Here is a 115,343-nt window from a genome sequence, read left to right as displayed (position 1 = left end):
ACGTCATCAACGAATTCAAGGATCTGGGCTACACCTTTGCCGGCACTTCCACCGAAATGAAGGCCGCTCCCAACAACAAACCCCTGCTGGGCCTTTTCCATACCGGTACCATGAACGTGTACATCGACCGGGAAATGCTGAAGGATCCCCAGGTGCTGAAAGGATTCACCGATCAGCCCAACCTGATGGACATGACCAGGAAGGGCCTGGACATCCTGTCCCAGAACCCCAACGGTTTCTTCGCCATGATCGAAGGCGCATCCATCGACAAGCAGCTGCACGTGATGGATTGGCAGCGGGCTGCGTATGATACCATTGAATTCGACAAAGCCATCGAATATGCGGAAAAATGGAACCAGAAACGGGGCAACGATACCCTGATCATCGTCCTGGCGGACCATGCACACGGCGTATCCATCAGCGGTACCTACCATGAACATGACGGCAAGAAGGGCACGGAAGCCGTACGGGTTTACCAGAACTCCATCTTCCCCACCTTCAAGGATGCAGACCACGATGGCTTCCCCGACAACCCAGATCCCGATGTAACCCTGGCCGTGCAGTACGCCAACCATCCGGAATACTACGAAAACTACCACTTCATGAAGAAACCGACTCCGCCGGCCCTGTCCGTAACGGAAACCAAACAGGAACAGTCCACCATCGGTGACAAAGTGGAATTCCATCAGGTATCCAAGGCCAGCTCCAAGGCCAACCCGGCCCGTATCCATCCGGGAGATCCGGCGGAACTGATGCCGGCCAATACCCCGAAGGACGATCCGCAGGAATGCCACAGTGCCGATGATATCCTGCTGAACGCCGGCGGCCCCGGTTCCGAATATTTCAAGGGCACCATGGACAACACCGAAGTCTTCTTCGGGATGCTGCGGGCCCTGGGGGTGGACGCCAACCACACCAAATATCAACTGACCAGGGACAAGAAATAACATGGCCTGGCTGAAACGTGTCCTGCTGGCATTGGCCCTGAGTGTGGCAGTGGCCTTCCCGGCAGCGGCAGAGGGTCTGTCTTTTGATGAACTTTACAGCGGCTATTCTTCGGAAGGGTTGACCTTTTCAGATAAAGTCCAGGACCTGGCCGGGAGCACTGTGACCATGACCGGATATATGGCACCGCCTTTGACCCCTACCATCCGCTTCTTCGTGTTGACGGAGGTGCCCATGTCCGTGTGTCCGTTCTGCTCCACAGACGCTGATTGGCCGGACAATATTGTGGTGGTGAAACTGTCCGATCCGGTAACGGCCCTGCCCTATGATACCCCCATTTCGGTGACGGGTACCCTGGAAGTGGGCAGTGAAACGGATCCGGATACCGGATTTGTCAGCCAGCTGCGCATTACGGCTGACTCCATAGACCAATAACGCGAATCAGGAGGTATGGAGACTGTGCAAACAGTCGCGCATCCTCCTTTTTTGCTTGTCAGACAGGAGAATGAACATGTTGCAGGTAACCGATCTGTTGTGTGAATACCCGGAAGCAGAAGGGAAAAAAGTACGGGGCCTGGTCCTGCCCAGCTTCCAGCTGGCCGATGGGGAGGCCTGCGGCGTTACAGGCCCTTCCGGCAGCGGTAAGACCACCCTGTTCCACTGCCTTTCGGGTTTGCTGTCCCCCACCCGGGGAGAAATCCGCATCGACGGGGTGAGGGTGGACACGCTGTCAGAAAAGGAACGGGCCCGGTGGCGGGGGGCGAATCTGGGGTATGTGTTCCAGGAACCCAAGCTGCTGCCTTTTTTGACCATTGGGGAAAATATCCGGATCAGTGCCCGGCTGGCAGGGCGCAGGGTGGCCCTGGAGGAACTGGAGAGTCTGCTCCGGAAGGTGGATCTGCCCGGCTGTGAGGACCGGTTTCCCCGGCAGCTCAGCGGCGGCGAACGCCAACGGGCTGCCTTTGTCCGGGCCATTGTGCGCCAACCGCGGCTGCTGCTGGCCGACGAACCCACCGCCAACCTGGATGGGCGCAACAGCGACCGTCTGATGGAACTGCTGCTGTCTTATCAAAAAAACAGTGGCTGCATGCTGCTGTGCGCCAGCCACGATCCGGCGGTACAGAAACGGTTTGCCCGGCGCCTGGAACTGCGGAAGGAGGAAGACTGATGGTCCTGCGTTTTGCCTGGCTGTCTTTGTGGAGGCGGCCTCTTCGCTATGGCATCCTGCTGCTTTTGACAGCCATCGCCTGTGCCCTTCCGGTATTCGTGATCCAGCTGGCCGGCGGCCTGTACCAGGGGCTGAACCGGGCGGCCGCTCCTTTTCCCATCCTGGCGGGAGCCAAGGGTTCGCCCTATCAGCTGGTGCTCAATACGGTGTTCCTTCAGGATCGGCCCATCGGGAACATTCCCTACAGTGAAGTGGAAGTCCTGCGCCAGAACGGAAAGACCAGCCAGGTCCTGCCTCTGGCCTTCGGGGACAGTTACCGGGGATTCCGGCTCTGTGGCGCCGAAAAGGACATTTTTACCTATCAGGTGCCCGGGGAATCGCATCCCTGGCTGAAACCGGCCCAGGGCAGAGGCTTCACCGGCGAGGGGGAAGCGGTACTGGGCGCTGATACGGCCCGGCTCACCGGCCTGAAACTGGGGGATACGTTCCAGTCCAACCATGGATTCATCGCCAAAGGAAAGGCCCACAACCATCCCTACAAGGTGGTGGGCATCCTGGAACCGGTCCATGGTCCCTATGACAAAGCCATCCTGGTTCCTCTGAGGGACATCTGGGAGGCCCATCAGGGCCATGGGGAAGCCCTTCAGCCGGGACAGAAGGGAGACGTGACAGCCATCCTGGTCCGCCCCACCGGATACGGGCAGGCCATGCAGCTTCTGGCTGCCTGGCAGCGGAAAAAAAGCGGTCCTTCCCAGCTGATCTTCCCGGCCCAGAGCCTGATCGCCCTGTACGGGATGGTGGGACAGAGCCGTCAATTCTGGATGCTGATTACCGGCGGCCTGCTGGCGGCTGCCACCCTGGTGACCCTGCTGGCCCTGTACTGGGATGGTACATCCCGTATGGAGGAATGGGCCCTGCTGCGGGCCCTGGGGGCCGATCTGTCCAGGATCCAGGAAATCCTCCTGGTGGAACAGTTCCTGCTTCTGGCCATGGGCAGTGGACTGGGCTGGCTCCTGGGCTGGGGCGGCAGTGTCCTGGCAGCGGCCGGAATCGGTCAGCACGCGGCTGTGGAAATCAGCCGGCTGCCCCTGTGGCAGGGAGTTCTGGTCCCGGTGATCCTGACCGCAGCGGGAACCGCAGGGGGGATGATTCCCCTGTGGCTGCTCCGGAGAAAGGATATTGCCCCCTATCTGTAAGGGGTATGCTATAATCTGAAAGAATCACAAAAGCGAAATTCAAGAAAAGGCGGTATACGTATGACATTACAGCAATTGCGGTACATCGTGGCCATTGCGGAGGCAGGGACCTTCAGCGCAGCGGCCCGGGAACTGTTCATCACCCAGCCCAGCCTGACCAAGATGGTGCGGGAACTGGAAAAAGAGATGAACATCCAGATCTTTGAGCGTACCAACAAGGGGGTCCATCTGTCCAGGGATGGGGAAATCTTCCTGGGGTACGCCCGGCAGGTGCTGGAACAGGCGGATCTGCTGGAAACCCGCTACAAGAAAAAAGCCGGGGGAAAACAGGAATTCACTGTTTCCACCCAGCACTATTCGTTTGCCGTGAATGCCTTTGTAGACCTGATCAAGGAATATGGGGGCGACACCTATGATTTCAGCCTGCAGGAGACCCAGACCTATACCATCATCGATGATGTGGCCCATATGCGCAGCGAAATCGGGATCCTGTATTACAATGAGTTCAACCGGGCGGTGCTCCATAAGATCTTCAAGGCCAACGACCTGGAGTTCCGGGAGCTGTTTGTGGCCAAGCCCCATGTGTTCCTGAATTCGGACCATCCGCTGGCGGGCCGGAAAAGCGTATCCATGGAGGAGCTGGCGCCCTATCCCTATCTGAGCTACCTCCAGGGGGACCACAACGCCTTCTACTTCTCGGAAGAAATCTTCAGCACCGTGGTCCGTTCCAGGAATATCCGGGTCAGTGACCGGGCCACCCTGTTCAACCTGCTGATCGGGCTGAACGGCTATACCGTGTGCAGCGGCGTCATCGACCAGAAACTGAACGGTGCCAGCATCATCGCCGTACCCCTGCGCAAGGAGGGAGAGATGCACATCGGGCTGCTGACCCACAAGCAGACCCATCTGAGCCGCCTGGGCCAGGCCTACGTGACCGCTTTGGAACGGTATATAAAAGGACTGCACGAAGGCAGTCCTGCAAACGATTAATTTTGTTGTTCCTTGACCACCACCGTCAGGCTGCAGCCGAAGTTCTTGCGGAACCATTTGGTCATGCCCTGGAGCATCTGCAGTTCCACCGAGGGGGTACGGCTGGTGGTGAGGGTCAGCACGGCATTGCCATTGACCAGTGCCGGCTCGATGCTTTCGATGGTCTCGGTCTGGGTATAATCCAGACATTCAGCCAGGGCCAGCAGCAGGGATCCGTTGCTCAGCCGTTTCAGATCGGCTTCTGGGATCAGCTTCCGGTAGGGCTTGTTCCGCAGGTACCCCCGGTTCATGCCATGGTGCCAGGCGGCCAGGATGGCAGTGTACACCACATCCAGATGGTTCAGGCCGAACAGCTTGCCGTTTTCAATCAGGTACCCGCTGTGGCGGGTGTGGTTGTAGTAGTTAATGGTGATCCCGATGTCATGGAGCAGTCCGGCGGTTTCCACCAGGGGCTTCCATTTTTTCGGATCCAGTTTGTGCAGGGACTGCCAGCCGTCGAACAGCTGCAGGGCGTATTTGGCCACCAGCCGGCAGTGTTCCTCGTCGGGGGAATACAGATGGATCATGTTTTCCCGGGCGGTGTCCAGGATATCGGGGGTGATCAGAGGTTTGCTGGTGTGCTGGTGCAGGTACTGGGAGAACAGGCCTTCCCGCAGCCCACAGCCGGAGACGATCATTTTCCGTGCCTTGCTCCGGTCGGCCAGGGCTTTGATGATGGAGGCACCGGCGATGATCACATCGGCCCGGTCATTGGAAAGGCCGGGGATGCGCCGCCGGGTGGCCAGGGTGGTGCCCGGAAGGGTTTTGTACCATTCCTTGAAATCCTGCAGGGCAAACTGGTAATTGTGGAGCTTGGAGGTGAAATACTTGGCCCGTTTCTGTTCGATCTTGCCGATGGAACGGGCCGTACCGCCTACCCCTACCAGAGGCAGGCCGCAGCCGGCAATCCAGGGGGCTTTCTGCACCTGCTGGCTGATGGCCCGGCGCATCTGGTTCAGGGCATCGGGGTCCACCACATTGTTCAGCTTGAAATTTTTGGTCAGGTTCACGCACCCGATGGGCAGGCTGACGCTTTCCACCAGCTTCCGGTCCCGGACCAGGATCACTTCGGTGGAAGCACCACCCAGGTCGAACACCACGGCGTCCTTTACATCGATGGTGTTGATGACCCCCAGGTAGGACAGGGAGGCTTCCGTTTTGCCGGAGATGATTTCCAGGTTGATGCCTGAGGCCTGGGAAACGGCTTTGGCCAGCTTGGCCCCGTTGGGAGCATTCCGCATGGCGGCAGTGGCCACTGCAATGGTCTCATCCACATGGTACAGCCTGCACATGGCGGCGAAGTTCTTCATGCACAGGGTGGTGGCGGCGAAGGCCTCCTCGGTCAGGCAGCCTTTCTTGTCCGTTTTCAGGGCCAGCCGCAAGGGATCTTTCTGGTTGTACACCAGGTTGCAGGCAGTGGAGGAATGGACCTCCATGATGACGAGACGTGCGGAGTTGGATCCTACGTCGATGATGGCAATACGTTTCATACAAACCCCCGATTCAACAGCGTCCTGGTACAGTACAGAAAATGTCAAAGAAACTGTAAACACTGTTCTTTTCTATAAATAGAAGTGATAAACTGATTTAAGTATATCACGATTGGCCCCCGGCGGGTAGACAGAACCGGGTTATATCGACTGTGAGGAGGAAGCTATGGCAAAGAAAAAACTGCGTTCAGCTGCGGTGATCCATCTGGGGTCCGAAAACATCACCATGCAGCTGATCGAATATACGGGTCTGGATGATGTCCGGATCGTAACGGAACTGCGGAACAAGGTACACCTGGGGGAAGAGACCTTCCAGACCCATAAGATTTCCTTCCAGACCATGCTGGAAATCGTGGCCATCCTGAAGGGCTACCGCCAGGTGATGAAGGAATATGGCGTGAAGGAATATCTGCTGCAGGCCACAACCGCGGTGCGGGAAGCGGAGAACCGGACGTATTTCCTGGACCAGATCAAAGTGAAGACCGGTTTCCAGATCGAAGTCATCAACATGAGCCGGGAAATCTACACCAAGATGGCCTCCCTCATGCGGAACATGGAAGTGAAGAATATCCATCTGGACGGTAACACCGGCATGCTGCTGGCGGATATTTCCTCCGGCGGACTGGGCCTGACCTACCTGAGGGGCAGGGAAGTGAAGTTCCAGCAGAACCTCCATGTGGGACTGGTACGGCTGAAGGAACAGTTTACCCGGAACGAACGCTCCAGCGTCCATTTCGAACAGGCCCTGAACGAATACCTCCAGGACCGGATCGGCGTGGTGGCCGAGGAACTGGAAGGAGAAGACATCGAGACCCTGCTGCTGACCGGGACGGAAAGCCAGGTGCTGCTGGATCTGTTCGGCGATGGGAAGAAACAGAAAAAAAGCATTTCCTTTACGGCGGAGGAAGTGGCCGCCTTCTATGAAAAGGTCCACCGGTATAATGATGTACAGCTGCAGAAGCTGTTCCATCTGCCCCAGGAAGAAATGGAAGTGGCCCAGCCGGCCATTTCCCTGTGCCACCTGCTGATGAAGATGACCCGGGCCAGACGGCTCTTTATGCCTGAGGACCGGTTCATCGACGGTATGAAGAGCCTGTACATCGCCCGGCAGCTGGATCCGGCATTTCTGGAAGAGATGCTGGAACTGCAGATGAGCCTGGTGCGCAGCATCGGTGCCCGGTTCCACTACGATGCCCCCCATGCGGCCTGGGTGGAGCATATGTGCTGCCAGCTGTTCGATACCCTGGCTCCCAGCCAGGGACTGGATCAGGAGGACAAGATCCTGCTGCGGGCGGCGGCTTACCTGCACAATATCGGCAAGTATGCCTCCATGCGGACCTATGACCGGTATAACTACTATCTGATCGATTGTGCGGACCTGCTGGGCTTCAGCGTCAAGCAGTGCCACACCATCGCCCAGATTTCTTATCTGTATACCCTGGACCGGCCGGAACTGAACGGTTCGGAACCCAGGGACTTTGGAACGGATATCCTTCCGCTGGTGGCCAAACTGGCAGCCATCCTGCGCCTGGCTGATTCCATGGATATCAGTGGCCGGCAGAAGATTACCGGCTGCAAGATGAATCTGAAGGGCAATGAACTGAAAATCAGAGCCAAAAGCCGGCATGATCTGTCCCTGGAGGAATGGGTATTTGCCAAAAGGGGCAGTTTCTTTGAAGAAGTGTTTGGGGTACAGCCCGTACTGGAAAGAGTGGAGGCATAAGGATGAAAATCGATTTGAACAGACCGGAATATTATGTGAACCGGGAGTTGAGCTGGCTGAAATTCAACCTGCGGGTACTGCGGGAAGCGGGGGTGCGGACCCTTCCGCTGCTGGAACGGATGCGGTTCGTGGCGATTTCCGCCTCCAACCTGGATGAATTCTTCATGGTCCGGGTGGCCGGGCTCATCGAGCAGGAAGCTGCCGGTGTGGACAGGGTGGATGCGGCCGGGCTTACGGTGGCGGACCAGCTGCGGGAAATCTCCCTGTCGGCCCACAACCAGATGAAACTGAAATACCGGTATTTCTTTGCCCTGCTGAATGAGCTGGAAAAGAACGATATCCGATTCCTGCGGGTCAAGGACGTGAACCCGGAGCAGCGGCAGGAGCTGGAAGCCTACTACCAGGAAATGGTGTTCCCGGTACTGACCCCCATGGCGGTGGACGCGGCCCGGCCCTTCCCTTTCCTGGCCAACAAGACCCTGAACATCGCCGTGGAACTGCGCAACAAGAAGGGGGAACAGCGGGTGGCATTCGTACAGGTCCCCTCCGTGCTTCCCCGGTTCATTTCTCTGGTGGAACAGGAAGGGAAACGCAGCTACATCTTCCTGGAAGACCTGATCATGGAACACTGCCAGGATCTGTTCAAGGGGCTTACCATTGTGGATATGGTGCCCTTCCGGATCACCCGTGACTCCGATCTGGAAGTGGAGGAGGATGCCACCCAGGACCTGATGAAGGAAATCGAACGGTCCCTGCGGAAGCGGAAACGGGGGGTCGCAGTGCGGCTGGAAATCTGTACCACCGATGACCGGTACCTGAAAGATTTCCTGGTCCGCAGCCTGGACCTGGAACCCCGGGATGTGTATGAAATCGGCGGGCCCCTGGACCTGACCTTCCTGAACAAGTTCATCGACCAGCCGGGCATGGACCAGTGGAAGTTCACGCCCTATGTGAACCAGCAGCCGGAGGAACTGCCCGATACCGAGGATCTGTTTGGGAAGATCCGGGAACACGACATTTTGCTGCACCATCCGTACGAAAGCTTCGACCCCATCGTCAAGCTGCTGGCCACCGCCGCGGAAGACCCCAAGGTGCTGGCCATCAAGCAGACCCTGTACCGGGTCAGCGGCAACTCTCCTCTGGTGGCTGCCCTGGCCCGGGCTGCCGAGAACGGCAAGCAGGTCACAGCCCTGGTGGAACTGAAGGCCCGGTTCGATGAAGAGAACAACATCGTGTGGGCCCGCCGTCTGGAAAAGGCCGGATGCCACGTGATCTACGGCCTCATGGGCCTGAAAACCCACTCCAAGATCATCCTGATCGTCCGCAAGGAAGAAGATGGGATCCGGCGCTATGTGCACCTGGGTACCGGCAACTACAACGACAAGACAGCCAGGCTGTACACCGACCTGGGCCTCCTGACCGCCAATGACCAGTACGGCCAGGATGCCTCCGCGTTCTTTAATGTACTCAGCGGCTATTCGGAACCGCCGGTATTCAACCGGCTGGTGATGGCTCCCATCGGTCTGCGGGAAAAAATCTATGAACTGGTGGACCGGGAGATTGCCAACGTGAAGAACGGCGGCCGGGGCCATATCATTGCCAAGATGAACTCCCTGATCGACCAGCCGGTGATCCGGAAATTCTATGAAGCCTCCCAGGCCGGGGTGAAGATCGAACTGATCGTGCGTGGGATCTGCGGGCTGAGACCGGGCATCAAGGGCGTCAGCGAAAACATCACCGTACGTTCCATCATTGGCCGTTTCCTGGAACACAGCCGGGTGTACTACTTTGCCAACAACGGCAACGAAGAGCTGTACCTTTCCAGTGCAGATATGATGCCCCGGAATCTGAATGACCGGGTAGAACTGCTGTTCCCGGTGGAACGGAAGGCCCATATCGACCGGATCAAGGAATTCCTGGACCTGTGCCTGAAGGACAATGTGGGGGCCCATGTGATGCTGGCCAACGGAACCTGGCGCCGCAGCTACGCCCATGGCCACCAGCGGATCAGCGTGCAGGCCGCCCTGATGCAGCGGGCCATGAAGAACGCACCCAAAAAGAGCATGCCCATGGAACAGCGGCTGAAACCCATGGAACACAAGGAAGAATGACGACAGCTATGGTTTTGTGATATAATGATGTATCATAGAGAGAGGTGCGTTGAGAAACCATGGCAGTGCAAAGTGTTACTTTAAATTACCAGGGCCATTACGGCTATCTGGATTATAACGAAGAGACCCACGAAATGACCGTCTTCATTCCGGATGCGGAGGAGGCGGCCCAGAAGGTGCGGGATTTCTTATCCAGCCCCAAGACCATGGAAGTTCCCACGGACCAGTGTACCTACCATTTTGGGGAAGTGACCGTGGATCCGCAGAAAAGCTGGCAGGACTGCCAGCAGGCCTTGACCCGGCTGTGGGTCAATACCGGTGTGCTGGTGGAATGGAGTATGCCGCCCCGGATGACCAACGATTTGTAAGTTATGCACAGAGTTATCCACTTATGAACATTCCCCCTGTGGATATTGTGGATAAGTCGGGAAATGGGAGGAACTGATCGTGGCAAAACGATTTTATGAACTGGAAGTGGCGGGGCTGAAACGGTCCCTGCCGGTGCTGAATATTTCGGATACCCTGGCCATCGCCGGATTTGTGATCCTGGGCGATACGGAAATGGTGGAAAAGTCTGCTGCGGAACTGGCGAAGAAGGTGCCTGCCGATACGGAAATCCTTATGGCTGCGGAAACCAAAGGCATCCCGCTGGTCCACGCCATGGCAAGGATCCTGGGGATGGACCGCTACATCGTGGCCCGGAAATCCATCAAGGCCTATATGGAACATCCGCTGGTGGTGGAAGATGAATCCATCACCACCAAGGGGCGGCAGATGCTGTGCCTGCAGGATGAGGACATCGATCTGGTACGGGGCCACAAGGTGACACTGGTGGACGATGTGATCAGTACAGGGGGTTCCATGAAAGCCCTGGAGGAACTGGTGGCCAAAGCCGGCGGTACGGTGAACGGCCACATGGCCATTTTGGCCGAAGGGGATTCCATCGGCCGGAAGGATATCATCGTCCTGGCAAACCTGCCGCTGTTCAAGGCGGAGTGATCGTTAGAGAATGGAAGCTGTCGCTTGCGACGGCTTCTTTTTTGTTATAAAATGAAACGATACGGTTTCTTTTTGTCTGAGGGGGTATTTCTTTGAAAATCATAGATCTGTTAAAAAGTCCAAAAGTCTGTGTCTCCTGCGAACTGTTCCCGCCCAAGAAAGGCAGCGAACTGGAACACGCCCAGGAAATCGCCCGGACCATCGCCATCCAGGGGGTGGACTACATGAGTGTCACTTATGGGGCCGGCGGTACATCCGTAGGCAAGAGCGTGGCTCTGGTGTCTGAAATCGAGCGGTGCGGTGTGCCGGCTCTGGCTCATCTCACCTGCGTAGGGGCAACGGAACAGCGCATCGAGGGTGTGCTGGACCAGCTGAAGGATGCCCATGTACAGAACGTACTGGCCCTGCGGGGGGATCTTCCTGTCGGCATGGACAGCATCCAGGGAGACTATGCCCATGCCAGTGACCTGGTAAAGAAGATCAAGAGTTACGGCGACTTCTGCGTGGGCGGGGCCACCTATCCCCAGGGCCATCCGGAAGCCAAAAGCCTGGATGAGGACCTGGAACATACCAGGATGAAGGTGGAAGCCGGATGCGACTTTCTGGTGACCCAGATGTTCTTCGACAACGATATGTTCTATAACTTCATGTACCGGATGCTGGCCAAGGGCATCCATGTGCCGGTGGTGGCCGGAATCATGCCGGTGACCAGCCTGAAGCAGATCGAGAAGATCTTTACCCTGAGCGGTACGCCGGTGCCGGCTCCCCTGCGGGCCATGGCAGAACGGTTCGCGGATCATCCGGCAGCCCTGAAGCAGGCCGGTATGGCCTATGCCATCGGCCAGATCGTGGACCTGATCGCCAACGGGTTCTCCAACATCCACATCTATACCATGAACAAACCGGACGTAATCGGCGGCATCCGTAACAGCCTGTCCGAAATCATCCGCTGCTGAAGCGGGGGAGGCGGTCATGGCAGTGCGGATTCCCTTCGATGAAAAAGAGGCCCTGCGGTATTTTGGAGCCCGGCCCGGGGATGAACGGGCCGTGGTCACTGTGGACCGGGCCTTCCTGCAGCTGCGCAACGAAGTGCAGCCCCGGAGTACCCTGCAGCAGTGGAGCTGTACTGTGGTCCAGGGGGCAGGCCCCGAAAAGGGCCGGGTGATCCTGGAAAACGGTACGGAATTTGTGAGCAGCGGCCTGGCCAGGCATCTCAAGGGCTGTGACCGTCTGCTGCTGTTCGGGGCCACCCTGGGGACCCGGGTGGACATCGCCCTGCGGCGGATCAGTGTGCGCAGCATCGCAGAGGGGGCGGCGGCCCAGGCGGTGGCAGCGTCCCTCATCGAAAGCTACCTGGATCAGCAGGAAATCGTCTGGAAAAAGGACCTGCCGGCAGAGTGGCAGTACCGCACCCGGTTTTCTCCGGGCTACGGGGACTGGGACCTGGCCGAGCAGCAGAAAATCTTCCGGCTCCTGGATTGTGCCAAGACCATCGGTCTGACGTTGACGGCGGGAGGCATCATGGCTCCCACCAAAAGCGTCACGGCCGTGATCGGCATTGACCGGTCCGGGAAGCCCCCCTTTGAAACAGAAGAAAGCCGCTGCGGCAAAAAGACGAAATGTGCCGCCTGCGGCAATGTAACCTGTCCCTTTCGTCAGGAGGAACCATGAATTTTGTAGAAGCGTTGCATAGCCGGCGTCTGTTCTTTGACGGTGCCATGGGCACCATGCTCCAGGAAGCCGGCCTGAAACCCGGCGAACTGCCGGAAACCTGGAATCTGCTCCACCCGGAGAAAGTCCGGGCCATCCATCGGTCCTATGTGGACGCCGGGGTGGACATCCTGAAGACCAATACCTTTGGGGCCAACGGCCTGAAGTTCGGCGCTGCCCATGACCAGCCGGAAGTGGCGGATCTGGTGAAGGCCGGTGTGGAAAATGCCCGGGCCGCTTTTGCGGAAGCCGGCCGGGAAGGGTTCGTGGCCCTGGATCTGGGACCCACGGGCAAACTGCTCCAGCCTTTCGGGGACCTGCCCTTTGAAGAAGCGGTGGCCCTGTATGCGGAGCAGGTACAAGCCGGCGCTGCAGCAGGAGCGGACCTGATCCTGATCGAGACCATGAGCGACAGCTATGAGGCCAAGTCCGCCATCCTGGCAGCCAGGGAGAACTCGGACCTGCCCGTTGTCTGTACCTTCACCTTCGATGAAGACGGAAAGCTGCTGAACGGAGCCGATGTGACCTCGGCCCTGGTCATGGCGGAATCCCTGGGGGTGGCGGCCGTGGGCTTCAACTGCGGCCAGGGTCCCGATACCCTGGTGAAACTGGTTCCCCAGGCCCTGCAGGCGGTGGACATCCCTCTGGTGGCCAATCCCAACGCCGGCCTGCCCGTGCAGAAGGACGGTCATACGGTGTTCCACATCGACGCGGAGGGCTATGCGCCTTTGATGGTGCCTTTTGCAGAAGCGGGAGTCTCTGTACTGGGAGGCTGCTGTGGTACCACGCCGGCCCACATCGCCAACCTGATCAAAGCCTGCCGGGACCTGCCCATGCCGGCACCCCGCACAGGAGCACCCTGCGCCATCTGCGGCTATGGCACGGCTGTGGATTTCGAAGGCATGCCCGTGATCATCGGGGAACGGATCAACCCTACAGGGAAGAAACGGCTGAAGGAAGCCCTGAAGGCCCAGAACATGGACTATGTGTGCCAGCTGGCCCTGGAGCAGCTGGACAGGGGCGCCCAGGTGCTGGACGTGAATGTGGGCGTGCCGGGAGTGGATGAACCGGCCCTGATCGAAAAGGTGATCCTGACCCTCCAGTCCATTACCTCCGTACCCCTGCAGATCGATACCTCCAACATCCAGGCCATGGAACGGGCCCTGCGGATCTACAACGGCCGGCCCCTGCTGAACTCGGTGAACGGCAAGGCGGAGAATATGGCAGAGGTGCTGCCCCTGGCGAAAAAGTACGGGGCGGCGCTGGTGGGCCTGTGCCTGGATGAGGGCGGTATCGCCGATACGGCGGAAGGCCGTCTGAAAGTGGCGGACAAGGTCATCGCCGAAGCCGGAAAGTATGGCATCCCGGCCAGGGATATGGTCATGGACCCGCTGGCCATGACCATCAGCACCGGCGGGGAGAACGCCCAGATCGACCTGGAGGTGATCCGGCAGCTGAAAAAACGGCACATCAAGACCGTCATGGGGGTGTCCAACATCTCCTTCGGGCTGCCCAGCCGGGATGCGGTGAACAGTGCCTTCTTCGCCCTGGCCATGGAGGCCGGGCTATCGGCAGGGATCATCAACCCCAACAGCGCGCCCATGATGCAGGCCTACATCGCTTACGGGGCCCTCAGCGGCAAGGACGCAGGCTGCAAGAAGTACGTGGAATACTTCGCCAACGCACCCCAGCTGGTGGCGGTGGCCAAAACACCGGCTGCCGATGGCTCCGGAGCACCGGTGAATGCGGACCAGGGTTCCTCCATCCAGCAGGCCATCATCAAGGGCCTGACCACCAAGGTGGAACAGGGTGTACGCCAGGCACTGGCGGATGGGAAACCGGCTCTGGCCATCATCAATGAGGACATGATCCCCGGTCTGAACGTGGTGGGGGACCTGTTCGAAAAGAAGAAGCTGTTCCTGCCCCAGCTGCTTGTCAGTGCCGATGCGGCGAAAGCCGGGTTCGAGATCCTGAAGCAGTCCATCGCCACCGGGGCCAGCACCGAAAAAGGCGAACCCATCGTCATCTGCACGGTGAAGGGGGATATCCACGACATCGGCAAGAACATCGTGAAGGTGCTGCTGGAGAACTATGGCTACCAGGTCATCGATCTGGGTAAGGACGTGCCGCCGGAGACGGTGCTGGAGGCGGCGAAGGAGCATGATGCGAAGCTGGTGGGGCTCAGTGCCCTGATGACCACAACGGTGGGGGCTATGGAAGATACCATCAAGCTGCTGCATAAAGAACTGCCCGATTGCAAAATCATGGTGGGCGGTGCCGTCATGACCGCCGAGTACGCCCGCACCATTGGAGCCGATTTCTACGGTGCCAATGCGGTGGCCAGCGTGAATTATGCCAACGAATTGTTCCATAAATAAACCCCACAGACCTGGGAACGGACGTCCCTCATGGGCCGTCCCTACGGATTGCAGCGGGACGTACGATTCCTGCGTAGGGTCTGCCCGTAAGGGGAGACCGGACCCAGGTCGCCCAGAGGGCCACAATTACTGAAAGAAGATGAACTCCATGCAAAGACCGTTGATCGGTATTTCCGGCAGCCATATGGTGGACGACCATGGGCCTTTTGCCGGGTATCACAGATCCTATGTGAATGATGATTATATCCGTTCTGTGAACGAAGCCGGCGGGGTGGCCATCCTGGTGCCCTTTACGGAAGACGAGGAAGCAGCAAAAGAAATCATGAGCCGGGTGGATGGCCTGGTGCTCAGCGGTGGCCATGATGTGTATCCCCTGCTCTACGGGGAGGAACCCTGCCGCCAGATCGGCCCTGTGTGGCCTGCCCGGGACCGGTTCGATCTGCTGCTGCTGCAGGAAGCCGAGCGCCGGGGGATCCCGGTCATGGGCATCTGCCGGGGCTGCCAGATCATCAATGTGGGCCACGGCGGCACGTTGTACCAGGATCTGTCTCTGGATAAAAACTCCTATGTGAAGCATTCCCAGAACCAGGATCCGGCGACCCCCACCCACACCATCGAAATCCAGGCAGATAGCCGGGCTGCCCGGATCCTGGGCCGGACAGAATGGGTGACCAATACCCACCATCACCAGACGGTGCACCGGGTGGGTAAAGACCTGGTGGTCACCGCCCGGGCCAAGGATGGCACCGTGGAGATCCTGGAAGGCACTGGAAAAAAGTACCTGATGGGATATCAGTTCCATCCGGAGATGATGTCCATCAACAATGAACTGGCCAAAGCCATTTTTAAAGATTTCATCGCAGCCACTGCTGTAGAAAGGGACTAGCACATGACGGAGAAAAAAGAGAAATTCGGCCTGTTCAGCATCGTCCTGCTGGGCATCAATTCCATCATCGGTACGGGTATCTTCCTGCTGCCCAACCGGGCCTACGCCCTCATGGGGCCGGCCTCTCTGGGTATTTTGCTGTTCGACGCCTGCCTGGCCGGGGCCCTGGCCCTGTGTTTCGCCGAAGCCGCCGGGTTCTTCACCCGGAACGGGGGACCGTACCTGTACGCCAAAGCGGCTTTCGGGGATTTCTGGGGGTATGAAGTGGGCGTGCTGAAGCTGGTGGTGACCATCATCGCCTGGGCTGCCATGGCGGTGGGCTTCGCCACGGCTCTGGGAGCCGCCTTCCCGGCCTTGGCCGGGGACTTTGCCAAGGATGTGATTGCCACGATCCTGATCGGCGGCCTCAGTGCGCTGAACATCGCCGGGGTCAAGGCCTCCAAGTACCTGAACAATATCCTGACCGTGTCCAAACTGGTACCCCTGGTGCTGTTCATCACTGTGGGCATCTTCTTCATCAACGGCAGCAACTTTACGCCGTTCGTGCCGGCGAAACTGGAGGATGGGGCTTTTGCCAATGCGGCTATCACCATGTTCTTCGCTTTCACCGGGTTCGAAGCCATTGCCGTGGGGGCGGAAGACTTCAAGGACCCCAAGAAGAATCTGCCCCGGGGCATCATCCTGACCATGGTGCTGGTCACCGTGATTTACATGTTGGTGGTGGCCATCTCCATCGGCATCCTGGGGCCTGGACTGGCCGCGGACAAGGCCCCCATCCAGACGGCCATGGGCCGGATCCTGGGGCCGGCTGGGGCGTACATCATCCTGGCGGGAACGCTGCTTTCCATGGGCGGCATCAACATGGCTGAATCCTTCTATGCACCCCGGGCCTGCACTTCCCTGGCAGAAGACGGTATGCTGCCTGCGGCACTGGCCAGACGGACCCCCTGGGGAACGCCCTACGTGGCCAGCATCGTCATTGCCGTACTGAGCATCCTGCTGGCCTGGAGCGGCAGTTTCACCACCCTGGCCGCCATCAGCGCCGTTTCCCGGTTCACCCAGTATCTGCCCACCTGTCTGGCGGTCATCGTGTTCCGGAAGAAATGGGCGGATCGTCCTCGGACCTACAAGATCCCCGGAGGCATCGTCATTCCGGTGATCGCCCTCCTCACCAGCCTCTGGATGCTGTCCAACGCCAAAACCATGCAGCTGATCTGGGGCCTGGGCGGCTGCCTGGTGATCCTGCCCTATTACTTCGTGTATGCCAATAAGAAGAAGCGGGGTTTGATTCAGGAAAATGAAGAATCATAAAGTGGTTAGTGGATAGTGGTTACTGAATAGTGACAAGAGGATGCCAGCATAGCTGGCAATGAATAAAGGGCCCGCTGGGCGACCTGGGTCCGGGCTACGCATAAATCGTGCATTCCGCTTCAATCCGTAGGGACGGCCCATAAGGGACGTCCGTTCCCAGGTCCGGCGGTTTTGTCCATTCCATAAAATTTGCCGTAGGCAAATTTGTTCCTTCACTACCCACCTAATCACCCGTAGGCAAATTTGTTCCTTCACTACCCACCTAATCACTACCCCCTAACCCCTACCCCCTAACCCCTAACCCCTACCCCCTAACCCCTAACCACTTAACTACTCCCCCTCCCCCTATGTTTTGCTACAGAAAGGATTATCATGACCGATGCTTTGACGACCCTGCTGGCCAAGGGCCAGGCAATGACCCGCGACGACCTGCGGACCCTGCTGGGGCTGACCGATGCCCAGGACCGGAAACGGCTGTACGATGCCGCCTATGAAGTAAAGGCCCGCACCGTGGGCCGGGTGGACTACTACCGGGGCCTGCTGGAATTTTCCAACCGGTGCATCAAGAACTGCAAATACTGCGGCATCCGCCGGGACAACCAGGAAGTGGAACGGTTCGACACGGACCGGAAGGACCTTCTGGCCATGGCCCAATGGGCCTGGGAGAACCGGTATGGTTCCCTGACCCTCCAATCCGGGGAACGGCAGGATGAGGAGTTCATCGCCTATGTGGAAGGCCTGCTCCGGGACATCAAGAACCTGAGCCACGGCCAGCTGGGCATTACCCTGTGTGTGGGAGAGCAGACCGAGGAAACCTATCGGCGCTGGTTCCAGGCCGGAGCCCATCGGTACCTGCTGCGCATCGAGACCAGCAATCCGGCGCTTTATGCCACCCTCCATCCTCAGGATGGGCACCATGAATGGTCCGTGCGGAAGGCCTGCCTGGAAACCCTGCATCGGATTGGCTATCAGGTGGGTACCGGCGTGATGATCGGCCTGCCGGGCCAGACCCTGGACGACCTGGCCGGGGATATCCTGTTCTACCGGGACATGGACATCGACATGATCGGCATGGGGCCCTATGTGGTCCACCATAATACTCCTATCGGGAAGAAAGTGGTGGCTGCCGGCGGCAATACGGAAGCGGCTCAGCAGGAGCGGTTCATCCTGGGGCTGAACATGATCGCCGTGACCCGGCTGTTTTTGCCCGACCGGAACATTGCGGCCACTACGGCTCTCCAGGCCCTGAATCCCCTGGGACGGGAACTGGGGCTGAAGGCCGGGGCCAACATCCTGATGCCCATTGTGACCCTGCCCAAATTCCGGCCCGATTACCTGCTGTACGACAACAAACCCTGCGTGGAGGACAGTCCTGACCAGTGCCGGAACTGTCTGGCCGGCCGGGTGGCCAGCGTGGGAGACCGGGTGGGCTTCGGCGAATGGGGCGATTCCCCTCATTATTTCAAGGAGCATCCGGACGCAGAAAGAAGATAGAGCGTTCGCTGGGCTCACTTTGAGAGGTCAGATGTCAGACTGGCAGTGCAAGGCGAAAGGGAGTATTGCTCAACCCATGTAGGGACGGATCCGTGATCCGCCCGCTTGCAGGCCCGGTCTATAATGAAAGCGGTTGTTATAGCTGAAAACTATAACAACCGCTATTTTTTATATATTATACAAACACCAGGGAATCCCCTACAATAAGAACCATCACAAACAACCGAAACAATCTTATTGGAGGAGATACAAATGACATTGCGTGCACCGTTCCGTTTTGATATTGTTGGCAGCTTTTTACGTCCCGCCCGGTTGAAAAAGGCCCGGGAACAATTCGCCAAAGGGGAAATCGCTGCGCTGGATCTGAAGCAGGTGGAAGACGAGGAAATTGCCAAACTGATCGAAAAGCAGAAGGCTGCCGGGCTGCATACCCTCACCGACGGGGAATTCCGCCGCAGCTACTGGCACCTGGACTTTTTCTGGGGGCTCCAGGGCATCACCCACATCGAACTGGACCATGGCTACTTTTTCCACGGAGAAGAGACCACCAAAGGCACGGCCATCGTCACCGGCAGGATCAGCGGCGAAAACCATCCCTTCGTGGAACATTTCAAGTATGTGAAGCAGTTCGAGGATGAAAATACCCTGGCCCGCCAGACCCTGCCTGCACCGGCCCAGCTGCTGGCAGAATTGTACCGGGGTGACAATGGAAAGATCACCGATGCGGTGTATCCGGACCATGAACAGCTGATCCAGGATATTGCTGCCGCCTACCGCCAGGTGATCCGTGACCTGTACGATGCCGGCTGCCGGAATGTGCAGTTCGATGACTGCACCTGGGGCATGTTCTGCGATACGGAATACTGGAACAAGCGCCAGGACGGAGCCAGATCCCTGAAGGCCATCGCCGAGGAATACCTGCGGCTGAACAACCTGGCCCTGGAGGGCCATCCCAATGATCTGGCAATCAACACCCATGTCTGCCGGGGCAATTACCACTCCACCTGGGCCACCAAAGGAGGATATGGACCGGTTGCGCCCCTGTTGTTCGGCCGGGAACACGTGGACGGCTTCTATCTGGAATTCGATGATGAACGCAGCGGCGGCTTTGAACCGCTCAAGGAAGTGGCACCGGGCAAAAAAGTGGTGCTGGGGCTGGTGACCACAAAACGGGCCGCCCTGGAAGACCGGGCTGCCCTTGTGGACCGGATCCATGAGGCTGCAAAATACGTGCCCCTGGAAAATTTGTGTGTCAGTCCCCAATGCGGGTTTGCTTCCTGTGAAATCGGCAACAAGCTGACGGAGGAGGAACAGTGGGCCAAACTGGAACTGGTGAAGGAAGTGGCGGAAGAAGTGTGGGGGACTACGCTGTAAAAGTCTCCAGTCACTAGTTTCGAGTCTCTGGCTTATGGAAAGAACCTGCCCTTGACGGGCAGGTCCTTTTGATGATGCAAAATCTTAAATTTGCCAGCGTCAGCTGGCTTCCAATGACTAGTGACTGATGACTAGTGACTAGTGACAGAAAAGGGGCTGTGAAAAATCACAGCCCTTTTTCTTATCAGAAGCAAACCTTGTTCGGGTTCAAGATCAGGTTCGGATCGAAGACCTCTTTGATGCCCTGCATCAGCGCCATGGAGGTATTGCCCAGGTTCTCAGCCAGGTACTGCACCTTGCCGAAGCCGATCCCGTGTTCCCCGGAAATCTGGCCTCCCAGTTCCGTGCATTTGGCATACAGCTTGTGCATGAACTGGTCCACAGCCTGTTTGAAGACCGGCAGTTCCATATCGTTGGCACAGGTATAGATGTGCAGGTTCCCGTCGCCGGCGTGGCCGAACATCTTGACTTCGAAGGGGAAGTCTCCCTGGATTTCTTTGATGTACAGCACGAAATCGGGGATGGAGGAAACGGGGACCACCACGTCACATTCATCCAGCAGCTTGTACTGTTCTTCGATGCCTTCCAGGAAGGAGGAGCGGGCCGCCCAGGTCTTTTCCAGGAACATGGGGGTATCGGCCACCAGTACGTCCAGGGCCCCGGCTTCCAGCAGCATTTCGGCGGCTTCTTCCACTTGTTTGTCCAGCTGCTCCCGGTCGTTGGAATCCAGGGTCACCAGCAGGTAGGCGCCTACATCCTGGCCATCCACCTGTTTGGGGAATACGCTCTTGCCCATGTACTGTTCAGAGGATTCCAGGATTTCTTTTTCGAAGAATTCCAGGGTCTGGGGATTCAGGCCGGAATGTTTGATGGAGGGCACGGCACCAATGCCGTCTGCCAGTTCGGCGAAGGGCACGATCAGGGTTACATGGCATTTGGGCGGTGCGATCAGTTTCAGGGTCAGCTCGGTGATGATGCCCAGGGTGCCTTCGGAACCAATGAGCAGGTGCAGCAGGCTGTAGCCGGAAGAACTCTTGGATACGGGAGCACCCACGTGGATGATTTCCCCGCTGGGCAGTACTACGGTCATGGCCTGTACGTAATCCCGGGTGGTACCATATTTCACAGCCCGCATGCCACCGGCATTGGTGGACACGTTGCCGCCCAGGGTGGCGAATTTTTCACCCGGATCGGGAGGATAGAACATGCCATGGTTCAGAGCATCCTTGCTCAGGGTGTCCAGCAGCACGCCGGGCTGTACCCGTACGTTCATGTTCTTTTCGTCATAGCCCAGGATCTGGTTCATTTTCATGGTGCACAGCACCAGTCCCCGCTGGACGGGAGTTGCGCCGCCGGCCAGGCCGGTACCGGCACCCCGTACGGTTACAGGGATGTGGTGGGCATTGCACACCTTCATGATGGCAGATACTTCTTCCGTGCTGGTTACATCGATGGATGCCTCCGGCATGCCAATGCCATAGATGGGCATTTCATCGTGGGTATAGTCCATGTTGATATCTTCGCCAGTCAGGACCCGGCTGCCGGCGATGGCACGGAGTTCCTCCAGGACCTCCGGAGTGATTGGTTGATAGTCGACCATAATTATTCATTCCCCTTTCGTTTATAGCGCAAACGTAGATTAAGTATAACGAATTTCTTCTGGTTCGTAAAGAACTTTCTTAAAATTTCAAAAATGGTGAAAACTCAACGGGGCGTATCGGGCGACACAAAACCAAAAGTATAGTATAATGAAAGGAATCAGTGATTTTCGGAAAGGATCAGGTGGGAAACCATGGAACAACATACACGCAAACAGGTGCTTCTCAGTCTGGCCCTGGCAGGGGTCCTGTCCCTGCCGGCTCTGGCACCGGCCGAGGCAGGCACCGTCAGGGACCTGCGCCAGTTCCCCCAGCTGCAGGGGGAGAAAGCCGCGGCGGGCAAACCGTCGGCACAGACGGCCGGAAAAGGCGGCAGGACGAAGAACGAGACAAAGAAACCGGCCGGTACCCAGGCCGGCAAAGTACCGGAAGTCCCCGATGACCGGGGTGAAGGACCTGTGAAACTGGCCAAGGGGGATTCCCTGCGCAAGACCCGGCCGGTGGATTTCGTGATCCAGCACGGCCAGCTGATCAGTGAAGCCATCGGCGACATTGACGGGGACGGCGTGGATGAAGTGGTGGACCTGATGGGAAACCCGGTGGTGGACGGCTCCAGCTTCATGGGAGACATGTACCTGGTGGCCAGAGAAGTGAATGCCGCCAATCCCAGCAAGGTTAAATATTACTACCGCCCCAGGGACCTGGGAGGCTATAATGCGTACCTGACCCTGGCTGACGTTACAGGGAACGGCTGGCCCAACATCATCATTGCGGCCCCCAGCGGCGGCAGCGGGGGCATGGTATCCTACCGGATCCTGGACGTGCAGGACGGAAAGATGGAAGAAATCTTCGGGCCGGAGGAGAATAAGGGGGTGTCCATGGTGGGCACCTATCTGCCTGATTACCAGGTGAAGCTTTCCTTCCCCAACCTGACCCAGGACATCACCCTGGATGTAAGCAATGAGAAGGAAGCGTACCGGAATCTGAATGTGTACAATGGCGACGGCAGCCTGAAGGATTCGGGCCTGCGTCCCACCATCCAGAACCTGAGCCAGCTCAGCGCCCTGGACGTGAACGGGGATGGCATGGACGAAGTGGTGACATTGCAGAAGGTGGTGGGGGTGACCAACTCCGATCCCCTGGGCGTGGTACGTACGGTGTGGGATTACCGGGCTGGCGGCTGGCAGCCCCGGACGGTGGGATTCCAGGCGGAACTGTACAGCCGGCCCACCTATGTGAATACGGACAAGGTCACCGGCCAGAGCGGCTATGAAATCGTTTCTTTGAAAGTTGCCACCGAAGACGGGGCTGTGGAATATCCTCATTTCCAGAAATTGGACGGGAAACTGGCCTGGAAGCTGAACCATGGCATCGAAGCCTTTGTCCGGAACCATCTGAAGGATCTGGGAATCGGCAGCCGGCTGAATCTGGATTATGATGTGAAGTACAGCGGCCAGAATTATGCCAGCATCATGCTGCTGGGCCTTTTGACCGAACGGGACAGGAGCACGGCCATTACCCGGTGCTTCAACTTCAATGTGAAGACCGGGGAGGAAGTCCCTCTGAAGGCCATGGTCAAACCCTGGGGCAAGTTCTGGAAGATGGTGGCCAAAGAGACGGCGGAGGCTGGTCAGACACTTACCCCGAAGGATGTGACGGGCTACTACTTCGATGGTGATGCCCTGGGCCTGCTCTATGGGGACCAGAAGGAGTTCGACCTGGAGGCGGAACAGGTGCTTCCGTATTTGAAGAAAAACCTTCCCGGTGAGGTTTTTGTGACTAGCCAGTCAAACGACGGAAACAATAGCAAGAACACGAAAACAGGTGAAACAAAAACAAAAACAGCAAATTAAAGCGTTTGAAACTGAAAACTCCATAGGCTATAATATACAAGGTTATTTATAACTTTTTCATGATTGCAGTATATGCCCTGGAGGGCAGGATTTTAGGAGGATTGTCCATGTTAGGAAAGAAAAAAGTGATATCCATCGGGATGGCACTCCTTCTGCTGGTAGGCGTTGCCGGTTGCGGCAAGAAAACCGCTACCATGTCAGGAGATGTGGCCGTAAAGTCCATGAAGGTCATCCGGCGTGATACCCCCATTACCTACGACTACACCGGGTTCGTGGAAGCGGCCAACGATGTGGAAATCAAGAGCAAGGTAACCGGGACCATTGTCCAGAAGCTGGTGAACGGCGGGGACTATGTGGAAGCAGGACAGGTGCTGTACGTCATCGATCCCAGGAACTACCAGAACTCTGTGCTGAATGCGCAGGCCAATCTGGCCAATGCAGAAGCAACCCTGGCCAATGCCCAGAAAGATGCCCAGCGGTATCAGACCCTGTATGAACAGGGAGCCGTGAGCAAACAGACGGCGGATCAGTACAACACCCAGCTGGCCCAGGCCCAGGCTGCTGTGGATGCCCAGCAGGCCATTGTGGCGTCCTCCCAGGTGGATGTAAGCGATACCCAGATCGTGGCGCCTTTCTCCGGGAAAGTGAGTACCACCACGCTGGCCAATGGCGCTTTCGTAACGGCCAACTCCACGGTCCTGACCTCCATTTCCGGCAGCGATCCCATGCGGGTACGGTTCTCCGTATCCCAGGGTGATTACCTGGATATCATGAAGGGCAATACCAACAACGGGAACCAGCTGCAGAACGTAACCATGAAGCTCAGTGACGGGACTACCTATCCGGAAAAAGGGACTGTCAGCCAGGTGGACCGGAGCGTCAGCGATTCCACCGGTACCCTGACCCTGAAGGCCGAGTTCCCCAACCCCAACGGTACGCTGCTGCCCGGCATGTTCGCCAACCTGACCGTGACCGGTTCCCTGGTGCCCAATGCCATCCTGGTCCCGCAGCGGGCGGTCACCGACGTGATGTATAAACACTTTGTCTATGTGATCAACGACGACAATACCGTCAGCATGAAGGAAGTCCAGCTGGGGGCCCGGATCGGGAAACTGTGGCTGGTGAAGAGCGGCCTGGACGGCACGGAAACCGTAGTGGTGGAAGGCGTACAGAAGCTGAAGGAAGGGGCGAAAGTCAGTCCCACGGCCATGACGGAAGCCGATCTGGATACCACGGATACAACAAGCACGGGTACCAGTGGTAACTAAGGAGGTACAGTAAGTGGCAAAGTATTTTATTGATCACCCTGTATTTGCCTGCGTCCTCTCCATTATCATCGCCCTGATCGGTATCATTTCGGCCTACAACCTGCCCATTGCCCAGTATCCGCAGATTTCCAACCCGCGGATCAGCGTCAGCACCAACTATGTAGGTGCCAACGCGGAGGTCGTGGAACAGTCCGTAGCCCAGGCCATTGAAAAACAGGTCAACGGCGTGGATAACATGGTGGATATGAACTCCATCAGCGACAACAGCGGCAACTACAGCCTGAATGTAAAATTCGAATTGGGCACGGATCCGGATATGGACTCCGTAAAGGTGCAGAACCGTGTGGCCCAGGCTTCTGCCTCCCTGCCCAGCGAAGTAAGTACCTATGGTGTGACCACCAAGAAGCAGTCCGCCGAAACCATCATGTATTTCGCCCTGACTTCTCCCAACGGTACCTATGATACCCTGTTCATGAAGACCTACGGTTCCACCCAGTTCGTGGATGCCCTGAAACGGGTCAAGGGTGTTTCTGAAGTCAACGAATATGGTCCGGAACTGGCCATGCGGATCTGGCTGGACCCCATGAAAATGGCTTCTTTGGGGGTTACAGCGGCTGACGTGAAGAATGCCATCCAAAGCCAGAACGTACAGGCTCCTGCCGGTAACATCGGGTCCCGGCCCAACGAGGCGGATCAGGAATTCCAGTATTCCGCCCGTGTGAAGGGCCGTCTGACCACTGCCGATGAATTCGGCAACATCATCATCAAGAACCAGAACGGCAATCTGCTGCGGGTCAAGGATGTGGCGCGGATCGAGTTCGGTCCCCGCGATGACAACGTGACCAGTAAGCTGGACGGCATGAACGCCATGAACTACGCCATCAGCCTGAACACTGATGCCAACGCACTGGAAAGTGTGACGGCCGTGAGAAAGGTGCTGGCCGAAGCGGAAAAGAACTTCCCGCCGGATCTGAAGCTGACCATTGTACAGGACAACACCGACTATGTGCGTGAGTCCCTGAAGGAAGTGGTGGTGACCCTGGTGGAAACCCTGGTCCTGGTGGTATTGATCACCTGGGTGTTCCTGCAAAGCTGGCGGGCCACCCTGGTCCCTACCCTGGCCATTCCGGTCTCTTTGCTGGGGACGTTCGCATCCTTCATCATTTTTGATTTCACCATCAATACATTGACCCTGTTCGCCCTGGTGCTGGCCATCGGTATCGTGGTGGACGACGCCATCGTCGTGGTGGAAGCGGTGGAACACAATGTGGATGAACTGGGCATGGATCCCAAGGAAGCCACCTATACCGCCATGCGGGAAGTATCCGGGGCCATTGTGGCCACAGCCTTCGTACTGCTGGCTGTGTTCCTGCCCGTTGCTTTCCTGAGCGGCATCACCGGTGTGCTGTACAAACAGTTTGCCCTGAGTATCGTGGTGTCTCTGAGTATTTCTGCTGTGGTGGCCATGTCCCTGAGTCCGGCTGTGTGCGCCATGGTGATCAAACCCAAGGATCCCAATGGAAACAAAGGCTTCCTGGGCAAGATGTTCGGCTACTTCAACCGGTGGCTGGAACGGACCACAGGCAAATACGTCAAGAATGTGAAGCGCCTGCTTCGCCACTTTAAACTGGGGCTGGTGGGGCTTGCCATTGTGTTCGTGCTGATCGGCATGTTCTTCAAGCTGATTCCCTCCGCCTATCTGCCGGAAGAAGACCAGAGCTTTGCCATGATGACCTATGCCCTGCCCGAATCCGCTTCCTCCAACCGGACCATCAAAGTGGGCAATGATTTGACCAAGATTGTCCAACAGATCCCTGGAGTGAAACATGTGCTGCAGATCTCCGGTATCGATATCCTGTCCGGTGCCCGGAAATCCAGTGCCGGGATCATGCCTGTCAAACTGGACGACATCCAGAACCGGACCACCGATGATGTGAGTGTTTACAGTGTCATCAAGAAACTGAACATGCTGGGAGCCAAGACGCCGGAAGCCACCATGATGGCCTTTAACCAGGCCGTACTGCCCGGTCTGTCCAACACCGGGAGCCTGAGCCTGTACATTATGGATAATACGGGTCATGACACCGATGTAATGGCCAGCGATGTGCAGAAGGTCCTGGGGCAGATTCGCCAGCGTCCGGAAATCGCAACCATCTATACCACCTTTACGGATCAGACCCCTGCCCTCCAGTTCGATGTGGACCGGGCCAAGGCAGAAAGCCTGAATGTTCCCGTATCCAGTGTGTTTACTGCACTGCAGGCCAACCTGGGCGGCAGCGAAGTCAACGACTTCAACCTGCTGGGCAAGACCTGGAAAGTGGTTATCCAGGCTGACCCCAAATACAGAGGAGATGTGAAGAGTTTTGCCAATCTGTATGTGGCCAGCAACACCGGGGCTATGGTACCTCTGAGTGCGCTGGTTACCAGCAGAGAAATCCAGTCCGCACCGGTCATTACCCGGTTCAACGGGGCCCGGGGTGCCAAGATTGCAGGGGCACCGGCTGCCGGGGTATCTACCGGCCAGGCCATCACTGCCATTGAAGAAGTGCTGAACAGCAACCTGCCTTCCGGTTACACCTATGAATGGGTGGATCAGAGCCGGGACGAAAAAGCGGCCGGCAGTTCCTCCTTCATGATGTTCGGGATTTCCCTGGTGTTCGTTTACCTGTGCCTGTCTGCTCTGTATGAAAGCTGGAGCCTGCCGCTGGGCATCATCTTCGCCGTGCCTTCTGCCGTTATGGGGGCCGTTGGTTTCCAGTACCTGCGGGGACTTACCAGTGATATCTACATGCAGATCGGGATGATCGTGCTGATCGGTCTGTCGGCCAAGAACGCCATCCTGATCGTGGAATACGCCAAGATGAGAGTGGACGACGGCTGGGCCGTCATGCCCGCTCTGGTGGATACGGTTACCGTCCGTCTGCGGCCCATCCTGATGACCGCCTTTTCCACGGTTATCGGGGCTGTGCCTCTGGCCTGGGCGTCCGGTGCCGGTTCCGGTTCCCGTACCTCCATTGGTACGGCCATTATCGGCGGGATGATGGCTTCCACTTTCCTGAGCCTGTTCCTGGTTCCGGTCCTGTTCCTGACCATTGAAAAAGTCTTTCATCCCAAGACCCCCATCGGATCTGTGGACGATCCCATTCCGGAAGAAAAGAAATAACCTTTGCTTCCAAGGACTGCCGTATATTTTGCGGCAGTCCTTTCTTTTTCGTTCAGAAAAACTTTGCTTTTTTTCATTGAAACAGATATAATAGATTTTATTCTTGTTTATGTAAGGTGAAGGACACGTGAAACAAACAAATGGTACGAAAAAACTACTCTCCCAGGTGTGGCAGCTGACCCGCAGCTACTGGAAGAGCGAAGAAAAGAAAAAAGCCTACGCCTTACTGCTGGCCATCCTGGCGCTGACGCTGGCGGTGGTGGTGATGCTGGTCCTGCTGAACCAGTGGAACAACGCGTTCTACACGGCCCTGCAGAATTACCAGACGGACGAAATCTTCCATCAGCTGTGGCGGTTCACTGCCCTGGCGTTCCTGTATATCATCTTTGCGGTCTATGCCTATTACCTGCAGCAGGTGCTGATCCTGAACTGGCGGCGGTGGCTCACCAACCGGTACATCGACCGGTGGCTGAAGCACCAGACCTATTACCGGCTGGAAATGTTCGGGAAGGAAATGGACAACCCGGACCAGCGGATCAGTGAAGACGTGAACCTGTTCGTCACGAAGACGCTGGGTTTCTTTGTAGGCATCCTGAAGGCCCTGTGCACCCTGGTCTCCTTCGTGGTGATCCTGTGGCAGCTGTCAGGTCCCTTCCGCTTCAGCCTGCTGGGCCATACCTGGCACATCGGCGGATACATGGTGTGGGTGGCCGTGGCCTATGCCACCGTGGGCACCTGGCTGACCCATAAAGTGGGACACAAACTGGTGGCTTTGAATTTCTTCCAGCAGCGCCGGGAGGCCGACTTCCGGTTCAGCATGGTGCGCCTGCGGGAAAACGCCGAAAGTGTGGCATTCTACCAGGGGGAAAAGCAGGAAGGCCGGGTGTTCAAGAATCGGTTTGCGCTCCTTTTGGAGAACTTCTGGAAAATCGTCCTGAAGCAGAAACAGCTGGTATGGCTGAATTCCGGATACTCCCAGATTGCCATCATCTTTCCGTTCGTGGTGGCCATTCCCCGGTTCCTGCGCCGGGAACTGACTCTGGGTGGCCTGATGCAGGTGGCCACGGCTTTTGGCAGGGTGCAGGATTCCCTGTCCTACTTTGTGGATATGTACGCCTCTCTGGCAGAATGGCAGGCGGTGGTAGACCGGCTCACGGGATTTGAGGAAGACATGGACCGGGTGCAGCAGGCCGGTGCCCGCAGCCAGGTGGACCGGGAGGAAAGCACCGATGGGGCTCTGCATCTGGAGAGCCTGGAAGTGGATCTCCAGATGGCAGTCCCATCCTGGAGCCGTTCACGGTGACCCTGGAACCGGGGCAGGATGTGCTGATCAAGGGGGTCAGCGGCAGCGGCAAGAGTACGCTGCTCCGGGCCCTGGCGGGTATCTGGCCCTTTACCCGGGGCAGGGTGGCCCTGCCGCCCCACGACCAGCTGCTGTTCGTGCCCCAGCGGCCCTATCTGCCCCTGGGCACCCTGCGGGAGGCAGTACTGTATCCCGGCAAGCGGGACGTGGGGGACGACGAACTGAAGAGCGTCCTGCAGCAGTGCCGGATCGGGTATCTGGCCGGCCGGCTGGACGAAGAGGAAGACTGGGGCCATGTGCTCTCCATCGGGGAGCAGCAGCGCCTGGCCTTTGCCCGGGCGGTACTGACCCGGCCCCAATGGCTGTTTTTGGATGAGGCCACCTCCGCCCTGGACGAAGAAACAGAAGATGCGCTGTATCGGCTGCTGGGGGACCAACTGCAGTCCACCACCCTGGTCAGCGTGGGACACAGAAGTACGCTGCTCCGTTATCATCAACGGGTGCTGGCTTTAGATAAATCGAAACATACGGCTTCTTTACACAAGATGGAGGAGTTTTTGTGAGCGCCTGCGGGCTCAAGAAAAAGGGGGAAGAACATGAACATCGAAACATTGAATGCCATTGACAGCTTTGTCTGGGGGCCGCCGCTCCTGGTACTGCTGGTGGGGACCGGGATCTTTCTCAGCTTCCGGCTGGGATTTTTACAGGTGCGGCACCTGCCCCGCTCTCTGAAGCTGATCTTCAAGGCAGAGAACAAGGGGGAAGGGGATATCGACTCCTTCAAGGCCCTGTGTACGGCACTGGCCGCCACGGTAGGCACCGGGAACATCGTCGGGGTGGCGACCGCCATCAAAGCAGGCGGTCCGGGGGCCATCCTGTGGATGTGGCTGGCTGCTTTCTTCGGCATGGCCACGAAATATGCGGAAGGTTGCCTGGCCGTGAAATTCCGTACGGTGGACGATAAGGGCCAGATTTCCGGTGGGCCCATGTACTACATCGAAAACGGGTTGGGTAAAGCCTATCGGCCTCTGGCCATCGCCTTCGCCTTCTTCGGCGTACTGGTGGCCTACTTCGGCATCGGGACGTTCGCCCAGGTGAACTCCATCGTGCAGATCACCCAGCTGAACGCCGGCATCCCGGTGGAATACACTGCCATCGTCCTGACCATCCTGGTGGCTGCCATTACCCTGGGAGGACTGCAGAGCATTGCCAAGACGGCTTCCAAGGTCGTACCGGCCATGGCCATCATCTACATGGCCAGTACCCTGGGCTTTCTGGTGATTTTCGCCGACAAGGTGCCCGGCGCCATCATGGAAATCTTCTATGATGCGTTCCATCCCACCGCTGCCGTAGGCGGGTTCCTGGGGGCCAGTGTGCTGTTCGCCATGCGGAACGGCGTGGCCCGGGGCGTATTCTCCAACGAATCCGGCCTGGGGAGCGCACCCATCGTGGCCGCTGCTGCCAAAACGAAATGGCCGGCAGAACAGGGGCTGGTATCCATGACCGGGACGTTCATCGATACCATCATCATCTGCACCATGACCGGTCTGGTGGTGGTGATCAGCGGCCTGTGGAAGGGAGACCTGAACGGGGCTGCCCTGACCAACGCTGCCTTCCTGCAGGCCTATCCCCATTTCGGGGGCTACATGCTGATGGTGGGCCTGGTGCTGTTCGCTTTCACCACCATCCTGGGCTGGAACTACTACGGCGAACGGTGCATGGAATACCTGGTGGGTACGAAAGGAATCATGCCCTACCGGATCATCTTCATCATCCTGGTGGGCTGCGGTGCGTTCCTGAAACTGGAAGCCATCTGGGTACTGGCCGATATCGTGAACGGCCTCATGGCCATCCCCAACCTGATTGCCCTGCTGGGGCTTTCCGGTGTAGTGGTGGCCGAAACGAAGAAATATCTGCAGCATGAGAAGGAGGAAGAAGCGGAAGAACGCAGCCACTGATCGGTGCAGCCAGCTGAAGGGAACCGGCACGGTCGGTCAGTCAGAAAGGCAACAGGCATATGGGGGTGTGAAAGAATCATCTACAGCGCCTTTATTTCGCCAGCGTCAGCTGGCTTCCATCGGCTAGTGACTAGTGACTAGTGACGGGGTGTGAAAAAGCATTTTTTCACACCCCCATTTTTTCTTGTAGGTCCCCAAAGTGCTTTCCGGTCTGGAACGGGGTGAAAAAACCAGCAAGAAAAATCATGAAAGTTTTACTCTCTGCAAATTGTCATTGATTGGGGAAAATAGTATAATGTATGAGCGAAAGTAACAGTACTGAGTGTTGAAAGGAGTAATATCATGAAAGCACGTGCCGTTGTCAACGATATATATGAAGTAGGGATCCGTGACTGGACCATGCGGGACTTCCACGGCTTTGCCACCCCCCGGGGTGTGACCTACAACTCTTTCCTGATCATGGATGACAAGATCTGCCTGATCGATGGGGTCAAGGCCATGTTCGCCGAGGAACAGCTGGCCAATATCCGCACCATTGTGGACCCGGCTAAAATCGACTATGTGGTGGTGAACCACGTGGAACCGGACCATTCCGGCAGCCTGCCTGCGCTGGCCAAAGCCTGCCCCAAGGCCACGTTCCTGATCACCCTGCAGGGGGCCAACGAACTGAAGGAACATTACGGGGACATCTTCAATATGAAGGTTGTAAAGAAGGGCGATACGGTGAGCCTGGGGAAACGGACCCTGGCCTTCCAGCCCATCCCCATGCTGCACTGGCCTGATTCCATGGTCACCTACTGTCCGGAAGAACAGATCCTGTTCTCCAGTGATGCGTTTGGCCAGCACTACTGCTGCAGCAAGATGTTCGACGATGAAACCGAAGTGGAGAATATGTTCTTCGAAGCCCAGCGGTATTTCGCCAACATCCTGATGCCCTACCGCAAACTGGTGCCCAATACAGTGAAACTGGTGCGCACCCTGCCGCTGAAGATGATCTGTTCCTGTCATGGGGATATCTGGCGCAGCCACATCGACGATATCCTGCAACTGTATGAAGACTGGGGCACCGGCAAGACCATGGACCGGGTCCTGGTGGTGTTCGACACCATGTGGGGCGGCACGGAAGCCATGGCCCGGGCCATGGTGAAAGGCATCGAAAAACAGGGTATGCGGGTAAAACTGTACCGGTACCACAGTGAACTGAAGGCTTCCATCGTCAGCGACCTGCTGACCGCCAAAGGGATCCTGATCGGTTCCCCTACCCAGAACTCCGGGATGATGCCCACCATCGGCGCTTTCCTGACCTACCTGAAAGGGCTGAAACCCACTGGCAAGAAAGCTGCAGCCTTCGGAACCTACGGCTGGGCCGGCGGTGCGGAAAAGGATATGGAAGCTCTGATCAAGGAATCCGGCATGGAACTGCTGCCGGGTTACAATGTGAAGTGGCGTCCGCTGCCGAAAGAACTGGAAGCTGCGGAACAATACGGCTATGACTTTGCGGAAAAGGTCAGCAAGGGAGAATGAAGGATATAGACCGTTCCTGCGGGGATGGCAAGGAGTGGGAAGGGGGTTGCTGCAGACCGCGGCAACCCTTCCCTTATATCAGGAGGAATTATGCAAGATGTGATCGTGGGACGGAATGCGGTGCGGGAGGCCCTGCGCAGCAACCGGTCCTTCAATAAGGTACTGGTCCAGGAAGGCAGCCATGGCGGCAGCCTGGGTGAAATCATCAGCCTGGCAGAAGCACGGAAGATCCCGGTGGAAAAGGTGACAAAGGAAGTGCTGGACCGTCTGGCAGACGGGGTGCGCCACCAGGGCGTGGCAGCCCAGGGAGCACCGGTGGCCTTCCAGGATCTGGATACGGTGCTGGCCCAGGTGCAGAGCCGGAATGAGACGCCGCTCCTGCTGCTGCTGGATGAACTGCAGGATCCGCAGAACGTGGGGGCCCTGATCCGGACCGCCAACGCGGCAGGGGTCCATGGCGTCCTTCTGCCCCAGCGGCGCAGCTGCCCTCTGAATGCGGTGGTGGCCAAGATCTCTGCCGGGGCCGTGGAGTACGTGCCGGTGATCCAGATCGGGAACATTCCCCAGACCATGAAGAAGCTGAAGGAAAAGGGCTTCTGGATCGTGGGAGCGGATATGGACGGCAGGGACCAGTACTTCGATGCCAATCTGACCGGTCCCCTGGTATTGGTGGTGGGCGCCGAGGGCAAGGGCCTGGGGCGGCTGGTGAAGGAGAACTGCGACTTCATCGTGCGCATCCCCATGCTGGGCCAGGTATCCAGCCTGAATGCCTCCGTGGCCGGCGGAATCCTGCTATATGATATCGTCCGCCAGCGGATCCTGGCGGAGAGAAAAAAGAAATAAGGGTCAGCGTCCAATGATATGCGAAGCAGCACAGCGAACCCAAAAGAAGGTGACTGCCATTGCAGGAGGAAATCCGTAAATTTTATGATACCTGTTCCGACGAGGAACTGATCCAGCTGATCCAGGACCGGGACGATCGCCAGGCCCAGGATTATCTGCTGGACAAATACAAGGAATTCGTGAAACTCCGGGCCTGCCGCTATTTTCTGGTGGGGGCCGAAAAGGATGATATGATCCAGGAGGGGATGATCGGTCTGTTCAAGGCCATCCGGGATTACCGCCCGGGTAAGCAGGCTTCCTTCAAGGTCTTTGCCGACGTGTGTGTGAACCGGCAGATCATCTCCGCCATCAAAAGTGCCACCCGGCAGAAGCATAAGCCCCTGAACAGCTACGTGTCCCTGGACAAACCGGTGTACGACGACGGCAAGGAACGGACACTGCTGGACATGCTGGGCTCCGCCCGGGGTATCGATCCGGAAAACCTGGTCATCGACCAGGAGTCTTTCGATGATATTGAAAAGAATGTGAATGATATGCTCAGTACCCTGGAATGGCAGGCCCTGTGCAAATATCTGGAAAATAAATCCTACCAGCAGATTGCCCGGGAGCTGGGCCGGGGACAGAAGTCCATTGACAACGCCCTTCAGCGGGTCAAGAAGAAACTGGAGAAATTCCTGGCCAGCCGCCACCATGAACTGGATCTGTCCACCCTGAATAAGGGGCTCCTGATCATGGCGGCGAAGGAACATCTTTTGCAGTCTGAGGAAAAGAATGATAGAATTGAAACAGTCTGAGATATGATTTCTTTTCGCCAAAGAAAAAACAGCTTGTTTGCAGGAAATTCCTTTCCATCCGGCGAATAAGTCACTATCGATGGCGGAATCAATCGTATGCGGAAAAAACCAAGGGAGGACGATACACATGAGTCAAATGGAAGAATTCCTGAACCAGGTGGAAGCTGTGAAGGCCAAAGCCGAGAAAGTCCTGATCGTAACCGGAAAACCCGGCAGCGGCAAGAGCAAACTGCTGCGGGAAGCCGCCGAAAGCAAAGGCTGGGATTATGTGGATACCCGTCTGCTGATCACCGAAGAATTCCTGAAGCTGCTGCCTGGCGAACGGAAGGCGCAGGCACCGGAAATGCTGACCCGGGAACTGAGCGACCACCGGGGGGATGTAATCCTGCTGGATCGGGTACAGACCCTGTTCGTACCGGTATTCCACATCGATCCCAAGAGTGTGATCGATGCCCTGGGCAAAGCTTACACGGTGGTCCTGGCCTGGCCGGGCTATGTGAGCGACGGGCTGCTGTGCTACGATAAATTCGATGGCACGGAATCCATCCGTATCTCCGCAGCGGATTATACGATTTTTGAAGTGGAATAACAGAAAGCAGAGAAGGTGAGTCCAATGCAGGCACAAAAAAAGGGGACACTGGCAGTCCTTACCGGCGGCGGCGACTGCCCCGGACTGAATGCAGTGATCCGGGCGGTGGTCAAGACGGCCATCCATCACGGGTTCGAAATCTACGGGATTTCCAACGGCTTCCATGGACTCATCAACGGGGACATGAAACTCATGGACCTGTCCGACGTGTCCGGGATCCTGCCCAGGGGCGGGACCATCCTGGGCACCACCAACCGGGACAACCCGTTCAAGTACATGGTGGGCCAGGATGATGCCGGCAACCCCATCTACGAAGACAAACGGGATGTGGTGGTGAAGAACCTGAAGGACCGGAAGATCGACTGCCTGATTGTCATCGGCGGGGACGGCAGCCTGAAGATCGCCTATGATCTGCACCGGTACTGCGATGTGAATGTGGTGGGCGTGCCCAAGACCATTGACAACGACCTGCCCTGCACGGAACGGACCTTTGGCTTCGACACGGCCATGGCCATGGCCACCGAGGCCCTGGACCGGCTGCATACCACGGCGGAATCCCATCACCGGGTCATGGTACTGGAAGTGATGGGCCGGTATGCGGGCTGGATCGCGCTCCACTCCGGAATCGCCGGAGGAGCGGATGTGATCCTGATCCCTGAAATCCCCTACGATCTGGAGGCAGTGATCCGCAAGATTCGTGAGCGGCAGCAGCACGGCAAGAAATTCAGCATCATCACTGTGGCCGAAGGAGCCAAACCCATCGGCGGACAGATGACTGTGGCCCGGCTGGTGAAGGGCAGCTTCGAACCGGTGCGCCTGGGGGGCGTGGGCGAAAAGCTGGCCCGGGAAATCGAGGACAGGACGGGCATCGAATCCCGCTGCACCGTGCTGGGCTATCTCCAGCGGGGCGGTTCGCCCACGGCCTACGACCGGGTGCTGTCCACCCGTTACGGGGCGGCGGCAGTGGAAGCCTGTCTGGATGAGGAATACAATGTGATGGTATCCCTCCAGGCCAACGAAATCGTCCGGGTACCCATTGCCAAAGCAGCCTCTCAGCCCCATCAGGTACCGGTGGATTCGGATATCATCCGTACTGCACGGGAAGTGGGTGTGTCCTTTGGGGATGAGGAACCGGCCGGGGACACCAGCGATACCCGGAAGTAAACAAATCGTAAAGAGGAGTTCAATTTTTCCTGAAGAAAGGGGGAAAATCTGTGACTCCTCTTTTTTTTTGACTCTGGATGCCCTATAATGTACAAAGTCTGATGCCAAAATACTATCGCAGAATCAAGAAGGAGTATCGTCATGAGTGAAAATCTGATCGCCGTATTGCTGGGCGTTGTAGAAGGACTGACAGAATTCATCCCCGTTTCCTCCACGGGCCACATGATCATCGTGGGCCATATGATCGGGTTCCAGGGCAGCCTGGCCAAAATCTTCGACGTGGTCATCCAGCTGGGGGCCATCCTGGCCGTCCTGGTGCTCTATAAAGAGCGTTTTGCCCGGTTCCTGACCCGAGAGGGCTGGCAGCTGGGAAAGGGGCTCACTGGCTGGCATATTGCGGCAGGATGCGTACCCACCATGGCCTTCGCCTTTCTGGTGCACTCCTTCATCAAGAAATACCTGTTCTCTCCGGCTACGGTGGCCATCGGCCTTGTCCTGGGGGCATTCCTGATGATTTATGCCGAGCACAGGATCAAAGGCCATGAAGCCGAACTGGTGCAGGATGTGGACCATATCAGCATCCGCCAGGCTCTGTATATCGGTTTCTTCCAGTTCCTGTCCCTGTGGCCCGGGTTCTCCCGCAGCGGTTCCACCATGGGCGGGGCTCTGCTGGTAGGCGTGAACCGGAAGGCCGGGGCGGACTTCACCTTCATCATGGCACTGCCCATCATGGTGGCTGCCTGCCTGTTCGAACTGCTGAAGAACCTGTCTGCCCTGACTGCCGGGGATCTGGCGGTCCTGGCCATCGGTTTCGTCACGGCCTTCATTGTAGGGTACCTGTCCATTGTATGGTTCATGAAGTTCCTGCAGCGTTCCACCCTGACTGCTTTCGGGGTGTACCGCATCCTTCTGGCCATTTTTACCGTGTACTATTTTTACCTGTAAGGGGTTTATAAAATTTCTTACACTTTTTTTGAAAAACCTGTTGACATTTTTCCCAAAGTCCTTTATAATCATCCTTGTTACGAACGAAAAGCGCTGGCATAGCTCAAATGGTAGAGCAACTGACTTGTAATCAGTAGGTTGAGGGTTCAATTCCTTTTGCCAGCTCCAAATATTCGTGACAGACAAATGTGGAGAGATTCCCGAGTGGTTAAAGGGAGCAGACTGTAAATCTGCCGCCTCTGGCTTCGAAGGTTCGAATCCTTCTCTCTCCACCAAATATCGCGGGGTGGAGCAGTTGGTAGCTCGTCGGGCTCATAACCCGAAGGTCGTTGGTTCAAGTCCAGCCCCCGCAACCACATGCTGATGTAGCTCAGTTGGTAGAGCGTATCCTTGGTAAGGATAAGGTCACCAGTCCGATTCTGGTCATCAGCTCCATTTTATGGCGGCGTAGCTCAGTTGGCTAGAGCAGTCGGTTCATACCCGGCCTGTCCGCGGTTCAAATCCGTGCGCCGCTACCATTACCAACACAGCCCCGGTTACGGGGCTATTTTAAAATCTAAAGAAATTTGAAAACGCGTTGGGAGGTATTCTAATGGCTAAAGAGAAATTTGAAAGAACAAAACCCCATGTAAACATTGGTACCATTGGTCACGTCGATCATGGTAAGACGACCCTGACGGCAGCCATCACCAAGGTTCTGTCCGAGACTCCGGGCTGCAAAGCCACTTTCGAAGCATATGCCGATATCGATAAGGCTCCGGAAGAAAGAGAACGTGGGATTACCATCAATACCGCCCACGTTGAATATGAAACCCAGAAGAGACACTATGCACACGTTGACTGCCCGGGGCACGCTGACTATGTAAAGAACATGATCACTGGTGCTGCGCAGATGGACGGTGCCATCCTGGTTGTTTCCGCTGCTGATGGTCCTATGCCTCAGACCCGTGAACACATCCTGCTGGCTCGTCAGGTTGGCGTACCTGCCATCGTAGTGTTCCTGAACAAATCCGACCAAGTCGACGATCCTGAACTGATCGAACTGGTTGAAATGGAAGTCCGTGAACTGCTGAGCCAGTACGGTTATCCTGGAGACGAAGTGCCCATCGTTGTGGGCTCCGCTCTGAAAGCACTGGAAGGCGACAAGGAACAGGAAGACAACATCCGCAAACTGATGGAAGCTGTGGATGACTACATCCCGACTCCTGTCCATGACCTGGCCAAACCGTTCCTGATGCCTATCGAAGACGTATTCACCATCACCGGTCGTGGTACCGTTGCTACCGGCCGTGTGGAACGTGGCGTGATCAAAGTTGGCGACACGGTTGAAATCGTAGGTCTGAAAGACGAAAAGAAACAATCCGTTGCCACCGGTCTGGAAATGTTCCGCAAGACCCTGGATCAGGCTGAAGCCGGCGATAACATCGGCTGCCTGCTGCGTGGTATCGACCGTACTGAAGTAGAAAGAGGTCAGGTACTGGCCAAACCGGGCAGCATCCATCCTCATACGAAATTCAAAGGTCAGGTTTACGTACTGACCAAAGAAGAAGGCGGCCGTCATACTCCGTTCTTCAACGGCTATCGTCCGCAGTTCTACTTCCGTACCACCGACGTTACTGGTGTAGCTCACCTGCCCGAAGGCACCGAAATGGTAATGCCTGGCGATAACGTTGTGATGGACGTGGAACTGATTACCCCGATCGCCATCGAACAAGGTCTGCGTTTCGCTATCCGCGAAGGCGGCCATACGGTTGGCGCCGGTGTTGTTACTGAAATCGAAGCCTAATTCAACCACAGGATGAAAAAATGAGGCCGATACAATTTTCGGCCTCACTTTTTTGTTGACATCTTGACGGTTCTATGATAACCTTTATAGGCGGCTTTTGGGAATCAAGAGTTTTGAATGTAAGTGAGGTGTTAAGGAATGGCAGCTGGAAACCGTGTGGGTATTACCCTGGCTTGCACTGAATGCAAACAGCGTAACTACCAGACTACGAAGAATAAAAAGAACGATACGGAACGTATCGAGATCAAAAAGTATTGCAAGTTCTGCAAAAAGCATACGTTGCATAAAGAAACGAAATAAGGTGGATCGAGTATGACAGCATCACAACTCACCCCGGAAGTGAAAAACTCCTCTGGTGTAGGCGGTTTTCTCCGAGATGTGAAAATCGAAATGAAAAAAGTGACCTGGCCGACGAAACGGGAACTGATCGGATACACCATCACCGTGATCGTATCCTCTCTGTTCGCTGCGTTTCTCATCTGGGGCATTGATGCTATTTTATCCGTATTGTTTCGTTTAGTGATGGGAGTGCATTAAGCATGGAAGGTCAAAAGCACTGGTATGTCATTCATACTTATTCCGGTTATGAGAATAAGGTCAAAATGAATCTGGAAAGCAAGATCCATTCCCTGGGGATGGAAGAACAGATCTTTCAGGTGCTGGTTCCCATGCAGAATGAAGTGGACGCAAAGGATGACCAGCAGAAGGTTGTGGCACGGAAAGTATTCCCGGGCTATGTCCTCATTGAAATGATCGTCAACGATCGGACCTGGTATGCTGTGCGTAACACCCCTGGTGTGACCGGCTTCGTTGGCACTGGCACGAAACCCATTCCCTTATCTGACCGTGAAGTAGAACGCATCCTCGGGGCGCAAGTCAAAGAAGGCGGCGAAGCTGCTGCTTCTGTGGAAGCAGAAGAGCCGGTTGTCCGGATGGCATGCCCTGTAGGTTTGAATGATGCTGTCCGCATCAAAGCCCCTGGCTTTACTGATATGGTGGGGACAGTAGCGGAGATCAACGACGAACAACAGAAGATCAAAGTGATGGTCGAAATGTTCGGACGTGAGACTCCCATTGAAGTTAAATTTACCCAAGTGGAAGCTATTGAATAAGTAAGGAGGTGTAAATTATGCCTAAGAAAGTCGTAAAGATGGTGAAATTGCAGGTTCCTGCTGGTAAGGCAACTCCGGCACCTCCCGTAGGCCCGGCCCTTGGCCAAGCTGGTATCAACATCATGGCCTTCGTGAAAGACTTCAACGAACGGACTGCCAAACAGGTGGGTCTGATCATCCCTGTTGAAATCACTGTATTCGAAGACCGTTCTTTCACTTTCGTTACCAAGACTCCTCCTGCAGCAGTTCTGCTGAAGAAAGCCTGCGGTATCGAAAAAGCATCCGGCGAACCCAACAAGACCAAAGTTGCCACGATCAAACGTGACAAGGTCCGTGAAATCGCTGAAAGCAAGATGAAAGACCTAAACGCTGGCTCTGTGGAAGCAGCTATGCGCATGGTGGAAGGCACTGCCCGTTCCATGGGTATTGTCGTTGAAGACTGATGTCTAAGGTTGTGGGAGGCAAAAGCCGTCTGACCACAAGGAGGAACAAGAATGAAAAAAGCTGGTAAGAAATATACCGACGCCAAAAAGCTGATCGAAGCTGGCAAGGCATATTCCCCCAAGGAAGCAGTTGATCTGGTTAAAAAGACTTCTGTGACCAAATTCGACAGCACGGTTGAAGTTTCCGTCCGTCTGGGTGTGGATCCCAAGTACGCTGACCAGCAGGTCCGCGGTGCTCTGGTTCTGCCGAACGGTACCGGTAAATCCAAGACCGTCCTGGTATTCGCCAGAGGCCCCAAGGCCAAGGAAGCGGAAGCAGCTGGTGCTGATTTCGTGGGTACTGACGAATATGTTGAAAAGATCAAAGGCGGCTGGACCGACTTTGACGTCTGCGTAGCTACCCCTGACATGATGGGTACGGTAGGTCGTCTGGGTAAAATCCTGGGCCCCAAAGGCTTGATGCCTAACCCCAAAGTGGGTACTGTGACCATGGATGTCACTCGTGCCGTGAAAGAAATCAAAGCTGGTAAGATCGAATACCGCACCGACAAAGCCGGTAACGTACAGACCTCTATCGGTAAAGCTTCTTTCGACGCTGACAAACTGCTGGAAAACTATTTGACTCTGATCACCACCCTGATCAAAGTGAAACCCTCCGGCGCTAAAGGCCAATACATCAAGAGCGTAACCCTGAGCACCACCATGGGCCCTGGCGTACCTGTGGATGTACTGAAGGCTGACAGCAACAAATAATCAAATAGAAAATGACCATCGGACCCAAGACAGCAGGCGCGCAAGCCTAACGAAGCAATCACCTGCCTAGGTCGGAGTGTTGATAAACATGACCTCCGGCTGACCCGCCGAGAGGTCTTTTCATTGATTAATACAAATTTCTTACGCAAGGAGGTGTAACACTGATGCATGATATTAGACCTGAAAAAGCCAGCAAAGTCGCCGAACTGAAAGACCTGCTGACTGCTTCTAAAGGTGTCGTTCTGGTGAACTACTGCGGCCTGACCGTAGCTGAAGATACCGAACTGAGAGCCAAGATGCGCGAAGCTGGTGTGAAGTACATGGTTGCTAAGAACACCTTCATCCGTATCGCTGCCAAAGAAGCTGGTATCGAAGGCCTGGACTCCGTCCTGGAACACAATACCGCTCTGGCCTTCTCTGCTGAAGACCCTGTTGCTCCTGCTAAAATCCTGAATGATTTCAGCAAGGATCACAAAGCGCTGGAACTGAAAGCCGGCGTCCTGGATGGCAAAGTCATCGCCGTTGAGGAAGTCAAGGCTCTGGCAGAACTGCCGAGCAGAGAAGAACTGCTGGCCAAACTGGTTGGCAGCATGCAGGCCCCCATTTCCGGGCTGGTCAACGTACTGCAAGGGACCATCCGCAACTTCGTGTATACCCTGGAAGCTGTACGTCAAAAGAAAGAGCAGGAATCTGCTTAATCGTCAAACAGGCTGAATACATCGCCTGACAAAAACCATTTCATAAGAAAATTTGGAGGAATGAAAAATGGATAAAGATCAAATCATGGAAGCCATTGAAAATATGACTGTTCTGGAACTGGCCGACCTGGTTAAAGCCATGGAAGACAAGTTCGGTGTCAGCGCTGCTGCTCCTGTTGCTGTAGCTGCTGCTCCTGCTGCCGGCGCTGCCGCTGCTGAAAAGACCGACTTCGACGTTGTCCTGAAAGAAGTTGGTGCCAGCAAGATCAACGTCATCAAAGTTGTTCGTGAACTGACCGGCCTGGGCCTGAAAGAAGCCAAAGCTGCTGTTGACGCTGCTCCTAACACCCTGAAGGAAAATGTTGCCAAAGCTGACGCTGAAGCTATGAAAGCTAAACTGGAAGAAGCCGGCGCTACCGTAGAACTGAAATAATTTCTGCTGTACGTTCCGAAGCAGGCTGTTGCAAGTTGCAACAGCCTGCTTTTTTATGGTTCTATAATAAATGTTGGGGTCTTGTGGACACTCCTGTTCACAAGACCCCTTGTCTTACGATAAAATAAAGACATATCTAAGCTACATTTCACCTCAACCACCACGAAGAACTGAAAGGAGAATAGATATGTCTTTCTTTCATTTTATCGAAAAAAGCTTCCATTGGGAAGAGGGTTCCATAAAAGAATTTGAAAAATTGGGATCCAGCCTCCTCCTTTACGTGGAATTCACTTCTACAGCTTCTCGTTGCCCCTACTGTCATCATAAAATTCTTCATATTAAGGACTATCGGGACCAAAAAGTCCTCTTAGGGCACTGGAACACCCATCCTGTTTCTGCTATTGTTCATAAAAGAAGATTTTTTTGCCCTTGCTGCCATAAGACATTTTATGAAAAAATTCCTGGCGTCGAGCATTACCAGCGGCGTTCTAACGATGTAAAGAACAGCATCATCCAAGCCTGTTCTGAACTGGCGAGCTTTAAAGCCATTGCCAGAAGCCATGGTGTCTCTGTTTCCACCGTAATCCGGTATTTTGATGGACTTACTTTTAAACGGCCTCTCCATCTGCCTGAAGTTCTTTCTTTAGACGAATTTCGTGGGAACGCTCATGGGCAAAGATACCAGGTCGCTGTGAATGACCCTCAGCGTCATGAAACTCTCGATATTTTGCCAAAGAGGACAGCGCTGGAATTGATTCGTTATTTTAGCCAATTTTCAAGAGCAGAGCGATTGAAAGTAAAATTTGTCGTAATGGACCTTTCGTCACTTTTCCGCAAGGTCATCAGAGCGATGTTTCCTGGTGCAACAATTATTGGTGACCGATTCCACATACAGAGACTGGTCATTTGGGCGCTTGAACGGGTTAGGAAAAATGTACAAAAGTTATTCGACGAAAAAAGAATTTATTTCAAGAGAAACAAACATATCTTGAACAAGAGGGGTGATCGTCTGACAGAAGAAGAACTGGCCAGCCTTCGGGAAATCTTGAAGCAGTCTTCAGAATTACAGAGAGCCTATGCCTTAAAAGAGGCATTCTTTAAGGTATTTTCTATGAAAGAACGGTCTGCTATTGCTTCATTCTTATCTCGTTGGTTATCATTAGTCGAAGAAAGTGGGGTTGAAGAATTCAAGAGTGTTATAAAGACGTTCACTGATTGGAAGACAGAGATTTTGGAAGGATTGAGTCAAGCGTATTCGAATGGTTTTACGGAAGGAATGAACAATAAGATTAAGGTGTTAAAGAGAGTAGCATTTGGTTTTCGCAACTTTGAACGATTCCGTTCTCGGATTTTACTGCTTTCGATGGTGAAATTAAAATAAAAACAGACGTGAGCAAAAATCGCTCACGTCCGTGTGTGGTAGATGAATTGGATCTTACCCCAACATTTGACAAAGAACCTTTTTTATATTTCAACTGTTTGAAAAAAATCTACATTTCCTCTTGACAAAATACCCCCCTCATAGTAGGATATAGGCATATTGAAAAAAGCGATGAGCGGAAAGAGTACCGCAGGGGAACTTCTACAGAGAGCCTGGCAGCTGCTGAGAGCCGGGAGATCGACAACCTGCGCGAATGCCTCCGTGAGCCGGGCCTTCGAATCTATAGTAGAGGACCCCGGGGTTGCAGCCGTTACCCTTGCACAGGAGGCCGGCCTTTGGATGCCGGTAAACCAGAGTGGAACCACGAGCCATCGTCTCTGCAAAAAGGAGACGACGGCTCTTTTCTTTTATTCTTTTGAGAGGTGTTGAAGTTGATCAAGTTCGAGGATATCAGTAAGACCTTCCAGGTGGGCAGCGGTGCCGTCCAGGCCCTCCAGCATGTGAACCTGGAAGTGGAAAAGGGGGATATCTTTGGGGTCATTGGATTCAGCGGGGCCGGGAAAAGTACCCTGCTGCGCATGGTGAACGCCCTGGAGACGCCTACGGAGGGCCATGTGGAGATTGAGGGGAAGATCATCGATCAGCTGCCTCACAGCGAGCTTCGGAAGGTCCGGAAGAACATCGGAATGATTTTCCAGCAGTTCAATCTGCTGGAATCCAGCACAGTGTATGAGAACGTGGCCATTCCGCTGAAATTGAATCATACGGAAAAGGTCCAGATGGATCAGACGGTGAAGACCCTGCTCCGGTTCGTGGGGCTGGAAGACAAGGCCAATGCCTATCCCATCCAGCTTTCCGGGGGCCAGAAACAGCGGGTGGGCATCGCCCGGGCCCTGGCCACCAATCCCAGCATCCTGCTGTGCGATGAAGCCACCAGTGCCCTGGATCCGGAAACCACGGAACAGATCCTGCAGCTGCTGCGCCGCATCAACCGGGAACTGAAAATCACGATCCTGTTCGTGACCCACCAGATCCAGGTGATCCAGCAGCTGTGCAACAAGGTGGCTGTCATGGAGCATGGCAGGGTGGTGGAACAGGGCAGCGTGCTGGAAGTATTCAGCAACCCCCAGCAACCCATTACGAAAAAATTTGTCCGTACCGTGATCCCGGATACCATCCCGGAAAGCGTGCAGGAAGACCTGAAGAAGGACAAACGGCCCTTCAAGCTGATCCGCCTGCGGTTCCTGGGACGGCAGGCTTCCGACGGGTCCATTTCCGTCCTGAACGAAAAATTCGGGCTGAAGACCAATATCGTGTTCGCTACGGTGACGGAGCTGCAGTCCACAGCCCTGGGGCTCTTCATCCTCCAGTGTATGGATGAGGGGGACAAAATCGCCCAGAGTGAAAACTATCTGACCGAACAGGGCATTCTGTGGAAGGAGGTGAGCCTGTCATGATCGAAAAACTGGGTGTACCGCCTGAACAACTGGTCCTGGCGGCGGAACAGACCTTATATATGGTGTTCGTCTCCCTGGTGGTGGGATCCTTCCTGGCCATGGTGCTGGCGGTGATCCTGGTGCTCACCAACGACAACGGCATCCTGAAGAACAAGCCGGTGTACATGGTATTGAACACCATCATCAACATCATCCGCAGCATCCCGTTCATCATCCTGATGGTATTCATCATGCCGCTGACCAAAGCCGTGGTGGGGACCCGGATCGGGACCACAGCCGCCCTGATTCCGCTGATCGTCTTCATTACGCCCTACCTGACCCGGCTGTTCGAGAATTCCATCCTGGATGTGAACAAGGGCATTGTGGAAGCGGCCCAGGCCATGGGCGCCTCCTATTATGAAATCGTCCGGTATTTCCTGCTGCCGGAGGCGAAAGGGTCCCTGATCCTGTCCATCACCACCGGTACCATCGGACTGATCGGTGCCACGGCCATGGCCGGTGCCATCGGGGCCGGTGGCGTGGGCGACCTGGCACTGACCTATGGCTACGAACGGATGAACACGCCGCTGATGCTGTTTACGGTGGTGGTGCTGATCATTTTCGTACAAATCATCCAAACGGTGGGCAACCACTTTGCATACAAAACCAGAAACCATTGATTTGAGGGGGTAAAAAACATGAATACTGGAAAATGGAAAAAATTACTGATCGTCGGTCTGGCTGCTCTTATGACTACGGCCCTGGTGGCCGGCTGCGGCAGCGACAGCAAGAGCGCTGACAAAGGGGCTTCCACCAAAAAGGAACTGAAGTACAGCAAGTCCCAGGGTCCGTACTCCGATCTGTTCGAAAAGGGCGTGAAACCCATCCTGGAAAAGAAGGGTTATAAGTTCGTAGGCAAGGATATGTCCGACCTGCTGCAGGCTGATATCGCCCTGAACGAAGGGGAAGTGGACTTTAACGTGGAACAGCATACGGCCTATATGGAAAACTTCAACAAGAAGCAGAATGGTCATCTGGCTGCCATCGGCGCCATCCCCACCGTACCGGCCGGGATCTATGCCGGATCCAAGACGGCTCTGAACCAGATCGCCGACGGGGATAAGATCGCCGTCCCCAATGACGCTTCCAACACCGCCCGTGCCTACGCCCTGCTGCAGAAGGCCGGCTGGATCAAACTGGATCCCAAGAAGGACCTGTCCACGGTTACCCAGAAGGATATCGTAGAGAACCCGCACAACCTGCAGTTCGTGGAAATGAAATCCCTGAACATCCCGGCCGTGCGTAACGACTTTGCCTTCATTGTCATTACCGGTTCCATCGTGTACAACGCCAAGATCGATCCGGCTACGGCACTGATGAAGGAAGACATCCTGCCGCATCTGCTGCTGCAGGTGGTTGTGGCCGACAAGAACAAGGACACCCAGTGGGCCAAGGATCTGGCGGCTGCCTACAAGTCTGCTGAATTCCAGGAATACATGAAGAAGAACAACAAGGGTCTGTGGTTCGACCCCAATGCTCCCAAGAAATAAGTGAACAACCAGGTGGAAACCCCGGAAGCCAAGGCTGCTGGGGTTTTCCGCTTGTCAAGGAGGATGTACAGCATGAATCTGAAAGAACGCATTGCGGCTCTGCAGCCTGAGCTGGTGCAGCTGCGCCGTCATTATCATGAATATCCGGAACGGTCCTGGCAGGAGTTCGAGACCCAGAAGAGCATCGAAAAATACCTGGACCAGCTGGGAATTCCCTATGTGGAATCCTGTAAATCCGGAGTGATCGCCACCCTGAAGGGACCTCATTCCAGCAATCACATCATCGGCATCCGGGCGGACATCGACGCCCTGCCCATCAAAGAACTGGGCACCGAGGAATACAGGAGCCGGAATGAAGGCACCATGCATGCCTGTGGCCACGATACCCACATCACCATCCTGCTGGGTACAGCCAAAATACTGGCAGCCCTGAAGGACCAGCTCACCGTTACCGTGCGGCTGATCTTCCAGCCGGCCGAGGAGGAAATCGCCAACAGCGGTGCCGCCTACATGAAGGAGGAACCCCTGGTGAAGGAGTGCGACCGGCTGATTGCCCTGCACATCTGGAGCAAGATCCCTGCAGGCATGGCTTCCCTTCGGTACGGACCGGTCATGAGCGCCGCTGATACCTTTGATGTGGTGGTGGAAGGCAAGGGAGGTCACGGCGCTCTGCCGCACCAGACCATCGATCCCATCGTGGCCGGGGCAGAATTTGTCACAGCCCTGCAGACCGTGGTGAGCCGGGAAGTGAATCCCCTGGAACCGGCGGTACTCAGTGTCACCCAGTTCCAGAGCGGCACTACCAGCAATGTGATCCCCGGGGAAGCGAAGCTGTCCGGTACGGCCCGGACCTTCAGCAAGGAGTTGCGGGACGCCTATCCGGGTATCTTGGAACGGGTGGCCCGGGGCGTGAGCACCACCACTCGGGCATCTATCCGCACCGTATACCATTTTGGTCCCCCGCCCATGATCAACGACAGGGAATGTGTGGACACGGGTCGGAAAGCCTGCGCCAGCGTGTTCGGACCGGGCAAGGTGGTGGACTGGGAGCTGCAGATGGGCGGCGAGGATTTCGCCAAGTACTACAATCCCAAATGCATCCTGCTGCTGGGTGGCGGATTCCCGGAGGAAGACCGGCGCTATCCCCAGCACAGCCCCTATTTTGATATCGATGAAAAAGTCCTTGGCCTGGGGGTGGAATATTTCGTCCAGTATGTACTGGAATGGGAGAAGGAAACAGCGGAAAAGGCGTAAAAGAAAAACTGCAGACCTGGAGACAGGATCTTCTTTGGGAGAGGATCCTGTTTCCAGGTCTTTTGTGTATGTGATAAACCTGTAGCAAAAGGGAAAAGTAAGTGAAAGCTAACTTAACCTTTTGACAAAGTTGTACGTGATATATATCATATATACGTTGTGGAATTTAAATTAATTCTAAACAAATAAGAAATAATCATTGAATTATAGAGCTTATTACCAAAAATCTTGAGAAATGAAACCGCACCAGTTACTGGCGTAGAGCTGTCCAGACGACTGAAGGTAACCCGACAGATTATCGTAGGGGATGTGGCACTGCTGCGCAGTGCAGGGCGCCCCATCATGGCCACGGTACGTGGGTATATCCTTGGAAGGCCAGGCAGGACAGAAGGGATGCAGCCGGCAGTTTGCCTGCCAGGGCAGGACCCAGGAGGAAAAGGAACTGCAGCTGGAGCTGAACGCTGTGGTGGATAATGGCGGGGTGATCCATTACCTGCAGCTGATTACCGGCCCACGAACAGAGCCTGTCCGTAGAATACGGGCAGACCATCCCCAGAGGGAATAAAGGCTGGTTCGTGGAACCCCAGGCCCAGTTTGTATTCGGACATCTGGGCAGCAACGGATACACTACCCGCCGGGGACTACAACAAGAAGTGGCAGGTAAACGCCGGCTGAACTGGTCGTTTTAAGGAGGGTCTGCAGGCTCTGCCAGACCTGGGAACGGTCTCACCTTACGGGTAGACCCTACGGAGAAACAACGTACGGTGCGTTATCTGCGTAGGGACGACCCATGAGGGGCGTCCGAACCCAGGTCGCCCAGCGGGCTTGCCATTGAATCATAACAAAAAATACGGTACAATAAATGGTCAGAGCTTTGGCTCTGGCCATTTATTTCTACAATGAAAGGAAGCGGATCCATGCAGCCATATCTGATCCTTGGATTTATGATCGTCCTGGGCTATCTGGCCCACAATCTGACTGTATCCTATGCAGCCGGGCTTCTGGTTCTCATGAAGCTGGTGCTGCCGGAGGAAAAATTGATGTATTTCAGCAGCCACGGCGTGAACTGGGGCATTATCCTGCTGATGGCGGCTTTGATGGTGCCCATTGCCACGGGCAAGATCGGCCTTTCTGAAACCCTGGGGGTGTTCAGGAACCCCATGGGAATCGCGTCCCTGGTCATCGGCGCCCTGGTAGCGCTGCTGGGGCGCTGGGGCGTGGATCTGATGGGAGAAGATCCGGAAGTGGTGGCGGCCATGCTCATCGGGACCATCATCGGGGTATTCCTGTTCAAGGGGGTGCCCGTAGGCCCCATGATTGCCAGTGGCCTGCTGTACTGTCTGATGAAACTGATGCATCTGTTCTTCCATTAAAAAAGGGGTTGTGAAAAAATGCTTTTTCACAACCCGTCACTAGTCACTAGTCTCTAGTCACTAGCCGATGGAAGCCAGCTGACGCTAGCGAAATAAAGGCGCTGTGGACGATTTTTTCACAGCGCTTTTTTCTTTTTATGCCAGCGCTTCGCCCAGTCCTTTGCATTGGGTCAGAGCATCATCGTCCGGCGCATTGTTGGCGATGACAGGATCGGCGGCCAGGACAGCGCCTTCTGCTTCCGCATCCGCTTTCCAGTTGTCCATCCATTCACCGGTACCCCAGCCGTAGGAACCAAACAGGGCAATCTTTTTGCCTTTCAGGCTGCCTTTCACATCATCCCACATGGGCTGGAATTCTCCTTCTTCCAGGACTTCAGCCCCCATGGCCGGGCAACCGAAGGCGATGGCATCGAAACCGGCCACCTTGTCGGCAGAAAAGTCGGAGGCGGTGAATTCCGTTACATCCGCACCTTTGCCTTTGGCACCGTCTTCCACGGCTTTGGCCATAGCTTCCGTATTGCCCGTACCACTCCAGAATACCACTGCGATTTTGCTCATTGTTGTTTCCATCCTTTCTGCCGCCAGGCGGCAATGCAAGTATATATTTTAAGCCACTGCCAGTTTGCTCAGGGGCGTACCGGCGCGGTAACAGCGCCAGTAGATCCGGGTGCATTTCTGGCATTTGGCAAAATAACATTCGGCCTGTTCCCGATTTCCATAGGCCTTCCAGCACCCGGAACAAACGCCTTTGTCCCGGGGGGCGGCCATATAGGCTTTCACATCTTCCAGCGGGTAATCCAGCAGGATGCCGATTTCGTGGGGGAACGGGTCACGGCAGGCCAGGTGAAGGGAGATCTCATGAAGGATTTCCCGGGCCGTGGTCTCCCGGTAGCCCCGGCGTTTCAGGAAGGAACTGCTTTCAGGATCCGCCAGGAGATGGGAAAGCCGGTGGGGGCGATACACATACAGGAGGGCACACCGATGGAGACAGTCAAAGCTCAGGATTTCCACCTGGATGCCCTTGGGTTCCAGGGAGTGCCGGATGGTTTCCACCTGGGCAAAGGGATCCTCGCTGCAGGCAAACCGGAAACGGAACAGATTGGCTGCTTTCAGCCCTGCCAGCGTAGGTGCACATTGCCGGACCAGCTCGGTTTCGAGAGTGATTGTCATGGGGGGTGACCTCCTTTTTAGGTTAGTAAACGCTAACCTAATCTGAAATAAAAATGGCGTAAAGATAATTCCTTGCAGCCAATGTAGTTAGTAAATGCTAACCACAAACGAAGTATAGCAAATTTGGAGACAAGTTGCAAGAGGTTTTTGGATTGTCTTTTCCCCTTGCAGGGGGACACGACTTGGGCTATAATGGATGTATAATTAATCGAACGAATAATTACGCCTCTCTGGTACAGATTGGAGCGATGAAGATGAAATGGTGGAAACCTGTATTCTGGGGATTGTCCCTGACCCTGGTACCCGGGCTCATGGAGCCTGCGCTGGCCGGGAAAAAATCTCCCCAGCCCCAGGCGGTGAAACAGCCGGCCTGGACGGACGTGGCCCAAAAGCATCCGGCAGCCTATGATCGGCCCACCCCGGAAGCTTCCCTGGACGAAGCAACGCTGGCAGCCTGGTGGAAGACGTTCCAGGATCCCCAGCTGGATACCCTGATCGACCTTTCCTTAAAGAACAACCGGGACCTGAAGGCGGCCCAGGCACGGGTGGAGGAGGCCCGGGCCCAACTGGGCATCAGCAAGGGGGAAGCCCTGCCCTGGCTGAACATCGGCGGCGGGTACGCCCGGTACGAAGCGCCCCAGGGCATCAACGACAAAGTGGGCGACATGGCCCGGGTGCCCGGGGTGCTGAACCTGCCCGACCGGAATTCTTCCGTGGCCGGGCTGGGCATCGACGCTTCCTGGGAACCGGACTTCTTCGGTCGGCTGAAGGCGAAGAAACAAACGGCGGCCCACAACCTGGCGGCCCAGCATGCGGCGCTCTACAGCACCTGGGTGACGCTCAGCGCGGAAACGGCCCTCAACTATATCTCTTTGCGGACGTTGCAGAGCGACCTGGCCCTGCTGCAGCGCCATACTGCGCTGGAAGCGGAAAAACGGGACCTGCTGCAGGACAATTTCCAGGCAGGGCTGATCGATGCGTATCCTCTGGAAGCCATGAAGACCCAGGAAGAAAGCACTCGGGCGGAGATCCCCAGGGTGCAGCAGGGCATCCAGGAGACCCTGACCCGGCTGTCCATTTTGACAGGGACGGAACCAGGGCAGCTGAATGACCTGCTGACCACTTCGGGCCTGCCCCAGGTGGATGCGGAACTGTACCACGCCATCCCGGCCAACCAGCTGCGGCAGCGGCCGGACATCATGGCGGCAGAACAGCAGCTGGAGGCCCAGATCGCCCGGACGAAGGAAGCCCGGGCCGAACTGAAACCCCGGTTCAATCTGGCCGGTTTCCTGGGACTTTTGACCCTGGGCGGGGGCAACCTGTTTGGTGCGGGGGCCCATGCCTTTGCCCTGGCGCCCAGCGTCACGTATCCCCTGTTCCACGGTGGCACACTGAAACAGAATGTGAAGCTGCAGGATGCCCGGGCAAAGGAACTGCAGGCACAGTACGAGAACACGGTGCTGAAGGCGGCTGGCGAGGTCCAGGACGCCATGGCCAGCATCGTACAGGAGAAAGATCGGAAGGAGAACCTGATCCGGGGCCGGGAAAACGCCCAGGAGGCCTTCGACCTGGCGGAAAACCGGTATCAGGCCGGGCTCAGTGATTATCAGCCTGTACTGGATAGCGAACGGACCCTGCTGACGATGAAGCGGCAGGAGAACCGCAGCCGGGGCCAGGAACTGGCGGATCTGATCCATCTGTATAAAGCCCTGGGGGGCGGCTGGCAGCCCCTCAGTGAGCAGGAACAGGAAGAACTGAATCGGACAGCAGAAGGGAAGAGATAACATGGGAAGTTTGTGGAAAAGCCTCCTGGAGGACAAAAAGAAGCTGGCGGCCCTGATCGGTGCCGTTGTGGTGATCTGCGGCCTGGGGGGCTACGGCTACCAGAAATACCAGGCCCAGAAGGCGGCCCGGCAGCTGACGCTGTATGGTAATGTGGACGTGCGGGAAGTGGCTGTGGCTTTCCGCCAGAGCGACCGGATTGCGGAGGAACTGGTGGAGGAAGGGGATAAGGTGACCAAGGGCCAGGTACTGGCCCGGCTGGACACCGACGAACTGAAGATCAAGAAGAGCAAGCTCCAGGCCCAGATTGCCGCCCAGCAGAGCGTGGTGGACAAGCTCCACAACGGTACCCGGGCGGAAGACCTGGAAGCGGCCCGGGCGAAAGCCGATGAAGCGGCGGCCCAGGCAGACCAGGCCCGGCAGGATCTGGCCCGGGTGGAGAATGCATTCAGCAGCTCCAACGGCCGGTCCGTGAGCAAGCAGGACCGGGATGCGGCCCAGACCAAGGTGGACGTCACGGCGGCCCAGGCAGAAGCGGCCCAGCAGGAATACGAAAAAGCCCAGGCAGGCCCCCGGGACGAAGATGTGAAGAGCGGTGAAGCCCAGCTGAAAGCCCTGCAGGAAGACATGAAACATGTGGATTATCTGCTGAGCCAGTCGGAACTGAAGGCACCGGCCGACGGGGTCATCCGGTCCCGGCTGCTGGAAGTGGGCGACATGGCCTCCCCCCAGAAGCCTGTGTTCAAGCTGTCCCTGAACGACAAGAAATGGGTGCGGGTGTACGTGAGCGAAAAGGACCTGGGGCGGATCTACGAAGGGATGAAGGCCCAGGTGTTCACGGACAGCCATCCGAAAGACCCCATTACCGGCCAGATCGGGTACATCAGCTCGACGGCGGAATTCACGCCCAAGACGGTTCAGACCACAGAACTGCGTACTTCCCTGCTGTATGAAGTCCGTGTGTACGTGACCGATCCGGACAATGTGCTGCGCATGGGCATGCCCGCCACCGTAAAGATCGACACGGAGCAGAGCCATGACTGAATGGGTGGTCCAGGCTAAAGGGCTGGACAAGCTGTTCAACGATAAGCAGGGAACCGCCCACGCCCTGAAAGGCATCGACTTCCTGGCCAAAAAGGGCAAGATGACGGCGCTGATCGGGCCGGACGGGGCGGGGAAGACCACCACCATGCGGCTGATCTGCGGGCTCATGGACCCCACCGGGGGCAGCCTGCAGGTGCTGGGGCTGGATTCGGTGAAGGATGCCAATGAAATCCAGAGCCGGATCAGCTACATGCCCCAGAAATTCGGCCTGTATGAAGATCTGACCATCCAGGAAAATATGGACCTGTACGCCGACCTCCACGGGGTGCCGGCGGATGTGCGCAAGACCCGGTTCGCCAAGCTGCTGGACATGACGGGGCTGGCTCCCTTCACGGACCGGCTGGCCGGCAAGCTGTCCGGGGGCATGAAACAGAAACTGGGCCTGGCCTGCACCCTGGTGCGGTCGCCGGACCTGCTGCTCTTGGACGAACCCACCGTGGGCGTTGACCCTCTGTCCCGGAAGGATCTGTGGATCATCATCAACCAGATGGTGCAGGAGGAGAACCTGAGCGTCATCGTGTGCACGGCGTATATGAACGAAGCGGCCATGTGCGACGAGGTGTATGTGCTGAACCAGGGGCAGATCCTGTTCTACGGCACCCCGGACGGGCTGAGCCAGATTGCGGCGGACAAGTGCTTCGAAGTGGACCCGCCGGCGGGGCTGCCCTACCGGGTGCTCCAGGGGGCGCTGCTGGACGATAAGGAAGAAATCATCGACGCCGTGCCCCAGAGCGGGACGGTGCGATTCATCGCCAGCCATCCCGGGCACCCGCTGCCGGCCCTGCAGCGCTGGAACCTGCAGCCCAAAGCGGTACCGCCCCGGGTGGAAGACGGGTTCATGATTCTGCTGCACCAGGCGGCGGACCCCAATGAGAAGCAACTGCCCCTGGCGCCTTTGACAAAGGCTCCGAAAGACCCGCTGCAGAACCCGGTGAGCATCATCGTGCAGGACCTGGTGAAGAAGTTCGGGGATTTCACGGCTGTGAGCCATACGTCGTTCCAGGTGCACAAGGGCGAAGTGTTCGGCCTGCTGGGGCCCAACGGCGCCGGCAAGACCACCACGTTCCGGATGCTGTGCGGCCTTTTGCCTGCCACCAGCGGCGTATTGAGCGTGGCCGGGGAGAACCTGCGCACCGCCCGGACCCAGGCCCGGGCCAAGATCGGCTACGTGTCCCAGAAATTCTCCCTGTACAGCAAGCTCAGCGTGCTGGAGAACCTGCAGTTCTACGGGGGCATCTACGGATTGCCGCCCCAGAAGCTGAAGCAGCGGATCTCCGATGTGTTGGAGGAATTCCAGCTGCTGGGTACGGAAAAACACAACGCCGGGGACCTGCCCGGGGGCTACAAGCAGCGCCTGTCCATGGCCTGCGCCCTGCTTCAGGAACCGGAGATCCTGTTTTTGGACGAACCCACCAGCGGTATCGACCCGCTGGCCCGGCGGCTGTTCTGGCGGCAGATCACGGACCTGGCAGTGAAGGGCGTGACCATCATCATTACCACCCACTTCATGGAAGAAGCGGAATACTGTGACCGGATCATGATCCAGGACCGGGGCAAATGCCTGGTACTGGGGAGTCCCTCCCGGATCCGGCAGGACCTGGGCATGCCCGATGCCAATATGGATGACGTATTCATCGAAATCGTCCATCGGGGGCGGAACAAGGAGGCGGCTGCATCATGAAAGACGGTCTGCGCCGGATCCGGGCGCTTACGGTGAAAGAGTTCCGGGAAGTCTTGCGGGACAACTCCAGCCTGGCCATGGGTATTTTGCTGCCCATCATCCTGATCCTGGTCATCGGCTATGGCATCACCCTGGACGTGAAGCATGCCCCCATCGGGGTGGTGCTGGAGGATACGTCCCCGGAAGCCCAGCGGGTGGTGGATTTCGTGGACGGCTCGGACTATTTCAAACCAACGTACCTGACGAACATGCCCCAGGCGGTGAAGGCCCTGGAGCAGCGGAAAATCGACGCCATATTGCGGGTGCCTCCTGATTTCAGCCGGCAGCTCCACCAGGGGGACGGCCGCCTGCAGCTGTTGCTGTACGGCACGGACACCACCACGGCCATGAGCATCCAGAGCTACGTGGAAACGGCGGTGGCCCAGTGGTCGGCCAAACAGCTGGCGGCCCGGGGTATCGGGGCCGTGGACCTGGAGACAAGGCTGTGGTTCAACGACGCCCACGAAAGCACCTGGTACTTCATCCCCGGCCTGATCCTCATGGTGGTGACCCTGATCGGGGTACTGCTCACCGCCGGGGTCATGGCCCGGGAATACGAACGGGGCACGTTCGAATCCCTGTTCGTGACGCCGGTGAAAAAGGGCGAAGTGATCGTGGCCAAGGTGATTCCCTATTTCTGCATCGCCCTGCTTGGGGTATTCATCTGTCTGGTGCTGTCCCGGTTCCTGTTCCAGGTGCCTCTGGTGGGGTCCCTGGCCCTGCTGCTGTTTTTGTCGATTATCTACCTGCTCACGGCCCTGGGCATCGGCCTGGTGATCTCCGTGGTGACGAAGGCCCAGTTCATGGCCACCCAGGTGGCGCTACTGGTCAGCTTCCTGCCCAGCATCATGTTGTCGGGCTTTCTGTTCGACCTGCGGAGCACGCCCCGGTGGGTGCAGTGGATCGCGGAATTTCTGCCGTTCAAACATTATCTGGTGTCGTTGAAGACCATTTTCCTGGCCGGCAACCTGTGGCCGGTAATCCTGCCCCAGACGGCAGCTATGGTGGCGTTCATGGCGCTGTTCCTGGGCCTGGCCCTGAAAATCATCCGAAAGAAGGTGGAGTGAGTGACCGGTTGGAGCCTATTCCGTCAGCAGGTGCGCTGCATCTGCCGCAAGGAACTGCTGGCCATCTGGAAGGACAAGGCCTTTCGGCAGATCCTGGTGATCCCCGTTCTGGTACTGGGCATCGTGTTCGGGTACACGGCCACGTTCAACGTGGAGAATGTGACCTATGCGGTGCTGGATCAGAGCCATTCCGAGGCGTCCACGTCTCTGCTGGCCACCCTGGACGGCACCCACTTCTTCACCCGGGTGGCAGAGCTGCAGAACAGCAGCCAGATCCAGGACCCCATCGACCGGGAGGAGGCCATGGTGGTGCTGTCCATCCCGCCGGATTTCGCCACGAAGCTGCAGAGGGGAGAACGGGCGCCGCTGCAGGTGATCACTGACGGCCGGAACACCATGACGGCCAGCCTGGCCAGCGCTTATACAGGCCGGGTGGTGCAGCAGTGGATGGCGGCCCGCACCGGCCAGCGGCCGCCCCTTTCTGTGGACGCCCGCACCTGGTTCAACCCCAACCAGCTGACCCTGTGGTACTTCGCACCGGGCATTCTGGGTATGATGGTATTCGCCCAGGTGATCATGCTGGCGGGTATGAGCGTAGCCCGGGAGCGGGAGGAGGGCACTTTCGAGCAGCTTCTGGTGACTCCGGCGCCGCCGCTGGTGCTGCTGATCGGCAAGGCGTTCCCGCCGGTACTGGTGGGTCTGCTCCAGGGCACCATCCTGCTGCTGCTGGATCTGTTCTGGTTCCGGGTACCCTTTGAAGGCTCTGTAGCCACCCTGTACCTGGTGCTGTTCATCTACCTGCTTAGTTCCACGGGCATCGGGCTCAGCATTTCGTCCCTGTGCAGTTCCATGCAGCAGGTGCAGGTGTATGCCTATGTGTATCTGATCCCCAACTGCCTGCTGTCCGGGGTGGCCACCCCGGTGCGGAATATGCCTCAGTTCCTGCAGATTTTGACCTACGCCGATCCCCTGCGGTTCGCTCTGGATGCCATCCGGCGGATCTATTTCGAAGGGGCGGGGATGACGGTGATCTTCTGGGACCTGGTCCCCATGACCATCGTGGCCATCCTGACCCTGTGGATGGCCGGGGTGCTGTTCCGGAAGAATCTGGCGTGAACAGGGAGCTGTGAATTTTTCACAGCTCCCTGTTGTCTCTGGTCTCTAGCCGATGGGAGCCTGCTGGCGCAGGCAATGAATCAGGACGGCCCTCCGGGCGATCTGGGTACGGACTTCCCTGACGGGTAGTCCCTTACGCAGTGATATCGTACGTATCATCTTATGCGTAGGGACGTCCGAACCCAGGTCCGGAGGTTTTTATGGTATAATGGACCCAAAAAGGAGGCCCTGCCCATGAACGAGATCATGCGTCAAATCGTCAACGATTATATCGAAAAGCACATGCCGGACTATCTCCGGTACCTGTATGATGTGATTTCCATTGTTTCTCCCACCGGGTCGGAACAGAAAAAGGCAGCCTGGATCCTGGATCAGGTATACGGCCTGGGGTTCGACAGCGCCTATCAGGATGAGGCCGGGAACGTGATCGTACCCCACCATATCGACGGGGTGGAAAAGTTCCCCCTCTATACGGCTCATATGGATACGGTGTTTGCCGGCATCGACGCCATTACCCCGGACATCGAGGGGAACACCCTGCGGGCTCCTTCCTGCGGAGATAACAGCAGCGATGTGGCGGCCCTGCTGTTCCTCCTTCAGATGATGCGGGACCTGAAGCAGAAAACCCCGGCGGTATTTGCTTTCAATGTGGGCGAAGAGGGACTGGGAAACCTGAAGGGCAGCAAGGCCCTGACGGACGCCTTCGGCGACAGACTCAGCTATTTTATGGCCGTGGATGGCAACAATGACCGGTTCGTGAACCTGGCCGTGGGCTCCCATCGGTATGCAGTCCATGTGGTCACGGCCGGGGGCCACAGCTATGCGGCTTTCGGCAATGCCAACGCCATCAACGAGGCTGCGGCCATCATCCGGGATTTCTACGCCCTGAAAGTGCCCAGGGATCCCCGCACCACCTATAACGTGGGGACCATCCAGGGAGGGACCACGGTGAACTCCATTGCTGCGGAAGTGGAATTCACCGTGGACATGCGGTCCGTGTCGGCCACCGAACTGGATAAGCTGGACGCGGCGTTCCATCGGATCCTGAAGGACCATACCAGTGACAAGGTGCAGGTGGAGACCTTGCTTTTGGGTAAGCGGCCCTGCAGCGACGGGGTGAAGCACCACGAAATCTACGACCGGATCTGCCGGATCCGGAAGCGGGAAGGTCTGCAGACGGTATTCAGCGCCAGCAGCACCGATGCCAACATTCCCCTGAGCCGGGGGATCCCGGCCATTGCCTTTGGCATCAGCAAGGGGAAAGGAGCCCACACCCTCCAGGAAGAGCTGGACATGACCAGCCTGGAACCGGGCCTGAAGCAGCTGGCTGCGTTCATCTGGGATCTGTAAGGGCCTGCTGCACGTGTGGCGGCCGTCGCACGTGCTCCCCCCTCTTTTCAATTTTCATATTTATGAGTATAATATGAAACATAAATAAAATAGTGGAAAGGCAGATCGAGGGAATGTCTTTCCAGGGACGGAAGGGGAATGGTTATGTCTAAGAAATGCAAACAGTGCGGCTGCGAACTGGAAGATGATGCTCTGTTCTGCGTCCAGTGCGGCGCCAAACAGGATCCGGTGGTGAAGTGTCCCAAATGCGGCCATGTGAACCCGGCGGACAATGACTTCTGCACCGAATGCGGAACCCGGCTGAAGGAAGCCAAACCGGCAGACGGGACCCCTGGAGGCACCCAACCGTCGGCTGAATCGCAGCAGGCCCCGGAAACGTCTGCTGAAGTGGTGGTGGCAGAACCGGTGGATGAGGGCCAGAGCGGCGGTGGAAACGGAGGCTTCCAGAATTTCCAGATGCCGCCGGTGCCGCCAGAAGGCAATGGGAAGAAAAAGAAAATCCTGGCCATCATCGGAGCCATCGTGGTGGCCCTGGGGCTGTTCTTCGCCTTTGGGGGCAGCAGCAAACCCATCCAGGTCAAATCCAGTGAAATAGTGGATGACTACATCCGGGACCAGAGTTCCGGAGATAAAAAATACAAGGACAAGACCGTCCAGGTTTCCGGGAAGGTAAAATGGAAAGGACAGTTCAACAATTCCCAGAATTACAGCATCACCCTGGAAAGCAAGAACAACGGTGGCAAGACCTACCAGGTGCTGGTGGATGTGCCGGCCAAACGGGCCAGCATCGTCAACGGCCTGAAAACGGGCGATTTCGTCAATGTGAAAGGGGAATGCGTGGGCATCGTGAAACAGAAGAGCCCCACTGTGATCAGCGTCCAGATCAAATCCACCAAGATCAATGACCAGGATGCGGACTGAGAATATAGGAGAAATCTAAATGGCGAAGTTTTGTCCCCATTGTGGGAATCAGCTCAGTGAAGAGGAAAAATTCTGCCCGGTCTGCGGCACTCCAGTGGGGAAACCCGCGGCCTCGGCTCAGCCGAAAACCGGCGAGGCCGGCAACGGACAGCCGGGAAACAGCGGAAATCAGCCAGGATTGAAAGGAGCAGCCGCCTTCCAGCCCCAGCGTGTTCCGTCCCAGGGCGGCGGAAAGAAAAAATGGATCGCTGGTGTGGTCCTGCTGCTCTTGTTGGCAACTGGGGCGGGAATCTTCTTTGCCCAGCAGAAGGATGGAAAAAGTACGGCTGGATCCAAACCGCCGGTGACCCAGGAAGAGAAAAAACAGGATACTCCCAATTCCGAGGAACAGTCCAAAGCCAAGGCAGCTGGCCAGGGAGAAAAGTCCCAGAAAGAGACCAAGAAATCTTATGGGAAGATCACCGGTACCGACGTGCGGCTCCGGGCCGGCGCGGGAACGAATACGGATATCGTGGACTACTTCGAGGAAGGTGAAACTGTAGAGATCACCGGACGGAAGAACAACTGGTACCAGGTGAAACGGGATAACGGTCAAACCGGGTACGTTTCAGTCCAGTTCTGCCGGCGTCTGTAACCAGGTGCAGGAAGGGAGGGGACCATGGGAAGATATCATGACGCTTACCAAAAACGGAGATGGAAGGGACCGGCCTGGGGGGTCTTTTTTCTCCTGGTCCTGGTGCTGGCAGTGGGATTTACTGTCAAAGGCTGCCGGAGTGGTCAGAAGCCGGAACAGGCAGCTGTACCCCCGGCTGAGACAGCCGTTACCGGGGAGGTGCGCCAAACCCCGGAACCCCATGAGTACTCCCTGCTGATCAAAAAAGGGGAATTTACCCTGTATCTCCTGGATCACGGGGATCCGGTGGCCAAATGGCCGGTGGCCTTGGGGAAGAATCCCGGACAAAAGCAGGTGAGCGGGGATATGAAGACCCCGGAGGGAACCTTCCCAGTGGATGAAATCATCGATGCCTCCAGCTGGTCTCATGATTTTCACGATGGCAAAGGAGTGATCCAGCACGCCTACGGTCCCTGGTTCATCAGTCTGGATACTCGGAACTTGAGTCAGGGGAAATGGGATGGTATTGGCATCCACGGCACCCATGACCCGGCTTCCATCGGCACCCGGGCCTCTGAAGGCTGCATACGGATGAACAATGACAATCTGCAGAAGTTGAAGCCCTATGTGAAAGTGGGGATGAAGGTGAAGGTGGAGGAATAGAAACCAGCCTGACTGCTTCAGCGGCCAGGCCTTGGAAGGAGAAAAACATGGAAACCATCCGTCTTGTAAAGGAACCGGAAACTTTTCGGGCAGCCCTGTATGATGGGGCGGAAGAAATCGGAAAATGTACATATGTAGTGACCCGGCCCGGAGTATGGACCCTGGAACACACCATTGTGGATCCTCGGTACGGGGGCCAGGGCCTGGCCGGAAAACTGGTCCGGGCAGTGGCGGAGATGGCCCGGGAAGCCGGGGTAAAGATCATCCCCCAGTGTTCCTATGCCAGGGTCCAGTTTGACCGCAAAGCTGAATTTGCAGATGTGTATGAGAAAGAGTAAGCTGCATAGAAACAAAAATGTTACATGAGATACAAAAATAAACGATTTTATCTTTTCCAGGAAAAATATTTGACAACTTCTTTCTCCAGTGCTACGATACAACCATCAATTCAATAAGAACCAGAAACCTTTGAGGTGGAGATAACGCCAGAAAATGTGCGTACAGAGAGTCCGGGAAGCTGAGAGCCGGATCGTGGCAGTCTGACAAATGGACCACTGAGGGCGCGATGAAATCTTCGGAAAGTATCCCGCGACGCAGCACCGACGTTACCGGTGAGGAATGTGTTGGCATTCTGCTGAGGTGTGGAGCGTTGGCTCCATTACAGGGTGGTACCGCAGGTTATGACACCTGTCCTTGTAGGAGGACAGGTGTTTTTTGTTACCCAAAGTGTTTTTTTCGGTACCCGGGTGGAATGATCAGCCCGGGTACCTTTTCTTTTGTCAGATAGGAGGAAATACAAGTGAAACAGCAAAGTCTGGAAGACATCCAAAAAATCGCCGAAGGCTACGCCGCCGTACCGGTGGTCCGTGAAATCCTGGCGGATACGGCCACCCCCATCGGCCTGGTGAGCCTGGTGCGAAAGGAAAGCAACCGGTACTTCCTTCTGGAAAGCCTGGAACAGAACGATCAGGCCGGCCGGTATTCCTTCATCGGCTTTGACCCCATTGCCCGGCTCCGGGCCAAGGACCGGAACGCCCAGGTGGAATTTGCCGGCAGCCGGATCCCGGTGGATCCCAGGCAGCCTCTGGAGGCGCTTCGGTCCATCCTGAAGGCCTACCGGGTTCCCAAGGTATCGGGCCTGCCGCCTTTTACCGGCGGTTTCGTAGGGTATTTCTCCTATGATTTCTTCCAGTACTGCGAACCCAGCCTCCGATTCGATCCGAAGAAAGCCACGGCTTTTCCGGATTTCGACCTGATGCTGTTCGACAAGGTCATTGCCTTCGATCGGGTGCTCCAGAAAATGTACCTGATTGTGAACATCAAGACCGACGATCTGGAAGGGAATTACGCCAAGGCCCAGAAGAACCTGGATGCCATGGAAGCCCTGGTCCGGCAGCCGGTGGCGCCTCCGGCATTCACACCGGCCCGTCTGGGAGAAATCACCAGCAACCAGGACAGGAAAACATATGCTGAGAATGTGGAGAAGATCAAGGAACACATCCGGCAGGGGGACATTTTCCAGGCGGTATATTCCCAGCGGTTCTCCGCCACCTACGACCAGGACTTGTTCAATATGTACCGGATCCTCCGGACCACCAACCCTTCCCAGTACATGGTGCTGCTGAAAAATGACGACCTGGAAATCGCCGGATCCAGTCCGGAAACCCTGATCAAGGTCCAGGACCGGGAAATCACGTCCATGCCCATCGCCGGCACCCGTCGGAGAGGGCGCACGGAAGAGGAAGACAGAGCCCTGGAAAAGGACCTGCAGACGGATCCCAAGGAACTGGCAGAACACAATATGCTGGTGGATCTGGCCCGGAACGATGTGGGCAAAGTAGCAGAATTCGGTTCCGTGAAAGTCCACGATCATCTGCTGATCAAGAAATTCTCTCACGTCATGCACATGACCACCCGGGTGACCGGAACCTTGAAGGAAGACCGGGATGCCATCGATACCCTGTGCGCTGCCTTCCCGGCCGGGACCCTTTCCGGCGCTCCCAAGGTGCGGGCCTGCCAGATCCTGGATGAACTGGAACCGGAACGCCGGGGTCCCTACGGCGGAGGGATGGGCTATCTGGACTTTGCCGGGAACATGGACATCTGCATCGTGATCCGCACGGCCGTCAAGCTGGGGGACAGGGTTTCCTTCCAGACCGGCAGCGGCATCGTGGCCGATTCCAGGGTGGAGGATGAATTCATGGAAACCATCAACAAGGCAGCCGCCGTTCGGCAGGCTCTGGTTGCAACCACGGAGGCATGACATGGAACTGATCATCGATAACTACGACAGCTTTACCTATAACCTGTATCAATACATCGGTACCCTGAACCCGGATGTGAAGGTCATCCGGAATGATGCCATCACGGTGGATGGCATCCGGAAACTGCAGCCGGACCATCTGATCCTGTCGCCGGGGCCCGGACGGCCCTGCGACGCCGGGGTGTGCGAACCGGCCCTGCGGGAGCTGAAGGGAGAATTCCCCATCCTGGGGGTGTGCCTGGGGCATCAGGCCATGGGGGAGGTGTTCGGCGGCACCGTAACTTATGCGAAGCAGCTCATGCACGGCAAGCAGTCCCTGGTGACATTGGACCGGACCTGCCCCCTGTTCAAGGACCTGCCGGAACAGATCCTGGTGGGGCGGTATCATTCCCTGGCCATCGACCCGGACACCCTGCCGGAGGTGCTGAAAGCCACGGCCACCACGGCGGACGGCGAGATCATGGCGGTGCAGCACCGGGATTACCCCATCTACGGCGTCCAGTTCCATCCGGAATCCATCCTGACGCCGGAGGGCATGACCATTATCAAGAATTTCCTGAGCCTCTAACAGAGGCGTTGCAAGAGCAAGGAGGAACCACAAATGATTAAAGAAGCCATCATCAAGTTAGTGAATAAAGGCGATCTGACCTACGACGAAGCCAAGGAGGTCATGCTGGAGATCATGGGCGGAAAGACCACACCCACCCAGAATGCTGCCTTTCTGGCGGCTCTGTCTACCAAGAGCACCAAGGCAGAGACTATCGACGAAATCTCCGGCTGTGCGGAGGCCATGCGGTCCCTGGCCACGCCGGTGCCCCATCCGGGCCTGGAAGTGATGGAAATCGTGGGAACCGGCGGTGACGGTGCCCATTCCTTCAACATCTCCACAACCTCGGCCATGGTGCTGGCGGCCGGCGGCGTGAAAGTGGCCAAGCACGGCAACCGGGCGGCCTCTTCCCTGTGCGGCACGGCGGACTGCCTGGAGGCCCTGGGGGTGAACATCCAGGAAGATCCGGACCTGGCCCTGAAGATGCTGAAAGAGACAGGCTTCTGCTTCCTGTTTGCCCAGAAATACCATGCGGCCATGAAGTACGTGGGACCCATCCGGAAGGAACTGGGCTTCCGCACCGTGTTCAACATCCTGGGGCCGCTGACGAATCCGGCCAAACCGGAACGGTTCCTGCTGGGGGTCTATGACGGCTACCTGGTGGAACCCCTGGCCAAGGTGCTGTGCTCCCTGGGGGTGAAACGGGGGCTGGTGGCCTACGGGCAGGAAAAACTGGACGAAATCTCTCCCAACGGTCCCACCACCATCTGCGAACTGAAGGACGGGTATTACCGGACCAGCGAGATCAAACCGGAAGACTTCGGCCTGATCCCGGGTACGAAGGAAGAACTGGTGGGAGGCACGCCGGAAGTGAATGCCCAGATCACCCGGGACATCCTCTCCGGCAAGCTGCAGGGCACGAAACGGAACGCGGTGCTCATGAACGCCGGGGCAGGCCTGTTCGTGGGTGGCAAGGCGGACACCCTTGCGGATGGGGTGAAGCTGGCAGCGGAACTCATCGACAGCGGCAAGGCCACGGAGACCCTGGAAAAGGTCATCCGGGTCAGCAACCAGTAAGGAAGGCGCGGAACATGATCCTGGATACCCTGGCAGATGCCGCTCGGCAGCGGGTGGCGGAAGCAAAGAAACAGAAATCGCTGCCGGAGCTGCGGAGAGAGGCGGAAGCCCTGTCCAAAGACCGGGCGGGGATCTTCCGGAAGGCGCTCAGCCGGCCGGGACTGAACTTCATCTGCGAAGTGAAGAAGGCGTCCCCCTCCAAAGGGCTCATCGCTCCCGACTTCCCCTATATGGATATCGCCAGGCAGTACGAGGCCGCCGGCGCCGCCGCCATCTCCGTGCTGACGGAACCCACCCGATTTTTGGGCAGCGATCGGTACCTGGAGGAAATCCGAAAGGCGGTGCAGACACCGCTGCTGCGGAAAGACTTCACCGTGGATGCATACATGATCTACCAGGCGAAGATCCTGGGCGCCGATGCAGTGCTCCTCATCGCGGCTCTGCTCAGCGACAGTGAACTCCGGGAATACCGGCTGGCGGCAGAAAGCCTGGGGATGGATGCCCTGGTGGAAGCCCACGATGAAGAAGAAGTGGAACGGGCCCTTGGGAGTGGGGCCCGGGTGCTGGGCGTGAACAACCGGAACCTGAAGGACTTCACCGTGGACATCGGCAACAGCCTGCGGCTGCGGCCCCTGGTACCGGAAAGCATCCCCTTTGTAGCGGAAAGCGGCATCAAGACTAGAACGCAGACGGCCGAGCTGGAACAGGCTGGGGTGAACGGGGTGCTCATCGGCGAGACGCTGATGCGGAGCCCGGACATGAAGGCCATGCTGGCGGAACTGCGGGGGGATGCCCAATGACGAAGATCAAGCTCTGCGGCCTGCGGCGCCCCGAGGACGTGGCCATGGTGAACCGGGCGATGCCCGACTTTGCCGGTTTCGTGTTCGCAAAGGGCAAACGGCAGGTAACGCCGATGGCGGCCCGCACCCTGCGCAGCCTCCTGGACCCGGAAATCCGGGCGGTGGGGGTGTTCGTAAAGGCTCCCATCGATAAAGTGGCGGCTCTCGTAAGCGAGGGAACCATCCAGTACATCCAGCTCCATGGAGACGAAGACAGAGAGTATATCCGGGCACTGCGATGGCGGACGAACGCTCCGATCATCAAAGTGCTCCGGGTAAAGGATGAAACAAGCCTGAAAGACCTGGACACATGGGATTGTGAGTACTTTTTGCTGGATACCTTTGCGGGCAGCCAGTTCGGCGGGATGGGGAAGGCATTCGACCACAGCCTCCTGGGGCAGGTCCAGTTCTCCAAACCCTTTTTCCTGGCCGGGGGCCTGAACCCGGACAACGTGGCGGAAGCCATCCGGGACTATGCCCCCTACGGGGTGGATACCAGCAGCGGTATCGAGACCGATGGATATAAAGACGAAGAAAAGATCCGCGCTTTTGTGCGCGCTGTAAGAAAAGAGGAAAAACCATGAGCAACGGAAGATTTGGCAAACACGGCGGCCAGTATGTATCGGAAACGCTGATGAACGCGGTCCTGCAGCTGGACGAAGCCTATAAGAAATTCAAGGATGATCCGGAATTTTTACAGGAACTGAAGACCCTGTACCATGATTACGCAAACCGGCCCAGCCTGCTGTACTATGCAGAGAAGATGACGAAGGACCTGGGCGGCGCCAAGATTTACCTGAAACGGGAAGATTTGAACCACACCGGCGCCCACAAGATCAACAACGCCCTGGGCCAGTGCCTGCTGGCCAAAAAGATGGGCAAGCACCGGGTCATCGCTGAAACCGGCGCCGGGCAGCACGGGGTGGCCACGGCTACGGTGGCAGCCCTCATGGGCCTGGAATGTGAAGTATACATGGGCAAGGAGGACACCATCCGCCAGGCCCTGAACGTGTACCGGATGGAACTGCTGGGTGCGAAGGTCATCCCTGTGACTACCGGCACGGGCACCCTGAAGGATGCCGTCAGCGAGGCTATGAGAGACTGGGCCACGAACGTGGAGGACACGTTCTATGTGCTGGGCTCCTGCATGGGGCCGCACCCGTACCCCACCATCGTCCGTGACTTCCAGAAGGTCATCGGCGAGGAAGTGAAGGCCCAGATGCTGGAAAAGGAAGGCAGGCTGCCCGATGTGGTCATGGCCTGTGTGGGCGGCGGCAGCAATGCCATCGGCCTGTTCTACGATTTCATCAAGGATAAAGATGTACAGCTGATCGGTGTGGAAGCCGCCGGCCGGGGTGTGAACACCGCCCAGACCGCCGCCACCATCGCCCGGGGCAAACCCGGCATCTTCCATGGCATGGAATCCTACTTCCTGCAGGATGAAGACGGGCAGATTGCTCCCGTGTACTCCATTTCCGCCGGGCTGGATTATCCGGGCATCGGGCCGGAACATGCCAACCTGTACGATACGGGCCGTGCCCAGTACGTGCCCATCACCGACGACGAATCTGTGGCTGCCTTTGAATACCTGTCCCGCACGGAAGGCATCATCCCGGCCATCGAAAGCGCCCATGCTGTTGCCTACGCTATGAAACTGGCACCCACCCTGCCTAAGGACAAGATCATCGTGGTGAACCTGTCCGGCCGGGGAGACAAAGATGTGGCTGCCATTGCCAGATATAAGGGGGTTGATCTCCATGACTAGAATCACGGATGCATTCAAAAAACAGGGAAAGATTTTCATTCCCTTCATTACGGCCGGGGATCCCGACCTGGAAACCACGGAAAAACTGATCTACGCCATGGAGGAAGCGGGCGCCGGACTCATTGAAATCGGGATTCCCTTCTCCGACCCTACTGCCGAAGGACCGGTGATCCTGGAAGCGGATACCCGGGCCCTGGCGGCCGGAACCAAAATCAGGGGCATCTTCGAGATGCTGGCTCGGGTGCGCCGGAAAACCCAGATCCCCATGGTGTTCCTGACCTACGTGAACCCCATCTTCACCTATGGCCGGGAGAAGTTTTTCCAACAGTGCCAGGAAGTGAAGATGGATGGAGTGATCGTGCCTGACGTACCCTATGAGGAAAAAGATACCCTTGCTCCCTATGCGGAAAAATACGGGGTGGAGATCATCTCCATGATTGCCCCCACCTCCCACCAGCGGATCCAGATGATTGCCCGGGAAGCACAGGGATATATCTACCTGGTGTCCTCTCTGGGGGTCACCGGGGTTCGGAAGCAGATCACCACCAACTTGGCGGAGATCGTGAAGAAAATCCGGGAAGTTTCTGACCATCCCATCGCCGTAGGCTTCGGCATCTCCACACCGGAGCAGGCGAAAGAGATGGCCGCCATCAGCGACGGGGCCATTGTGGGCAGTGCCATCGTGAAGCTCTGCGCCAAGTATGGAAAGGCTTGTGTGGAACCGGTGAGGGAATACGTGAAGAAAATGGCTGACGCAGTGGCAGAGGCAAAGTAAGAAAAAAGTCTCTAGTCACTATCAAAAGGACCTGTCCTGTTTTGGGGCAGGTCCTTTCCTTTGGCTCGAGACTCGAGACCCGAGACTTATTTTTCATGCTTTGTTCTCTTTTTTACGGTATAATAAATATATAGACACTTTTCACCAAAAATCTGTAACCCTGCAAAAGGAGACGGCTATGGTACGGAAATACAAGGTATGGATCGCCGGCGTGGTGGCGCTGCTGGCCGTGGTGGTGGGCCTGGCGTTCGCCCTGCGCCCCAAACCCCAGCCCGTGGCAGATGGCACCGGGAAGCTCCACGGAAAACGGAACCTCATGATCATGGGCGTGGACAAACGCAGCGGCGACGTGGGCCGTTCGGACACCCTGATGGTGGCCATGGTGGATCCGGGCAAGGACAAGCTCTCTTTGCTCTCGGTGCCCCGGGATACCCTTGTATCCATTCCCGGCCATGGCTGGGATAAGATCAACCATGCCTATGCCTATGGGGGTCACCAGCTGAGCCAGAAAACCCTGGAAAATTTCCTGGGACTGCAGATTAGCCATTATATACTGGTGGATTTTCAGGGATTCGTAAAACTGGTAGATGCCATCGGCGGTGTGGATATCGATGTGGAAAAAGACATGCAGTATACGGACCCCTATGATGGGGAAACGGGCCTTGTGATCAGTCTCCATGCAGGACGGCAGCATCTGGACGGCACCACGGCCATCCAGTATGTGCGGTACCGGGATGAGGAAGGGGACATTGGCCGGGTGAAACGGCAACAGAAGTTCATGAAAGCCGTGTTCCAGAAACTGTCCGCCACCAATCTGCTGACCCGGGCCCCTGAAATTGCCCGTACCCTGTACCAGAGCATTGATACGGACCTTTCGGTGATGGATCTGGCCAGCCTGCTCATGACCTTTGCCAGGAATGTATCCGGAGAATCCCGGCTGGAGACGGAAATGGTCCAGGGCAGCCCGGCTTACCTGGATGACATCAGCTACTGGATCCCGGATATGGAAGCCCTGGGCCGGCAGGTGACCCGCATGCAGGGCGTGCAGGTGGGCAGCGGCTATACCCTGGCTGCCAGACGGGCCAAGGAAAAATACGACCAGCTGCTGGGTGTGAACAGTACAGCAGAACCCAGTAAGGTCCGGGAAATCAAGATCCAGAACGACCATCTGAAGAAGGCCGTGGAACAATCCCGGAAACTGGAACTGAAGAGAAAGGGCTTGCCGCCTGCCGGTCAGGCCGGGAGCAGCGGAGCAGGGAGTTCGTCTTCCCTGCCGCCCGCACCGAAACAGCGGCCCTTGCAGGCCACCATCGTCAATTGCAGCGGCAGTTCCCAGACCGGGGCCCAGGCTGCTGCGGATGCCCGGAATGCAGGGTTCGTGGTGCTGAGCATCACCACCGGCAATCCCATGGACCAGACCCAGGTCCTGATCAATTCCGGAAGCAGCCGGGCCGAAGAACGGGTAGGCAGCCTGCCCTTCAATTACACGCTGCTCCGGGGTTCCGTGAACCCGGGCAGTGGAGATGCGGTGATCTATGTGGGGAAGGATTATGGGAAGTGAGTAGTGGGCAGTGAATGGGGCTGTGATTTTTTCATCCCCCCAACAGTTTCTATCCCTAGTTGATTCATGTTGAATAAATCGAGTAATAAAAAAATAATGAAAAAACTGAATTATCTCTTGCACATTGTATACAATCGTGCTATAATGCAACTGTAAGTTGAAGTTGCCCCTCATTTGGCCCTTGTTTTTCAAGGGCTTTTTTTTTATGCTTTTTCTTTCCCTATTTCCCAATGGGCTTCTCGTTGACAAAATACCATTACAGGCTTACAATAAAAACCACGACTTATGTATACAAAATGCGAGAGGTGTCTCGCAGTGCAGGAAAGTAGGATGGTAGTTATGACAATCGATATCCATACCCAGTTCATCACCCTGCTGGGTGATCCCCTGGCCCAGTCTTTTGCGGCCCGGATGCAGAACCGGGGGTACGAGGCCGCCGGCCTCAATCTGGTGTATTTTTACACTGTCACCGGTCAGGAACATCTGGGCGACATCATAAAGGGCTTGCGATACATGCCGTTTGCCGGGTTCGCTGTTACAAAGCCCAACAAGGTGAAGGTGCTGGAATATCTGGACGACCTGGATCCCCTGTGCAGGAAGATGGGATCCAGCAACACGGTGGTGAAGCTGCCGGACGGACGGCTGAAGGGCTATAACACCGACGGGATCGGCTTTTACACGGCACTGACGGAAGCGGGCATCGACGTGACGAAGGAGACGTTCTTCTGCTTCGGGTCAGGCGGTGCCGGCCGGGCCATGTGCTCGGTGCTGGCCTACCATGGAGCCCCGAAGATCTATATCACGGATCTGTTCCCGGACAGTGCCCGGAGCCTGGTGGAGGACATCAACCGGAATTTTGCTCCGGTGGCGGAAACAGTTCCCTATCAGGATTTTTCCAGGGTGAAGGATGCCACGGTCGTGATGAATGCCAGCGGGGTGGGCATGGGCAACACCATCGGCGAAACGCCGCTGCCTCCGGAATTCATCCGGAAAGGCCAGTTTTATTTCGATGCCTGTTACAATCCGGCCCGGACCCGGTTCCTGCAGAATGCAGAGCAGGCTGGCTGCCGGGTGTTGAACGGGCTGACCATGAGCCTGTACCAGGGTACGGCCCAGATCGAACTTTGGACGGGGCACAAGGCTCCGGTAGAAGCCATGCGGCAGGAACTCCTCCAGATCCTGGCCGGGAAGGAAGCAAAGTAGCAAAGGAGAAATATCATGGAGAACAAGAAGGAAAGCAGCAAAGCAATTCAAAAGACAAATTCCATCGCTCTGATCCATTGGCTGGATCTGCACCTGGAAGAGACGTTCCTGGTGGTGATGCTGGTCCTCATTGCCTGCGTCACCATGCTGCAGGTCATTGTCCGGAAAATCCCCGGGGTGGCGTCTCTGACCTGGGCAGAAGAACTGTGCCGGTTCCTGTGGATCTGGAGCGTTTTTCTTTCTCTGCCCTATACCATCCGTACGGACAGCATGCTGCGGGTGGGAGTGCTGAAGGACCTGCTGCCGGAGAGCTTACGGAAGATACTGAACCTGGTGGTGGATGCCATGACCCTGGGGTGCATGGCAGTGCTGGGACTATTTTCCTGGCAGGTGGTGGGGACCATCCAGGAAAGCCATGAAATCTCGCCGGCCATGCAATGGCCCATTGCCTTTGTGTACAGTTTCATGCTCATCGGATTCGTCCTGGCCGCTCTGCGGGCCGTACAGCAGCTGTGGTTCCACGTGCAGCATCTGCAGGAAAAGGAACTGTCCACCATGGAACAGACCTTCCAGGAGGCGGAAGCCGAAGCGGCTCTGGCCCGGGGAGGGGATGACTGATGTCTGCGGTACTGATTTTTTCTGTATTCCTGCTGGCCATTGCCATTTCTCTGCCCATTGGCATCAGTATGATCCTAGGGGCTACGGCACCCATCGCCCTGCTGCACCAGGGGGGAACCATGGGGCAGCTGCTGCATAACGCATTTTCCGGGGCCAATTCGACCCCGATCCTGGCCGTGCCCCTGTTCATCCTGGGCGGTGTGATCATGGCCAAGGGCGGCATTTCCCGGAAGCTGTTTGACTTCTTTGCGTTTTTTGCAGGCCGGTTCACCGGCGGGCTGCCCTGTGCCGTGATCCTGACCTGTCTGTTCTATGGAGCCATTTCAGGTTCCGGACCGGCCACCACGGCGGCGGTAGGGGCTATGTGCGTCCCCTTCCTGACGGAACTGGGCTATGACAGGACCTGGAGCGCCGGACTGGTGGCGGTGGCAGGAGGCCTGGGGGTTATCATCCCGCCGTCCATTCCCTTCGTACTGTATTCCCTGGCCACCGGGGTCTCCACAGGCAAGCTGTTCCTGGCCGGGATCCTGCCGGGCGTTCTGGTGGGGCTGGCGCTCATGGTCTATGCGGTCATCTACTGCCTGCACCGAGGCGAAGACAAGGCCAAGGTGCAGGAGCGGATGGCGGAACTGTCCCGCCGGGGTTTCTGGAAGCTGCTGAAAGAGAGTCTCTGGGCCCTGCTGTGCCCGGTCATCGTGCTGGGAGGCATTTATACCGGGTTCACCACACCTACGGAAGCGGCGGCGGTTTCTGTGTTCTATGCCCTGCTGGTTTCCCTGTTCCTGTACCATACCATGACGGTCCGGGATATCCTGCCCCTTTTGCGGGAATCCGTCCACACCTATGGGGGCCTGGCCTTTGTACTGGCCTTTGCCACGGCCTTCGGACGGGTGCTGTCCATGACCCGGGCGACCCGGGTGGTGGAAAGCTTTATCCTGGGGAATTTCACCTCGGGCATTGCTGTACTGACAGTATTGGTTGTGTTCTTCCTGCTGCTGGGTATGGTGATGGATACGGGACCGGCCATTATCATCCTGGTACCGGTGCTGCTGCCTGCCTGCAAAAAGCTGGGCATCGACCCGGTACACCTGGGTGTGGTGTTGGTAAGCTGCCTGTCCATTGGACTGGCAACGCCGCCCTTCGGCCTGGACCTGTTCGTGGCCGGGAACATTGCCAACCAGCAGCCCATGCGTGTAGCGAAAAAATCCGTCCCCTTCCTCTGTGCGTTCCTGGTGGCGTTACTGGGAATCACCTACATCCCCTGGCTGTCCACCTGGCTGCCCAGTCTGTGGTAGGAATTGCAGCCTGAAAAGGAGAAAGGGACGATGCATATGAACATGAAAAAACTGATTACGGCGTGCCTGGCAGGCCTGCTGCTACTGGGCCTCAGCGGCTGCGGAAGCCGGAAGGAACAGAAACAGGCAGCAGCCAAAGGACCCTATGCCGATCTGCCCCAGGTGACCCTGGTGGGGGGCGATTCCTCCGGGAAAGGCTCCGTAGGCCAGCGATTCGGGGAACTGGTGGCCAAAAAAGTGGCGGCCAAAACGGAAGGCCGCCTGAAAATCGATTACCATCCCAACGCTGAACTGGGTGGGGATGAAGACCTGCTGCGCCAGCTGCGGGCCAACGACATTCAGCTGGTGGTGGGGCAGATGGCTCCGGTGACGGCCTTCGTACCCGAGGGCGCTGTATTCGATCTGCCCATGGTGTTCGCTCCCTATGATGGGAAGACCATCGACCGGGTGCTGAACGGAGACGGTCCTTTCCGGAAAAAACTGGCCGCTGCCTATGACCGGTCAGGGCTCCATTATATGGGGACCCTGCAGAACGGCACCTACCGGCTCATGACCTCCAACAGGCCGGTGCGGACCATCGAAGATTTCAGGAATATGAAGATCCGTACCATGAGCAACAAGAACCATATGGCCTTCTGGTCAGCCTTGGGGGCCAATCCTACGCCTCTGGCCTGGCCGGAACTGTATTTCTCCCTCCAGAGCGGCATTGTGGATGCAGAAGAGAATGCGGCAGATACCATTGTTTCTGCCCATTTCAATGAAGTACAGAAATATGTGGCCGAAACCAATGTGATCCTGTACGCCAATGAAATGGTCCTGAACAAAAAAGCCTTTGACGCATTGCCGGAAGCCTATCAGAAAGTGCTGGAGGAATCGGTGCAGGAAGCCATGAAAGAACTGGCGTCCTGCCTGGTGCAGGTGGACAGGGACGGAAAGGACCAGCTTCAGAAAAAAGGCATGATCCTGGTGACCTACCAGCCGGAATTTTACCAGAAAGTCCGGAATCTGCCGGCCATCCAGGAACTGTACAGAAAAATCGACGCCCAGACCGGCGGCCTGGGGACACTGATGGTGGAGGAACTGGAGAAAGCAAAATCCTAACAAGAAACAGGATTGAAGAAATGGCTGTATGCTCATTTTTTGTGCGTGCAGTCATTTTTATATAGCAAATCAGGCCTTTAGAGGTATTGAGCATGGCTATTTTTCCCAGAATGGAAAATAAAAAAGAGAGCAAAAGACCCGCATAATGATGTGACCCCAAAAAGTTAGACCTTAGTAACGAGATGGTTTTTACCGTCTCGTTACTTTTTTATGCTGCCTGCAAGGAAAGCCTGTATTGAACAGGACTTTTCCAGCCCAGTTTTTCCTTGATTCTTTGCTCGTTATAGTATTTGATGTATCGTTCGATAGCGCCTTTTAATTCTTTGTAGCTGTAGTAGGTCACTCCGTAATATATTTCCTGCTTCAGTAAGCCGAAGAAGTTTTCCATTACAGCGTTATCATGACAGTTGCCTTTTCGAGACATGCTCTGAAAAATTCGTTCGTTTTTTAGTCTTTTGGTATAGAATTTCATTTGGTATGCCCAGCCCTGATCGGAGTGAAATGTTCTTCGATACGGACAATCAGCAGTAATTTTGATTGCTTTGGCTTGAGCTTCCAGTATGCTGTTAGCCGAAGGATATTTGGCTATTCCATAGCTGATGATTTCATTATTGAACATGTCCAGGAAAGGATCCAGATAAAGCTTGCGCAGAGTCAAATGTCCCTGTGAATCTGCTTCATAGTATTTGAATTCTGAAGTGTCGGTCGTAATCTTCTGGTGAGGGATATTCGTCTCAAAACGACGATGTATCCTATTTGGAGCAATGGTTCCTACCTTACCCTTATAGGAGCTGTATTTACGGCTCTTCCGGGTAAAAGATGTTACCTGAAGGCTCAGTTTCTGCATGATACGTTGAACTTTCTTCTTGTTCACGCAAATCCCTTGGTTCTTTAGCTCACCGGTCATGCGACGGTATCCATAATCTTTATGCTGGCTGCGGATTTCCTGTATTTTCTCCTCTACTTCCTGGTCTGGATTCTCGCGGTCAAACCGTTTCTGCCAGTACATATAGGTTGCTTTGGGCATTTGCGTATAGGAGAGAATGTCTTTCAACTTGAATGATCCTCGGAGACTGGAGATGATTTTCGCAACTCTCTCATTTTTGCTTCGTCCTCTAAACGCAGTCTCCTCAGTTCTTTTAAAAAAGCATTCTCTATTCGGAGTTTAAGGTTTTCATTCTCTAACTCCTGGACATGTTCCACACTGATGTTGACCATCGGTTGTTGAACCTGGGTATCTGTTTTTTTGGGTTTTGATTGGCTCAAAGTCTTTTTCCTACCTTTTTTATGTGACCGTAACGCATCCGGCCCCGCAATTTTAAATTCATTGACCCATCTGGAAATCAATGACGGATTGTTGATTCCTACACGAATTGCCAATTCCTGATATGAGATTTCATTTGTTGTCAAGGCCGGGTTCAATTTGACCCATTTGGCCGGTTAAAAGTGACCCAATAAAACGGTAAATTCAATGCTTTTTCTGCCTTAGGGCCGGAAGTCCTTAAAGCCGGTTTTCCCAAGGCCGGGCTGGGGGACGGCCGGATTCAAACCTGCACGCAGACGATCTTTCAGCCGGTAACTCTCACCTCTAATATTTATCACATGAGCATGGTACAGCAATCGGTCCAGGATAGCAGTCGCAATCACTGAATCGCTCATGAGTTCACCCCAGTCACTGAAATACTTGTTGCTGGTCATAATTATGGTGCCCCGCTCGTAGCGGGCACAGACAATCTGGAACAGCAATTCTGCCTGCTGCCGGCTCAGCTGCATATAGCCAACTTCATCTATCACCAGGACATCTGGCCGGGCGTAAAATTTGCAGCGCCTGGACAACAGCCTTTTTTCCCGACGCTTTTCCAGATCTTCAATAAGATGGGCTAGCGTAATGAAGTATGCGGTTTTGCCGTGGTGCAGGGTTTCTACCGCAAACGCGGTGGCCAGGTGCGTCTTGCCGACCCCCGGCGGGCCCAGCAGGATCAGATTTTCACCTCGTTCCACAAAAGCAAGTGTACGCAGTTCCTGGAGCTGTTTCGGATTCAGGCTGGGCTGGAACGAAAAATCGAATTCCTCCAGGGTCTTCACGGCCGGGATCCGCGCAGCTTTCATCCTTTTCCGGATGGCTTTCTCAGTTCGTTCCTTCTGTTGAAAGCTCAGGAGCTGGTCGAGAAACGAAATAAAAGTCGAGTCTTTTGCAGCGGCCGTTTCCAGAAGGGCATCCAGCTGGCAGGCTGCCTCCGGCATATTGAATTCAGCCAGGAGCTGCCTGGCATGCTCCACTTCAAGCATTGGATACCACCTCCATCAGCCTGTCGTAAAGGGCTAGAGGTCGTTTCACCACATCCTCTTTCATCTGGATTCCTGCCGTTCGAGGGTAAGCAATGCCTTCCTTTGCCTCCAATCCGCTGTATTGCGCCTGCTGCGGAACATAATATCCCTTTACTTCAGAGAGCGGTATATCTGCCACAGGAAGGTTATCTACGAATACCTGTACATGGTTCTGGTACAGCCGGACCCGGGCTTCTCTGCCGCTGTAATGCCAATCTATACCATAGAGATGACCATCGAAACTGACGAATCCATCTTTGGAAATCCGCCGATCTTCCCAGCGGTAACGGTTACGCAGTTCCTGAGGCGGGAGCGGGTTCAAATGCTCGGCCGCCAATTCCTGCAGAGGGATTTTCCCTGTAGTCCCATGCTTCTTGCCGTTCACATGCTGGCACCATTGAAGAGCCTGACGGTTCAGGTCGTACAGATTGGTGAAACGTCTTCCAGGCAGGAAATTCTCCTTGAGATAACGGACAGAACGTTCCACCTTCCCTTTCGTCTGAGGCCGGCGTACCTTACAGGTGGAAGGCTTGAAGCCCATATCGGCACAGAAACTTTCGAAAGCGGGAAGGAAGATGGTCTTACCGGCCTCGTGTTTCAGGACAACTGTCTTCATGTTGTCTGTCAGCACAACATCAGGAACTCCGCCGAAATATTCGAAAGCGTTCAGGATGCAGCGTTCCAGGCTTTTGAGGTCACACCGCTTTGTGAATTCCACGTACCTGGCCCTGGAGTATCCCAGGGTCATGACGAAAGCCGGAACTTTATGGAATTCGCCATCTGTGCCCAAATATTGGCAGATTCCCCAATCCATCTGGGCTTGTCTGCCGGGCTCGGTTTCATACCGTGGCACAGCCGGGATGGTCTTTGGCGGACGAAAAACGTGGACATAATCCTTGATGATGGTCTTCCCACCGGTGTAACCCATCTGTTGCAAGGTCTCCAGGATGACGACGCAGTTGAATATGCCATCGTGCATCATCTGGTTGACCTGCGGCTTAAAGGGATCCAGAATGGAACCGCGCTTATGAGGTTGCTCCGGCAGAGTAGCCACTTGCATATACTTCTTGGCCGTATTCTTGGAAATATTCTGCTCTTTACCGATAGCATATGCGCTCTTGCCTTTTCTTGCACTATCGCGTATTATCATAATAAGCCCACTTCCTATCATTTGGACTACCTCCTAACAAGTTTGGTCGCTTATTATTATGGTAATCCACTTTGGTATGAGGTGGGTCATTTTTTTCCGGCCCTTTAGGTCAATTATAGTCCGGCCTTAACATTTGTTAAGTAAGACTCTACCACAGAAAGTTTTTCTTTGAAAGAGTATATTTTTTGAGAGCGAGATCTCTTCAGACCATTATCTCCAAATGCCTTGTAAGCAGCAGCCCACTTTAGCAGCTGGCTGCTACTTGCCATCCCATATTTACGTGAAATAGAAATACACCCTTTGTCACTGTTCAAGTATTCCAGTACTATTTTTTTCTTAAATTCATAGCTGTGTCTTGCCATAAAAAAACTAACCCCCAATTGTTAGATTTTTGGTCTAACAATTGGGGGTCAGCTCATAAAGGAGTAAAATACCTTTGTGCGGGTTGAGTTTCGTATGGATGAGGAGGCAGGAAATAGTGAACCATGCCCAGCTTTTTACTGTTTTTTTTGATGTGTTCTGTCCTTTGGCAACAGGATATTTCCTGCGGCGGCGGAACTGGATGACGATGGCTCAGTGCAATGGGATGATGCTGTTCAATGTAGTGGTGCTGATCACGGTCATGAATCTGCTCAGTTTCTGGATTCTGCCTCTGAAAGGAAATCTGCTTCTGCTGCCTTTCCTGAGTCTTTTGGTGGCCTTCCTGTCAGCGGGAATGATGGTCCCCTTATGCCGCCACCTGTCTTTTGTGGATCAGGGGACCCTAGTAGTGGCTGCCATGCTGGCCAATATCGGGACCCTGGCCGGTATCTGCGGATATATTCTCTATGGGGAATTGAGCTTTGCTTATATCCAGCTTTTTGCCGTGCCCCAGAATATCCTGATGGTGGTGCTGGCTTTTCCCCTGGCCCAGTATTATGCTGCCCGGGAAGGCAGTACTGACGGAGCGGCTCCTTTGCATTTCAGCCTCCGGGAACTGCTCTTTACCCGGAAACAGCTGGGCGTGGCCGGGATGCTGATTGGACTGGGGCTGCAGCTGTTCCAGGTGGAACGCCCTGCATGTGTCACCGATTTTTTTCGACTGCTGGTCCATATCCAGGCCTGGATCGCTTTCACGCCTGTGGGCTATACCATTGATTTCCATCGGGCTTATCGCTGCCTGCGGCAGGCTGCAGGGCTGTTTCCCATTCGATTCCTGCTGGTGCCTCTGCTGATCTGCGGGGCTTCCAGCCTGGTGGTTGCAGACCCGGTACTCCTGGGGACCATTTTCCTGGCCTCCTCAGCGCCTGTTGCCATCAATGCGGTGATCACCGCCCAGCTTTTCCACCTGAACGTAGATCTGTCGGTAGCGGCCTTCCTGGAAACGACGGTTGTCTATGTGGCGGTCATTTTCCCCATTGGATACTGGATGTTTTGTTATAGGTAAAGCACGATTTTTCTTTATATTATATCAAAGGAAACAGCCTCTTAAGAAGTTCTGCAGGAAGTTGGCCTGGCGCTGATGCGGGACCTGCCGTTCCGAAAGTGACGGCAGAACCGAAACGGCCGCCTCCAATGCGGGTAATGGCTCCCATGGCTCCCATGGACATAGTAATCACCGGTGTGCGGGGGTGTTCTTCCTTCATTTCCAAAGTGGCTTCCAGCAGGGTCAGTACGTCCTTTTCCGTCCGGGGCATCACGGCTGCTTTGGCCAGGTCGCAGCCCAGCTCCTGCATGGTACACAGGGTACGGACCAGTTCCTCCCGGGAAGGGGTCTTCTGGAAATTATGGAAGGATCCCACTACTTTGATTCCGGAATCGTGGGCTTGAGCAACCAGATGTTCCATCACCTGGAATCCCCGTGACAGTTCCACATCAATCAAGTCCAGGGGCCCGTTGGCAATGACTTCTTCCAAAAGGGCCACGTAGTCATCGGTGGAGATTTCCAGCATCCCGCCTTCTGCTGTTGTACGTACGGTGAAAAGCAGAGGAAGATGGGGAATCCGCTTCTGGAAAAGAGCCAGTGGGGACCGCCAGCTGCCTGGCTCCCGAATGGAATCATAGCAGTCCGCCCGCCATTCAACCATATCACAGGGTGATTTTTCCAGAGTCTCCAGGGCGTCTTCCAGGGCTGACAGGGTGGGGGCTGTCAGGGGAACGGCGATTTTCGGGTGCCCGTCGCCGATTGCCAGATTTTTTACAAGTACAGGTTGGGCCATGATGGATATGCTCCTTTTTTCTTCTTTGTTCCAGTATACGGCAGCCGGTGGAAAAGTGTCAATAAAGGCTGCTGGCTGCATACAGAAAGGCTGAAGTTTCAGGACAGTCCTCCCGGATGTTTTCCTGTCGGATAAAATTATGCAAAAGTTCGAAAAATTCAAAAATCCATGGTATAATTTTCCTGTACCCTGCCGCAGACAGCGGCTGTATCACCAAAAATGCCATTGCAGAAAGAAGGAATGCCCCATGGCGGATCAACCCAAGAAACAAAGAAAAATGCTCAGTTCCTATTCCATCGTTTTCCTGTTCCTGATCTTCACAGCCATCCTGACCTGGTTCGTGCCCCAGTCCGTGGTCATCAACGACCATGGAACCAAGAAAATCATCTATGATGCCATCCTGGTGAAGGGAAAAGTGATGGCCGGCCAGGGGCTCCAGCCCATGGGGCTGTGGGACATCATCATGGCCCCGGCCAAGGGGTTCGTGAAGGCGGCCCAGCTGTGCTTTGCCCTCTTGATGGCCGGAGCGTTCCTCCATCTGCTGAACTATGTGGGAGCCATGCGGGCCGGGATCGGCTGGCTGCTGAAGCGGTTCACCGGCAAGACCCTGATTGTGGTGCTGACCTTCTTCTCCGCCCTTTTCGGGGCCGTTTACGGCCTCTGGGAAGAGATCCCCGCCTATTCCATGGCGGTGGTGCCCCTGTTCGTCCTGGCCGGATATGATGTGGTCACCGGCATCGGGGTGCTGACGGTGGGGGCCACGGCCGGCAACATGGCCAGCGTGGTGAACCCTTTCTCCCTGGGGGCTGCCGTGGGGGCCATCGGCAATGAAAGCCTGTCCCTGGGCAGCGGCATCGTCCTGCGGCTGGTGCTTTTCGCCGTGCTCTATCTGGTGGCCCTGGCCTATGTGCTCCAGTATGCGGCCCGGGTGAAGAAAGATCCCTCCAGATCCATTGTGGCCGGACTGCCGGTGAACACCATGGTGGAGGAAAGGCAGGAAGAGGTGGAAATCACCTCCCGTCAGGCTCTTTCCATCGGGCTCCTGGTACTGATCGTCATTGCCATGATCTGCGGCTATGTGCCCTGGGACTCCATTAAATTTGCGGATGGAACCACGGCAAAGACCCTGGTGAATCTGCCTTTTACCACCCTGGCCAAGGTACCGGTACTGGGGAACCTGCTGGGCGCGGAACATTACACCCAGTTCGGAGACTGGTATTTTGAAGAATTTTCCTTCGTATTCCTGGCCGGTGCCCTGCTGCTGGGAATCATCAACAAGATCCCGGAAGCCACCTTCATCAAAGAATTCATCGCCGGAGCCCGGGACCTGCTCAGCGTGGTGCTGGTGCTGGCCATTGCCAATGGGATTTCCGTGATCATGGGCAGCAAGACCGCCGGCATGTCCGTCACCTTTGTGTACTGGATCCAGAATGCCCTCCAGGGCGTGCCTTCCTGGGCTTTCTCCCTGGCCGTCATCCTGTCCTATGTGGCCATCGGGTTCTTCATGCAGTCCACCAGCGGGGTAGCCGGGATCACCATGCCCATCCTGGGGGCCGTGGCCTATGCCCTGTATGAAACCGCTCCCATCGGGCCGGTGGGGGGCCAGGTACTGCTGATCGCCAGCTTCACCATCGGGCTGAACTTCACCAGTGCCCTGTATCCCAGTGCCACCAACATGGGGACTTTGGAACTCTACAAGGTACCCTATGACATCTACCTGAAGTTCATCCTGAAAGGGGCCCTGCTGCTGCTCGTTACCGGCGGGATCATCGTTTCCGTGGCGCCCATGCTGGGCATCCTGTAACCTTTTGGGGTATAATGGAACCAATCAACAAGAAAAGGAGTTTTGCTGTCATGACCGTACTGGATTCTCTGGAACCCCGCCGGGTGTTCCATTTCTTTGAAGAAATTTCCCGGATTCCCCATGGGTCCGGCCATACCAAAGCCATCAGTGACTGGCTGGTGGAATTTGGCCGGAAACGGGGCCTGGAAGTCCGTCAGGATGCCCTGAACAATGTGGTCCTGGTGGGACCGGCTTCTCCCGGATATGAACAGGCAGAGCCGGTGATTTTCCAGGGCCACATGGACATGGTCTGTGAAAAGGCCCCGGACTGCCCCAAGGACATGGAAAAGGAAGGCCTGGACCTGGAAGTGTCCGGGGATGAAATCACCGCCCGGGGGACCACCCTGGGGGCGGATGACGGGATTGCCGTGGCCATGGGCCTGGCCCTGCTGGATGATCCATCCATTCCCCGGCCCCGGCTGGAAGCGGTGTTCACCGTGGACGAGGAAACCGGCATGCTGGGAGCAGTGAATCTGGATGCCAGCGGACTTGCAGGCCGGCGGATGATCAATATGGATTCGGAGGAAGAAGGGGTCTTCACCTCAGGCTGTGCCGGCGGAGTGGATGTGAACTGCGCCCTGCCCGTCCGGCGGGAAGCCTTTGCCGGCACCTGCCTGGAACTGAAGATCAGCGGCCTGACAGGGGGCCACTCTGGAGCGGAAATCCACAAGGGAAGGGCCAACGGGGACAGGCTCATGGGCCGTCTCCTGCTCCATCTGGACCGGGAAGTCCTGTACCGGCTGGTGGAAGTGGAAGGGGGAACCAAGGACAACGCCATTCCCCGGGAAGCCAGGGCGGCTGTGCTGACTCCCGAACCGGAAAAACTCCGGCAGGCAGTGGCGGCTTTTGACCGGATTCTCCGGCAGGAATTCCAGGTGACCGATCCGGACCTCCAGGTGACGGCAGAGCCGGCAAGGGCGGAACGCATGCCCATGGACCGGGAATCCACGGAAAAGGTCCAGTGTCTCCTGACCAGTCTGCCGGGAGGGGTCCAGGTCATGAGTCCGGAACTGGAAGGCATGGTCCAGACCTCCCTGAACCTGGGGATCCTCTATACGGAAGACGGGCAGGTGTGCGCTGGCCTGCTGGTGCGCAGCAGTGTGGAAAGCCAGAAGGAAATGGTGGCGGAACAGATCGAAGGGCTGCTGCGGCAGCTGGGAGGACAGGCCATCCGCTCCGGGGACTATCCGGGCTGGGCCTACCGGGCAGATTCGCCTCTCCGGGACCTGTTTGTCCAGGTGTACCGGGAACAGTATGGAAAGGAACCCAAAGTGGAAGCCATCCACGCCGGGGTGGAATGTGGCATGTTCGCCGCCAAGCTCCCGGGACTGGACTGCATTTCCCTGGGGCCCACCCTGACGGAAATCCATACGTATCGGGAAACCATGCACATCGCTTCCGTCCAGCGGACCTGGAACCTGCTGCTGGAAGTACTGAAACGGATGAAATGAGGGTGTACACCATGAATGATATGGAACAGCGGACCCAGGCCATCATCGAAGCCTGTGCCCGGGAAAAGGAAACCAATCCTCTGGCCATTTTCCGCCATGTGGCGGGACAGGATTTCGTGCGGATCCACGGGCCGGAGCACCATGTACTGGATGGAGCCTGTCTCCTGACCGCTCTCCATCATGCGGGCATGGAGTTCGATCTGCCGGAACAATTGAACAGACTGCGACAGGAGGGCCTCCAGATGCCCGGAGCCATCTGTGGCCACTGGGGTGTCTGCGGGGCTGTGGCTTCCGTTGGGGCCGCTCTTGCTCTTCTGGAAGGAACCGGGCCGCTGACCACGGATTCTTCCTGGGGCAGCCATATGACGTATACGGCCCGGGCTCTGGCCAATCTGGCGGCCATCGGAGGGCCCCGGTGCTGCAAACGGGATGCCTTCACAGCCCTGAAAACAGCCATTCCTTATGTAAAGGAACGGTTCGGGATCGACCTGCCGGAAGAAAGGACGGTCTGCGGCTTCTATCTCCGGAATCAGCAGTGCCTGGGGAAAAGGTGTCCCTACAATCCGGAACATCAGGCGGTGGTTGCACGGTAAAGGACAGCTGCCTCTTTTTTCTTCTCCCATTCTAGTGTAAAATAGAACTATTATGTCTGTGACACTGCATTGGAGGAACGTGTATGAAGAAAAAATACTGGCTGGGCTTTTGGGCTGCTGCCATTTTTCTGTTGTTTTTTATGAATTCTTCCCTGCCCCTGACGGACAGTGTGGAAGGGAATTACGCCCTGACGGCCAAGGAAATGGTCCTGAGTGGCGACTGGCTGTCACCCCAGATCTATGGCCGTTACTGGTATGACAAACCGGTCTTTGCCTACTGGATGATCGCCCTGGGTTTCAAGATTTTTGGCTTCAGTGAATTCGGTGCCCGGTTCTTTCCCTCCCTGTTCGGGCTGGGCGGGCTGTGGCTTACGGTAAAGGCCGGCAAGAAGCTCTATGGAGAAGAAGTGGGCTTCCTCAGCGGTGTCCTTCTGCTTATGACCCTGCAGTTCTTTACCATTTCCAAGAGCGTGCTCACGGATGGCATGCTGCTTCTGTTCATGGATGGGGCGCTGCTGTGTTTCTACCTGGGCTACAGTACCCGGGAGAAAAACTGGTATTACGGGCTGTACCTCCTGGCTGGGCTGGCTACTTTGACCAAGGGACCCATCGGGTTTCTCATGCCCGGTTTCATCATCACCCTGTTCCTGCTGTACCAGAAGGACTGGAAATGTCTGAAGAGCGCCCATCTGCCTTCAGGCATTGTCTTATTCCTGCTGGTGGCCCTGCCCTGGTACATTGCCATGGCCAGGGTCCATCCGGATTTCCTGGGTAGTTTCCTGGGGACTCAGAATGTGCTGCGGGCAACGGTCTCGGAACATCCCCGGGACAATGTAATCTGGTACTATACGGCGGTGAACCTGCTGAACGCCTATGCCTGGGTGGGGTTCATACCGCCCATGCTGTGGAATCTGGTACGGAAGAACGGGCAATGGAAGTATCCGGCACCCCGGGAGGCGTTCCTGCTGCTGTGGATGGCAGCCATTTTCGTGTTTTTCCAGTGCATGGCCACCAAATACATCACCTATACGTATCCGCTGCTGCTGCCTCTGTGTGTGCTTACGGCAGATTACATCTGGAAAAAGGGACAGAAGCTGGAAGTCAGATGGATGCTCCTTGGGAACATCCTGTTTTACGGAGCACTGGCTGTGGCAGCCTGGAAATTGCCCAAACTGGCACCCAAGGTATTTGCCCATCCCATGAATGTATTTTACTTCATGCTCATCTACACCCTGTGCATGGCCGTACTGGTCCTGCATCGATACAAGGGAAAAAGCAGCCAGGAAGTGTTCTCCACAGTGATCCTGCTGACCATTGCCTTCCATTGCTGCAGCCTGGACCTGTTGGCCCAGCCGCTGATGTACGATGTGACCGGTAAGACAGCGGCCCAGTTCATCAATTCCATGGTGCCGGCAGATGTGCCCATCTACATCCGGGGCGGCGGCTATCCCACCTCTGCGGTGTTCTATACGGGCCGGGAGATGGTGATGCTGGTGCCCGACCAGGAAGCCGATGCGTTCCAGCCCCGGCAGGACAGCTGGTCGGCCAAGAACATCATGCCCTGGACTACTTATGGTAAGGTGCAGCAGCAGTCGGGCAAGGCGGTGGTGCTGGTGGACACCCATACGAAGAAACTGACTACCAAACTGGAAGAGGACTGGCCGGCCACCTGGAAGCGGATCAAGCTGCCCGGTCAGTGGACGGTTATGATCAAGGAGCGGTAATATGGAAGAAGAACAGTTGCAGGCCTATTTGGAGAAACAGGAGTTCATTGGTTTCCAGGTCCACCAGGCCGAGTTGGAGAAACCGGAGGGGACGGCCCGGTATTTTCAGTTGCTGGACTACGTGGGCAGTCATCCCCAATGGGCCAGAAAATTCTGCAGCCGCTGGGGGCTTTCTTTCCATGAGGATTGCGGACAGTATCTGTGGGAGAACCAGGGAGCGGTGGATTTTGTTAAGAAGCTGGGGGAGATATTTCCATTTCTGTTCTACCTGGCAGAGAAGGAAGGGGAGACCCTGAAGCTTCTGGTGATGCTCACCTGCCGCAGTGACAAGCTGGAAGGGGACAACCTTTCTCTGGACCGGGAAAAGTTCAATGCCTATCTGAAACAGCAGCTGAAAGGGCTGCTGTTCATGAGCGAGAAAACGGGCCTTAGCCCGGAGAATGCCCAGAGTCTGATACAGGGTGTCTATGCGTATTTTGGATTGACTGACTGACCAGTCAAATTCACAAATCATTCAAGAATTTGCCCTTCCTTTGACACAAGATATGGCTATACTAATACTCGTAACAGGGATTACCCCTCCTTGTTACATCTTCCCCATCAAATCATCATAAACAACTTCCTTTCAAGGAAAAGGCCTTCTGCTTCCCCAGCAGAAGGCCTTTTCCATTCCTGTGGTATATATGGTTACATGCTACAGGATTTTTTACTTTGTCACTCCGTGTTTCTGGGCGAAGTCCAGGAACGTATGGATGTTCTCGAAGCTGGCGGTATTTTTCAGCCAGAGCATTTCGATGCCATAATACAGTGGCGGATTCAGAGAAATGGGTACCAGGTCCGGCTCCCGTTCGGCCACCGGCCGGTACAGGAATCCCCCGGCTGCCCCGTTCTTGATCAGCTGGATTTTGGTGTACAGCTGGCTGGTGGACCAGAGAATCTTGGGCGTACAGTGATCTGCATGGAACCGTTCCAGGATCTTTTCCCGGAAATGCTGGTGACCCTCGATTTCCACCAGGGCCATCTGGGCTACCTGTTTCAGGGAAATGGTTTTCTCCGCAGCATAGGGATGCTCCCGGTTCACACAGTACACGATTTCACTCTGGCGCATGGCACAGGCATCCGTGTTCGCCTGGTCGGACCCCAGTCCACTGACCAGGGCGATGTCGATCCGTTCCTCCTGGAGAGCTTTCCGCAGGCTCAGGGAATTGCCGTGGTGGAGTTCCAGCCGGATGTCCGGGTATTCTTTGTGGAACTGGGCCAGCAGGGGAACCTCCAGTGACTCGATCATGGGTGGCAGGCCGATCCGTATACAGGTGTTCTTCTTCTGCAATCGGGTCATGTCATCGCTGATCTGTTTGGCTTTGTCCAGCAGTTCCTCCACTTCCAGCAGGAAATAGGAACCCTCTGTGGTCAGTGTCAATTTCTTGTGGGATCGTTTGAACAGTTTCAGATCAAACTCTTCTTCCAGCTCGCGGATGGCTGCTGACACCGCAGGTTGGGAGATTTGGAGATTTTCGGCAGCCTTGGTGATGCTCTGCTGCCGGCAGACTTCCTGGAAATAGCGCAATTGATGTAATTTCATACTTTCTCCTCCCAAACCTTGGTGGTTCTCCCGGTTTGTTTATTGTCTTGTCTTAAATATATTATATACAAAAGAATCAAAGAAAATAATAACAGATTTATTTATAAATAACATAATTAATAACGATGTGATCTACATCTGAAATGTTTGTGGGGCAACCCTCTTTTCCAGGAATTTCTGATATAATAGTAGTATTTTGAAAAGGCGGCTTACAAAGAGTCATTGGGGGAGGAAAAAACGTGAAAAAAGAAACAGGCAGCCTGGTATTGTGCGGTCTCTTTACGGCTCTTATGGCGGTGGGTGCGTTCATCCACATCATGCTGCCCGTCGGGCCATTTCAGGTGACCGTGTCTCTCCAGATCTTCTTTGCCATCCTGGCCGGGCTGTTCCTGGGGTCCCGGCATGGTTTTCTGAGTGTCCTGGCCTACCTGGTGCTGGGCCTGGCAGGGGTACCCATCTTTGCCCATGGAGGTGGCCTGGGCTATTTGCTGAAACCCACCTTCGGCTTTTTGCTGGGATTTCCCTGTGCGGCCTGGGTGGCCGGGGTATTGGGCGGTGACAACCGGAAGACGGGATTGCAACAGCTGCTGGCGGCAGCGTTCGGTGGAGAAATGATTTATTATTTCACCGGTCTTGTCTACTATTCTATCATGTTCAACGTTGTGCTTCAGAATGGGGAGGGCATCGGGTTCATCAGACTTTTGGAAGTATGGTTCTTCAGTACGGTGATCCCGGACGGCATTATCTGCGTACTGGCTGCGCTGGTGTATCGGAAACTGGCCCCTCTGGTAAGGAGATAATATGAGAAAACTGATCATTGCCACCCGCGGCAGTAAGCTGGCCCTGGCCCAGACGGAAATCGTCCGTCGGCTATTGCAGGAGGTACAGGTGGAAACGGCCATCCATACCATTACCACGGCCGGGGATCGGGATCGGATCCATGCCCTGGTGAAAATCGGCGGACGGGGCGTCTTCGTGCGGGAAATCGAGCGGGAACTCCTCAGTGGAGAGGCGGATCTGGCTGTGCACAGCGCCAAGGACCTTCCCTATGAACTGGCTCCCGGTCTGGTGATTGCCGGCACGCCCAAAGCAGCTGATCCCCGGGATGCGCTGGTCACCCGGAAGGGAAAGAACGGAGGCGGTCCTTTGGTCATCGGAACCGGCAGTCCCCGGCGGATCGCAGAACTCAGACCTCTTTATCCGGAAGCGGTGTTCAAGGATATCCGGGGCAATGTGACCACCCGGCTCCATAAACTGGATCGGGGAGAATATGATGCCATTGTGCTGGCTATGGCCGGCCTGGAACGGATGGGCGTGGATGCATCGGCTTATGACCTCCATCCCTTTGACGTGGAGCAGGTGATGCCTGCCGGTTGCCAGGGCATCATTGCTGTGGAATGCCGCAGCCGGGACAGGGAACTGATGGCACTTCTCCAGAAAATCAGCCATGGGATCACCTGGCGGCGTTTTTTGCTGGAACGGGAACTGTTCTGCAGCATGAAGGTGGATTGCGCCATGGCAGTGGGTATCCACGCCAGTTTCCCCCGAAAGGGAGAGGTGCGCCTGGGGGCCATGCTGGATGGGGTGAAGGCTTTCCGGCAGGGGCGGACAGAGAACCATGCTCTGCTGGCGGCGTCTCTGAAAAAGGAGTTGTATGATGGGAAATCATGAAAATGCAGGAAAGGTGTGGCTGGTGGGAGCCGGCTGCAGCGCGGGACTTTTGACCCTGGAGGGACTGGAACGGTTGCGGCAGGCCCAGGTGGTGCTGTACGATGCCCTGCTGGATCCGGCCCTCCTGGCGGAGATTCCCGACGGGGCAGAAGCCATTCCGGTGGGAAAACGCTGCGGCCATCACAGTCTGAAACAGACAGCCATCAATGACCTGCTGGTGAAGAAAGCCCGGGAGGGGAAACGGGTGGTCCGTCTCAAGGGAGGCGACAGCTTCGTACTGGGACGGGGCGGAGAAGAACTCCTGGCCCTGCAGGCTGCCGGTATCCCCTATGATATGGTTCCCGGAGTCACTTCGGCGGTGGCGGTACCGGAGCATCTTGGTATCCCGGTGACCCATAGGGGGCTGGCCCGTTCGTTCACGGTGGTCACTGGCCATACCCGGAATGGAGATCTGGAGGATTGGCAGGCGCTGGCAGACCTGCAGGGAACCCTGGTGTTCCTTATGGGACTGGGCCAGCTTGCCCATATCTGTGAAACCCTGCTGCAGCATGGGAAAGCCCCGGAGACCCCAGTGAGCGTCCTGTGCGGCGGGTACAGCGGGGAGGAGCTGCGGCTGGACGGGACCCTGTCCACCATGGTGGAAAAAGCCCGGGGAAAGGCATTTGCACCTGCCATCATCGTGGTAGGCCCTGCAGCGGCCATGCACCTGGAAGGAGAGTCGAAGGACCCGGTGATGGTCACAGGCAGTCGCAGCTTCTGCCACCAGGTGGCGATGGCTCTGGAACCTTTGGGATGGTCGGTGAAACAGGTTCCGGTGCTGGAAATAGAACCATGCACCGACAGGCTGCCCACGTCCATTTTAGAGGCTACCTGGCTGGTGTTTACCAGCCGGAACGGGGTACGGCTGTTTGGCCGGTGGCTTCGTCAGCATTCCCTGGATCACCGGAAACTGGCAGGGTGCCGGCTGGCGTCCCTGGGGGAAGGAACGGCGGACGAGCTGTCCCGGCTGGGTTTTACAGCCGATCTGATGCCGGAAACCTATACGGCGGAAGCGCTGGGGAAAGCGCTGGCCAGGGCAGTGGCACCCGGGGAACGGTGCGTATTATTGCGGGCCGAGGAAGGCTCCCCGGATTTGCCCCGGATCCTGGAAAAAGCCGGAGTCGCCTATGAAGATATCCCCATTTACCGGGTCCGTCCCGTCCAACGGGCAGCTGTCGAAAAAATGGAACTGGCTCCCGGGACGCTGATCTTCGGCAGCGCCAAAGGGGTCCATTCCTTCTTTGCCCACTATACACTGGTCTCCGGGACGAAGATCCTGTGTATCGGACCCGTTACGGCAAAAGCCGTCCGGGAAGAAGGCTTTTCTGAACCGGCCTGTGCCATGGTCCATTCAGTGGCAGGACTGGTGCGGGAGGTACAGGAACCATGAGTTATTTTCCCATGATGATCCAGCTGGAACACGCTCCGGTGCTGCTGGTGGGCGGTGGCAGAACGGCCCGGCGGAAAGCTGCCATCTTACAAGAATTCGGTGCCGCCGTGGAGGTGGTGGCCCCTGCCATGGATCCGGAGATCCGGGGCCTGGATGTCATCCTGCACCAGCGTCCCTTTGCGCCCTGTGATCTGGAGCGGCAGCCCTGGCGGCTGGTGGTGGCGGCCACGGATGACCGGGCCGTGAACCGGGTGATCAGTGAAGGGTGCCGGAAGCGGGGCATCCCGGTGAATGTGGTGGACGATCCGGAGCTGTGCACTTTCATCTTTCCAGCCATCGTGAAACAGCAGGAGCTGGTGTGTGCTGTCAGCAGCGGCGGCCGCAGCCCTCTGGTGGCCCAGTGGGTGAAACGACGGCTGCAGCAGGTGATGCCGGAGAATCTGGGGACCCTCAACGAGGCCATGGGGCAGTTCCGTAAAGTGCTGCAGCGGGAGGAACCGGAGGAAGGGAAACGGCGGGCTTTGCTGAAAAAAAAGCTGGCGGAGTTATTGGGAAAGGGACTGTAAAGGCCAAAGTCCCTTTCCCGATTTTTTTTGAAAAAATCCCGGAAAAGTACTTGCATTATTTCCAGACTCTGATATAATAACAACTGTAAGAAATAATAAATATCAACAAGTATCAAATCCAAAGAAATATCGCTGGATTTGCAAGTTTCAAGGGGAGGAAATATCATGAAAAAATTCATTTGCAGAGTTTGCGGTTATGTCTATGAAGGGGAAGAAGCCCCGGAAAAATGCCCTCAATGCGGTGCACCGAAAGACAAATTCGATGAACTGAAGGAAGGCGTGAAAGAATACGCTGATGAACACGTTGTAGGCGTTGCCAAAGGCGTAGATGAAAGAGTCCTGGAAGGCCTGCGTCAACACTTCACCGGTGAATGCTCCGAAGTGGGTATGTACCTGGCTATGAGCCGTGTAGCTGACCGGGAAGGGTATCCGGAAGTGGCTGAAGCCTACAAACGGATCGCTTTCGAAGAAGCTGAACATGCTGCCAAATTCGCCGAACTGCTGGGCGAAGTGGTAACTGACAGCACCAAGAAGAACCTGGAAATGCGGGCTGCTGCTGAACAGGGTGCCTGCGCCGGCAAGAAAGAAATCGCAACTCTGGCCAAACAACTGGGCTACGATGCCATCCATGATACCGTTCATGAAATGGCTAAAGATGAAGCTCGTCATGGCCGTGTATTCGATGGCCTGCTGGCTCGTTACTTTGCAAAATAATCCCGGAGCCTTTCTGCTCCCAGGGAATCAAAAGGTGTCGCTGCGGCGGCACCTTTTTTTGTATGGTATAATACAGTCATCATGAATCAGGAGGGGATCGGGTTGGAAGAGGCACAGAAAAAACGGAATGCCGTGTTGGCCCGGAAGGTGATCCGAGGATTGGAATCCCGGAATATGCATGCCTATTATGCGGAAACGGTGGCTGACGGGGTGCAGCAGGCTTTGCGTCTGATTCCGGAAGGCAGTGTGGTGACCATGGGCGGCAGCACTTCCGTACGGGAAAGCGGCCTGGTGGAAGCCCTGAAACAGGGAAACTACACTTTCATCGATCGGGAGGAGTATGCTGACCGGGAGGAGGCCCATCACAAAGCCTATACGGCGGACTGGTACCTGACCAGCTGCAATGCCATGACCGACGACGGGGTGATGGTTAACATCGACGGCAATGGCAATCGGGTTTCGGCCATGGCCTACGGACCGAAACACGTACTGTATCTGATCAGCCTGGACAAGGTGTGTAAAGGCCTGGAGGCGGCTCTGGACCGGGCGGAAAACAGGGTGGCGTCCGTGGTGGCCATCAAATACAAGGTGAAGACACCCTGCACGGTCACCGGCCTGTGTTCCCACTGCAAAGCCATCGATACCCGCTGCTGCCAGATCCTGATCACCCGTTTTTCCCGGAATCCGGACCGTGCCCATGTGATCCTGGTGAACGAACCGCTGGGATTGTGACTTTCACTGCATACGATTTTATCTGAAGAGAAAATAAGGAGGAACGATTGTGGAAACCAAAAAGATCCAGTTCGCCAGTGATTATCAGGAGGGAGCGGCCCCCGAAATCCTGGCTCGGCTCCAGGAAACCAACTGGGAGCAAACGGCTGGCTACGGGGAAGATGGTTATTCAGAAAGTGCCCGCAGCAGGATCCGGGAAGCCTGCCAGGCTCCTGAAGCAGAAATCCATTTCCTGGTGGGGGGTACCCAGACCAATGCCACGGTCATCGATACGGTGCTGCGGCCCTATCAGGGCGTAGTAGCAGCGGCCACCGGCCATGTGAATGTTCATGAAGCCGGAGCCATCGAATACGGCGGCCACAAGGTGCTGGCCGTGCCGGAGGAAGATGGCAGGCTGACGGCGAAAGCCCTGGAGGCCTTCGTGAAGAACTACTGGGACGACGCCAACCGGGAACATATGGTGATGCCCGGTATGGTGTACCTGTCCCAGCCCACGGAAATGGGGACCCTGTACACACTGGCCGAGCTGGAAGCTATCAGGGCCGTATGTACGGCGTACAAGCTTCCCCTGTTCGTGGATGGGGCCCGGCTGGCCTACGCTCTGGGCACACCGGAAAACGACGTGACCCTGCCCGATCTGGCTCGTCTGTGCGATGTGTTTTACATCGGCGGGACCAAATGCGGGGCTTTGTTCGGTGAAGCTGTGGTATTCCCCAAACCCGGATTCGTGCCCCATTTCTTCACCATGGTGAAGCAGCATGGTGCCCTTCTGGCCAAGGGACGGATCAGCGGTCTCCAGTTTGAGACCCTGTTTACGGACGGACTGTATGAAGGACTGGGCCGGCATGGCATCCAGATGGCCCGGAAGATCCGCCGTGCCCTGCTGGAAAAAGGGTATGAACTGCCTTATCCGGCACCCACCAACCAGCTGTTCCTGCTGCTGGACAAAAAGAAGGCCGACGAACTGGCCGAAAAAGTGGTGCTGGGGTTCGGCACAGAGTGGCCCGACGGAAGGGTTCTCATGCGCATCTGCACCAGCTGGGCCACCCGGGAAGAGGATGTGGAGAAGCTGATTGCCGTCCTTTAGGAAATAGTGGCTGGTGAAGGAAGTCAGCTCACAGGCCAGGGACGGGCTTACCTGGCCTGATATTTTTTGTTCATCTGTACCAGGTACTCACAAATCTCATAGTCCCTTGACTTTTCCTCTTTTTCGGATACAATATGAATTAATGGCATATGCCGATAATAAAAGGCGAGGTGAGAAGATTGCCCAGACCGGTTCGGAAACGGCGGGTGTACCAGCAACCAGGGAGTTTCTATTTTGTGGGGGCCAACCCTTCCAGGGGCGACGTGGTATTGACCCTGGATGAATTCGAGGCCGTGCGGCTCTGCGACTATGTGGGGCTGGAGCAGGGGGAGGCAGCGAAACGCCTGGATGTGGCCCGCTCCACATTTCAAAACATCCTCAACCGGGCTCGGAAAAAGCTGGCAGAGGTCCTGATCTACGGGAAAGACCTGCGGATCGAGGAAGGCAGCGTGGAGTTCGCCCGGGACCCGGAATGGGGCTGCTGCCAGTTCATCCTGCAGTCGGTCCGCCGGGTGGGCGGTCTTCCAGATTTTCCGAAGGAGGAACAGGATATGAAAATTGCAGTGACCTATGATGCGGAAAACGGCGAGATTTTCCAGCATTTCGGCAGGACGGAGAATTTCAAGGTCTATGAGGTGGAAGACGGCCAGGTGAAGGAAGCTAGGGTGGAAAGCACCAACGGGCAGGGGCACGGCGCCCTGGCCGGTGTGCTGAAGGATCTGGGGGTGGAAACCCTGATTTGCGGCGGCATCGGCGGCGGGGCCCAGCAGGCCCTGAACGCCCAGGGTATCCGTTTCTACGGCGGCTGCAGCGGTCAGGCAGACCAGGCGGTGGCCGATTTCCTGGCCGACAAGCTGGCCTACCAGGAAGACATCCAGTGCGCCCATCATGAGCACCACGACCACGGCGAAGGCGGCTGCGGCCATCACGGCTGCCATCATTGAGACCTGACATAAAATGGGTTGTTCCCACAAAGGACAACCCATTTTTTTTATGTTATAATGGGAACAATTTTGAAAGCATAAGGAGATAACCATGTCTGATTACTTCATTTCCCAGGTCTATCCCTCGGACGCCCGGACCAATGCCCAGGTGGACGCCCTGCTGCAGCAGGAGGGGATCCGGCGGGATGCCAACCTGGATTATACCTGCGTGATGTTCGACAACGACTACCACGCCATCGCCACGGGCAGCTGCTTCGGCAACACCCTGCGCTGCATGGCCGTGGATCACCACCACCAGGGCGAGGGGCTCATGAATGAGATCGTGTCCCACCTGGTGCAGTACCAGTACGAACGGGGCAACCTGCACCTGTTCCTGTACACCAAATGCAATTCGGCCAAGTTCTTCGGCGATCTGGGCTTCTACGAAATCGCCCGCATCCAGGACCAGATTGTGTTCATGGAAAATCGGAAGGACGGTTTCTCCAGCTACCTGGACCAGCTGGCCCAGACAAAGGTGGACGCACCCAAAGTGGGTGCCATCGTCATGAATGCCAACCCCTTTACCCTGGGACACCAGTACCTGGTGGAAAAAGCGGCGGCGGAAAATGATGTGGTGCATCTGTTCATGGTCAGCGAAGACGCCAGCCTGTTCCCTTATACTGTGCGCAGGCAGCTGATCAAAGCCGGTACGGCGCACCTGAAGAACCTGCGGTATCACGACAGCGGTCCGTACATCATCAGCCAGGCCACGTTCCCCAGCTATTTCCAGAAGGATGCGGAAGCGGTTATCACCAGCCATGCCAACCTGGATCTGGCCATCTTTACGAAAATCGCCCACAAGCTGGGTATCACTGCCCGGTATGTGGGAGAGGAACCCACCAGCGTGGTTACCGGTCTGTACAACCAGGTGATGCAGCAGAAGCTGCCCGAGGACGGCATCCAGTGCATCGTGGTGCCCCGCCGGGAAGAAGACGGCCAGGTGGTCAGTGCTTCCACCGTGCGCAAGGCCATCCAGGAGGACAACTGGGACCTGGTGCAGCAGCAGGTGCCTCCCACCACCTGGGAATTCCTGCGCAGTGAAGCGGCCAAACCCATCATTGCCAAAATCAGGAGAGAGAAAGACGTGGTCCATTATTAAGGGGGGCCACTCTTGACAATTATACTGTATCTGATATAATTACACCATCACAATTACATATAGCTCATCAAGAGTGGTGGAGGGAATGGCCCTTTGAAGCCACAGCAACCATGGCCTTTGGGTCAACGGTGCTAAGTCCTGCAATGCGTTATTCGATTGTGAGATGAGAGTCCCATATGTACTCTCATGTTTTGAGAGTATTTTTTTTGCAAGGAGGAAACTATGAGAAAAGTCTTTACGTCTGAATCTGTGACGGAAGGGCATCCTGACAAGATTGCCGATCAGATTTCTGATGCGGTGCTGGATGCCATCTTGGAAAAAGACCCGGATGCACGAGTGGCTTGTGAAACCCTGGTGGCGACAGGCCAGATCCATATTGTAGGGGAAATTTCCACCAGCTGCTACGTGGACATCGCCAAGATTGCCCGGCAGACGGTGATCGATATTGGTTATGACCGTGCCAAATACGGCTTTGACGGGGCCACCTGCGGAGTCCTGATTTCCATCGATGAACAGTCTCCGGATATTGCCCAGGGGGTGGATGAATCGGACGAAGCCAAGGCCGGTGACCATACCGACGATGAAAAGATCGGCGCCGGCGACCAGGGTATGATGTTCGGATACGCCACTGACGAAACCCCGGAATACATGCCCCTGCCCATCTCTTTGGCTCACAAGCTGGCCCGCCGGCTGGCCCAGGTCCGCAAGGAGGGCATCCTGCCCTACCTGCGTCCTGATGGCAAGACCCAGGTTTCTGTGGAATATGAAGACGACAAACCTGTCCGCGTGAATACCATTGTGGTCTCCGCCCAGCATGCTCCGGAAATTTCCATGGAACAACTGCGCAGGGACATCCTGGAATACGTAATCAAACCGGTGGTCCCGGCTGACCTGCTGGACGAAGACACCATCTACCACATCAATCCCACCGGCCGGTTCGTCATCGGCGGTCCTCAGGGGGATTCCGGTCTGACCGGGCGGAAAATCATCGTGGATACCTATGGCGGCATGGCCCGTCATGGGGGTGGCGCTTTCTCCGGAAAGGATCCCACCAAGGTGGACCGGAGTGCGGCCTATGCAGCCCGTTATGTAGCCAAGAACGTGGTGGCAGCCGGCCTGGCCCGGAAATGCGAAATCCAGCTGGCGTATGCCATCGGTGTGGCACGGCCGGTTTCCATCAGCGTGAACACCTATGGGACCAATGCCATTCCTGAAGAAGAAATCGTGAAACTGATCGAAAAGAACTTCTCCCTGACCCCGGCAGGCATCATCAAGAGCCTGGATCTGCGGCGACCCATCTACAAGCAGACGGCAGCCTACGGCCATTTCGGCCGGACGGATGTGGATCTGCCCTGGGAACGGCTGGATAAAGTGGATGCACTGAAAAAGGCACTGCAATAATATGGAATACGCCAAGGTTGCCATCAACCTGCCGGTGAAGAACCTGTTCCGGCAGTTCACCTACCATGTGCCCGAGAGCCTGGATTTCCTGGCTCAGGGCTGGCGGGTGGTGGTGCCTTTCGGAACGCAGCTGGTGGAAGGGTTCATCGTCGAGGAGGACAAGGCACCGGATCTTTCCCGGGAGCTGAAGGACATTGCGGACGTGGTGGGTACGGAGCCCTGGTTCGACAGCGAAATGCTGGCCACGGCCTATTGGCTGAGCCAGTATTATCTCTGCAGCCTGGCCGAGGCCCTGCGGCTGTTCATCCCCGGCAAGAAAAGCCTGGCCGCTACCGGGAATTATGTACCGGTGCCGGACTGGACGAAACCGCTTCCGCCCCGGGAACAGGAACTGTATGACTTCCTGTGCCGGAAAGGGCCGCTGCCCCGGAAGGCCATCCGGAAACTGCCTGGAGGAGAAACTGCCCTGAAGGGCCTCATCACCCGGCAGGCGGTGGTACTTTCTTACGATGTGAAATACAAGCTGCGGCAGAAGTCGGAACGGACGTTCCAGGCCACACCGGAAGGATTGGCGGCATATCAGGATGGAAAGGTCCGGGGCAAAAGCCAGCAGGCTGCCCTGGACCTTTTGTCGTCCGGGAATGTGGTCAGCGGACCGGAAATGACCCGGCATGGTATCTCTACAGAGGTGCTGCGGACCATGGTGCTGCGGGGCTGGCTGCTGGAAGGCCGGCACCGGGTACTGCGGGACAGCTACGAAAAACTGGAGGCCCGGAAGGAGACCCTGGAGCTGACGGAGGAACAGAAGGCAGCTATTCAGGCAGTGGATGGGGCCCGGAAGGAACATGAACCTCGTACTTTCCTGCTCCAGGGCATCACCGGCAGCGGCAAGACGGAAGTCTATCTGCGGCTGACGGAACGGGCTCTGGCGGACGGAGGCCAGGTGCTGGTCCTGGTGCCGGAAATCGCCCTGACCGGACAAACCGTGAAACGGTTCAAGGCCTGGTTCGGGGGCGCTGTGGCTGTGGCCCACAGCCGGTTGTCCGCCAGCGAGCGGGCGGATGTGTGGCAGAAAATGCGTTCCGGCCAGGCACGGGTACTGATTGGGGTCCGTTCGGCCGTGTTCTGTCCCTTTTCCAATCTCTCTCTGATCATCCTGGACGAAGAACATGAGGGAAGCTACAAACAGGAGGAACGCCCCAGCTATCACGCCCGGCTGGTGGCCCAGTACCGGGCCCACTACCGGAAACTGCCGGTGGTGCTGGGTTCGGCCACCCCGGACCTGGAATCCTACTATCTGGCAGAAACAGGGGTTTATACCCACCTGTACCTGAAGCATCGGGCCCGGGAAGGGGCCCATCTGCCCCAGGTGTCCATCGTGGACATGCGGGAGGAGCTGCAGAAGGGCAACCGAACCGTACTGTCGGAAGCTCTGCGCAGCCGGCTGGAGGAAACGGTGCAGCACGGGGAGCAGGCCATCATCCTGCTGAACCGGCGGGGCTATTCCACCTTTGTCATGTGCCGGGACTGCGGAGAATCCATCAGCTGCCCCAACTGTGCCGTGTCCCTGGTGTACCATGCCCGGGAACAGCTGCTGGAATGTCACTATTGCGGCCATACGGAACCGGTGCCCACGATCTGCCCTCATTGCGGCAGCAAGCGGATCAAGTTCTTCGGAACGGGTACGGAAAAGGCGGAAATGGAGATCCAGAGCCTGTGCCCCGGCGTGAAGCCTCTGCGCATGGACCAGGACTCCACCAGCCGGAAGTTCGCCCACGAGCGGATCCTGTCGGAATTTCGCAGCGGGGCCTACAATGTGCTCCTGGGCACCCAGATGGTGGCCAAAGGGCACGATATCCCCAATGTGACATTGGTGGGGATCTTGAGCGCTGATTCCCAGCTGAACCTGCCGGACTTCCGCAGCGGCGAGCGGTGCTTTGCCCTGCTGACCCAGGCCGCAGGCCGGGCCGGACGGGGGGATAAGCCGGGCCATGTGATCTTCCAGGCCTACGATGCGGAAAATCCCATCCTGCAGCTGGCAGCCAGACAGGATTACGAAGGCTTCGCCAAACTGGAGCTGGCCCAGCGGAAGGAGCTGGGGTATCCGCCCTTTACCCGGATGCTGAAGGTCACCGTGTTGCACAAGAATCAGGAGGAAGCCCTGGCTACAGCCCAGAAGCTGGTGAATGCCCTGGAGGCCTGGCAGCTGGAAACGAAGCAGCCTCTGGAGATCCTGGGCCCTTTCCCGGCCATCGTGGCAAGGGTGAACCAGATCTACCGGATCAACGTGCTCTTAAAGAGCCCTCAGCTGAAGCCGGTGAAGGACTGGCTGCGCCAGTCCGACTTCCGGGCGCTGCCCAACGTACTGTTCGATGTGGACCCTATGAGTGTGGTATAAAAAGAGAGCCGTGGAAAAATTCCACGACTCTCTTTTTCTGTCGGTCACCCGCTACCCACCAACGCAGTCTTCCACTTTTTCAATGGCACCTGCCGGGCAGCCGTCCATGGCTTCTTCACCTGTTGCCTTTCGTATAGGATGGAGCAGGAAATGATTTCGTTTGTATGACAACAAAAAAGAAAAAGGAGAAAAGGGGCAACAGTGGACAACAGACGGCCATTGGCCTTATAATAAAGGGTAAAATTGCGATAGGAGTCGATGTATCATGGCAATCTATGACATTGTGAAAGTGGGAGCCCCCATCCTGCGGGAAAAGGCTGCTCCGGTCAAACGTTTCGATAAAAAATTAGGTAAATTATTGAAAGACATGGCGGAAACCATGTATGCCGCCAACGGCTGCGGCCTGGCGGCACCCCAGATCGGGCTGAGCCAGCGGCTGGTGGTCATCGATGCCGGCGATGGTGCCGGGATCCGGGAATTCGTGAACCCGGTGCTCACGGACCCGGTGGGCGAAGCCGTGGATTCCGAGGGTTGCCTCAGTGTCCCTGATTACGAAGGGGAAGTGAAGCGGGCCGCCCAGATCACCGTCCATTTCCAGGACAAAAAAGGCGACCACTACAAGCTGACCGCCGATGGTCTGCTGGCCCGGGCCCTGCAGCATGAATGTGATCACCTGGAGGGGATCCTGTTCATCGACAAGGCCATCAGCCTCACTGCCAAACCAAAGGAAGAAGAAAGATGAGAATCGTATTCATGGGAACGCCGGAATTCGCTGCGGCCAGCCTGAAAGCGCTGGTGGAATCCGGACAATATGAAATCGCTGCGGTGGTGACCCAGCCCGATCGTCCCAAAGGCCGGGGCCACAAGGTACAGATGAGTGCGGTAAAGGAATACGCCCTCAGCCGGGATCTGCCCGTGCTGCAGCCCCAGCGGGTGAAGACCCCGGAATTCCAGGCGGAGATGGAGAAAATCCAACCCGAGCTGATTGTAGTGGCAGCTTTCGGGCAGTTCCTTCCCAAGAGCCTGCTGGACCTGCCCAAATATGGCTGCATCAACGTCCATGCTTCTCTGCTGCCCCGGTATCGGGGAGCGGCCCCCATCCACTATGCCATCCTGAAAGGCGAAAAGGAAGCGGGTGTCACCATCATGCAGATGGATGTGGGCATGGACACCGGCGCCATGCTCAGCAAAGTGGCAGTCCCCATCGGGCCGGAAATGTGCCAGGGAGAACTCCACGATATCCTGAAGGAAAAGGGCGCACACCTGCTGCTGGAAACCATTCCCAAAATCGTGGACGGGACCATCGAACCGGTTCCCCAGCCGGAAGCAGAGGCTACCTATGCCTCTCTGATCACCCGGGACATGGAGAAACTGGACTGGACGAAGCCGGCAACGGAGCTTCACAACCAGATCCGGGCCTTCGATCCCTGGCCGGGTTCCTTCACCCTGCTGCCTGATGGTAAACGGCTGAAGCTGTGGAAGAGCCGGGTGGCGAAGGCGAACGCTACCCAGGGAACACCGGGAGAAGTGCTCCGGGCTGATGCCCACGGGCTTATCATCGCCTGTGGCAGCGGCAGCCTGGAAGTGGTGGAATGTCAGCCTGAGGGCAAGAAACGGATGCCGGCCGCTTCTTTTGTAAACGGCAAGCATGTAAAAGTAGGGGACAGACTGGAGTAAACCATGAACAGGGGATTTCAGCCGAAAAAACGGCTTTTCATCGCCCTGGTTTCCCTGGCGGCCCTGGTGGCTGCCGGAGCGGCCTACGGGCTGTGGGAAATCATGGTGCCGGGCCTCAGCCAGATCCATCCCTGGCTGCCCCATGTGGTGGGATGGGCTGCCTTCCTGCTGAGCCTGGCCCTGGTGACCGGGGTGGTGGGCATTGTCCTGGCCATCCTGGGATTTCCCACCATGCGTTTCTTCTATTTCTGGGCCTGGCATGTGATCAATCTGCTGTATCCCATCGCCGTTTCTCTGGGCAAGCTCATGGGTGTGTCCAAACGACGGGTGGAGCAGTCCTTCATCGAAGTGAGCAACCATCTGGTGCGTCGTCAGCACATCAGGGTACCGGCGGATCGGCTGCTGATCCTGACGCCCCATTGCATCCAGCTGGACACCTGTCCTTTCAAGGTGACCCGGGATATCCACAACTGCCGCCAGTGCGGCCGGTGCGGGGTGGGACAGCTGCTGGCCATTTCACAAAAATACAACGTCCATGTGGCCATTGTCACCGGTGGTACCCTGGCCCGGCAGGCTGTGAAGAAGGCCCGGCCCAAAGCCATCCTGGCAGTGGCCTGTGAGCGGGACCTGACCAGCGGCATCCAGGACGTGTTCCCGCTGCCGGTGATCGGGGTGCTGAACGAACGGCCCAACGGACCCTGTTTCAACACCTGTGCCGATATGGGTAAAATCGAGGCGGCGGTACGGTCGCTGATTCTGGAATGAGGAAAGCCAATGAACGTTACTACCAAAAATCCGCGGGAAGCGGCACTTTTGATCTTACAACAAATCTTTCTCAAGGGAGCTTACGCAAACCTGGCACTGGCCCAGGGGCTGCGTGGGGCTCCTTTGTCTGCACTGGACCGAAAACTGGCCACGGAGCTGGTTTACGGGACCGTGAAGACCATGGGCACCTTGGACTGGTATTTGGGCAAGGTGGTGAATCGGGCTCTGCGGAAACTGGATCCTCTGGTACTGGTGATCCTGCGTCTGGGGGCCTACCAGATCCTGTATCTGGACCGGATCCCGGATTCAGCGGCCTGCAATGAAAGTGTCAAACTGACCAAGAAATATGTCCACGAAGGTGCGGGAAAACTGGTGAACGGGGCCCTGCGGCAGCTGGCCCGGACCCGGGACCAGTGGAAATTTCCGGAGGGCCCGGACCACGAACTGGAACGGATTGCCCTGGAATACTACCATCCGGAATGGCTGGTACGCCGCTGGAAATATCGGTACGGCCTGGAAGAGGCTGTGAAACTGTGTGAATTCGACAACGCCCGGCCGGTGTTTTCCCTGCGGGTGAACACCCTGGCCATCAGCCGGGAGGCACTCCGGAAACAGCTGGCAGAAAAGGGCATCGAGACCCATGTGTCCCGGTGGTCCCCGGACGGTCTCTTGTGCGATACCCTTCCTTCCCTGGAAGCCCTGGTACAGGATTTCGGCCGGGACATCTACATCCAGGACGAAAGTTCCATGCTGGATGGGGCAGTCCTGGATCCGGCGCCGGGAGACCGGGTCATCGATCTGTGCAGTGCACCGGGAGGCAAGACCACCCATCTGGCCCAGAAAATGCAGGACAGGGGAGAAATCCTGGCCCTGGATCTGTATGAACACAAACTGGCTCTGGTGCGGCAGAATGCGGAGCGGATGGGCATCCACTGTATCAGGACCCAAAAGCAGGATGGCACCGTATTGGTGCCCGAATGGGAGAATACGGCGGACAAAGTGCTGGTAGATGCTCCCTGCAGCGGCCTGGGTGTACTAAACCGCCGGGCCGAGGCCCGCTGGACCAAGGAAGAACGGGGACTGAGCCAGTTCCCGCCCCTCCAGAAAAAGATCCTGGCCAACGGGGCCCGGTATGTGAAACCGGGAGGCCGGCTGTTGTACAGCACCTGTACCCTGGAACAGGATGAAAACACCCGGGTACGGAAATGGTTCCTGGAGCAGCATCCGGAATTCCGCACTGTTCCTTTTCCCCATCCCCTGACAGGAGAAAGTGTGGAGGAACTTCAGCTGTTGCCCCAACGGGATGGCATCAACGGCTTTTATCTGTGTCTGTTTGAAAAGACGAAAGAGAGTAAGGAATGACGAAAAAAGAGATCATGGGCCTGACCCTGGAAGAACTCCAGACGGAACTCATGGGTCTGGGCCTGAAGAAATTCCGGGCGGAGCAGGTATTCCGCTGGCTGTATGAGAAAGCTGCCGTGGATTTCGGTCAGATGAGCAACCTGGGCAAGGAGACCCGGCAGATTTTGGCAGAGCAGTATACCATTGCCACCAGCCAGGTGAAGGTGCTGAAGGAATACCGGTCCCAGGACGGCCTGACCCATAAGGTCCTGCTGGAACTGACGGACGGCGCCACCGTGGAGACGGTGCTCATGCACCACGACTACGGCTACAGCGTGTGCCTGTCTTCCCAGGTGGGCTGCGCCATGAACTGCGCTTTCTGTGCCAGCGGGCTCCACGGGTTCGTGCGGAACCTGACTCCGGCGGAAATCCTGGCCCAGCTGTATTTCTTCCAGAGCCAGCTGGGGCCCCAGGGGGAGCGGGTAAGCCGGATTGTAGTCATGGGCAGTGGCGAACCTATGCTGAACCTGGATAACGTGCTGAAGGCCCTGGATATCCTCCACAGCGACAGGGGCCAGTGTATCGGCTATCGGAACATGACGGTGTCCACCTGCGGGGTGGTGCCGGGGATCGAAAAGCTGACAGCCCTGGGCCGGAACATCAACCTGGCCATTTCTCTCCATGCGGCTTCCATGACCCTGCGGGACAGGCTGATGCCCATCAACCACAGATATCCCTTTGCGGATGTGATCCGGGCGGCGGATGCCTACGAAAAGAGCAACGGACGCCAGGTCATGTACGAATACATCCTGCTGGCCGGGATCAACGACCGGCCGGAGGATGCCAGGAACCTGGCCGACGCCTTGGAACATAAAGAATGTGTGATCAATCTGATCCCGGCCAACCCGGTGCCGGAAAAGGGGTTTGCCCGCCCCAGTGACCAGGCGGTGGACCGGTTTTTTCAGATGCTGAAAAAACGCCATCTGAATGTGACCGTCCGGAAAGAGATGGGCAGGGACATTAATGCGGCCTGCGGACAATTGCGGGCCAGCGCATTAAAGGAGGCGCAGAGATGATCGCAGTGAGTCGGACCAATCGCGGGATGGTGCGTCCCAACAATGAGGACAGCATCCTGGTGCGGGAACCGGATCTGTATGCCATCGCAGACGGGATGGGGGGTGCCGATGCCGGTGAAGTGGCCAGCTATGAGGCAGTACAGCAGCTGAGCCGACTGGATATGAGCGGACTCCCTCGAAAAGAGGTATTGCCGTTTCTTGAACGGAGTATTAAGAATATCAATAAAAAAATCTGGGAGCTTTCTCGGGAAAAGAAAAATTTTACAGGGATGGGCACCACCCTTACGGCGGTTTATCTGCCCAATCCCCACAGTGCTTTCGTCGCCCATGTGGGCGACAGCCGGATCTATGTCTGGCAGGATGGAGTGCTGCGGCAGGTGACCAGTGACCACAGCTATGTGGCCGAACTGGTACGGCAGAAGCAGATGACCCAGGAGGAGGCGGAGACCTCGGACCAGAAGCATATGATCACCCGGGCCATCGGGGTGGATTCCCAGGTCCAGGTGGATACCTTCGAGGTGCTGCTGGATGGAGCCCAGAAACTGCTGGTATGCTCGGACGGGCTCACCAATATGATCAAAGAGGCAGAAATCGAACGCATCATGGGAGACAGGAACCTGGAAAGGCTGGCCGATGGTCTGATGAACGGGGCCATGACCGCCGGGGGAGACGACAACATCTCTTTCATCGTCATTGATCTGGAGGCTAAAGAATGGAAGGAAGAATAACGCTCAATGACCGCTATGAGATCATTGACAAGATCGGTGGCGGCGGAATGGCCGAGGTATTCCACGGTTATGATACGGTTCTGCACCGGGACGTGGGCATTAAGATCCTGCGTGACCAGTTTATCCAGGACAAGCAGTTCGTAGCCCGGTTCCGTCAGGAAGCCTGCAATGCGGCCTGTCTGAGCCACCCCAACATCGTCAACATCTACGACAGCGGCAACGAACATGATATCTATTACATCGTCATGGAATATGTGGTGGGCCGTTCCCTAAAGGAAGTCATCGAGGAGAACGGGGCCCTGGATTACAAGACGGCGGTGCGGTATGCCATCGGCATTGCTTCCGCACTGAAGCAGGCCCATGACCACTCCATCGTTCACTGTGATGTGAAGAGCCAGAACATCCTGATCGACACCAAAGGGGTGCCCAAGATCACGGATTTCGGCATTGCCCGGGCCTTTGGCCAGCCCAGCAATGGGTCGGATAAGAATGTCATCGGCTCGGTGTACTACTTGTCTCCGGAACAGGCGGCGGGCCAGCCGGTCACCCCCCAGTCGGACCTGTATTCCCTGGGCGTGGTGCTGTTCGAGATGCTCACCGGCAAGCTGCCCTACGATGGGGATACTCCTCTGGAAGTGGCCCGGATGCATCTGGAATCGTCCACGCCTTCGGCCCGGCGGTACGATCCGGACATTCCCTATTACCTGGACAACATCATCACAAAGGCCCTGGCCAAGAACCCCCGGCTGCGCTATGCCACCGCCGATGATTTCCTGTCCGACCTGAAGCATGCCCAGACCCATCTCCTGGGAGATGCGGGACTGACGGACGATCCCTGGGACAAACCCCGGAAGAGTCCGGTCAGTGATGAGACCATGGTGATCAGCAAAAGCGATATGCTGGACGGTCTTCTGAAGCCCCAGCAGGCGGAAGCGGCCCGGCAGAAGCCCCAGCAACCGAAACCGGTACCCAAGGCTCCGGACAACAAGGACGGGGATAAAGGCAACAGCCTGGTGGAAAAATACGGCAAGAAGAAACTGCTGGCCTTCTTCCTGGCGGCTCTGGTGGTGCTCAGCGGCGTTATCTATGCCATTTTGAGCTATACCAGCGGCGATGTGACCGTCCCTGATGTGAAGGGCAAGACCATTGTGGAGGCTGAAGCCATCCTGACTAAGGAGAAATTGGGGTATACTCTGACGGAAGCCTATGATGCCAAAGTGACCCCCGGTGTGGTCATCAAACAGACGCCCGGTGCCCATACCCGGGTGAAGGCCGGACGGAAGATCACCCTGGTGGTCAGCAAGGGGCCGGAACCGGGGGTGGTACCGGATCTGAAGAAGAAGAAACTCAATGATGCCACCATGATGCTGGAGAAGGCCAAATTGAAAGTAGGCACAGTCACCGTGAAGTATGAGGCAGGGGCGCCCAAGGGCACGGTGATTTCACAGAGCATCGCCCCCAACAGCAAGGTCAGCGAAGGGACCAGTGTGGACCTGGTGGTGAACATCAGCGACAACCAGACAGTGGTACCCAGCCTGGCGGGCATGAGCCTGTCAGAAGCCCAGTCCGCCCTGCAGAGTGCCGGACTGTCCGTGGGCAGCGTCTCGTCCACCAGCAGTGACAGTGCCAAGAATACGGTGCTGTCCAGCGATCCGGGGGCCGGATCCGTGCTGGACAAGGGTTCTGCGGTGACCCTGGTGGTCTCTGCCGGCAAGAAAGAGGAAAAGAAGAGCAGCAGCTCTTCCGGCGGCAGCTCCCGGACCATCAGCTATACGGTACCGGGCAGCGGCAGTGCCAAGGATGTACGGATCATCGTGACGGATGACAGCGGCAGCCGGACCGTGTTCTCCGATTCGGTGGCCCCCGGCACCCGGATCAGCCGGTCGGTGAGTGCCGGTTCCGGCGCCCGGATCCAGATCTATCTGAACGGGGAACTGGCGGAGGATAAGACACTGTGAGTACTGTAACGGGCCGCATCCTGAAGACTTACAACGGCTATTATTATGTGGCGGCGGCAGACGGACAGGTGTATACCTGCAAGGTAAAGGGCTGGATGAAACAGCGCCGGTTCCTGATGGCCGCCGGTGACCGGGTGGAAGTGGAAGCCCAGGGCACGGAAGGCATGATCCGCCAGGTGCTGCCCCGCCAGAATCTGCTCCAGCGTCCTCTGGTGGCCAACTTGGACTGCCTGATGGCGGTATTCGCCTGTGCCGATCCGGACCCCAGTTTCCTTCTGGTGGACAAATTGCTGGCTCTGGCCGAGGCCGGGGGGATTCCGGCGGTGCTGGTGCTGAACAAGCGGGATCTGGTCCCGGAGGAGTTTGTTGATCGGTTCCGCCGGATCTACGAGCCCCTGGGCTACCCGGTAGTGCCTATCGAAGCCCGGGAGGGGCTGGGACTGGAACCCATCCTGGAACGGGTACAGGGCCATACGGTGGCTTTCGGGGGTCCCTCGGGAGCGGGAAAATCCACTCTGCTGAATCATATCGATCCCTCCCTGTCCCTGAAGACGGGGAACGTAAGCGATAAAATCGGCCGGGGACGGCACACCACCCGGTTCGCTGAGCTGCTGCCCTTTCAGGGCGGCTACATTGTGGATACGCCCGGGTTCGGAAACATCGACCTGGCCGAGCTGGCTATGGACGATGCGTCGGACGGCTTCCGGGAAATCAGGGAGCGGATGGGCCAGTGCCGGTTCACCGGCTGCACCCATACCCACGAACCGGACTGCGTGGTGAAGCAGGCGGTGGAGGAGGGCATCATTGCCCGGAGCCGCTATGAATCGTATTGCATCATCCGTCAGGAACTGGCGGAACAAAAGAAAAGAGGAAAAAAATCATGACCATCATTGCACCTTCCATTTTGTCGTCCGATTTCTCCTGCCTGGCGGAAGAAGTGGCCCGCATCCAGGATGCAGGGGCTGACTGGTGCCATATCGATGTGATGGACGGACAGTTCGTTCCCAACCTGACCTTCGGAGCGCCGGTGGTGAAATGCCTGCGGAAGCGGACGGATATGTTCTTTGATTGTCACCTGATGGTGAACCAGCCGGAAAACTATGTGGACAGCTTTGCTGCGGCCGGCGCAGATCTGATCTGTGTCCATGCAGAAGCCACCAACCACCTGCACCGGCTGCTCCAGAGCATCCACAGCAGGAACATCCAGACCGGGGTGGCCCTGAATCCGGCCACGCCCCTGTGTATGGTGGAAGAAATCCTGCCCGATGCGGACATGATCCTGGTCATGAGCGTGAACCCGGGTTTCGGTGGCCAGAAATTCATCCCCACCAGCGTGGATAAGATTGCCCGGCTGAAGACCATGATCCGGCAGCGGAACCTGAAGACCCTGATCGAAGTGGATGGCGGGGTCAACGGGGAAACTGCCAGGGCCTGCAGGGAAGCCGGGGCCGATGTGCTGGTGGCCGGGTCCTATGTATTCGGGGCTCCGGATATGCAGGAAGCCATCCAGACGCTGAGGAAATAACATGAAAGCCTTCCTGCTGCGCCACCGCCGTAAAATCAAATATGGATTGCTGGCGCTGCTGGCAGGCTTTCTGGTATTGTTCTGGCTGGCCTACATTGCCAGCATCCATGCTGCTCAGATTTTCAACCGGGAAATCGCCAAACAGGATTTCCTGGACGGGACCATTACCGTGGAACGGCTGACCGCCACCCCCCTGGGCCATGTGCGGTTCTACAACCTGGAATGGAAGGATGACCGCAGCGGCAACCGAGTCACGGTGCCCAGCGGGTCGTTCCATGTGAAACCCATGGATGTGGTGCTCCGCCGGATCGATACCCGGACCATCCAGCGGATCGAGCTGGACAATGCGGATATCGATCTGACGTTCGACAAGAATATGCATGTGAAGGGGATCAAAGCGGCGGAACTGCCCAGGCCTTCTCAGCCCAAAGGGAAGAAAAAGTTCGACATCAAGCTGAAAAACGTGAATGTGGCTGTGAAATTGAACCACTGCAAGATGACGGCCCGGTTCAAGGAACGGGTGCATACTTTCGAGGATGTGAATGCCGATCTGGCCTATAACAGTGCAGACAAGCTGACCATCGACTTTTCCACCGGGGAACTGGGCGGCACGCTGGAAGGGCAGGGCGTGGACATCCAGGGGGATGTGGATTTGAAACCGGCTGTTTCCACCTACGACCTGAAACTGGGCATCAAGAACCTGAATCCTTCCTCTCTGGGCACCGGGCTGGACATCCACGAACGGGTGACGGCCAGCGCCAATGTAACCGGGCAGCTGCCGGAACCGGTGATCGTGGGCGAACTGTATATGCCCGATTTGAACCTTCCGGGGTTGAAATTTACCCACGTGAAAGGAAACTTCAAGTATGAAGACGGATATATCGATGCCCAGAATGTGACCGCTGATATCTTTGAAGGGTCCTGTGATGCAGAGGGCGGTTTCAACATTGATACCAAGGCCTACCATGTGAACGTGATGGGGCACGACCTGCACAGTGAAGATGCCACCAACATCCCCTATTTCCGGACACTGGTCCAGCTGGACCTGAAGATGGTCTGCGACGGCAATAACCGATCCACCTTGACCTATGGTTCTTTTATCTCAGGCAAGGGAATCTATGCCATCATCAAGTTCAATTCCATCAGGGGGACTTTTTCCAACCAGTACAAGCAGCTGAAATTCAATGATGTGGAAATCAAGAGCGACGGCGGTGACCTTGTGGCACCCCAGTTCGAACTGGTCAATGGAAAGCTCCGGCTTGGGAATCTGTACTATGTGGCACCTGACGGCGGACGGGTCCGGATCCGGTTCTTCAGTTAGGGCTGGCATGACTTCCGATTGCCGGGAACCCATCACCCGTGGAGAGAAGCCGGCTTTGCCGGCATAAAGTACAGGCGCTGTGAAAAAATCATCCACAGCGCCTTTATTTCGCTAGCGTCAGCTGGCTTCCATCGACTAGTGACTAGAGACTAGTGACTAGTGACGGGGTCTGAAAAAGCATTTTTTCACAGCGCCTTTTATACTTGTTGATGCAATGTGCCAAAGGAGAAAACCCATGAAACTGTTGCAAATGTTCCTGCTGCTGTGCCTGCTTCTGGTTTCCGGCTGCGGCAGTCAACCGGCTGCTCATCAGGATGCTGCCATCACGCTGCAGGATGTGCGGGGAAAGACCGTGACTCTGCCCCGGAATCCCCAACGGATCCTGACGGATTCTCTGCATCTGGATGAGACCCTGCTGACCCTGGTGCCGGCGGACCATCTGGCCGGGGCGTATTACCTGGACGGTGAACCGGGCATTTCCTATATTGCAAAGGAAACAGCGGCAGTGGAGCCGAAGCTGCGGGATTATACACCGGAGACCGTAGCAGCTGTCAAACCGGATCTGTTCCTGGCTTCCACCTGGTCTGATCCGGGGCTGCTCCAGAAGCTGGAAGCGCTGGGCATTCCGGTGGTGGTCTGCCATGGGCCCACGGACCTGGAACAGATCCGGGACAATGTGGAACTGATGGCCAAAGCGGTAGGGAAGCCGGCCACCGGGAAAAAGGTGCTGGCCCGTTTCGACCGGCAGCTGGAGGATATCCGGAAAACGATGCAGCAGCAGTCAGGGCCACAGCCTACGGGAATGCTGGTCTCTCTCATGAGCCGGTACGGAGGCAGCGGTTCTCTGTATGACGTGGTGTGCCGGGAAGCGGGCATCCGCAACGGGCTTACGGTGGCCGGGCTGAAGAACGGTCAGGCGCTGACCCGGGAAGCCGTACTCCAGACGGATCCGGATTTCTTTCTGGTGTCCCTGCCCTACGGAGAGGAAAAGGAAGCCTATGACAAGTTTTCGAGCCAGTTCTTTTCCGATCCCTCCTTCCAGGGGCTGAAGGGACTGGAGCATCGGGTGACACTGCCTGACCGGTATGTGTACGATGCGTCACCCATGGTGGTTTATGGCATCAAGGCTCTGGCCAATGGAGCTTATGGCAAAAAACTGTTTGATCTGTCGGATGAATCCCTGTTGAAAGGATATTGAACCCATGGAACTGGAAATCAGAAATGGTGCGGTGGGATATGTGGACCGCTGGGTACTGGAGCCCATGAACCTGAGGCTGGGACCGGGGGAATGTGTGGGGCTCATTGGTCCCAACGGCGCCGGCAAAAGTACCCTGCTCCGGACTCTGGCGGGGATCCAGCCCCTTCGGAAGGGAACGGTGCTGCTGGGAGGAAAACCGTTGAAAACGTATACCCGGCAGGAATTGACCCGACAGGTGGCGTATCTGCCACAGGACCGTCCCATCCCCTTTGCCTATACAGCAGGAGACGTGGTACTCATGGGCCGCTATCCCCATCTTTCCTGGTATCAGCAGGAAGGGGAGAATGAGCGGAAACTGGCACGGGAATGTCTGGCGGCGGTGGGTGCCGAAAATCTGGCCCACCGAAAGATGGATACCCTGTCCGGCGGGCAGCAGCAGCGGGTGCTCTTTGCCCGTACCCTGATCCAGCAGGCAGCGTTCTATCTGCTGGACGAGCCGGTGGCAGCCCTGGACCTGGTGGTGGAGGAAACCGTGCTTTCTCTGTGCCGTGAGCTGGCGTGGGCTGGACGGACTGTGCTGTTTTCCGTCCATGACCTGAACCAGGCGGCCCGGTACTGTGACCGGCTGCTGCTGGTGGGGCGGAACCGGTTGCTGGCGGATGGAATCCCGGCAGAGGTACTCACGACAGACCATCTTCAGGAAGCCTATGGGGTACCCTGCCGGGTTATCGGCAGCGGAGAGGATTTCCGGCTGGAAGTGCTGGAATCCAAAGAAGAACAACAGAAACGGCGGCGTCTGCTGCAGGAAATCTTGGAAAACAGAGAGGAAATGTAACGATATGGAATGGATCAAACAGGTTTGGAGCTTCTTCATCCGGGGCGGGGTCGTCATGTGGCCGCTGCTCATGTGTTCGCTTGTCTCCCTGACCATCATCCTGGAACGGTGGTCCTACTTCCGGAAAGAGGACTCCGGCCGGGAGTATCCCCGTCAGTTCTGCCGTCTGCTGCGGCAGGGAAAATGGGCAGAGGTACTGGAACTGAGCCGGCAGACAAAGGGCGGCCTGGCAGCGCTGGGCCTCCGGCTGCTCACAGCACCGGCGGAAGCCAGGAGCAAGGAAAGTTATGTGGCCGGGGAAAGCCAGCAGGTGATCAACCGGTTTGAAAAGGGGCTGAATTACCTTTCTGTGATCGTGACCCTTTCGCCCATCCTGGGGCTGCTGGGGACCATCACCGGCATGATGTCCTCCTTCCAGGCGCTGGAGGGCCGGTGGGAAAATCCCATGGCTGTCACGGCCGGTGTGGCGGAAGCCATGATCACCACCGTGTTCGGCCTGGTGATCGCCATTGCCACCATCTGCTTCCATACGGTTTTTTCCCAGAAGGTGGATGTCCTTCTGGGTGAGGTGGAGCAGATGGACAACGCATTCCTGGAAAATGCCGGGGCCCTGCCCCAAAAGGGAGGGGATCCCCAATGATCCATCTGCATCGGGGCAGCGGACGCAAACCGCCCTCCATCCAGATTTCGCCTATGATCGATATGGTATTCCTGCTGCTGATCTTTTTCATTGTATGCACCATGTACATGAGCCAGCAGAAAGGGGTCCCGGTTGATCTGCCGGAAAGCACCGGTCAGCTGCAGCAGGATCTGCCCCTGGAGGTGACCTTGCCCAGGGACGGTACCATCTGGCTCCAGGATCAGCAGGTGACCCTGCCGGAACTGGTGCAGAAAGTGGGAGAGGCCGCCCGGAAAGACCCCAGGCAGGTGGTGAACCTGCGAGCAGATAGGGAGGTCAGCTACGGACGGGTCATGGGTATCCTGGGCGAAATGAAAAAGGCCGGACTTCAGGATTTTTCTCTGGCAGTGACTACGGGGGAAACCCATGGGAAACCATAACTGGACCTATTATTTCCGCTGGTCCCTGTGCCTCCATCTGGCAGTGCTCTCGGCCCTGGGGCTGGCGCTGCAGCAGGCTCCAGGGCCGGACCTGCAGAAAGGTCCCATCCGGGTGAAGGTGGAAGGCTTCGGTCCTGGAGCAAACACTGGGGCCGGAAAGGATGGGGATGGCAGTGGGGAAATGACCGGGACGGAAAGTACGGCGGCAGTAGGATCCCGGCTCTTCGGGCCTCCAGGAGCTGCATCCGCCACCGGAGAAGCTTCGTTATCCAGCGAAACGACCCTTCGGGAACTGCTCCAGACCCCGGTGGCGCCCTCTGCAGCGGACGGGAGCGGGGACAGTGCAGGGGGCGTTTCCGGGAACCGGGACCGTTCCGCAGAAGGCGGCATGGACGAAGCCGGTTCCTCCGGGGAGGGTTCCGGCTCGGGGACTGGACTGGGATCTGGTGCGGGTAACGGGACGGATCCTGTAAGTGCAGGTGGCGATGGCTCGCCGGGAGGGGGGGCCGGAGGCTCCGGTTCTGCCGGTGGAGCAGACGGAACCGACCTGAGCCAGGATGCAGCCCTCCAGGGGTACAGCAGGATCTATCCCCGGGCGGCCCGGGATGCCGGCGAAGAAGGGGTGGCCGTGGTAGGTGTCTCCGTCAGCGCCGGGGGCAGTGTGACCCGGGCCTGGCTGGAAGAGAGCACCGGCTACGACCGGCTGGATCGGGCTGCCCTGAAGGCCGCTTACCAGTGGAGCTTCACGCCGGCCCGAAATGCGGCAGGGGAGCCCATTGCCGGAGAATCCAGAGTGACGGTGCGTTACCAGCTGGAAGAGTGAAACCTTGCACAGGAACAGCACACTTTGTATAATACAGACGATGGAGAAACAGAAAGGAAGAGGAATCATGCAGCATATTGTGCAGAAAGCGCTGGCCGGTTTGTGCCTGATGGGGCTCTGCAGTCTGCCGGCTCTGGCCGGAGCACAGGAAGCGAAACCCACAGCCACCCATGCGGCCCATTATGCCCTGGAACAGGAATTGCAGGGCTATGTGCCCGGCCAGGTGATCTATGCCCAGAAGGGAATTGTGATCCGCAGCGGCCTGATCAAGGAAAGAGATTTGATCATCCATTATCCCCAGGTACGGGTGGTGGGCAATCCGGAAGTGTCCCGGAAGATTTCCAGGTACTTTGAGAAGGCGGCCAGGATTTCCCAGAAAGCCTATGAAAAGGCCGACACCATGGACGAACGCCTGACGTCCCGGGTGGATTACCAGGTGAGCCATCACGGGAACCGGTACTTGTCCTTCCAGCGCTACGGGTATGATTTCATCGAGCGGGCAGCCCATCCCACCAGCTGGGAGCTGGGGGTGACTTTTGACCTGACCACCGGCGAACCGGTGGAATGGCAGAAGCTGGTGGCCCCCCGGCATAAGGGAGCCTTTACCCTGGAAAAGATCAACGAAGCCCTCTGGTCCACGGACTATGGCAAGGGCCATTATTTCTACTCGGATTTCAGGGGACTGAAGAAACTGCCTCAGAACTACTATCTGGATGGATCGGGAAATATCCATTTCGTGTTCGGGCAGTATGAAATTGCTCCCTATGCAGTGGGCATCATCGATCTGAATATGGGCCTGGGGCTGTAGCCCGGAGTTTTATCCGATTGCAGCAGCGGACAGAGGGAAAAACGTTTTCCTTCTGTCCGCTTTTGTATTACAATAGTCGTAAAGAAATCATTGCAAAGAACCGTTCAGAAGGGCGATCCTTGTTATGGGGAAGTAGGCAAAGGAGTGGATTCAGATGGATATGAAGACGAAGATCGTCAGCAGTTGCATGGTGGGTCTGCTGGGTCTGGGAGTGGCCTTTGGAGCTGCACCGGCACCCCGGGCAGAAGCCGGTGGCGTGCTGGTGGATGTATTGGGTTCGGCCATCATGGGGACCATGTATCGGGATCAGGTCATGGGAGTCTATAAGACGTACAACAATACGGAGAAAGGACGCCAGGAATGGTTCCAGCAGATGAAGAAACAGGAAGGCGTGGATACGGACGAATACCTGAACGACCGGCTGGATACCATTATGACCAATGTGGAAGCAGGTATCCGGGCTGTGGACCCCACAGTGGACAAGAAACCCTATAACTATTTCATCAGCCCCAACGAAGACGCCAATGCCTATTGCACCATCGGGCATAATGTCAATGTGTATCGGGGCATTTTCAACCTGCTGCATACCGATGACGAAATCGCTGTGGTGCTGGGCCACGAACTGGGCCATGGCCAGAAAGATCATCCCATCCAGGGCGTGAAAAAATCCCTGAATGCGGCTGTGCTGGCGGAAATGGCCAATGCGGCTACCGGTGGGATGGCCAGCGGCGCCATCGATGCCATGTACACCTACACACGGAATGTGCATCTGAGCAAACCCATGGAATGGGAAGCCGACAATCTGGCCTTTGATTACATCACTCACACCAATTACAATCCCGGGGCCACAGCTGCGGTATGGCAGAAGTTCCTGGAAAAATATGGAGATATGAACGTACGGTGGAGCGACCATCCCACCTGCACCCAGCGCCGGGAAAACTATGTGAAGAAACTGTATGACTGGAGCAACAAGCACGTAACTGACAAGAATGGTGTTGTCTATGTCAACAACAAGGAATTTGTGACTCCCAGTGCCACCAGCTCCATGTCCAGCAAGGAACGGTCCTATTTCGTCCTGGGCAACCTGGCAGCGGTGTACCATAAAAATAAGACTGCACCGGAAGCCTATGCCAATGGGGATACCGTGATGATGGGGGAACAACCTATTATGACCAGTACCGGCAGCGATGCCAGTGCGGAAGAACTGGCACAGAAATTGAATAAAATCAAATAAGATATATAAAAGAACGTTGAATTGTCCGGACTAAAACGAACGATTCAACGTTCTTTTATTTTTATTCCGGTTTATAAAGAAAAATGGTAGAAAATAATGCTTAATGTAGATTTAGAGTAAAAATTACGTAAAATAAACGTAAATAACGGAAAATAACACGTAAATATCAAATTTGTCAAAAGGATGGTTCCATGGTATTATAATTAAGCATTCTCCCCCAGGGAGAAGCCTTCAAGAATCCAAGATTTGGCAACACAAGTGATTCAAAAAAGAATCAAAAAGTTGTTGACAAAACATGAGATCCTTGATAGAATATACAAGCTGTCAGTTGACAGCAAGACGAACTTTGAGAACTGAATATTGTTGACAGATGTGCGGGTCAAGTCACTTTTAGTGATGAGATCGAGTCACCTGGATGAAAACCAGGTTAAAAAATCAAAGCTAGTATTTGAGAGCCAAGC

General features: G+C 56.5%; 109 protein-coding genes, 5 tRNA genes, 2 pseudogenes, 1 riboswitch and 1 other annotated feature (1 of these 118 running past the window's edge). Of the genes and pseudogenes, 105 read left to right on the top strand and 11 right to left on the bottom strand.

Features of this window, described 5'->3' with window-relative positions:
- From BQ5462_RS00905 to BQ5462_RS00885, 5 genes are all read left to right on the top strand, one after another.
- Positions 1–947 carry the 3' portion of an alkaline phosphatase gene (locus BQ5462_RS00905; RefSeq protein ID WP_071141572.1) on the top strand. Its footprint begins 919 nt before the window's first position, so the window shows 947 of its 1,866 coding nt (coding positions 920–1,866); its start codon lies off the left edge, out of view; the stop codon is at positions 945–947.
- A 1-nt stretch (position 948) separates the two neighbouring features.
- On the top strand, positions 949–1,380 hold the full coding sequence (locus tag BQ5462_RS00900) for a hypothetical protein (protein ID WP_071141571.1): 432 nt from the start codon (positions 949–951) through the stop codon (positions 1,378–1,380).
- Positions 1,381–1,456: 76 nt separating this feature from the next.
- Positions 1,457–2,113 carry an ABC transporter ATP-binding protein gene (locus BQ5462_RS00895; protein WP_071141570.1) on the top strand — a complete coding sequence of 219 codons (657 nt, stop codon included), beginning with the start codon at positions 1,457–1,459 and terminating at the stop codon, positions 2,111–2,113.
- On the top strand, positions 2,113–3,309 hold the full coding sequence (locus BQ5462_RS00890; protein WP_071141569.1) for an ABC transporter permease: 1,197 nt from the start codon (positions 2,113–2,115) through the stop codon (positions 3,307–3,309). The genes BQ5462_RS00895 and BQ5462_RS00890 overlap by 1 nt, the downstream gene beginning before the upstream one ends.
- A gap of 60 nt (positions 3,310–3,369) precedes the next feature.
- On the top strand, positions 3,370–4,299 hold the full coding sequence (locus tag BQ5462_RS00885; protein WP_071141568.1) for a LysR family transcriptional regulator: 930 nt from the start codon (positions 3,370–3,372) through the stop codon (positions 4,297–4,299).
- On the opposite strand, the gene BQ5462_RS00880 is transcribed toward BQ5462_RS00885, so the two are convergent.
- Complete coding sequence (locus tag BQ5462_RS00880) at positions 4,296–5,828, bottom strand: Ppx/GppA phosphatase family protein (RefSeq protein ID WP_071141567.1); 1,533 nt, start codon at positions 5,826–5,828, stop codon at positions 4,296–4,298. The genes BQ5462_RS00885 and BQ5462_RS00880 overlap by 4 nt on opposite strands.
- A 166-nt stretch (positions 5,829–5,994) precedes the next feature.
- Between BQ5462_RS00880 and BQ5462_RS00875 the strand changes: the two genes are divergently transcribed.
- The 11 genes from BQ5462_RS00875 (at position 5,995) to BQ5462_RS00825 (ending at position 19,814) form a co-directional block, all read left to right on the top strand.
- The gene (locus BQ5462_RS00875; protein ID WP_071141566.1) at positions 5,995–7,551 is read left to right on the top strand and encodes a Ppx/GppA phosphatase family protein; all 1,557 of its coding nucleotides are present in this window, start codon (positions 5,995–5,997) and stop codon (positions 7,549–7,551) included.
- A gap of 2 nt (positions 7,552–7,553) precedes the next feature.
- Positions 7,554–9,662, top strand: coding sequence for an RNA degradosome polyphosphate kinase (locus BQ5462_RS00870; RefSeq protein WP_071141565.1), 2,109 nt, complete (start codon positions 7,554–7,556; stop codon positions 9,660–9,662).
- Positions 9,663–9,721: 59 nt separating this feature from the next.
- Positions 9,722–10,030, top strand: coding sequence for a hypothetical protein (locus BQ5462_RS00865; protein WP_071141564.1), 309 nt, complete (start codon positions 9,722–9,724; stop codon positions 10,028–10,030).
- 79 nt (positions 10,031–10,109) lie between these two features.
- Positions 10,110–10,661: a phosphoribosyltransferase family protein gene (locus tag BQ5462_RS00860; RefSeq protein ID WP_071141563.1), complete on the top strand. Its 552-nt coding sequence runs from the start codon at positions 10,110–10,112 to the stop codon at positions 10,659–10,661.
- A gap of 92 nt (positions 10,662–10,753) precedes the next feature.
- Positions 10,754–11,617: a methylenetetrahydrofolate reductase gene (locus BQ5462_RS00855; RefSeq protein WP_071141562.1), complete on the top strand. Its 864-nt coding sequence runs from the start codon at positions 10,754–10,756 to the stop codon at positions 11,615–11,617.
- Positions 11,618–11,633: 16 nt separating this feature from the next.
- Positions 11,634–12,332 carry a vitamin B12 dependent-methionine synthase activation domain-containing protein gene (locus tag BQ5462_RS00850; protein ID WP_071141561.1) on the top strand — a complete coding sequence of 233 codons (699 nt, stop codon included), beginning with the start codon at positions 11,634–11,636 and terminating at the stop codon, positions 12,330–12,332.
- A complete protein-coding gene (locus BQ5462_RS00845; RefSeq protein ID WP_071141560.1) occupies positions 12,329–14,749 on the top strand; it encodes a homocysteine S-methyltransferase family protein in 2,421 nt (806 codons plus the stop codon). Before BQ5462_RS00850 ends, BQ5462_RS00845 begins: the two co-directional genes overlap by 4 nt.
- Before the next feature lie 148 nt (positions 14,750–14,897).
- Positions 14,898–15,635, top strand: a complete 738-nt coding sequence (locus BQ5462_RS00840) for a gamma-glutamyl-gamma-aminobutyrate hydrolase family protein (RefSeq protein ID WP_071141559.1) — start codon at positions 14,898–14,900, stop codon at positions 15,633–15,635.
- 3 nt (positions 15,636–15,638) lie between these two features.
- Positions 15,639–16,946 (top strand): APC family permease, encoded by a 1,308-nt coding sequence (locus tag BQ5462_RS00835; protein WP_071141558.1) that lies wholly within the window; start codon positions 15,639–15,641, stop codon positions 16,944–16,946.
- 372 nt (positions 16,947–17,318) lie between these two features.
- Positions 17,319–18,440 (top strand): [FeFe] hydrogenase H-cluster radical SAM maturase HydE, encoded by a 1,122-nt coding sequence (gene hydE / locus BQ5462_RS00830; protein WP_071141557.1) that lies wholly within the window; start codon positions 17,319–17,321, stop codon positions 18,438–18,440.
- Between the two features lie 252 nt (positions 18,441–18,692).
- Positions 18,693–19,814, top strand: a complete 1,122-nt coding sequence (locus BQ5462_RS00825) for a 5-methyltetrahydropteroyltriglutamate--homocysteine S-methyltransferase (RefSeq protein ID WP_071141556.1) — start codon at positions 18,693–18,695, stop codon at positions 19,812–19,814.
- 184 nt (positions 19,815–19,998) lie between these two features.
- Here BQ5462_RS00825 and BQ5462_RS00820 read toward each other — a convergent pair whose 3' ends face one another.
- The gene (locus BQ5462_RS00820; RefSeq protein WP_071141555.1) at positions 19,999–21,414 is read right to left on the bottom strand and encodes an FAD-binding oxidoreductase; all 1,416 of its coding nucleotides are present in this window, start codon (positions 21,412–21,414) and stop codon (positions 19,999–20,001) included.
- A 192-nt stretch (positions 21,415–21,606) separates the two neighbouring features.
- On the opposite strand from BQ5462_RS00820, the gene BQ5462_RS00815 reads away from it, so the two are divergent.
- The 33 genes and pseudogenes from BQ5462_RS00815 (at position 21,607) to BQ5462_RS00660 (ending at position 49,035) form a co-directional block, all read left to right on the top strand.
- Positions 21,607–23,265 (top strand): hypothetical protein, encoded by a 1,659-nt coding sequence (locus BQ5462_RS00815; protein WP_071141554.1) that lies wholly within the window; start codon positions 21,607–21,609, stop codon positions 23,263–23,265.
- 107 nt (positions 23,266–23,372) lie between these two features.
- Complete coding sequence (locus tag BQ5462_RS00810; protein WP_071141553.1) at positions 23,373–24,533, top strand: efflux RND transporter periplasmic adaptor subunit; 1,161 nt, start codon at positions 23,373–23,375, stop codon at positions 24,531–24,533.
- Between the two features lie 13 nt (positions 24,534–24,546).
- The gene (locus BQ5462_RS00805) at positions 24,547–27,696 is read left to right on the top strand and encodes an efflux RND transporter permease subunit (RefSeq protein WP_071141552.1); all 3,150 of its coding nucleotides are present in this window, start codon (positions 24,547–24,549) and stop codon (positions 27,694–27,696) included.
- A 127-nt stretch (positions 27,697–27,823) separates the two neighbouring features.
- Positions 27,824–29,562, top strand: a pseudogene (locus BQ5462_RS00800) (ABC transporter ATP-binding protein/permease).
- Positions 29,563–29,595: 33 nt separating this feature from the next.
- Positions 29,596–30,957 carry an alanine/glycine:cation symporter family protein gene (locus tag BQ5462_RS00795; RefSeq protein WP_071141551.1) on the top strand — a complete coding sequence of 454 codons (1,362 nt, stop codon included), beginning with the start codon at positions 29,596–29,598 and terminating at the stop codon, positions 30,955–30,957.
- A 342-nt stretch (positions 30,958–31,299) separates the two neighbouring features.
- Positions 31,300–32,481, top strand: coding sequence for an FprA family A-type flavoprotein (locus BQ5462_RS00790; protein WP_071141550.1), 1,182 nt, complete (start codon positions 31,300–31,302; stop codon positions 32,479–32,481).
- Between the two features lie 90 nt (positions 32,482–32,571).
- A complete protein-coding gene (gene rlmB / locus BQ5462_RS00785) occupies positions 32,572–33,324 on the top strand; it encodes a 23S rRNA (guanosine(2251)-2'-O)-methyltransferase RlmB (protein WP_071141549.1) in 753 nt (250 codons plus the stop codon).
- 59 nt (positions 33,325–33,383) lie between these two features.
- Positions 33,384–34,118, top strand: a complete 735-nt coding sequence (sigH, locus tag BQ5462_RS00780; RefSeq protein ID WP_083378019.1) for an RNA polymerase sporulation sigma factor SigH — start codon at positions 33,384–33,386, stop codon at positions 34,116–34,118.
- Positions 34,119–34,245: 127 nt separating this feature from the next.
- On the top strand, positions 34,246–34,707 hold the full coding sequence (gene brxF / locus BQ5462_RS00775; RefSeq protein ID WP_071141548.1) for a BREX-3 system P-loop-containing protein BrxF: 462 nt from the start codon (positions 34,246–34,248) through the stop codon (positions 34,705–34,707).
- A gap of 24 nt (positions 34,708–34,731) precedes the next feature.
- The gene (locus tag BQ5462_RS00770; protein ID WP_071141547.1) at positions 34,732–35,871 is read left to right on the top strand and encodes a 6-phosphofructokinase; all 1,140 of its coding nucleotides are present in this window, start codon (positions 34,732–34,734) and stop codon (positions 35,869–35,871) included.
- A 141-nt stretch (positions 35,872–36,012) separates the two neighbouring features.
- The gene (locus BQ5462_RS00765) at positions 36,013–36,816 is read left to right on the top strand and encodes an undecaprenyl-diphosphate phosphatase (RefSeq protein WP_071141546.1); all 804 of its coding nucleotides are present in this window, start codon (positions 36,013–36,015) and stop codon (positions 36,814–36,816) included.
- Positions 36,817–36,908: 92 nt separating this feature from the next.
- Positions 36,909–36,984 (top strand) — tRNA-Thr (locus BQ5462_RS00760).
- 22 nt (positions 36,985–37,006) lie between these two features.
- Positions 37,007–37,091, top strand: a tRNA-Tyr gene (locus BQ5462_RS00755).
- A 5-nt stretch (positions 37,092–37,096) separates the two neighbouring features.
- A tRNA-Met gene (locus BQ5462_RS00750) sits at positions 37,097–37,172 on the top strand.
- A 3-nt stretch (positions 37,173–37,175) separates the two neighbouring features.
- Positions 37,176–37,251 (top strand) — tRNA-Thr (locus tag BQ5462_RS00745).
- A 6-nt stretch (positions 37,252–37,257) separates the two neighbouring features.
- A tRNA-Met gene (locus BQ5462_RS00740) sits at positions 37,258–37,334 on the top strand.
- A 74-nt stretch (positions 37,335–37,408) separates the two neighbouring features.
- Entirely contained in the window at positions 37,409–38,602 is a 1,194-nt protein-coding gene (gene tuf / locus BQ5462_RS00735) for an elongation factor Tu (RefSeq protein WP_071141545.1), read from the top strand.
- Positions 38,603–38,740: 138 nt separating this feature from the next.
- On the top strand, positions 38,741–38,902 hold the full coding sequence (gene rpmG / locus BQ5462_RS00730) for a 50S ribosomal protein L33 (RefSeq protein WP_022487512.1): 162 nt from the start codon (positions 38,741–38,743) through the stop codon (positions 38,900–38,902).
- A gap of 12 nt (positions 38,903–38,914) precedes the next feature.
- On the top strand, positions 38,915–39,139 hold the full coding sequence (gene secE / locus BQ5462_RS00725; protein ID WP_071141544.1) for a preprotein translocase subunit SecE: 225 nt from the start codon (positions 38,915–38,917) through the stop codon (positions 39,137–39,139).
- A 2-nt stretch (positions 39,140–39,141) separates the two neighbouring features.
- The gene (gene nusG, locus BQ5462_RS00720) at positions 39,142–39,714 is read left to right on the top strand and encodes a transcription termination/antitermination protein NusG (RefSeq protein WP_071141543.1); all 573 of its coding nucleotides are present in this window, start codon (positions 39,142–39,144) and stop codon (positions 39,712–39,714) included.
- A 17-nt stretch (positions 39,715–39,731) separates the two neighbouring features.
- Positions 39,732–40,157, top strand: a complete 426-nt coding sequence (rplK, locus tag BQ5462_RS00715) for a 50S ribosomal protein L11 (protein WP_071141542.1) — start codon at positions 39,732–39,734, stop codon at positions 40,155–40,157.
- A 51-nt stretch (positions 40,158–40,208) separates the two neighbouring features.
- On the top strand, positions 40,209–40,910 hold the full coding sequence (gene rplA, locus BQ5462_RS00710; RefSeq protein WP_071141541.1) for a 50S ribosomal protein L1: 702 nt from the start codon (positions 40,209–40,211) through the stop codon (positions 40,908–40,910).
- Positions 40,911–41,074: 164 nt separating this feature from the next.
- On the top strand, positions 41,075–41,608 hold the full coding sequence (gene rplJ / locus BQ5462_RS00705) for a 50S ribosomal protein L10 (protein ID WP_071141540.1): 534 nt from the start codon (positions 41,075–41,077) through the stop codon (positions 41,606–41,608).
- 67 nt (positions 41,609–41,675) lie between these two features.
- Positions 41,676–42,041 carry a 50S ribosomal protein L7/L12 gene (gene rplL, locus BQ5462_RS00700; protein WP_071141539.1) on the top strand — a complete coding sequence of 122 codons (366 nt, stop codon included), beginning with the start codon at positions 41,676–41,678 and terminating at the stop codon, positions 42,039–42,041.
- A 187-nt stretch (positions 42,042–42,228) separates the two neighbouring features.
- A complete protein-coding gene (locus BQ5462_RS00695) occupies positions 42,229–43,422 on the top strand; it encodes an ISL3 family transposase (RefSeq protein ID WP_071141538.1) in 1,194 nt (397 codons plus the stop codon).
- Positions 43,423–43,584: 162 nt separating this feature from the next.
- Positions 43,585–43,804, top strand: a binding site (T-box leader).
- 49 nt (positions 43,805–43,853) lie between these two features.
- On the top strand, positions 43,854–44,879 hold the full coding sequence (locus tag BQ5462_RS00685) for a methionine ABC transporter ATP-binding protein (protein ID WP_071141752.1): 1,026 nt from the start codon (positions 43,854–43,856) through the stop codon (positions 44,877–44,879).
- Entirely contained in the window at positions 44,876–45,538 is a 663-nt protein-coding gene (locus BQ5462_RS00680; RefSeq protein WP_071141536.1) for a methionine ABC transporter permease, read from the top strand. Before BQ5462_RS00685 ends, BQ5462_RS00680 begins: the two co-directional genes overlap by 4 nt.
- An 18-nt stretch (positions 45,539–45,556) precedes the next feature.
- Entirely contained in the window at positions 45,557–46,408 is an 852-nt protein-coding gene (locus BQ5462_RS00675) for a MetQ/NlpA family ABC transporter substrate-binding protein (protein WP_071141535.1), read from the top strand.
- Positions 46,409–46,480: 72 nt separating this feature from the next.
- On the top strand, positions 46,481–47,662 hold the full coding sequence (locus tag BQ5462_RS00670) for a M20 metallopeptidase family protein (RefSeq protein WP_071141534.1): 1,182 nt from the start codon (positions 46,481–46,483) through the stop codon (positions 47,660–47,662).
- 228 nt (positions 47,663–47,890) lie between these two features.
- Positions 47,891–48,016 (top strand): annotated as a pseudogene (locus BQ5462_RS11565) (HTH domain-containing protein); the annotation flags it as partial.
- Positions 48,017–48,029: 13 nt separating this feature from the next.
- Positions 48,030–48,227, top strand: a complete 198-nt coding sequence (locus BQ5462_RS11385) for a hypothetical protein (RefSeq protein WP_071141533.1) — start codon at positions 48,030–48,032, stop codon at positions 48,225–48,227.
- 10 nt (positions 48,228–48,237) lie between these two features.
- Positions 48,238–48,351, top strand: coding sequence for a hypothetical protein (locus BQ5462_RS11560; RefSeq protein WP_407923318.1), 114 nt, complete (start codon positions 48,238–48,240; stop codon positions 48,349–48,351).
- A 228-nt stretch (positions 48,352–48,579) separates the two neighbouring features.
- Positions 48,580–49,035, top strand: a complete 456-nt coding sequence (locus BQ5462_RS00660; protein WP_071141532.1) for a DUF441 domain-containing protein — start codon at positions 48,580–48,582, stop codon at positions 49,033–49,035.
- A 135-nt stretch (positions 49,036–49,170) separates the two neighbouring features.
- Here the strand turns inward: BQ5462_RS00660 and BQ5462_RS00655 are convergent, their stop codons facing one another.
- Positions 49,171–49,593 (bottom strand): flavodoxin, encoded by a 423-nt coding sequence (locus tag BQ5462_RS00655; protein ID WP_071141531.1) that lies wholly within the window; start codon positions 49,591–49,593, stop codon positions 49,171–49,173.
- A gap of 48 nt (positions 49,594–49,641) precedes the next feature.
- Positions 49,642–50,205 (bottom strand): DUF3793 family protein, encoded by a 564-nt coding sequence (locus tag BQ5462_RS00650; protein WP_071141530.1) that lies wholly within the window; start codon positions 50,203–50,205, stop codon positions 49,642–49,644.
- A 254-nt stretch (positions 50,206–50,459) separates the two neighbouring features.
- Here BQ5462_RS00650 and BQ5462_RS00645 point away from each other — a divergent pair, with 254 nt between their 5' ends.
- From BQ5462_RS00645 to BQ5462_RS00540, 22 genes are all read left to right on the top strand, one after another.
- Positions 50,460–51,989: an efflux transporter outer membrane subunit gene (locus tag BQ5462_RS00645; protein ID WP_159429660.1), complete on the top strand. Its 1,530-nt coding sequence runs from the start codon at positions 50,460–50,462 to the stop codon at positions 51,987–51,989.
- A 1-nt stretch (position 51,990) separates the two neighbouring features.
- Positions 51,991–53,031, top strand: a complete 1,041-nt coding sequence (locus BQ5462_RS00640) for an HlyD family secretion protein (RefSeq protein WP_071141528.1) — start codon at positions 51,991–51,993, stop codon at positions 53,029–53,031.
- On the top strand, positions 53,024–54,772 hold the full coding sequence (locus BQ5462_RS00635) for an ATP-binding cassette domain-containing protein (protein WP_071141527.1): 1,749 nt from the start codon (positions 53,024–53,026) through the stop codon (positions 54,770–54,772). Before BQ5462_RS00640 ends, BQ5462_RS00635 begins: the two co-directional genes overlap by 8 nt.
- Complete coding sequence (locus tag BQ5462_RS00630) at positions 54,769–55,878, top strand: ABC transporter permease (RefSeq protein WP_071141526.1); 1,110 nt, start codon at positions 54,769–54,771, stop codon at positions 55,876–55,878. Before BQ5462_RS00635 ends, BQ5462_RS00630 begins: the two co-directional genes overlap by 4 nt.
- Positions 55,879–56,994 (top strand): ABC transporter permease, encoded by a 1,116-nt coding sequence (locus BQ5462_RS00625; protein WP_071141525.1) that lies wholly within the window; start codon positions 55,879–55,881, stop codon positions 56,992–56,994.
- Between the two features lie 234 nt (positions 56,995–57,228).
- Positions 57,229–58,344 carry a M20/M25/M40 family metallo-hydrolase gene (locus BQ5462_RS00620; protein WP_071141524.1) on the top strand — a complete coding sequence of 372 codons (1,116 nt, stop codon included), beginning with the start codon at positions 57,229–57,231 and terminating at the stop codon, positions 58,342–58,344.
- Positions 58,345–58,488: 144 nt separating this feature from the next.
- Positions 58,489–59,265 carry a double zinc ribbon domain-containing protein gene (locus tag BQ5462_RS00615; protein ID WP_071141523.1) on the top strand — a complete coding sequence of 259 codons (777 nt, stop codon included), beginning with the start codon at positions 58,489–58,491 and terminating at the stop codon, positions 59,263–59,265.
- A gap of 19 nt (positions 59,266–59,284) precedes the next feature.
- Positions 59,285–59,899 carry an SH3 domain-containing protein gene (locus BQ5462_RS00610; protein WP_071141522.1) on the top strand — a complete coding sequence of 205 codons (615 nt, stop codon included), beginning with the start codon at positions 59,285–59,287 and terminating at the stop codon, positions 59,897–59,899.
- A gap of 24 nt (positions 59,900–59,923) precedes the next feature.
- Positions 59,924–60,541 (top strand): L,D-transpeptidase, encoded by a 618-nt coding sequence (locus BQ5462_RS00605; RefSeq protein ID WP_071141521.1) that lies wholly within the window; start codon positions 59,924–59,926, stop codon positions 60,539–60,541.
- On the top strand, positions 60,538–60,879 hold the full coding sequence (locus tag BQ5462_RS00600; protein ID WP_328586193.1) for a GNAT family N-acetyltransferase: 342 nt from the start codon (positions 60,538–60,540) through the stop codon (positions 60,877–60,879). Before BQ5462_RS00605 ends, BQ5462_RS00600 begins: the two co-directional genes overlap by 4 nt.
- A gap of 461 nt (positions 60,880–61,340) precedes the next feature.
- Positions 61,341–62,804 carry an anthranilate synthase component I gene (gene trpE / locus BQ5462_RS00595; protein ID WP_071141519.1) on the top strand — a complete coding sequence of 488 codons (1,464 nt, stop codon included), beginning with the start codon at positions 61,341–61,343 and terminating at the stop codon, positions 62,802–62,804.
- Position 62,805: 1 nt separating this feature from the next.
- Entirely contained in the window at positions 62,806–63,372 is a 567-nt protein-coding gene (locus tag BQ5462_RS00590; protein ID WP_071141518.1) for an anthranilate synthase component II, read from the top strand.
- Positions 63,373–63,405: 33 nt separating this feature from the next.
- Positions 63,406–64,428 (top strand): anthranilate phosphoribosyltransferase, encoded by a 1,023-nt coding sequence (gene trpD, locus BQ5462_RS00585; RefSeq protein ID WP_071141517.1) that lies wholly within the window; start codon positions 63,406–63,408, stop codon positions 64,426–64,428.
- A 14-nt stretch (positions 64,429–64,442) separates the two neighbouring features.
- The gene (trpC, locus tag BQ5462_RS00580; RefSeq protein ID WP_071141516.1) at positions 64,443–65,228 is read left to right on the top strand and encodes an indole-3-glycerol phosphate synthase TrpC; all 786 of its coding nucleotides are present in this window, start codon (positions 64,443–64,445) and stop codon (positions 65,226–65,228) included.
- Complete coding sequence (locus tag BQ5462_RS00575) at positions 65,225–65,851, top strand: phosphoribosylanthranilate isomerase (RefSeq protein WP_071141515.1); 627 nt, start codon at positions 65,225–65,227, stop codon at positions 65,849–65,851. Before trpC ends, BQ5462_RS00575 begins: the two co-directional genes overlap by 4 nt.
- Positions 65,848–67,032: a tryptophan synthase subunit beta gene (trpB, locus tag BQ5462_RS00570; RefSeq protein ID WP_071141514.1), complete on the top strand. Its 1,185-nt coding sequence runs from the start codon at positions 65,848–65,850 to the stop codon at positions 67,030–67,032. The genes BQ5462_RS00575 and trpB overlap by 4 nt, the downstream gene beginning before the upstream one ends.
- A complete protein-coding gene (gene trpA, locus BQ5462_RS00565; protein ID WP_071141513.1) occupies positions 67,025–67,807 on the top strand; it encodes a tryptophan synthase subunit alpha in 783 nt (260 codons plus the stop codon). Before trpB ends, trpA begins: the two co-directional genes overlap by 8 nt.
- Positions 67,808–67,985: 178 nt before the next feature.
- A complete protein-coding gene (locus tag BQ5462_RS00560; RefSeq protein WP_071141512.1) occupies positions 67,986–69,368 on the top strand; it encodes an LCP family protein in 1,383 nt (460 codons plus the stop codon).
- A 339-nt stretch (positions 69,369–69,707) separates the two neighbouring features.
- Positions 69,708–70,571: a shikimate dehydrogenase family protein gene (locus BQ5462_RS00555; RefSeq protein ID WP_071141511.1), complete on the top strand. Its 864-nt coding sequence runs from the start codon at positions 69,708–69,710 to the stop codon at positions 70,569–70,571.
- Positions 70,572–70,586: 15 nt separating this feature from the next.
- Positions 70,587–71,189, top strand: a complete 603-nt coding sequence (locus tag BQ5462_RS00550; RefSeq protein ID WP_205407909.1) for a TRAP transporter small permease — start codon at positions 70,587–70,589, stop codon at positions 71,187–71,189.
- Entirely contained in the window at positions 71,189–72,484 is a 1,296-nt protein-coding gene (locus BQ5462_RS00545; protein WP_071141510.1) for a TRAP transporter large permease, read from the top strand. The genes BQ5462_RS00550 and BQ5462_RS00545 overlap by 1 nt, the downstream gene beginning before the upstream one ends.
- A gap of 36 nt (positions 72,485–72,520) precedes the next feature.
- Positions 72,521–73,585 carry a TRAP transporter substrate-binding protein gene (locus BQ5462_RS00540; RefSeq protein WP_235819526.1) on the top strand — a complete coding sequence of 355 codons (1,065 nt, stop codon included), beginning with the start codon at positions 72,521–72,523 and terminating at the stop codon, positions 73,583–73,585.
- A 208-nt stretch (positions 73,586–73,793) separates the two neighbouring features.
- On the opposite strand, the gene BQ5462_RS00535 is transcribed toward BQ5462_RS00540, so the two are convergent.
- The 5 genes from BQ5462_RS00535 to BQ5462_RS00515 all read right to left on the bottom strand — a co-directional run bounded on the left by BQ5462_RS00535 (position 73,794) and on the right by BQ5462_RS00515 (position 77,425).
- Positions 73,794–74,666 (bottom strand): IS3 family transposase, encoded by an 873-nt coding sequence (locus BQ5462_RS00535; RefSeq protein ID WP_235819542.1) that lies wholly within the window; start codon positions 74,664–74,666, stop codon positions 73,794–73,796.
- Entirely contained in the window at positions 74,636–74,995 is a 360-nt protein-coding gene (locus BQ5462_RS00530; RefSeq protein WP_205407908.1) for a helix-turn-helix domain-containing protein, read from the bottom strand. Before BQ5462_RS00530 ends, BQ5462_RS00535 begins: the two co-directional genes overlap by 31 nt.
- A 75-nt stretch (positions 74,996–75,070) precedes the next feature.
- Positions 75,071–75,874, bottom strand: coding sequence for an IS21-like element helper ATPase IstB (gene istB / locus BQ5462_RS00525; protein ID WP_071141508.1), 804 nt, complete (start codon positions 75,872–75,874; stop codon positions 75,071–75,073).
- Complete coding sequence (istA, locus tag BQ5462_RS00520; protein WP_205407907.1) at positions 75,867–77,063, bottom strand: IS21 family transposase; 1,197 nt, start codon at positions 77,061–77,063, stop codon at positions 75,867–75,869. Before istA ends, istB begins: the two co-directional genes overlap by 8 nt.
- A 113-nt stretch (positions 77,064–77,176) precedes the next feature.
- Positions 77,177–77,425 carry a helix-turn-helix domain-containing protein gene (locus BQ5462_RS00515; protein WP_205407906.1) on the bottom strand — a complete coding sequence of 83 codons (249 nt, stop codon included), beginning with the start codon at positions 77,423–77,425 and terminating at the stop codon, positions 77,177–77,179.
- A gap of 116 nt (positions 77,426–77,541) precedes the next feature.
- Here BQ5462_RS00515 and BQ5462_RS00510 point away from each other — a divergent pair, with 116 nt between their 5' ends.
- Positions 77,542–78,489, top strand: coding sequence for an AEC family transporter (locus BQ5462_RS00510; protein WP_083378015.1), 948 nt, complete (start codon positions 77,542–77,544; stop codon positions 78,487–78,489).
- Positions 78,490–78,508: 19 nt separating this feature from the next.
- Here the strand turns inward: BQ5462_RS00510 and aroD are convergent, their stop codons facing one another.
- Complete coding sequence (aroD, locus tag BQ5462_RS00505) at positions 78,509–79,261, bottom strand: type I 3-dehydroquinate dehydratase (RefSeq protein ID WP_071141749.1); 753 nt, start codon at positions 79,259–79,261, stop codon at positions 78,509–78,511.
- A 247-nt stretch (positions 79,262–79,508) separates the two neighbouring features.
- Between aroD and BQ5462_RS00500 the strand changes: the two genes are divergently transcribed.
- The 5 genes from BQ5462_RS00500 to BQ5462_RS00480 all read left to right on the top strand — a co-directional run bounded on the left by BQ5462_RS00500 (position 79,509) and on the right by BQ5462_RS00480 (position 85,365).
- Complete coding sequence (locus BQ5462_RS00500) at positions 79,509–81,065, top strand: YfcC family protein (protein ID WP_012937691.1); 1,557 nt, start codon at positions 79,509–79,511, stop codon at positions 81,063–81,065.
- A gap of 50 nt (positions 81,066–81,115) precedes the next feature.
- Positions 81,116–82,555 (top strand): aminoacyl-histidine dipeptidase, encoded by a 1,440-nt coding sequence (locus tag BQ5462_RS00495; RefSeq protein ID WP_071141505.1) that lies wholly within the window; start codon positions 81,116–81,118, stop codon positions 82,553–82,555.
- 11 nt (positions 82,556–82,566) lie between these two features.
- Positions 82,567–83,148, top strand: coding sequence for a DUF5714 domain-containing protein (locus tag BQ5462_RS00490; RefSeq protein WP_071141748.1), 582 nt, complete (start codon positions 82,567–82,569; stop codon positions 83,146–83,148).
- Between the two features lie 83 nt (positions 83,149–83,231).
- On the top strand, positions 83,232–84,872 hold the full coding sequence (locus BQ5462_RS00485) for an ArnT family glycosyltransferase (RefSeq protein ID WP_071141504.1): 1,641 nt from the start codon (positions 83,232–83,234) through the stop codon (positions 84,870–84,872).
- A 1-nt stretch (position 84,873) separates the two neighbouring features.
- Complete coding sequence (locus BQ5462_RS00480) at positions 84,874–85,365, top strand: hypothetical protein (RefSeq protein ID WP_071141503.1); 492 nt, start codon at positions 84,874–84,876, stop codon at positions 85,363–85,365.
- Positions 85,366–85,578: 213 nt separating this feature from the next.
- Here the strand turns inward: BQ5462_RS00480 and BQ5462_RS00475 are convergent, their stop codons facing one another.
- The gene (locus BQ5462_RS00475) at positions 85,579–86,454 is read right to left on the bottom strand and encodes a LysR family transcriptional regulator (RefSeq protein ID WP_071141502.1); all 876 of its coding nucleotides are present in this window, start codon (positions 86,452–86,454) and stop codon (positions 85,579–85,581) included.
- Positions 86,455–86,693: 239 nt separating this feature from the next.
- Here BQ5462_RS00475 and BQ5462_RS00470 point away from each other — a divergent pair, with 239 nt between their 5' ends.
- The 28 genes from BQ5462_RS00470 (at position 86,694) to BQ5462_RS00335 (ending at position 114,882) form a co-directional block, all read left to right on the top strand.
- Positions 86,694–87,254, top strand: a complete 561-nt coding sequence (locus tag BQ5462_RS00470) for a biotin transporter BioY (RefSeq protein ID WP_071141501.1) — start codon at positions 86,694–86,696, stop codon at positions 87,252–87,254.
- Position 87,255: 1 nt separating this feature from the next.
- Complete coding sequence (hemC, locus tag BQ5462_RS00465; protein ID WP_071141500.1) at positions 87,256–88,125, top strand: hydroxymethylbilane synthase; 870 nt, start codon at positions 87,256–87,258, stop codon at positions 88,123–88,125.
- Positions 88,112–89,554, top strand: coding sequence for a uroporphyrinogen-III C-methyltransferase (gene cobA, locus BQ5462_RS00460; protein WP_071141499.1), 1,443 nt, complete (start codon positions 88,112–88,114; stop codon positions 89,552–89,554). The genes hemC and cobA overlap by 14 nt, the downstream gene beginning before the upstream one ends.
- Positions 89,551–90,120 (top strand): precorrin-2 dehydrogenase/sirohydrochlorin ferrochelatase family protein, encoded by a 570-nt coding sequence (locus BQ5462_RS00455; protein ID WP_071141498.1) that lies wholly within the window; start codon positions 89,551–89,553, stop codon positions 90,118–90,120. Before cobA ends, BQ5462_RS00455 begins: the two co-directional genes overlap by 4 nt.
- A 165-nt stretch (positions 90,121–90,285) precedes the next feature.
- Positions 90,286–90,834 carry a ferritin family protein gene (locus BQ5462_RS00450; protein ID WP_012938354.1) on the top strand — a complete coding sequence of 183 codons (549 nt, stop codon included), beginning with the start codon at positions 90,286–90,288 and terminating at the stop codon, positions 90,832–90,834.
- Positions 90,835–90,936: 102 nt separating this feature from the next.
- Complete coding sequence (locus tag BQ5462_RS00445) at positions 90,937–91,566, top strand: lactate utilization protein (protein ID WP_071141497.1); 630 nt, start codon at positions 90,937–90,939, stop codon at positions 91,564–91,566.
- 49 nt (positions 91,567–91,615) lie between these two features.
- A complete protein-coding gene (locus BQ5462_RS00440; protein WP_205407905.1) occupies positions 91,616–92,653 on the top strand; it encodes a threonine aldolase family protein in 1,038 nt (345 codons plus the stop codon).
- 170 nt (positions 92,654–92,823) lie between these two features.
- A complete protein-coding gene (locus tag BQ5462_RS00435) occupies positions 92,824–93,597 on the top strand; it encodes a NifB/NifX family molybdenum-iron cluster-binding protein (protein ID WP_407923317.1) in 774 nt (257 codons plus the stop codon).
- Between the two features lie 91 nt (positions 93,598–93,688).
- On the top strand, positions 93,689–94,735 hold the full coding sequence (citC, locus tag BQ5462_RS00430) for a [citrate (pro-3S)-lyase] ligase (RefSeq protein WP_071141494.1): 1,047 nt from the start codon (positions 93,689–93,691) through the stop codon (positions 94,733–94,735).
- A gap of 61 nt (positions 94,736–94,796) precedes the next feature.
- Positions 94,797–94,905: riboswitch (SAM riboswitch) on the top strand.
- Between the two features lie 52 nt (positions 94,906–94,957).
- Positions 94,958–96,136: a methionine adenosyltransferase gene (metK, locus tag BQ5462_RS00425; protein ID WP_071141493.1), complete on the top strand. Its 1,179-nt coding sequence runs from the start codon at positions 94,958–94,960 to the stop codon at positions 96,134–96,136.
- A 1-nt stretch (position 96,137) separates the two neighbouring features.
- Positions 96,138–98,534, top strand: a complete 2,397-nt coding sequence (priA, locus tag BQ5462_RS00420; protein WP_071141492.1) for a primosomal protein N' — start codon at positions 96,138–96,140, stop codon at positions 98,532–98,534.
- Positions 98,535–98,799: 265 nt separating this feature from the next.
- Positions 98,800–99,276, top strand: coding sequence for a peptide deformylase (def, locus tag BQ5462_RS00415; RefSeq protein WP_071141491.1), 477 nt, complete (start codon positions 98,800–98,802; stop codon positions 99,274–99,276).
- Entirely contained in the window at positions 99,273–100,211 is a 939-nt protein-coding gene (fmt, locus tag BQ5462_RS00410) for a methionyl-tRNA formyltransferase (protein WP_071141490.1), read from the top strand. Before def ends, fmt begins: the two co-directional genes overlap by 4 nt.
- A gap of 3 nt (positions 100,212–100,214) precedes the next feature.
- Positions 100,215–100,976, top strand: coding sequence for a DUF116 domain-containing protein (locus BQ5462_RS00405; protein WP_071141489.1), 762 nt, complete (start codon positions 100,215–100,217; stop codon positions 100,974–100,976).
- Between the two features lie 9 nt (positions 100,977–100,985).
- The gene (gene rsmB / locus BQ5462_RS00400; protein ID WP_071141488.1) at positions 100,986–102,338 is read left to right on the top strand and encodes a 16S rRNA (cytosine(967)-C(5))-methyltransferase RsmB; all 1,353 of its coding nucleotides are present in this window, start codon (positions 100,986–100,988) and stop codon (positions 102,336–102,338) included.
- Positions 102,335–103,393 carry a dual-specificity RNA methyltransferase RlmN gene (rlmN, locus tag BQ5462_RS00395; RefSeq protein WP_083378013.1) on the top strand — a complete coding sequence of 353 codons (1,059 nt, stop codon included), beginning with the start codon at positions 102,335–102,337 and terminating at the stop codon, positions 103,391–103,393. The genes rsmB and rlmN overlap by 4 nt, the downstream gene beginning before the upstream one ends.
- On the top strand, positions 103,390–104,121 hold the full coding sequence (locus BQ5462_RS00390; RefSeq protein ID WP_071141487.1) for a Stp1/IreP family PP2C-type Ser/Thr phosphatase: 732 nt from the start codon (positions 103,390–103,392) through the stop codon (positions 104,119–104,121). The genes rlmN and BQ5462_RS00390 overlap by 4 nt, the downstream gene beginning before the upstream one ends.
- The gene (gene pknB, locus BQ5462_RS00385) at positions 104,106–106,079 is read left to right on the top strand and encodes a Stk1 family PASTA domain-containing Ser/Thr kinase (RefSeq protein ID WP_071141486.1); all 1,974 of its coding nucleotides are present in this window, start codon (positions 104,106–104,108) and stop codon (positions 106,077–106,079) included. Before BQ5462_RS00390 ends, pknB begins: the two co-directional genes overlap by 16 nt.
- Positions 106,076–106,963, top strand: coding sequence for a ribosome small subunit-dependent GTPase A (gene rsgA / locus BQ5462_RS00380; RefSeq protein ID WP_071141485.1), 888 nt, complete (start codon positions 106,076–106,078; stop codon positions 106,961–106,963). Before pknB ends, rsgA begins: the two co-directional genes overlap by 4 nt.
- Positions 106,960–107,604 (top strand): ribulose-phosphate 3-epimerase, encoded by a 645-nt coding sequence (gene rpe / locus BQ5462_RS00375; protein ID WP_071141484.1) that lies wholly within the window; start codon positions 106,960–106,962, stop codon positions 107,602–107,604. The genes rsgA and rpe overlap by 4 nt, the downstream gene beginning before the upstream one ends.
- Position 107,605: 1 nt before the next feature.
- Complete coding sequence (locus tag BQ5462_RS00370) at positions 107,606–108,925, top strand: AsmA family protein (protein WP_071141483.1); 1,320 nt, start codon at positions 107,606–107,608, stop codon at positions 108,923–108,925.
- A gap of 235 nt (positions 108,926–109,160) precedes the next feature.
- The gene (locus tag BQ5462_RS00365) at positions 109,161–110,123 is read left to right on the top strand and encodes an ABC transporter substrate-binding protein (RefSeq protein WP_083378012.1); all 963 of its coding nucleotides are present in this window, start codon (positions 109,161–109,163) and stop codon (positions 110,121–110,123) included.
- A gap of 4 nt (positions 110,124–110,127) precedes the next feature.
- The gene (locus BQ5462_RS00360) at positions 110,128–110,958 is read left to right on the top strand and encodes an ABC transporter ATP-binding protein (RefSeq protein ID WP_071141481.1); all 831 of its coding nucleotides are present in this window, start codon (positions 110,128–110,130) and stop codon (positions 110,956–110,958) included.
- A gap of 4 nt (positions 110,959–110,962) precedes the next feature.
- Positions 110,963–111,598, top strand: a complete 636-nt coding sequence (locus BQ5462_RS00355; RefSeq protein WP_071141480.1) for a MotA/TolQ/ExbB proton channel family protein — start codon at positions 110,963–110,965, stop codon at positions 111,596–111,598.
- Positions 111,595–112,017, top strand: a complete 423-nt coding sequence (locus BQ5462_RS00350) for an ExbD/TolR family protein (protein WP_071141479.1) — start codon at positions 111,595–111,597, stop codon at positions 112,015–112,017. The genes BQ5462_RS00355 and BQ5462_RS00350 overlap by 4 nt, the downstream gene beginning before the upstream one ends.
- Positions 112,004–112,840, top strand: coding sequence for an energy transducer TonB (locus BQ5462_RS00345; protein ID WP_071141478.1), 837 nt, complete (start codon positions 112,004–112,006; stop codon positions 112,838–112,840). Before BQ5462_RS00350 ends, BQ5462_RS00345 begins: the two co-directional genes overlap by 14 nt.
- 67 nt (positions 112,841–112,907) lie before the next feature.
- Positions 112,908–113,648: a DUF3298 and DUF4163 domain-containing protein gene (locus tag BQ5462_RS00340; RefSeq protein ID WP_143037989.1), complete on the top strand. Its 741-nt coding sequence runs from the start codon at positions 112,908–112,910 to the stop codon at positions 113,646–113,648.
- 154 nt (positions 113,649–113,802) lie between these two features.
- Positions 113,803–114,882: a M48 family metallopeptidase gene (locus BQ5462_RS00335; RefSeq protein WP_083378011.1), complete on the top strand. Its 1,080-nt coding sequence runs from the start codon at positions 113,803–113,805 to the stop codon at positions 114,880–114,882.
- The last annotated feature ends 461 nt before the right edge of the window (positions 114,883–115,343 follow it).

This window comes from Acidaminococcus timonensis, from assembly GCF_900106585.1.
Classification (GTDB): Bacteria; Bacillota; Negativicutes; order Acidaminococcales; family Acidaminococcaceae; genus Acidaminococcus; species Acidaminococcus timonensis.
This window is presented reverse-complemented; position numbering and strand designations above follow the sequence as displayed.

Coding starts and splice junctions, on each gene's coding strand:
- BQ5462_RS00900 (WP_071141571.1), top strand. CDS start 949: ATGGCCTGGCTGAAACGTGTCCTGCTGGCATTGGCCCTGAGTGTGGCA.
- BQ5462_RS00450 (WP_012938354.1), top strand. CDS start 90,286: ATGAAAAAATTCATTTGCAGAGTTTGCGGTTATGTCTATGAAGGGGAA.
- BQ5462_RS00495 (WP_071141505.1), top strand. CDS start 81,116: ATGACCGTACTGGATTCTCTGGAACCCCGCCGGGTGTTCCATTTCTTT.
- BQ5462_RS00335 (WP_083378011.1), top strand. CDS start 113,803: ATGGATATGAAGACGAAGATCGTCAGCAGTTGCATGGTGGGTCTGCTG.
- brxF (WP_071141548.1), top strand. CDS start 34,246: ATGAGTCAAATGGAAGAATTCCTGAACCAGGTGGAAGCTGTGAAGGCC.
- BQ5462_RS00390 (WP_071141487.1), top strand. CDS start 103,390: ATGATCGCAGTGAGTCGGACCAATCGCGGGATGGTGCGTCCCAACAAT.
- BQ5462_RS00890 (WP_071141569.1), top strand. CDS start 2,113: ATGGTCCTGCGTTTTGCCTGGCTGTCTTTGTGGAGGCGGCCTCTTCGC.
- rplK (WP_071141542.1), top strand. CDS start 39,732: ATGCCTAAGAAAGTCGTAAAGATGGTGAAATTGCAGGTTCCTGCTGGT.
- istB (WP_071141508.1), bottom strand. CDS start 75,874: ATGCTTGAAGTGGAGCATGCCAGGCAGCTCCTGGCTGAATTCAATATG.
- hemC (WP_071141500.1), top strand. CDS start 87,256: ATGAGAAAACTGATCATTGCCACCCGCGGCAGTAAGCTGGCCCTGGCC.
- BQ5462_RS00485 (WP_071141504.1), top strand. CDS start 83,232: ATGAAGAAAAAATACTGGCTGGGCTTTTGGGCTGCTGCCATTTTTCTG.
- BQ5462_RS00810 (WP_071141553.1), top strand. CDS start 23,373: ATGTTAGGAAAGAAAAAAGTGATATCCATCGGGATGGCACTCCTTCTG.
- BQ5462_RS00560 (WP_071141512.1), top strand. CDS start 67,986: ATGGTACGGAAATACAAGGTATGGATCGCCGGCGTGGTGGCGCTGCTG.
- aroD (WP_071141749.1), bottom strand. CDS start 79,261: ATGGCCCAACCTGTACTTGTAAAAAATCTGGCAATCGGCGACGGGCAC.
- secE (WP_071141544.1), top strand. CDS start 38,915: ATGACAGCATCACAACTCACCCCGGAAGTGAAAAACTCCTCTGGTGTA.
- BQ5462_RS00550 (WP_205407909.1), top strand. CDS start 70,587: ATGGAGAACAAGAAGGAAAGCAGCAAAGCAATTCAAAAGACAAATTCC.
- rlmB (WP_071141549.1), top strand. CDS start 32,572: ATGCAAGATGTGATCGTGGGACGGAATGCGGTGCGGGAGGCCCTGCGC.
- rpmG (WP_022487512.1), top strand. CDS start 38,741: ATGGCAGCTGGAAACCGTGTGGGTATTACCCTGGCTTGCACTGAATGC.
- BQ5462_RS00610 (WP_071141522.1), top strand. CDS start 59,285: ATGGCGAAGTTTTGTCCCCATTGTGGGAATCAGCTCAGTGAAGAGGAA.
- rplJ (WP_071141540.1), top strand. CDS start 41,075: ATGCATGATATTAGACCTGAAAAAGCCAGCAAAGTCGCCGAACTGAAA.
- tuf (WP_071141545.1), top strand. CDS start 37,409: ATGGCTAAAGAGAAATTTGAAAGAACAAAACCCCATGTAAACATTGGT.
- rplL (WP_071141539.1), top strand. CDS start 41,676: ATGGATAAAGATCAAATCATGGAAGCCATTGAAAATATGACTGTTCTG.
- BQ5462_RS00340 (WP_143037989.1), top strand. CDS start 112,908: ATGCAGCATATTGTGCAGAAAGCGCTGGCCGGTTTGTGCCTGATGGGG.
- def (WP_071141491.1), top strand. CDS start 98,800: ATGGCAATCTATGACATTGTGAAAGTGGGAGCCCCCATCCTGCGGGAA.
- BQ5462_RS00670 (WP_071141534.1), top strand. CDS start 46,481: ATGAATCTGAAAGAACGCATTGCGGCTCTGCAGCCTGAGCTGGTGCAG.
- BQ5462_RS00590 (WP_071141518.1), top strand. CDS start 62,806: ATGGAACTGATCATCGATAACTACGACAGCTTTACCTATAACCTGTAT.
- BQ5462_RS00675 (WP_071141535.1), top strand. CDS start 45,557: ATGAATACTGGAAAATGGAAAAAATTACTGATCGTCGGTCTGGCTGCT.
- BQ5462_RS00370 (WP_071141483.1), top strand. CDS start 107,606: ATGAAAGCCTTCCTGCTGCGCCACCGCCGTAAAATCAAATATGGATTG.
- BQ5462_RS00895 (WP_071141570.1), top strand. CDS start 1,457: ATGTTGCAGGTAACCGATCTGTTGTGTGAATACCCGGAAGCAGAAGGG.
- BQ5462_RS00365 (WP_083378012.1), top strand. CDS start 109,161: ATGAAACTGTTGCAAATGTTCCTGCTGCTGTGCCTGCTTCTGGTTTCC.
- BQ5462_RS00650 (WP_071141530.1), bottom strand. CDS start 50,205: ATGACAATCACTCTCGAAACCGAGCTGGTCCGGCAATGTGCACCTACG.
- BQ5462_RS00355 (WP_071141480.1), top strand. CDS start 110,963: ATGGAATGGATCAAACAGGTTTGGAGCTTCTTCATCCGGGGCGGGGTC.
- BQ5462_RS00645 (WP_159429660.1), top strand. CDS start 50,460: ATGAAATGGTGGAAACCTGTATTCTGGGGATTGTCCCTGACCCTGGTA.
- BQ5462_RS00850 (WP_071141561.1), top strand. CDS start 11,634: ATGGCAGTGCGGATTCCCTTCGATGAAAAAGAGGCCCTGCGGTATTTT.
- BQ5462_RS00630 (WP_071141526.1), top strand. CDS start 54,769: ATGAAAGACGGTCTGCGCCGGATCCGGGCGCTTACGGTGAAAGAGTTC.
- BQ5462_RS00620 (WP_071141524.1), top strand. CDS start 57,229: ATGAACGAGATCATGCGTCAAATCGTCAACGATTATATCGAAAAGCAC.
- BQ5462_RS00360 (WP_071141481.1), top strand. CDS start 110,128: ATGGAACTGGAAATCAGAAATGGTGCGGTGGGATATGTGGACCGCTGG.
- priA (WP_071141492.1), top strand. CDS start 96,138: ATGGAATACGCCAAGGTTGCCATCAACCTGCCGGTGAAGAACCTGTTC.
- metK (WP_071141493.1), top strand. CDS start 94,958: ATGAGAAAAGTCTTTACGTCTGAATCTGTGACGGAAGGGCATCCTGAC.
- BQ5462_RS00350 (WP_071141479.1), top strand. CDS start 111,595: ATGATCCATCTGCATCGGGGCAGCGGACGCAAACCGCCCTCCATCCAG.
- BQ5462_RS00695 (WP_071141538.1), top strand. CDS start 42,229: ATGTCTTTCTTTCATTTTATCGAAAAAAGCTTCCATTGGGAAGAGGGT.
- BQ5462_RS00555 (WP_071141511.1), top strand. CDS start 69,708: ATGACAATCGATATCCATACCCAGTTCATCACCCTGCTGGGTGATCCC.
- rsmB (WP_071141488.1), top strand. CDS start 100,986: ATGAACGTTACTACCAAAAATCCGCGGGAAGCGGCACTTTTGATCTTA.
- trpB (WP_071141514.1), top strand. CDS start 65,848: ATGAGCAACGGAAGATTTGGCAAACACGGCGGCCAGTATGTATCGGAA.
- BQ5462_RS00635 (WP_071141527.1), top strand. CDS start 53,024: ATGACTGAATGGGTGGTCCAGGCTAAAGGGCTGGACAAGCTGTTCAAC.
- rpe (WP_071141484.1), top strand. CDS start 106,960: ATGACCATCATTGCACCTTCCATTTTGTCGTCCGATTTCTCCTGCCTG.
- BQ5462_RS00840 (WP_071141559.1), top strand. CDS start 14,898: ATGCAAAGACCGTTGATCGGTATTTCCGGCAGCCATATGGTGGACGAC.
- BQ5462_RS00875 (WP_071141566.1), top strand. CDS start 5,995: ATGGCAAAGAAAAAACTGCGTTCAGCTGCGGTGATCCATCTGGGGTCC.
- hydE (WP_071141557.1), top strand. CDS start 17,319: ATGACCGATGCTTTGACGACCCTGCTGGCCAAGGGCCAGGCAATGACC.
- BQ5462_RS00405 (WP_071141489.1), top strand. CDS start 100,215: ATGAACAGGGGATTTCAGCCGAAAAAACGGCTTTTCATCGCCCTGGTT.
- pknB (WP_071141486.1), top strand. CDS start 104,106: ATGGAAGGAAGAATAACGCTCAATGACCGCTATGAGATCATTGACAAG.
- BQ5462_RS00480 (WP_071141503.1), top strand. CDS start 84,874: ATGGAAGAAGAACAGTTGCAGGCCTATTTGGAGAAACAGGAGTTCATT.
- BQ5462_RS00660 (WP_071141532.1), top strand. CDS start 48,580: ATGCAGCCATATCTGATCCTTGGATTTATGATCGTCCTGGGCTATCTG.
- trpD (WP_071141517.1), top strand. CDS start 63,406: ATGATTAAAGAAGCCATCATCAAGTTAGTGAATAAAGGCGATCTGACC.
- BQ5462_RS00765 (WP_071141546.1), top strand. CDS start 36,013: ATGAGTGAAAATCTGATCGCCGTATTGCTGGGCGTTGTAGAAGGACTG.
- BQ5462_RS00865 (WP_071141564.1), top strand. CDS start 9,722: ATGGCAGTGCAAAGTGTTACTTTAAATTACCAGGGCCATTACGGCTAT.
- BQ5462_RS00500 (WP_012937691.1), top strand. CDS start 79,509: ATGGCGGATCAACCCAAGAAACAAAGAAAAATGCTCAGTTCCTATTCC.
- BQ5462_RS00880 (WP_071141567.1), bottom strand. CDS start 5,828: ATGAAACGTATTGCCATCATCGACGTAGGATCCAACTCCGCACGTCTC.
- BQ5462_RS00575 (WP_071141515.1), top strand. CDS start 65,225: ATGACGAAGATCAAGCTCTGCGGCCTGCGGCGCCCCGAGGACGTGGCC.
- BQ5462_RS00490 (WP_071141748.1), top strand. CDS start 82,567: ATGAATGATATGGAACAGCGGACCCAGGCCATCATCGAAGCCTGTGCC.
- BQ5462_RS00845 (WP_071141560.1), top strand. CDS start 12,329: ATGAATTTTGTAGAAGCGTTGCATAGCCGGCGTCTGTTCTTTGACGGT.
- nusG (WP_071141543.1), top strand. CDS start 39,142: ATGGAAGGTCAAAAGCACTGGTATGTCATTCATACTTATTCCGGTTAT.
- BQ5462_RS00655 (WP_071141531.1), bottom strand. CDS start 49,593: ATGAGCAAAATCGCAGTGGTATTCTGGAGTGGTACGGGCAATACGGAA.
- BQ5462_RS00825 (WP_071141556.1), top strand. CDS start 18,693: ATGACATTGCGTGCACCGTTCCGTTTTGATATTGTTGGCAGCTTTTTA.
- BQ5462_RS00615 (WP_071141523.1), top strand. CDS start 58,489: ATGTCTAAGAAATGCAAACAGTGCGGCTGCGAACTGGAAGATGATGCT.
- BQ5462_RS00820 (WP_071141555.1), bottom strand. CDS start 21,414: ATGGTCGACTATCAACCAATCACTCCGGAGGTCCTGGAGGAACTCCGT.
- rlmN (WP_083378013.1), top strand. CDS start 102,335: ATGACGAAAAAAGAGATCATGGGCCTGACCCTGGAAGAACTCCAGACG.
- trpC (WP_071141516.1), top strand. CDS start 64,443: ATGATCCTGGATACCCTGGCAGATGCCGCTCGGCAGCGGGTGGCGGAA.
- BQ5462_RS00640 (WP_071141528.1), top strand. CDS start 51,991: ATGGGAAGTTTGTGGAAAAGCCTCCTGGAGGACAAAAAGAAGCTGGCG.
- BQ5462_RS00680 (WP_071141536.1), top strand. CDS start 44,876: ATGATCGAAAAACTGGGTGTACCGCCTGAACAACTGGTCCTGGCGGCG.
- BQ5462_RS00835 (WP_071141558.1), top strand. CDS start 15,639: ATGACGGAGAAAAAAGAGAAATTCGGCCTGTTCAGCATCGTCCTGCTG.
- BQ5462_RS00790 (WP_071141550.1), top strand. CDS start 31,300: ATGAAAGCACGTGCCGTTGTCAACGATATATATGAAGTAGGGATCCGT.
- istA (WP_205407907.1), bottom strand. CDS start 77,063: ATGATAATACGCGATAGTGCAAGAAAAGGCAAGAGCGCATATGCTATC.
- BQ5462_RS00540 (WP_235819526.1), top strand. CDS start 72,521: ATGAACATGAAAAAACTGATTACGGCGTGCCTGGCAGGCCTGCTGCTA.
- fmt (WP_071141490.1), top strand. CDS start 99,273: ATGAGAATCGTATTCATGGGAACGCCGGAATTCGCTGCGGCCAGCCTG.
- BQ5462_RS00770 (WP_071141547.1), top strand. CDS start 34,732: ATGCAGGCACAAAAAAAGGGGACACTGGCAGTCCTTACCGGCGGCGGC.
- BQ5462_RS00455 (WP_071141498.1), top strand. CDS start 89,551: ATGAGTTATTTTCCCATGATGATCCAGCTGGAACACGCTCCGGTGCTG.
- rplA (WP_071141541.1), top strand. CDS start 40,209: ATGAAAAAAGCTGGTAAGAAATATACCGACGCCAAAAAGCTGATCGAA.
- BQ5462_RS00605 (WP_071141521.1), top strand. CDS start 59,924: ATGGGAAGATATCATGACGCTTACCAAAAACGGAGATGGAAGGGACCG.
- BQ5462_RS00545 (WP_071141510.1), top strand. CDS start 71,189: ATGTCTGCGGTACTGATTTTTTCTGTATTCCTGCTGGCCATTGCCATT.
- cobA (WP_071141499.1), top strand. CDS start 88,112: ATGGGAAATCATGAAAATGCAGGAAAGGTGTGGCTGGTGGGAGCCGGC.
- citC (WP_071141494.1), top strand. CDS start 93,689: ATGTCTGATTACTTCATTTCCCAGGTCTATCCCTCGGACGCCCGGACC.
- BQ5462_RS00345 (WP_071141478.1), top strand. CDS start 112,004: ATGGGAAACCATAACTGGACCTATTATTTCCGCTGGTCCCTGTGCCTC.
- BQ5462_RS00795 (WP_071141551.1), top strand. CDS start 29,596: ATGAACATCGAAACATTGAATGCCATTGACAGCTTTGTCTGGGGGCCG.
- trpA (WP_071141513.1), top strand. CDS start 67,025: ATGACTAGAATCACGGATGCATTCAAAAAACAGGGAAAGATTTTCATT.
- BQ5462_RS00885 (WP_071141568.1), top strand. CDS start 3,370: ATGACATTACAGCAATTGCGGTACATCGTGGCCATTGCGGAGGCAGGG.
- BQ5462_RS00515 (WP_205407906.1), bottom strand. CDS start 77,425: ATGGCAAGACACAGCTATGAATTTAAGAAAAAAATAGTACTGGAATAC.
- BQ5462_RS00815 (WP_071141554.1), top strand. CDS start 21,607: ATGGAACAACATACACGCAAACAGGTGCTTCTCAGTCTGGCCCTGGCA.
- BQ5462_RS00870 (WP_071141565.1), top strand. CDS start 7,554: ATGAAAATCGATTTGAACAGACCGGAATATTATGTGAACCGGGAGTTG.
- BQ5462_RS00475 (WP_071141502.1), bottom strand. CDS start 86,454: ATGAAATTACATCAATTGCGCTATTTCCAGGAAGTCTGCCGGCAGCAG.